Annotated in this window: 121 protein-coding genes (1 of these 121 cut by a window edge); 28 read left to right on the plus strand and 93 right to left on the minus strand. The window is 64.1% G+C overall.

The window, feature by feature from the left end; genetic code table 11:
- A protein-coding gene (locus tag GQ56_RS40455; protein ID WP_075122825.1) for a LysR family transcriptional regulator crosses the window boundary here: on the plus strand, nt 1-128 show its 3' end. Its footprint begins 802 nt before the window's first position; only the last 128 of its 930 coding nucleotides appear in the window; the start codon falls outside the window, past its left edge; it ends in the stop codon at nt 126-128.
- 252 nt (nt 129-380) lie between these two features.
- Here GQ56_RS40455 and GQ56_RS40460 read toward each other — a convergent pair whose 3' ends face one another.
- The 7 genes from GQ56_RS40460 to GQ56_RS0100525 form a co-directional block, all read right to left on the minus strand.
- Nucleotides 381-575 (minus strand): hypothetical protein, encoded by a 195-nt coding sequence (locus GQ56_RS40460; protein WP_152601582.1) that lies wholly within the window; start codon nt 573-575, stop codon nt 381-383.
- Nucleotides 576-731: 156 nt separating this feature from the next.
- Nucleotides 732-1,895, minus strand: coding sequence for a vWA domain-containing protein (locus GQ56_RS0100500; RefSeq protein ID WP_031396786.1), 1,164 nt, complete (start codon nt 1,893-1,895; stop codon nt 732-734).
- A 1-nt stretch (nt 1,896) separates the two neighbouring features.
- Nucleotides 1,897-4,170, minus strand: a complete 2,274-nt coding sequence (locus GQ56_RS0100505) for a DUF5682 family protein (protein WP_031396787.1) — start codon at nt 4,168-4,170, stop codon at nt 1,897-1,899.
- A complete protein-coding gene (locus GQ56_RS0100510; protein ID WP_031396788.1) occupies nt 4,170-5,261 on the minus strand; it encodes an ATP-binding protein in 1,092 nt (363 codons plus the stop codon). Before GQ56_RS0100510 ends, GQ56_RS0100505 begins: the two co-directional genes overlap by 1 nt.
- Nucleotides 5,258-6,838, minus strand: coding sequence for a DUF5691 domain-containing protein (locus GQ56_RS0100515; protein WP_031396789.1), 1,581 nt, complete (start codon nt 6,836-6,838; stop codon nt 5,258-5,260). The genes GQ56_RS0100510 and GQ56_RS0100515 overlap by 4 nt, the downstream gene beginning before the upstream one ends.
- Nucleotides 6,835-8,163, minus strand: coding sequence for an SWIM zinc finger family protein (locus GQ56_RS0100520; protein WP_031396790.1), 1,329 nt, complete (start codon nt 8,161-8,163; stop codon nt 6,835-6,837). The genes GQ56_RS0100515 and GQ56_RS0100520 overlap by 4 nt, the downstream gene beginning before the upstream one ends.
- 208 nt (nt 8,164-8,371) lie before the next feature.
- Nucleotides 8,372-10,354, minus strand: a complete 1,983-nt coding sequence (locus GQ56_RS0100525; RefSeq protein ID WP_043300967.1) for an SPFH domain-containing protein — start codon at nt 10,352-10,354, stop codon at nt 8,372-8,374.
- Between the two features lie 938 nt (nt 10,355-11,292).
- Between GQ56_RS0100525 and GQ56_RS0100535 the strand changes: the two genes are divergently transcribed.
- Both GQ56_RS0100535 and GQ56_RS0100545 read left to right on the plus strand, forming a co-directional pair.
- On the plus strand, nt 11,293-15,105 hold the full coding sequence (locus GQ56_RS0100535) for a M48 family metallopeptidase (RefSeq protein ID WP_052007084.1): 3,813 nt from the start codon (nt 11,293-11,295) through the stop codon (nt 15,103-15,105).
- Nucleotides 15,106-15,578: 473 nt separating this feature from the next.
- The gene (locus GQ56_RS0100545) at nt 15,579-16,166 is read left to right on the plus strand and encodes an IMPACT family protein (RefSeq protein WP_031396793.1); all 588 of its coding nucleotides are present in this window, start codon (nt 15,579-15,581) and stop codon (nt 16,164-16,166) included.
- Nucleotides 16,167-16,443: 277 nt separating this feature from the next.
- On the opposite strand, the gene ppk2 is transcribed toward GQ56_RS0100545, so the two are convergent.
- From ppk2 to GQ56_RS45815, 7 genes are all read right to left on the minus strand, one after another.
- Nucleotides 16,444-17,394 carry a polyphosphate kinase 2 gene (ppk2, locus tag GQ56_RS0100550; RefSeq protein WP_031396794.1) on the minus strand — a complete coding sequence of 317 codons (951 nt, stop codon included), beginning with the start codon at nt 17,392-17,394 and terminating at the stop codon, nt 16,444-16,446.
- An 87-nt stretch (nt 17,395-17,481) separates the two neighbouring features.
- A complete protein-coding gene (locus GQ56_RS0100555; protein WP_031396795.1) occupies nt 17,482-18,858 on the minus strand; it encodes an OmpW/AlkL family protein in 1,377 nt (458 codons plus the stop codon).
- 4 nt (nt 18,859-18,862) lie between these two features.
- Nucleotides 18,863-20,158 carry an HlyD family efflux transporter periplasmic adaptor subunit gene (locus GQ56_RS0100560; protein ID WP_031396796.1) on the minus strand — a complete coding sequence of 432 codons (1,296 nt, stop codon included), beginning with the start codon at nt 20,156-20,158 and terminating at the stop codon, nt 18,863-18,865.
- Between the two features lie 12 nt (nt 20,159-20,170).
- A complete protein-coding gene (locus tag GQ56_RS0100565; RefSeq protein WP_031396797.1) occupies nt 20,171-21,175 on the minus strand; it encodes a lysophospholipid acyltransferase family protein in 1,005 nt (334 codons plus the stop codon).
- The gene (locus GQ56_RS0100570; protein WP_031396798.1) at nt 21,172-23,292 is read right to left on the minus strand and encodes a peptidase domain-containing ABC transporter; all 2,121 of its coding nucleotides are present in this window, start codon (nt 23,290-23,292) and stop codon (nt 21,172-21,174) included. Before GQ56_RS0100570 ends, GQ56_RS0100565 begins: the two co-directional genes overlap by 4 nt.
- A gap of 143 nt (nt 23,293-23,435) precedes the next feature.
- Nucleotides 23,436-23,621, minus strand: coding sequence for a hypothetical protein (locus GQ56_RS0100575; protein ID WP_031396799.1), 186 nt, complete (start codon nt 23,619-23,621; stop codon nt 23,436-23,438).
- Nucleotides 23,622-23,846: 225 nt separating this feature from the next.
- Complete coding sequence (locus tag GQ56_RS45815) at nt 23,847-24,023, minus strand: hypothetical protein (protein ID WP_006479216.1); 177 nt, start codon at nt 24,021-24,023, stop codon at nt 23,847-23,849.
- A 278-nt stretch (nt 24,024-24,301) separates the two neighbouring features.
- On the opposite strand from GQ56_RS45815, the gene GQ56_RS0100585 reads away from it, so the two are divergent.
- The 7 genes from GQ56_RS0100585 to GQ56_RS0100615 all read left to right on the plus strand — a co-directional run bounded on the left by GQ56_RS0100585 (nt 24,302) and on the right by GQ56_RS0100615 (nt 31,929).
- Complete coding sequence (locus GQ56_RS0100585) at nt 24,302-25,717, plus strand: TolC family protein (protein ID WP_043300983.1); 1,416 nt, start codon at nt 24,302-24,304, stop codon at nt 25,715-25,717.
- Nucleotides 25,718-26,152: 435 nt separating this feature from the next.
- On the plus strand, nt 26,153-27,190 hold the full coding sequence (locus GQ56_RS0100590) for an aliphatic amidase (protein WP_031396801.1): 1,038 nt from the start codon (nt 26,153-26,155) through the stop codon (nt 27,188-27,190).
- Between the two features lie 68 nt (nt 27,191-27,258).
- The gene (locus GQ56_RS0100595; RefSeq protein ID WP_031396802.1) at nt 27,259-27,741 is read left to right on the plus strand and encodes an AmiS/UreI family transporter; all 483 of its coding nucleotides are present in this window, start codon (nt 27,259-27,261) and stop codon (nt 27,739-27,741) included.
- Nucleotides 27,741-28,580 (plus strand): CbbQ/NirQ/NorQ/GpvN family protein, encoded by an 840-nt coding sequence (locus tag GQ56_RS0100600; protein WP_031396803.1) that lies wholly within the window; start codon nt 27,741-27,743, stop codon nt 28,578-28,580. The genes GQ56_RS0100595 and GQ56_RS0100600 overlap by 1 nt, the downstream gene beginning before the upstream one ends.
- Nucleotides 28,577-30,136, plus strand: coding sequence for a nitric oxide reductase activation protein (locus GQ56_RS0100605; RefSeq protein ID WP_031396804.1), 1,560 nt, complete (start codon nt 28,577-28,579; stop codon nt 30,134-30,136). Before GQ56_RS0100600 ends, GQ56_RS0100605 begins: the two co-directional genes overlap by 4 nt.
- A 32-nt stretch (nt 30,137-30,168) precedes the next feature.
- Nucleotides 30,169-31,311 (plus strand): transporter substrate-binding domain-containing protein, encoded by a 1,143-nt coding sequence (locus GQ56_RS0100610; protein WP_031396805.1) that lies wholly within the window; start codon nt 30,169-30,171, stop codon nt 31,309-31,311.
- Between the two features lie 6 nt (nt 31,312-31,317).
- Nucleotides 31,318-31,929, plus strand: a complete 612-nt coding sequence (locus GQ56_RS0100615; protein WP_031396806.1) for an ANTAR domain-containing response regulator — start codon at nt 31,318-31,320, stop codon at nt 31,927-31,929.
- Between the two features lie 21 nt (nt 31,930-31,950).
- Here GQ56_RS0100615 and GQ56_RS0100620 read toward each other — a convergent pair whose 3' ends face one another.
- Nucleotides 31,951-32,400 (minus strand): winged helix-turn-helix transcriptional regulator, encoded by a 450-nt coding sequence (locus GQ56_RS0100620; RefSeq protein ID WP_031396807.1) that lies wholly within the window; start codon nt 32,398-32,400, stop codon nt 31,951-31,953.
- Between the two features lie 321 nt (nt 32,401-32,721).
- Here GQ56_RS0100620 and GQ56_RS0100625 point away from each other — a divergent pair, with 321 nt between their 5' ends.
- A complete protein-coding gene (locus GQ56_RS0100625; protein ID WP_031396808.1) occupies nt 32,722-33,645 on the plus strand; it encodes an alpha/beta fold hydrolase in 924 nt (307 codons plus the stop codon).
- An 86-nt stretch (nt 33,646-33,731) separates the two neighbouring features.
- On the opposite strand, the gene ggt is transcribed toward GQ56_RS0100625, so the two are convergent.
- Nucleotides 33,732-35,453: a gamma-glutamyltransferase gene (ggt, locus tag GQ56_RS0100630; RefSeq protein ID WP_031396809.1), complete on the minus strand. Its 1,722-nt coding sequence runs from the start codon at nt 35,451-35,453 to the stop codon at nt 33,732-33,734.
- 398 nt (nt 35,454-35,851) lie between these two features.
- On the opposite strand from ggt, the gene GQ56_RS0100640 reads away from it, so the two are divergent.
- Both GQ56_RS0100640 and GQ56_RS0100645 read left to right on the plus strand, forming a co-directional pair.
- Nucleotides 35,852-36,376 (plus strand): metal-dependent hydrolase, encoded by a 525-nt coding sequence (locus GQ56_RS0100640; RefSeq protein ID WP_031396810.1) that lies wholly within the window; start codon nt 35,852-35,854, stop codon nt 36,374-36,376.
- A 201-nt stretch (nt 36,377-36,577) separates the two neighbouring features.
- Nucleotides 36,578-41,107 carry a DEAD/DEAH box helicase gene (locus tag GQ56_RS0100645; RefSeq protein ID WP_031396811.1) on the plus strand — a complete coding sequence of 1,510 codons (4,530 nt, stop codon included), beginning with the start codon at nt 36,578-36,580 and terminating at the stop codon, nt 41,105-41,107.
- Nucleotides 41,108-41,429: 322 nt separating this feature from the next.
- Here the strand turns inward: GQ56_RS0100645 and GQ56_RS0100650 are convergent, their stop codons facing one another.
- From GQ56_RS0100650 to GQ56_RS0100665, 4 genes are all read right to left on the minus strand, one after another.
- Complete coding sequence (locus tag GQ56_RS0100650; RefSeq protein WP_031396812.1) at nt 41,430-41,726, minus strand: XRE family transcriptional regulator; 297 nt, start codon at nt 41,724-41,726, stop codon at nt 41,430-41,432.
- Nucleotides 41,727-41,800: 74 nt separating this feature from the next.
- A complete protein-coding gene (locus GQ56_RS0100655; RefSeq protein ID WP_031396813.1) occupies nt 41,801-42,160 on the minus strand; it encodes a type II toxin-antitoxin system RelE/ParE family toxin in 360 nt (119 codons plus the stop codon).
- 121 nt (nt 42,161-42,281) lie between these two features.
- Entirely contained in the window at nt 42,282-43,268 is a 987-nt protein-coding gene (gene pcaQ / locus GQ56_RS0100660) for a pca operon transcription factor PcaQ (protein ID WP_031396814.1), read from the minus strand.
- A gap of 82 nt (nt 43,269-43,350) precedes the next feature.
- The gene (locus GQ56_RS0100665) at nt 43,351-44,088 is read right to left on the minus strand and encodes a helix-turn-helix domain-containing protein (RefSeq protein WP_031396815.1); all 738 of its coding nucleotides are present in this window, start codon (nt 44,086-44,088) and stop codon (nt 43,351-43,353) included.
- 120 nt (nt 44,089-44,208) lie between these two features.
- Here GQ56_RS0100665 and GQ56_RS0100670 point away from each other — a divergent pair, with 120 nt between their 5' ends.
- The 3 genes from GQ56_RS0100670 (at nt 44,209) to pcaG (ending at nt 46,354) form a co-directional block, all read left to right on the plus strand.
- On the plus strand, nt 44,209-44,775 hold the full coding sequence (locus tag GQ56_RS0100670; RefSeq protein ID WP_031396816.1) for a YiiX/YebB-like N1pC/P60 family cysteine hydrolase: 567 nt from the start codon (nt 44,209-44,211) through the stop codon (nt 44,773-44,775).
- A 274-nt stretch (nt 44,776-45,049) separates the two neighbouring features.
- The gene (gene pcaH, locus GQ56_RS0100675; protein ID WP_031396817.1) at nt 45,050-45,757 is read left to right on the plus strand and encodes a protocatechuate 3,4-dioxygenase subunit beta; all 708 of its coding nucleotides are present in this window, start codon (nt 45,050-45,052) and stop codon (nt 45,755-45,757) included.
- Between the two features lie 3 nt (nt 45,758-45,760).
- The gene (pcaG, locus tag GQ56_RS0100680; RefSeq protein ID WP_031396818.1) at nt 45,761-46,354 is read left to right on the plus strand and encodes a protocatechuate 3,4-dioxygenase subunit alpha; all 594 of its coding nucleotides are present in this window, start codon (nt 45,761-45,763) and stop codon (nt 46,352-46,354) included.
- 461 nt (nt 46,355-46,815) lie between these two features.
- Here pcaG and GQ56_RS0100690 read toward each other — a convergent pair whose 3' ends face one another.
- Nucleotides 46,816-47,595 (minus strand): AraC family transcriptional regulator, encoded by a 780-nt coding sequence (locus GQ56_RS0100690; RefSeq protein ID WP_031396819.1) that lies wholly within the window; start codon nt 47,593-47,595, stop codon nt 46,816-46,818.
- A gap of 142 nt (nt 47,596-47,737) precedes the next feature.
- On the opposite strand from GQ56_RS0100690, the gene GQ56_RS0100695 reads away from it, so the two are divergent.
- A complete protein-coding gene (locus tag GQ56_RS0100695) occupies nt 47,738-48,517 on the plus strand; it encodes an alpha/beta fold hydrolase (protein WP_031396820.1) in 780 nt (259 codons plus the stop codon).
- A 35-nt stretch (nt 48,518-48,552) separates the two neighbouring features.
- Here GQ56_RS0100695 and GQ56_RS0100700 read toward each other — a convergent pair whose 3' ends face one another.
- The 8 genes from GQ56_RS0100700 to GQ56_RS0100735 form a co-directional block, all read right to left on the minus strand.
- A complete protein-coding gene (locus GQ56_RS0100700) occupies nt 48,553-49,380 on the minus strand; it encodes a M55 family metallopeptidase (RefSeq protein WP_031396821.1) in 828 nt (275 codons plus the stop codon).
- Nucleotides 49,377-50,459: a DmpA family aminopeptidase gene (locus GQ56_RS0100705; RefSeq protein WP_031396822.1), complete on the minus strand. Its 1,083-nt coding sequence runs from the start codon at nt 50,457-50,459 to the stop codon at nt 49,377-49,379. Before GQ56_RS0100705 ends, GQ56_RS0100700 begins: the two co-directional genes overlap by 4 nt.
- Nucleotides 50,459-51,352 (minus strand): glutathione ABC transporter permease GsiD, encoded by an 894-nt coding sequence (gene gsiD / locus GQ56_RS0100710; protein ID WP_031396823.1) that lies wholly within the window; start codon nt 51,350-51,352, stop codon nt 50,459-50,461. The genes GQ56_RS0100705 and gsiD overlap by 1 nt, the downstream gene beginning before the upstream one ends.
- 7 nt (nt 51,353-51,359) lie before the next feature.
- Nucleotides 51,360-52,280 carry a glutathione ABC transporter permease GsiC gene (gene gsiC, locus GQ56_RS0100715; protein ID WP_031396824.1) on the minus strand — a complete coding sequence of 307 codons (921 nt, stop codon included), beginning with the start codon at nt 52,278-52,280 and terminating at the stop codon, nt 51,360-51,362.
- A 79-nt stretch (nt 52,281-52,359) separates the two neighbouring features.
- Nucleotides 52,360-53,922 (minus strand): glutathione ABC transporter substrate-binding protein GsiB, encoded by a 1,563-nt coding sequence (gene gsiB / locus GQ56_RS0100720; protein WP_031396825.1) that lies wholly within the window; start codon nt 53,920-53,922, stop codon nt 52,360-52,362.
- Nucleotides 53,923-54,051: 129 nt separating this feature from the next.
- On the minus strand, nt 54,052-55,956 hold the full coding sequence (locus tag GQ56_RS0100725) for a dipeptide ABC transporter ATP-binding protein (protein ID WP_031396826.1): 1,905 nt from the start codon (nt 55,954-55,956) through the stop codon (nt 54,052-54,054).
- 28 nt (nt 55,957-55,984) lie between these two features.
- Complete coding sequence (locus tag GQ56_RS0100730) at nt 55,985-56,977, minus strand: isoaspartyl peptidase/L-asparaginase family protein (RefSeq protein WP_031396827.1); 993 nt, start codon at nt 56,975-56,977, stop codon at nt 55,985-55,987.
- Nucleotides 56,974-57,918, minus strand: a complete 945-nt coding sequence (locus GQ56_RS0100735; RefSeq protein ID WP_031396828.1) for a MurR/RpiR family transcriptional regulator — start codon at nt 57,916-57,918, stop codon at nt 56,974-56,976. The genes GQ56_RS0100730 and GQ56_RS0100735 overlap by 4 nt, the downstream gene beginning before the upstream one ends.
- A gap of 470 nt (nt 57,919-58,388) precedes the next feature.
- Here GQ56_RS0100735 and GQ56_RS0100740 point away from each other — a divergent pair, with 470 nt between their 5' ends.
- The 5 genes from GQ56_RS0100740 to GQ56_RS0100760 all read left to right on the plus strand — a co-directional run bounded on the left by GQ56_RS0100740 (nt 58,389) and on the right by GQ56_RS0100760 (nt 66,121).
- Entirely contained in the window at nt 58,389-59,660 is a 1,272-nt protein-coding gene (locus GQ56_RS0100740; RefSeq protein WP_031396829.1) for an MFS transporter, read from the plus strand.
- A gap of 27 nt (nt 59,661-59,687) precedes the next feature.
- Nucleotides 59,688-62,117: a glycoside hydrolase family 31 protein gene (locus GQ56_RS0100745; protein WP_031396830.1), complete on the plus strand. Its 2,430-nt coding sequence runs from the start codon at nt 59,688-59,690 to the stop codon at nt 62,115-62,117.
- A 107-nt stretch (nt 62,118-62,224) separates the two neighbouring features.
- The gene (locus tag GQ56_RS0100750; protein ID WP_031396831.1) at nt 62,225-63,412 is read left to right on the plus strand and encodes a porin; all 1,188 of its coding nucleotides are present in this window, start codon (nt 62,225-62,227) and stop codon (nt 63,410-63,412) included.
- 317 nt (nt 63,413-63,729) lie between these two features.
- Nucleotides 63,730-65,751 carry a BCCT family transporter gene (locus tag GQ56_RS0100755; RefSeq protein WP_031396832.1) on the plus strand — a complete coding sequence of 674 codons (2,022 nt, stop codon included), beginning with the start codon at nt 63,730-63,732 and terminating at the stop codon, nt 65,749-65,751.
- Nucleotides 65,752-65,809: 58 nt separating this feature from the next.
- Nucleotides 65,810-66,121, plus strand: a complete 312-nt coding sequence (locus tag GQ56_RS0100760; protein WP_031396833.1) for a hypothetical protein — start codon at nt 65,810-65,812, stop codon at nt 66,119-66,121.
- Nucleotides 66,122-66,210: 89 nt separating this feature from the next.
- On the opposite strand, the gene GQ56_RS0100765 is transcribed toward GQ56_RS0100760, so the two are convergent.
- Nucleotides 66,211-67,059 carry a class I SAM-dependent methyltransferase gene (locus tag GQ56_RS0100765; RefSeq protein ID WP_031396834.1) on the minus strand — a complete coding sequence of 283 codons (849 nt, stop codon included), beginning with the start codon at nt 67,057-67,059 and terminating at the stop codon, nt 66,211-66,213.
- Between the two features lie 189 nt (nt 67,060-67,248).
- Here GQ56_RS0100765 and GQ56_RS0100770 point away from each other — a divergent pair, with 189 nt between their 5' ends.
- The 4 genes from GQ56_RS0100770 to GQ56_RS40465 all read left to right on the plus strand — a co-directional run bounded on the left by GQ56_RS0100770 (nt 67,249) and on the right by GQ56_RS40465 (nt 72,834).
- On the plus strand, nt 67,249-68,712 hold the full coding sequence (locus GQ56_RS0100770) for a metallophosphoesterase family protein (RefSeq protein ID WP_031396835.1): 1,464 nt from the start codon (nt 67,249-67,251) through the stop codon (nt 68,710-68,712).
- Nucleotides 68,713-68,765: 53 nt separating this feature from the next.
- Nucleotides 68,766-70,094 carry a cytochrome-c peroxidase gene (locus GQ56_RS0100775; protein ID WP_081894788.1) on the plus strand — a complete coding sequence of 443 codons (1,329 nt, stop codon included), beginning with the start codon at nt 68,766-68,768 and terminating at the stop codon, nt 70,092-70,094.
- Nucleotides 70,095-70,357: 263 nt separating this feature from the next.
- A complete protein-coding gene (locus tag GQ56_RS0100780; RefSeq protein ID WP_235212602.1) occupies nt 70,358-71,677 on the plus strand; it encodes a tyrosine-type recombinase/integrase in 1,320 nt (439 codons plus the stop codon).
- A 161-nt stretch (nt 71,678-71,838) separates the two neighbouring features.
- Entirely contained in the window at nt 71,839-72,834 is a 996-nt protein-coding gene (locus GQ56_RS40465) for a hypothetical protein (RefSeq protein ID WP_075122826.1), read from the plus strand.
- 97 nt (nt 72,835-72,931) lie between these two features.
- Here GQ56_RS40465 and GQ56_RS43725 read toward each other — a convergent pair whose 3' ends face one another.
- The 19 genes from GQ56_RS43725 to GQ56_RS40470 form a co-directional block, all read right to left on the minus strand.
- The gene (locus GQ56_RS43725) at nt 72,932-73,162 is read right to left on the minus strand and encodes a hypothetical protein (protein ID WP_152601583.1); all 231 of its coding nucleotides are present in this window, start codon (nt 73,160-73,162) and stop codon (nt 72,932-72,934) included.
- A 190-nt stretch (nt 73,163-73,352) separates the two neighbouring features.
- Nucleotides 73,353-73,559: a hypothetical protein gene (locus GQ56_RS0100785; RefSeq protein ID WP_031396838.1), complete on the minus strand. Its 207-nt coding sequence runs from the start codon at nt 73,557-73,559 to the stop codon at nt 73,353-73,355.
- On the minus strand, nt 73,559-73,825 hold the full coding sequence (locus GQ56_RS0100790) for a hypothetical protein (RefSeq protein ID WP_200877962.1): 267 nt from the start codon (nt 73,823-73,825) through the stop codon (nt 73,559-73,561). Before GQ56_RS0100790 ends, GQ56_RS0100785 begins: the two co-directional genes overlap by 1 nt.
- Entirely contained in the window at nt 73,822-74,736 is a 915-nt protein-coding gene (locus GQ56_RS0100795; protein WP_152601584.1) for a hypothetical protein, read from the minus strand. The genes GQ56_RS0100790 and GQ56_RS0100795 overlap by 4 nt, the downstream gene beginning before the upstream one ends.
- A 47-nt stretch (nt 74,737-74,783) precedes the next feature.
- Entirely contained in the window at nt 74,784-75,362 is a 579-nt protein-coding gene (locus tag GQ56_RS39940) for a nucleoside triphosphate pyrophosphohydrolase family protein (protein ID WP_075122827.1), read from the minus strand.
- A gap of 1 nt (nt 75,363) precedes the next feature.
- The gene (locus GQ56_RS0100805) at nt 75,364-75,711 is read right to left on the minus strand and encodes a hypothetical protein (RefSeq protein ID WP_031396841.1); all 348 of its coding nucleotides are present in this window, start codon (nt 75,709-75,711) and stop codon (nt 75,364-75,366) included.
- A 7-nt stretch (nt 75,712-75,718) separates the two neighbouring features.
- Nucleotides 75,719-77,731, minus strand: coding sequence for an AAA family ATPase (locus GQ56_RS0100810; protein WP_031396842.1), 2,013 nt, complete (start codon nt 77,729-77,731; stop codon nt 75,719-75,721).
- A gap of 10 nt (nt 77,732-77,741) precedes the next feature.
- Nucleotides 77,742-78,746, minus strand: a complete 1,005-nt coding sequence (locus GQ56_RS0100815; RefSeq protein ID WP_075122828.1) for a metallophosphoesterase — start codon at nt 78,744-78,746, stop codon at nt 77,742-77,744.
- A gap of 68 nt (nt 78,747-78,814) precedes the next feature.
- A complete protein-coding gene (locus GQ56_RS0100820; RefSeq protein ID WP_031396844.1) occupies nt 78,815-79,417 on the minus strand; it encodes a 3'-5' exonuclease in 603 nt (200 codons plus the stop codon).
- A 13-nt stretch (nt 79,418-79,430) separates the two neighbouring features.
- The gene (locus GQ56_RS0100825; protein WP_031396845.1) at nt 79,431-79,838 is read right to left on the minus strand and encodes a Holliday junction resolvase RecU; all 408 of its coding nucleotides are present in this window, start codon (nt 79,836-79,838) and stop codon (nt 79,431-79,433) included.
- Nucleotides 79,839-79,915: 77 nt separating this feature from the next.
- On the minus strand, nt 79,916-81,205 hold the full coding sequence (locus tag GQ56_RS0100830; protein ID WP_081894790.1) for an ATP-dependent DNA ligase: 1,290 nt from the start codon (nt 81,203-81,205) through the stop codon (nt 79,916-79,918).
- Entirely contained in the window at nt 81,133-81,366 is a 234-nt protein-coding gene (locus GQ56_RS45475) for a hypothetical protein (RefSeq protein WP_161788536.1), read from the minus strand. Before GQ56_RS45475 ends, GQ56_RS0100830 begins: the two co-directional genes overlap by 73 nt.
- Nucleotides 81,363-81,581, minus strand: coding sequence for a hypothetical protein (locus GQ56_RS0100835; protein ID WP_031396847.1), 219 nt, complete (start codon nt 81,579-81,581; stop codon nt 81,363-81,365). The genes GQ56_RS45475 and GQ56_RS0100835 overlap by 4 nt, the downstream gene beginning before the upstream one ends.
- A complete protein-coding gene (locus GQ56_RS0100840; protein ID WP_031396848.1) occupies nt 81,578-84,262 on the minus strand; it encodes a DNA polymerase in 2,685 nt (894 codons plus the stop codon). The genes GQ56_RS0100835 and GQ56_RS0100840 overlap by 4 nt, the downstream gene beginning before the upstream one ends.
- Nucleotides 84,263-84,265: 3 nt before the next feature.
- Nucleotides 84,266-84,454: a hypothetical protein gene (locus GQ56_RS0100845; RefSeq protein ID WP_017880900.1), complete on the minus strand. Its 189-nt coding sequence runs from the start codon at nt 84,452-84,454 to the stop codon at nt 84,266-84,268.
- 22 nt (nt 84,455-84,476) lie between these two features.
- The gene (locus GQ56_RS0100850) at nt 84,477-85,271 is read right to left on the minus strand and encodes a hypothetical protein (RefSeq protein WP_081894791.1); all 795 of its coding nucleotides are present in this window, start codon (nt 85,269-85,271) and stop codon (nt 84,477-84,479) included.
- A gap of 49 nt (nt 85,272-85,320) precedes the next feature.
- On the minus strand, nt 85,321-86,034 hold the full coding sequence (locus GQ56_RS0100855) for a hypothetical protein (RefSeq protein WP_152601585.1): 714 nt from the start codon (nt 86,032-86,034) through the stop codon (nt 85,321-85,323).
- Nucleotides 86,035-86,183: 149 nt separating this feature from the next.
- Nucleotides 86,184-87,629, minus strand: a complete 1,446-nt coding sequence (locus GQ56_RS0100860) for an SNF2-related protein (RefSeq protein ID WP_031396851.1) — start codon at nt 87,627-87,629, stop codon at nt 86,184-86,186.
- Nucleotides 87,626-87,913: a hypothetical protein gene (locus GQ56_RS40470; RefSeq protein ID WP_075122829.1), complete on the minus strand. Its 288-nt coding sequence runs from the start codon at nt 87,911-87,913 to the stop codon at nt 87,626-87,628. Before GQ56_RS40470 ends, GQ56_RS0100860 begins: the two co-directional genes overlap by 4 nt.
- Nucleotides 87,914-87,944: 31 nt before the next feature.
- Between GQ56_RS40470 and GQ56_RS45480 the strand changes: the two genes are divergently transcribed.
- Complete coding sequence (locus tag GQ56_RS45480) at nt 87,945-88,112, plus strand: hypothetical protein (RefSeq protein WP_161788537.1); 168 nt, start codon at nt 87,945-87,947, stop codon at nt 88,110-88,112.
- A gap of 4 nt (nt 88,113-88,116) precedes the next feature.
- Here the strand turns inward: GQ56_RS45480 and GQ56_RS0100870 are convergent, their stop codons facing one another.
- The 44 genes from GQ56_RS0100870 to GQ56_RS0101075 form a co-directional block, all read right to left on the minus strand.
- Entirely contained in the window at nt 88,117-88,467 is a 351-nt protein-coding gene (locus GQ56_RS0100870) for a hypothetical protein (RefSeq protein WP_031396852.1), read from the minus strand.
- A gap of 2 nt (nt 88,468-88,469) precedes the next feature.
- Nucleotides 88,470-89,192, minus strand: a complete 723-nt coding sequence (locus tag GQ56_RS0100875) for a hypothetical protein (RefSeq protein WP_031396853.1) — start codon at nt 89,190-89,192, stop codon at nt 88,470-88,472.
- A complete protein-coding gene (locus tag GQ56_RS0100880) occupies nt 89,189-89,593 on the minus strand; it encodes a hypothetical protein (protein ID WP_017880893.1) in 405 nt (134 codons plus the stop codon). Before GQ56_RS0100880 ends, GQ56_RS0100875 begins: the two co-directional genes overlap by 4 nt.
- Nucleotides 89,594-89,601: 8 nt before the next feature.
- Entirely contained in the window at nt 89,602-89,814 is a 213-nt protein-coding gene (locus GQ56_RS0100885) for a KTSC domain-containing protein (protein WP_031396854.1), read from the minus strand.
- A gap of 129 nt (nt 89,815-89,943) precedes the next feature.
- Nucleotides 89,944-90,207 (minus strand): hypothetical protein, encoded by a 264-nt coding sequence (locus GQ56_RS0100890; protein WP_152601586.1) that lies wholly within the window; start codon nt 90,205-90,207, stop codon nt 89,944-89,946.
- Nucleotides 90,204-90,413 (minus strand): hypothetical protein, encoded by a 210-nt coding sequence (locus GQ56_RS43730; RefSeq protein WP_152601587.1) that lies wholly within the window; start codon nt 90,411-90,413, stop codon nt 90,204-90,206. The genes GQ56_RS0100890 and GQ56_RS43730 overlap by 4 nt, the downstream gene beginning before the upstream one ends.
- Entirely contained in the window at nt 90,410-90,676 is a 267-nt protein-coding gene (locus GQ56_RS0100900; RefSeq protein WP_031396856.1) for a hypothetical protein, read from the minus strand. Before GQ56_RS0100900 ends, GQ56_RS43730 begins: the two co-directional genes overlap by 4 nt.
- Nucleotides 90,673-90,972 (minus strand): hypothetical protein, encoded by a 300-nt coding sequence (locus tag GQ56_RS0100905; RefSeq protein ID WP_031396857.1) that lies wholly within the window; start codon nt 90,970-90,972, stop codon nt 90,673-90,675. Before GQ56_RS0100905 ends, GQ56_RS0100900 begins: the two co-directional genes overlap by 4 nt.
- Nucleotides 90,973-91,188, minus strand: coding sequence for a hypothetical protein (locus GQ56_RS0100910; protein WP_031396858.1), 216 nt, complete (start codon nt 91,186-91,188; stop codon nt 90,973-90,975).
- An 872-nt stretch (nt 91,189-92,060) separates the two neighbouring features.
- On the minus strand, nt 92,061-92,963 hold the full coding sequence (locus GQ56_RS0100925; RefSeq protein ID WP_043300972.1) for a hypothetical protein: 903 nt from the start codon (nt 92,961-92,963) through the stop codon (nt 92,061-92,063).
- Between the two features lie 82 nt (nt 92,964-93,045).
- On the minus strand, nt 93,046-93,453 hold the full coding sequence (locus tag GQ56_RS0100930) for a hypothetical protein (protein ID WP_031396860.1): 408 nt from the start codon (nt 93,451-93,453) through the stop codon (nt 93,046-93,048).
- Between the two features lie 61 nt (nt 93,454-93,514).
- Nucleotides 93,515-93,895 carry a hypothetical protein gene (locus GQ56_RS0100935; RefSeq protein ID WP_031396861.1) on the minus strand — a complete coding sequence of 127 codons (381 nt, stop codon included), beginning with the start codon at nt 93,893-93,895 and terminating at the stop codon, nt 93,515-93,517.
- 58 nt (nt 93,896-93,953) lie between these two features.
- The gene (locus GQ56_RS0100940; RefSeq protein ID WP_152601588.1) at nt 93,954-94,151 is read right to left on the minus strand and encodes a hypothetical protein; all 198 of its coding nucleotides are present in this window, start codon (nt 94,149-94,151) and stop codon (nt 93,954-93,956) included.
- A 303-nt stretch (nt 94,152-94,454) separates the two neighbouring features.
- Nucleotides 94,455-95,060: a hypothetical protein gene (locus tag GQ56_RS43735; protein WP_152601589.1), complete on the minus strand. Its 606-nt coding sequence runs from the start codon at nt 95,058-95,060 to the stop codon at nt 94,455-94,457.
- A gap of 7 nt (nt 95,061-95,067) precedes the next feature.
- Entirely contained in the window at nt 95,068-95,382 is a 315-nt protein-coding gene (locus tag GQ56_RS0100950) for a hypothetical protein (RefSeq protein ID WP_152601590.1), read from the minus strand.
- Between the two features lie 247 nt (nt 95,383-95,629).
- Nucleotides 95,630-96,043 carry a hypothetical protein gene (locus GQ56_RS43740; protein WP_152601591.1) on the minus strand — a complete coding sequence of 138 codons (414 nt, stop codon included), beginning with the start codon at nt 96,041-96,043 and terminating at the stop codon, nt 95,630-95,632.
- Nucleotides 96,044-96,087: 44 nt separating this feature from the next.
- The gene (locus GQ56_RS39060) at nt 96,088-96,846 is read right to left on the minus strand and encodes a hypothetical protein (RefSeq protein WP_043300974.1); all 759 of its coding nucleotides are present in this window, start codon (nt 96,844-96,846) and stop codon (nt 96,088-96,090) included.
- 78 nt (nt 96,847-96,924) lie between these two features.
- On the minus strand, nt 96,925-97,155 hold the full coding sequence (locus tag GQ56_RS0100965) for a hypothetical protein (RefSeq protein ID WP_031396864.1): 231 nt from the start codon (nt 97,153-97,155) through the stop codon (nt 96,925-96,927).
- A gap of 22 nt (nt 97,156-97,177) precedes the next feature.
- Complete coding sequence (locus tag GQ56_RS43745; RefSeq protein ID WP_146047084.1) at nt 97,178-97,378, minus strand: hypothetical protein; 201 nt, start codon at nt 97,376-97,378, stop codon at nt 97,178-97,180.
- 75 nt (nt 97,379-97,453) lie between these two features.
- Nucleotides 97,454-98,128, minus strand: coding sequence for a hypothetical protein (locus GQ56_RS42910; protein WP_052007090.1), 675 nt, complete (start codon nt 98,126-98,128; stop codon nt 97,454-97,456).
- Complete coding sequence (locus GQ56_RS0100975) at nt 98,125-98,610, minus strand: phage protein NinX family protein (RefSeq protein ID WP_052007092.1); 486 nt, start codon at nt 98,608-98,610, stop codon at nt 98,125-98,127. Before GQ56_RS0100975 ends, GQ56_RS42910 begins: the two co-directional genes overlap by 4 nt.
- Nucleotides 98,611-98,613: 3 nt before the next feature.
- Entirely contained in the window at nt 98,614-99,003 is a 390-nt protein-coding gene (locus GQ56_RS0100980) for a hypothetical protein (protein ID WP_031396866.1), read from the minus strand.
- Nucleotides 99,004-99,005: 2 nt separating this feature from the next.
- Nucleotides 99,006-99,671 carry a hypothetical protein gene (locus GQ56_RS0100985; RefSeq protein WP_031396867.1) on the minus strand — a complete coding sequence of 222 codons (666 nt, stop codon included), beginning with the start codon at nt 99,669-99,671 and terminating at the stop codon, nt 99,006-99,008.
- A complete protein-coding gene (locus tag GQ56_RS0100990; RefSeq protein WP_152601592.1) occupies nt 99,668-100,132 on the minus strand; it encodes a hypothetical protein in 465 nt (154 codons plus the stop codon). The genes GQ56_RS0100985 and GQ56_RS0100990 overlap by 4 nt, the downstream gene beginning before the upstream one ends.
- A 76-nt stretch (nt 100,133-100,208) precedes the next feature.
- A complete protein-coding gene (locus GQ56_RS39950; protein ID WP_052007094.1) occupies nt 100,209-100,571 on the minus strand; it encodes a CCDC90 family protein in 363 nt (120 codons plus the stop codon).
- A 34-nt stretch (nt 100,572-100,605) separates the two neighbouring features.
- Nucleotides 100,606-100,812, minus strand: a complete 207-nt coding sequence (locus GQ56_RS0101000) for a hypothetical protein (protein WP_031396869.1) — start codon at nt 100,810-100,812, stop codon at nt 100,606-100,608.
- Between the two features lie 5 nt (nt 100,813-100,817).
- Entirely contained in the window at nt 100,818-101,024 is a 207-nt protein-coding gene (locus GQ56_RS0101005; protein ID WP_017880869.1) for a hypothetical protein, read from the minus strand.
- Nucleotides 101,021-101,350 (minus strand): hypothetical protein, encoded by a 330-nt coding sequence (locus GQ56_RS0101010; RefSeq protein WP_031396870.1) that lies wholly within the window; start codon nt 101,348-101,350, stop codon nt 101,021-101,023. Before GQ56_RS0101010 ends, GQ56_RS0101005 begins: the two co-directional genes overlap by 4 nt.
- Nucleotides 101,351-101,365: 15 nt before the next feature.
- Nucleotides 101,366-101,656, minus strand: a complete 291-nt coding sequence (locus GQ56_RS0101015; protein WP_031396871.1) for a hypothetical protein — start codon at nt 101,654-101,656, stop codon at nt 101,366-101,368.
- A complete protein-coding gene (locus GQ56_RS0101020; RefSeq protein ID WP_031396872.1) occupies nt 101,653-101,934 on the minus strand; it encodes a hypothetical protein in 282 nt (93 codons plus the stop codon). Before GQ56_RS0101020 ends, GQ56_RS0101015 begins: the two co-directional genes overlap by 4 nt.
- Nucleotides 101,931-102,110, minus strand: a complete 180-nt coding sequence (locus GQ56_RS43750; RefSeq protein ID WP_152601593.1) for a hypothetical protein — start codon at nt 102,108-102,110, stop codon at nt 101,931-101,933. The genes GQ56_RS0101020 and GQ56_RS43750 overlap by 4 nt, the downstream gene beginning before the upstream one ends.
- An 11-nt stretch (nt 102,111-102,121) precedes the next feature.
- On the minus strand, nt 102,122-102,883 hold the full coding sequence (locus GQ56_RS39075; RefSeq protein ID WP_052007096.1) for a hypothetical protein: 762 nt from the start codon (nt 102,881-102,883) through the stop codon (nt 102,122-102,124).
- Entirely contained in the window at nt 102,880-103,158 is a 279-nt protein-coding gene (locus tag GQ56_RS0101030) for a hypothetical protein (RefSeq protein WP_031396874.1), read from the minus strand. The genes GQ56_RS39075 and GQ56_RS0101030 overlap by 4 nt, the downstream gene beginning before the upstream one ends.
- A complete protein-coding gene (locus tag GQ56_RS43755) occupies nt 103,155-103,379 on the minus strand; it encodes a hypothetical protein (protein ID WP_152601594.1) in 225 nt (74 codons plus the stop codon). Before GQ56_RS43755 ends, GQ56_RS0101030 begins: the two co-directional genes overlap by 4 nt.
- Nucleotides 103,380-103,389: 10 nt before the next feature.
- Nucleotides 103,390-103,698 carry a hypothetical protein gene (locus GQ56_RS0101035; protein ID WP_031396875.1) on the minus strand — a complete coding sequence of 103 codons (309 nt, stop codon included), beginning with the start codon at nt 103,696-103,698 and terminating at the stop codon, nt 103,390-103,392.
- A gap of 26 nt (nt 103,699-103,724) precedes the next feature.
- Nucleotides 103,725-103,943, minus strand: a complete 219-nt coding sequence (locus GQ56_RS43760; RefSeq protein WP_152601595.1) for a hypothetical protein — start codon at nt 103,941-103,943, stop codon at nt 103,725-103,727.
- Nucleotides 103,940-104,584 (minus strand): hypothetical protein, encoded by a 645-nt coding sequence (locus GQ56_RS0101040; protein WP_031396876.1) that lies wholly within the window; start codon nt 104,582-104,584, stop codon nt 103,940-103,942. Before GQ56_RS0101040 ends, GQ56_RS43760 begins: the two co-directional genes overlap by 4 nt.
- Nucleotides 104,585-104,601: 17 nt before the next feature.
- Complete coding sequence (locus tag GQ56_RS43765; protein ID WP_152601596.1) at nt 104,602-104,880, minus strand: hypothetical protein; 279 nt, start codon at nt 104,878-104,880, stop codon at nt 104,602-104,604.
- Between the two features lie 21 nt (nt 104,881-104,901).
- Nucleotides 104,902-105,192: a hypothetical protein gene (locus GQ56_RS0101045; RefSeq protein WP_031396877.1), complete on the minus strand. Its 291-nt coding sequence runs from the start codon at nt 105,190-105,192 to the stop codon at nt 104,902-104,904.
- Nucleotides 105,193-105,196: 4 nt separating this feature from the next.
- Nucleotides 105,197-105,511 carry a hypothetical protein gene (locus GQ56_RS0101050; protein WP_031396878.1) on the minus strand — a complete coding sequence of 105 codons (315 nt, stop codon included), beginning with the start codon at nt 105,509-105,511 and terminating at the stop codon, nt 105,197-105,199.
- 196 nt (nt 105,512-105,707) lie between these two features.
- Nucleotides 105,708-106,115 carry a hypothetical protein gene (locus GQ56_RS0101060; RefSeq protein ID WP_031396879.1) on the minus strand — a complete coding sequence of 136 codons (408 nt, stop codon included), beginning with the start codon at nt 106,113-106,115 and terminating at the stop codon, nt 105,708-105,710.
- Between the two features lie 124 nt (nt 106,116-106,239).
- Nucleotides 106,240-106,362 carry a hypothetical protein gene (locus GQ56_RS46880; protein ID WP_265183101.1) on the minus strand — a complete coding sequence of 41 codons (123 nt, stop codon included), beginning with the start codon at nt 106,360-106,362 and terminating at the stop codon, nt 106,240-106,242.
- Between the two features lie 862 nt (nt 106,363-107,224).
- Nucleotides 107,225-107,605, minus strand: a complete 381-nt coding sequence (locus GQ56_RS0101070) for a hypothetical protein (RefSeq protein ID WP_031396880.1) — start codon at nt 107,603-107,605, stop codon at nt 107,225-107,227.
- 238 nt (nt 107,606-107,843) lie between these two features.
- Nucleotides 107,844-108,602: a hypothetical protein gene (locus GQ56_RS0101075; protein ID WP_031396881.1), complete on the minus strand. Its 759-nt coding sequence runs from the start codon at nt 108,600-108,602 to the stop codon at nt 107,844-107,846.
- A gap of 475 nt (nt 108,603-109,077) precedes the next feature.
- Between GQ56_RS0101075 and GQ56_RS42915 the strand changes: the two genes are divergently transcribed.
- The gene (locus GQ56_RS42915) at nt 109,078-109,647 is read left to right on the plus strand and encodes an HNH endonuclease signature motif containing protein (protein WP_161788538.1); all 570 of its coding nucleotides are present in this window, start codon (nt 109,078-109,080) and stop codon (nt 109,645-109,647) included.
- Nucleotides 109,648-109,657 lie beyond the last annotated feature (10 nt).

Here is a 109,657-nt window from a genome sequence, read left to right on the forward strand (position 1 = left end):
TGTGGCTATTGATGCATCCGGACGTAAGGCGCTCACCCCGCGTGCGGTTGATTGCCGAGATGGTTGCCGATGTAATTGGCAAAACATCAGGGTTGTCGTCTGGTATTTCGGCGTCAGTGACAGAATAGCCGCCTGTAGTACGCGTCGGCGCGCGCCTGTACATCAATGTTCGCCGGGGGTGGGACGGGCGGCGGAATTCGTCATACGTATCTGTCGTTTGGAAAGCCGGGAAGCGAGCGGCGGCCGAACTGAGACAGACGATCTGACGCTCCCTGACTAGTCCAGTCCAGCCTTACACATTACGCGCTTCCACTCGCGACTCATGAGTTTCTCGCTCTCCACTACTGACGTCCGCGAATTCGAGACCCACAAGAACACGCTCAACAAATCATTAGCCATCCTATATTAAAACGATAGACAGTCGTCTCGCTTCGCATGACAAACGCGAGGTAGACGACGCCCGGCAGGCAGGCGACCCTGTCACGATCGCCATTCCCGGAACGAGCCAGCGCAAGCGCCATGTAATGCTCCAGCGACGACGAACGCACCGTCTCCGTTGACAGCGGCAGCAACATCCCTTTCGTCAGCACCGACCGGCCACCTCATCGCATCGCGCTTCGTCTCGTCCGGTTTCCTTTCTCGCGTCAGTTCGCCCCACCTTGCGACCGAGACCCGGCGCCCGCTGGGAAAATCCTGTCCCCGCGTGCGCCCCTGATTGCCTCGACGCCTTCCTAGCCATCCGTGCGATTCGTCACAAAACCCTGTTGAGCAGCCCAAAGCGCAATGTCCTGCTTCTGGATTGCAGCCGCCATCAATTCCGGAAACCTGTCGGGTGTACAGGCAAAGGCGGGAATGCCAAGCGCGGCGAAGCGGGCCGCATTGTGGTGATCGTAGCCAGGTGCGCCATTGTCTGCCAGTGCGAGCAGGCAGATGACGTTGACGCCGGCCACCTTGAGCGCTGCCGCGCGTTGCAACATCTCTTGTTGATTGCCGCCTTCGTACAAATCGGTGATCAACACGAGAATGGTTTGCTCCGGACGGTTGATGACCTGCTGGCAGTAGCCTAACGCGCGATTGATGTCGGTGCCGCCGCCCAGTTGCACGCCGAACAGCAGATCGACCGGGTCGCCCGCTTCGTCGGTCAAATCGACGACATTGGTATCGAACACGACCATGCGGGTACGGACCGCCCGCAGTGACGCCATGACAGCGGCAAACACCCCGGCGTAGACCACCGATGCAGCCATCGATCCGCTCTGATCCACACAGAGAACCACGTCGCGCAGCGCCGACCGTTTTCGTGCATAGCCCACCAGCTTTTCCGCAATCACCGTCCGCTGTTCGGGCAGGTAGCGCGACAGGTTCGCGCGGATGGTGCGATGCCAATCGATTTCATTCAGGCGCGGCCTGTGATTGCGTTCCGCACGATTGAGGCTGCCGCGTATCGCCTGGCGCATCGGCTCGGCCAGCCTGCGCTCCAGTTCATCGACCACGCGCCGCACGACCCTGCGTGCGGTCTCCCGCGTCTTGGCCGGCATCACACGTGACAACGACATCAGGCTCGCAACCAGATGAACATCCGGTTCCACCGACTCGAGCAGTTCCGGTTCAAACAGCATCTTGCGCAGGTTCAGACGCTCCAGGGCGTCCTGCTGCATGACCTGTACGACGGACGTTGGAAAAAATTCGCGAATATCGCCCAGCCAACGCGCAACATTCGGACTGCTGGCGCCAAGATTGCCCTGGCGATCGCTGTCATACAGCGCTGCAAGGGCATTGTCGGCACGGATGAGTTCCGTGGGCAACGTCGTACCGCAGCTTTCCTGGGCATCGCTGCCCAGAACCAGGCGCCAGCGCTGCATGCGGTCGGTTTCGAGATCCGTGTTGACGCTCATGTCATTTCCCCAGGATGGCGGCAAGCACCGGCAGCACGCGGGCCGCCCGTGCATGGTCGAGTTCGACGACAGCGGCCGCCGCCATGGCGGGCGTGTCGAGTCGCCGAACCTTGCCGCCCATTTCACGCCGCTCGGCAGCGTGGAAATCAGCGAACGCGCGGCGCAGCAAAGGCAGACGGTCAAGAAAGACGTCGTGCGGAAGGCCCGCAAGCCACGTATCGATGACGCGCCAGAGTGCGTCTTGCTGCAGCAGCAAAAGCCCGCTTCCGCGCAGAAGTCCGGTCAGCCAGCCGGTAGAGTCCGCCGGCGGAACGGCGGCGGCAAGCGCAAGGCCGGCCTGGCGTGCGAGTTCCTCTGTATCGATACGTTGACGGTCGAACGCCAGACGCAGTGCGAAGCCACGCACGACGGGAGCGACGGCGTCGTCCGCAGTCAGATTGACCAGGCAGTCGAGCCAGTCGTCGCGCAATGTCGCAATGTCCAGCGTATCGAGCGCGCCCTGCACGCCGTCGAGATGCGCCAGCATCCCGGTGGCGGCAGCTTCGTCGATACAGCTTGCGGCTGCCGCAAGCCCGACGACGATACGCTCAACCAGCCCTTCGACGATGGGTTCCAGATCCGTGCCGGTGGTTCCTCGCACGTCACCATATCGGACCACGCGCGCCAGCGGCGGCAACGCGGTCATCAGATGCGCCAGGTCGGCCGCGACGGCCGCCTGCGTCTGTACACAGGCAAGCAGAACGTCGATAGCGACAGGAAGTCGCGCAAGCACGGCCTGGTCGAGCATTCCGGTGAGTTGCGGCAATTCCGCGCCCGCGCGTGCGCGTTCGCACAGGCGGTGCGTTGCGGCATCCTCGATCGTATTGCCGTAGCGGCTGGTCGCAATCAGTGCGACAACCATGTCAGGCTGCCAGCGCAATTCCCACGTCTCGCGGAAGGTGCCGGTACGATTGTTGTCTCGCAGCAGGCTGCCCCAGGCAACGTCAAGCAGATTGAGGCGATGCAGCAGCACGCTGCGCTGTCGACCGCCGTCTTCACGTAGATCCAGATCGATCTGCCTGATCTCGGTCGTGGGCTTGAAGCGCAGGCGCTTTTGGCATGCGTCGAGATCCCGCTGCAGCGGTGCCGCCAGCACGGATTCCGGCACCGATCCCAGTTGTTCACCGATTTCGAGCTTGCGACGGATCAAGGACAGCGTCTCCGCCTGACCGTGACAGAGTACGGTCATCATCGCCTCGCGCTGCTCGGCAAGCCCGGGCAGCGGCAAATCTCGCATCGCGGCAAGCGCATCGGCCAGACGTACGGTTTCGATCACGCTGGCGGACGACACATCCAACCCTTCCGCGCGCATCATGCGTGCGCATTCGGTGACCCAACGCAAGCCCGCTGAGTCCGGGTTTTGCCACAGGTGACGATACCAACCCGGTGATTCGACACCGGCACCGTATCCACCGACATAGCTCAGACGGTCGTCGCTCCACGGCACCCAGGTTGCTTCCGTCCGGGTCTTGGGCAAGCCCTTCAGAAGCGCCGTGTCGTCCTTGATCCTGGCCGCCTGCGTCAATGCCGGAATGTGCCAGGCGCCGCATACGACCGCGATGCTCTGATAGCCGGCCTTTTGCGCCTCGCGTACCCGCATGCGCATGTGAGCTTCACGTCGCGCTTCGCGCGGCGGGGGCGCCGGGGCGTGCTCGCGCAGCGCGACCATCGCCTCCTCAATGGCCGCAAACAACTCTCCGGCGTCGCGACGCTGTTCGACTTCGACTTCCCACCACGATTCGTGATCGTCGTAGCCCGCGGCTCGGGACAACTCACCGATCGGGTCCATGCGCCAGGCCGGCGGCAATGCGTCGTCCGGCTTCTCCGGTGACGGACACGCCCCCTCTTCCGCATCGGCATCGATGGCGATATCACCGGCCGTCGACGCCCCTTCGGCAGCCGCCTCTTGCGCAAGGGATTCGGCAAAACCATGCGTGGCGGGCAGATCCATGAACCACAGCGGCACGTTGTGAGTCGTCGCATGACGAATCGCCTGCCACTCCGGAGAAAACTCGGCAAACGGGTAAAACGCGCCCAGCCGCGGCGCTTCGCTCGGGTAGACGAGCAATGCCACGGGAGGCCGCATGGCGGCGTCACCCGCCAACGCGACAATGGCGTCCGCTTCCGGCGGCCCTTCAAGCAACACGACGTCAGGTTGTTGTGCCGCAAGTGCGGCATTCAGCGCCCGCGCGCAACCGGGGCCATGGTGACGGATACCGTAGTATCGAACCGCCATCAGACCACTTCCATGCAAGCGCGATAAAAATCCTTCCAGTCGTCGCGCTCCTTTACAACCGTCTTGAGGTATTCCATCCAGACCAGCTTGTCCTGCACCGGGTCCTTGACAATCGCGCCCGTCAGGCCCGCTGCCAGATCGGCGGCACGCAACACGCCGTCGCTGTAGTAGCCCGCCACGGCCATACCGTGGCCCAGCACCGAAATCGCTTCAGCCGTCGAAAGCGTGCCGCTGGGCGTCTTGAGTTTGGTCTTGCCGTCCTCGGTCAAGCCGTTACGCAATTCGCGGAACACGGCAACGACACGGCGAACTTCCTCCAGCGCCGGCTTCTCGGCCGGCAACGCCAGCGCCTGGCCCAGTTCGGCGACGCGGCGGCTGACGATTGCGACCTCCTCGTCGAATGTCTCCGGGGTGGGCAAGATCACCGTGTTGAAACGGCGCATCAAGGCCGACGACATCTCGTTGACGCCACGGTCGCGATTGTTCGCCGTCGCTATCACGTTGAAACCGCGCTGTGCCTGCACCTCGATGCCGAGTTCCGGCACCGGCAGAGTCTTTTCCGACAGGAGGGTAATCAGCGTGTCCTGCACCTCGCTCGGCACACGCGTCATCTCTTCCAGCCGCGCCAGCTTGCCACCTCGCATCGCGTTGAGCATCGGACTGGGAACCAGGGCTTGCTCCGACGGCCCCTCCGACAACAGGCGTGCGTAGTTCCAACCGTAACGTAACGCCGTCTCGTCGGTTCCGGCCGTCCCCTGAATCAGCAACGTGGAATCGCCGCTGATCGCTGCCGCGAGATGTTCCGATACCCAGCTCTTCGCCGTACCCGGCACCCCGTAGAGCAGCAGCGCACGATCGGTCGCAAGCGTCGCGACGGCAATCTCGATCAGCCGGCCGCTGCCGATGTACTTCGGCGTGACCTCGAAGCCATTGTCGAGCTTGCCGCCCAGCATGTAAGTCCTGACCGCCCACGGCGACAGCTCCCAGTTCGCCGGGCGAGTACGCTTGTCATGGCGTGCCAGTTCCGCGAGTTCTTCGGCATACTGCGTTTCGGCGTGCTGGCGCAGCACGGTACTGAGGTTGTCGCTCACAGCGGCATCTCCTTGATCACGGTTTGTTTGGCTTGCATGAGCGCGACGATTTCACGCGCCTGCTCCAGCATGCGAGGTTGGCCGGCGAAGACGTTTCCAAGCCAGCCGGCATACAGTTCCACGACAGGTGACAGAAGGGCCAGGTCGGCATCGGCCGCACGCAATATGGCCAACCTTGCCAGACCTGCCAGGTCATAACGCAGCATCAAGTCCGCCGGTTTTCGGCTTTGTTTGGCGTCCGAGAAAAAAGTGCGCGCGAAGGTGCGGACGACCTCGGTCGGCCATGGCGCATCCAGCCGGCGAGCGAATGCGGTAGCCCGCTCGACTTCGCCCAGCGCAAGTTGGCGGCACAGTTCGCTTTCGCAAACGACGGGAAGCGAGGCATCCCACAAGGCGGGGATCAGCCCGCCCAGAAGAGGCGATGGCTTGTCGCTACCCAGCGCAAATCGCAGGAACGCCGCAGCCCAAGCGGGATCGCCCGCACGACACGCAGCGGTCGCACACCCGGACAGCAACGAATCGGCCCAGTCGTTGCCCGCCATCAGTGGAATCAGCACTTCCGCTTCGCTGCTCGCCGCCTCGCTCCAGCGCGCGGGCGGAATGAGCGACAGCACCTGGCGCAACCATGACGCACGCTTGCCCTCCCCGTGATTCGCCCCATCGACGATGCCATCGCGCGCCCAGTCTTTCGGTAGTTCGCTCGGGATCTCGACGGTCAATACCGGATCGCCGTGCTTGCCCAGGAAGGAGGCGAACCTGGCGACGGCGCCGCTGGCAGGCGTTGCCGCTTGCCAGCGCACGCAGGCATCGGCCCGCGCCGTCATGCGGTGCATGAAGGCAGAGCCCGGCAATCGCGCCAGCAGGTCGGCCGCCGTCATGCGTACCGTTTGCGCACGATCGTCGAGCAGGCTTTCGAGAAATGGCTCATCGTCGATGCCGAGATTGGCTGCCATCGCGTTGACGAGTTGTTGACGCGGATCCGCCTTCTCCTTTGGCAAGACATCGGCCAGCATGTCACGCGCCCTGGCCGCGTCGATGCTACGCAGCCCGCGTAGCGCTTCGACGCGCGCAGCTATCCCCCCCTCTTCCCATATCCGCAGCAACGCGGCTTCATCCCGACTGGAAGGCGCAAGCTGCTTCAACCGCTCATCCCAGCCCGGGTTCTGTGACGCGAGCCATCGGCCACGCCCGCCGAGGACGCCATGCCAATATGGCAGCGCCGTGGTTTTGCCGAGCACGTCCGGCAATAGCGCCGGCGGCAGCCGATAGCCAGCCTGCGCAACACGCGGCGCCAGCCATTCGCTCAGTCCGGGTATCTCGTCCGCGATGGCGGACGCGATCAACGGCGTGAGCACCGCAGGCGTTTCCCGTTCGACCTCGTCCGGCGCGGGGACGGGCAATTTCGCCCCACGGGGTAGACGTCCGGCTCCGCTGTAAACAGCAAAGCTACCGGCCTGCAACAACAGGCGCTGCTCCCGGCTCCCCTCCGGCAACAACGCATCGATCTCTGCCAGAGTGGACGCGTCGTGAGGCGCGTTGGCCGTTCCGACGAGCGCGGTACGAACTAGATCCTTCATCGCGCACCTCCCGCCAGGCTTTGATAGCGTCCATCGACATACATGCCCAGAGGGCGAATCGCGTCACCATCCCACTCCACGGCGACCGGCCGAGGGCGGCCGCCGGCAATCGCCAGCCAGGTCCAATGGTTGTCGCCCTGCACAGGCAGCCCATGCCCGCTCGGGGCGACGGCATGCCACGCACCGTCGGCGTAAACCGGCACGGCTGCGTCGAGTACGGTTGCAATGCGATCGCGCCAGGGGTTCGCCATCAGCGCATTCGCGGCGGCCTCGAGCAGCCCCATCTGATCCTGAGCGTGCGAGAAAGCAAGGGGCGACGGCAACGGCGTCGCGGTACCTTTGAGGATCGCGCGCCGCGATCCGCTCCCGGGCCAGAAGGCCAGCTCACCGTCAAATGCCGTGCCGGGCAGCCACGTCGCGGGAAAGGACTGGTTACCGACGGCAAACTGCATGAACAGCGCATATCGACCGCTCGCCTCTCCGGAGAGCCAGGTCCGCTGTATCCGCACACGGTCGTCGGCGTCGACAACCTGTCCGATCACATGCCAGCGATCGCGCAACACGTCGCCGCCGGCCAGCACGTCTTCTTCGCGCACGCTAAAGCCGATCAATTGCCGCAACTGCTGCTGCAAATCGACCGTGAGATGATCGATTCGCTCGTAGGCACGCACTGCCAACGCAAGGCGACCGAGTTCGGCGAGCAATTGTTCCGGCCAATCGTCACGGCTTCCTGGAAGCTCTGCCAACGCACGTACACGTGCAGCCAGGCCGGTTGCCTGCGCATCGACCAGCCGTGCAGCCATCTGTTCCCAGAATGCGGGGCCCTGCGCCGGCAGTCGGGCCAAGCCGTTGCGTACGAGGTCCTCGAGCCAGACTTGCAATCCAGCCATCCCGTCGAGCACGCGATTTTCGCGCTTCTCGGCTCTCTTTCGCTGCGCGGCCTCATCGACTGGCGCTTCGGCCTTGACGGTCGCGCGCGCCTCCTTTCTGGCGGCATGGTTCGCACGCTTTTCCAGCCATTCGCCGACCCACTCGGGCTCGTCGGCAATGGCGACGGCATCGGGCTGGTTGGCGCTCAGGATCAACAAGCCCAGCGCGTGTTTACAGGGGAATTTGAAGCTGGGGCACGAGCACTTGCTCGCGAAATCGGCAAGGTCCACACGGACCTGATAGGGATTCTTGCCGCTCCCTTGACACTCTCCCCATACCACGCGGGCATTGCGCCCAAGCATCGGCCACTGCTTCGGCTGCGCCAGCTTCTTGCCATTCGCGGCCGAGCTGCTATCCGGCGCCAACGCCAACACCTGTTGTTCGGTAAGCTGCATATACGTGACTTTGACTACCCATTACGGAAATGACCGAAGGCACTGCGCTGAATTACCTGCAGCAGAGCATCTTTAATGCATGGAGACGGGGGAATCGTACCGCGCAAGCAAACATCACACGCTACCCTTGCCTCCTCAAGATCGTGTCGCGCTTCGCTTCGAATCGAAGGTCCGTGCAGCCGCCGGGACGCTTCCGATAACGGCCGCGTCACGCCTGTCGCCCATCGGAGCCACTCGCGCCGCCGCCATGCGCGCCCCCTCTCGCGCGTGACTCCGACAACTCCATCGCCTTGAGCGAACTCATCAGCGCCATCAACGTCGAGAATGCATTTCCGTCGGCGCCGCCGCCGAGCTGGATCTGCGGGACAAGCGGCACTTTGGCGGTTTCGAATGCCTCGGCCAGCCGCAGCATGACCGTTTGCATCAGTTGCTTGTCGGACCCCTCGCCCTGCAAGGCTTCCGACTTCGCCTTGATCGCAGCCGCTTCCGCCTCGCCCACGGATCGAATGGCCGACGCCCGGCCAGACCCCTCCATTTCCTGCTTGAACTTCTCGGCGTGAGCCAGCGCCTCGATTTCCTGCCGGCGCTTCTCGGCGGCCTTCACGCTGGCGGACCCCTGGTTTTCCTTGATGCTGATGTCCACGAGCGACCCGGTCAGCTCTTTTTGCTTCGCCGCGCGCTGTTCCGCTTCGTTCAACTCGCGCTGCTTGTCGGCAGCGATCTGCTTCTGCGCAAACGTCTCGACTTGCTCGCGTGCGATCTGCCGATCCCTCAGCTGGGCCATGATGCTCTCGATCTGCGCGTCGCCTGCCTGGGCTTTGGGCGTACCGATCAACACTTCCTCGAATTCCAGCGAATACGCCTGGAAACGCACGCGCATGTCGTTCGACGCATTGAACTGCAATTCGCTGCGTGACTGGATCAGCTCGATGAACGTCTTGGTCTGCGAGACGTTCTTGAAGTACGAGGACACCATTGGATCGAGCGTCTGCTCCACCAGTTGCTCGATATTGCCGAACCGCTGCACCACCATCGGCGCCTTGCGATAGTCGATATGCACGACGACCGATAACGGCAGCAGCGGCTCGAACGCATCCTTCGTGATCAACGTGATTTCTCGCAGGTTCGAATCGAAGCTCGACCCGCTTTCGCCGGATTTCCACATCAGCACGAAGTTCGTCGTCGGCACCAACTCGATCTTGCCGGCATAGGTGTTGAACGCGTACTTGCCCGGCATCAGCGGCGCGCGCCATACGCCGCGGCAACCGTTCTCCACCAGTTCACCATGACTGTAGTCGCTGCCGGAAAGATCGTTGCCGCGGCGGCCCGTATAGGAAACGACCACGCCCACGAAGCCAACCGGAATAACCGTCTTGCGAATGAACTCGACCGTCGCGAACAAGCGATTGATGTACCAGGTGCCCTCAACCAGAACACGCTCCTGCCGCCCGCGGTGACCGCCGGCCGCCAGGAACTTCTCGGGCTCCTGATATGAATTGTGGACGTCGCCGACATCGGGGGCGAGCAACTCGTCCTTTGGCAGGGCCGGGCCATCCTGCACGGTCACGATCGCCAGAAGATCGGAGTCGTGCTCACCCTCGGCGCCCTTGATGACTACGGGCGAGAAACCGCCGCGCTCATCGAGCAGCTCGCGCATCTTTTCGTAATAGGCCTTCTCCTGGGAGTTGAGCGACAGCGAATATGTCGCCTCCTCGGTCATCACGACGAATAGCGCAGGATTGACAATGTGCGTGCCTTCGCGCAATACCTTGCGTTGCGGTCCCTTCTCGCCTTCCTTTTCGATAAAGGCGCGCACGTCCCGGAAGTCGTCCACCTCCGAATTGTCGGCAAGCGTTTGCCCGGCAGGCAGATCGCGCCCGTCACGCGCGAACACGTATCCGATCTTGCCCTGTGTCACGGAGACCATCGGATGGATATGAACCCGGTACTGGAACGGCGTGAAGAAGTGAAAACCGCCTCGCAGCAGTTCCGGCTGGAAACCGGCCTCGCCCTGCAACGCCAGCAATCCCGTCTTGACGGAACCGCTCAGGCTCCACAGCTTTTCCACCACGCCGACGCGATCGTTCGGGATGTAGCGGATGACCCCGGACACCCACAACAGCGCCGCAATCGCCAGCAGCACCGCCACGCCCAGCGCCGCCGATCCCCCCGCCTGCAGAAAATGATCCATATTCTTCGTCCCTTGTTTTCACCGGCCTTACCTGCTGCCATCCGCATTCTGATCGAACGGCACGAGCCCCGGCCCGTCGACAGAAGTGTTGTTTACCCGATCAAGCTGGCATTGTGAAACTCCGTCACCTCCCGCGCGCACGGTCGGGCCGGGCTCCGGTGCGCCATGAGCCGTTTCAGCTTCGCGTTCTCCGCTTCGAGCCGGCGCAATCGACGCAAATCAGAAGGCCCCGGTCACCCGAATCTATTCTTCCGGTTGTAGACAGTCGCCTCGATCATTCCGGGCTTTTGACAAATCGCTGGGACCTTCGCTCCCGAATCGGCTCGCTGCAGCGCAAATGCGATCCGCTCTTCCGCAAACTGGTTCGTCTTCATGGCATGGTCTTCGTATCTATCCAGTCGAACACATCATGGCAAATTTCTCAACTTTTGAACCGGACTATTTCCTGGGTCGGTGGCACTGAGGATAAATCCCCTTTCATTCACACCGGATAGAGTGGTCTCAATCGACGACATCGACGCGTTTCGCGCGGCTTACCATCGCAAGGTCACGACTGACGATCCGATTTTGAACGAAACTGAATCGGCCCAACTGGCGGCACTGGCGCCGGACACATTCTGTTCAAGGCGCGATTCAACCAGGTACACGGTTTCGCCTTCCCTGGGACCATCGAAGATAAACGCAACAACAAGGGAGTTGGTGGGCTAGACTGACGAACCCCATGATCCGCGCTACCGCACCCGATTCATGGGGAATATGGCCGGCGATCGGCAATATGACGATCCGACAGATTTGCAGCCCGTCATTTCCGGATGAATGTCGCGAGCGCCAAAATGACACGAAAAACAAGCGAGTGCAGTAATTCCCGTTCGCGAGTGAATTCCACTAACACGCATTTCGGCCTCTCTCTTCAATCACCGCCAGAGACACCATCCGCCATGGAAAACCACTATCCCGCCGGCCCGGCGGACGTACCCACCGGTTTTACGCGCCCCAGCCCTTCATACAAACGCAAGGCCTGGCTGGCGGTGGCCGGACTGATCACGTTCATCGTGCTGTACCTCGCGCTGACCGTCTGGTTCGCCTGGACAGGCGTCAGCCGGCTGCTGGCGCTCGGTGTGCATTGGAGTCCGCTCGACGTCCTGGTCTGCGCGTGCAGCCTGTTCCTGACCGTGTTCCTCATCAAGGCGCTGTTCTTCATCAAGAAGGGAGACTATGCGGGCGCGATCGAACTCGAGCGCGCGGAGCAGCCGGGCCTGTTCGCGTTCCTCGACCAGGTCGCGGACGATGCCGGCGCGCCGCGCCCGCACAAGGTGTTCGTGAGCGGGCGCGTCAATGCGGCGGTGTTCTACGATCTGTCGCTCGTCAACCTGGTTTTTCCTTCGCGCAAAAATCTGGAGATCGGCCTGGGGCTGGTCAACATGCTCAACCTGAGCGAATTCAAGGCGGTCTGCGCACACGAGTTCGGGCATTTTGCGCAACGCTCGATGGCGCTCGGCCGCTGGGTGTACACCACCCAGCAGATCGCCGCGCATATCGTCGGCAAGCGCGACGCGCTCGACGGCTTCCTGCGACAGTTGTCGCACTTCGACATTCGCGTCGCGTGGATCGGTTGGGGCTTGAGCCTCATCGTGTGGGCGCTGCGTTCGATCGTCGATACCGGATTCCGGCTGGTGATGATCGTTCAGCGAGCCCTGTCGCGTGAAATGGAGATGCAGGCCGACCTGGTGGCCGTGTCGCTCACCGGCAGCGATGCGCTGATCCACGCGCTGCACCGGTTGCAGGTAGCCGACGACGCCTGGGAGCGCGCCGTGGGCTTCGTACGCAGCGAGGCTGCCGCCGAACGCCCGCCGCGCGACGTCTTCGTCGTGCAGCAGGCCATCGCAACCCGGCTCGGGCAGATCTACAACGATCCGGCTTACGGGCAGCGGCCGCAGGTGCCCGTCACCGATGCCGCGGCGTTCCGCGTCTTCAAGGCGGAACTCGCCCAGCCGCCTCGCATGTGGGCAACCCATCCGCAGAACCACGAGCGCGAAGAGAACGCGAAGCGGACCTACCTCGCATCGCCGGAAGACACGCGCAGCGCGTGGACGCTCTTCGAAGACGCGCCAGCCTTGCGCGAACGCATGACCCGCGAGGTGATCGGCGACACCGAACTTGCCGCGGTCGAACCGGACGTCACGTTGCAGCGCCTTGACGACCAGTTCGCGATCGAACCACTCAAGGCCCACTATCGCGGTATCTATCTGGGCTTTCCGACGACGCGCCATGCCGCCCGTGCCGACGAGTTGTACGCCACGGTGCCGGCCAGCGGCACGCTCGATCCCGACACGCTCTATCCGGCTTCGATCAGCCAGGATCTGGAGGCGTTGCGCGCGCTGGACCACGAGCATGCACTACTGCGCTCGCTGCGAGACGGTGTATACACCGCCGCCGACGGCGTGATCCGGCACCGCGGGCGCATCCTCAAGCACAGCGAACTGCAGCCGGCGATCGATTCGGTCGCAGCGGAGCGCACCGAGATCCGCGCACGCCTGGCCGCGCTGCTCAAGCAGGTGCGAAGCCTGCACCAGGCACACGCGGGCCAACTGTCGACACAATGGCAAGCCTATCTGAAGGGGCTGCTGCACGTCCTTCATTACGCACACCACGCCGAGGCCGAGCTGCGCGATGCGCAATCCGCCCTCGCCCGCAGCTGGCAACGCGTGAGCGCGAGCGGATCGGTCAACGCGCGCGGGATCAAGGTCGTGCTGGCCAGCGCGGAAACCGTACAGCACGCGCTCGTCGATGTGTTTGGCTCGACAGACGACGTCCAGCCTGGCGAGCGCGTGCTGGCCGAACTGGGCTGCGAGAGCTGGTCGGCCATGCTGGGCACGCTGGGCCTGCACCATCCGGTGCGGGAAAACATCGGCGATTGGCTGCGCGTCTCGGACAGCTGGGTCAATCACGCCGCCGGTTGCCTGTCGAGGCTCGGGCGCGTCGTCCTCGGCGAATTGTTGCAGGCCGAGGCGAGCATCGCGGCAGCCACGCGCGGCGAGCCGCTGCCCGATGCGCCGGCCGGCATCCCTGCCGCGCCCCCCGCGTACACCACGCTCGTCGTCGATACCGAGCGGTTCCAGCGGATCGAGAATCCCGACTTCTGGGAGCGCTTCCGCTCGGCCAACGGGTTTCTGCCGGGGTTGGCGCGCGCCGGCGTGGCCATCGGCATCGTTGGCGCGGTGCTGGTGTTCGGCTGGTCGCTCGACGAATCGACCGTCACGGTCTACAACCCGCTGGCACGAACGGTGGTGGTTTCCGTCGACGGCAAAAAGGTCACGCTCGCACCCGGCGCCCATGCCAGCATCGACGCTCACGCCGGACGTGAAATCGCCGTCACGGCGCGAACGCAGGACGGCGATCCGATCGACGCATTCCAGACCTCGATCGATCGCGCCGACAATCGCATCGTCTATACCGTCGCGGGCGCCGCGCCGCTGCGTCAGTGGTCGGCCGTCTATGGCGCGGCCAGCGCGGAACCGCCGCGCTGGCTGCCGCCGCGGCGTTGGCAGCCGGCCATCACGGACGTGGTGTTTGCCGCGCCGCCCGCCAGCATCGAGACGAAGGGCGGCGGCGGTATCCGCACCGTCCTCGACAGCGGCGACGACATGGCGCCGGCCGAACTCGTCGAGCAGTTCAACGACAACGCCGCCGCTGCGCCGATGCTGCTGTCCCATGTCCGTTTCGACGCCCCCGATAGCGCCCGCCTGAGCGACTGGCTGCAGCTGGCCAGCACCGTTCCCGGTTTCGACGACGCGTTCGCCGCCCGCCGAGCACGCTTTCCGATCGACGTCGTGACCATGCGGTTCGAGCAGGTCGCGGCCAAGGACAGCGCGGCACGCGCTGCCGTGTGCGCGCGGCAGCGGGCGCAGGCCGACGCCGCGCCGGATCAGCCCGACCTCGCGTACCTCGTCACGCGGTGCATGCCGACCGGCCCCGCTCAGGATGCCGCGTTCGATGCCGGACACCGGCGCTGGCCGGATTCCGCATGGTTCGCCAATGCAGCCGGCTGGAATGCCGGCATCCAGGGACGCTACCGCGACGCGGTGACCGACTACGAAACGGCATTGGCAGGCAGCCCCACGCTGCGTGAGTATGCGGCAGTCGAATTGCTGCGCATGGCGCGCCTGGTCGATCCGGAGGCCGCCCGATCCCGCGCCGCATCGGTGGCCGCACAATCCGCCACGGTGCGCGGACTGCTGGTGTACGAACCCGGCGACACACCGCCTGCCGGCGCATATCAGCCGCTTGCGCTGCTCGCCCGCGGCCGGCTGGACGATGCGGTGGCGGCTTCCGCCGGCACGCCCGCTCAGGCCCATGTGCTGCGGATGGCGGCCGCCTCGTCCGGGGCTTCTGCGGCGTTGCGCACACAGGCGCAGCGCCTCGCGGCGAACGACGGCATCGACCAGTACACGGCGATACTGGCGCTTGCGATGGGATCCCCTGCCAGCACACCGGCCGTTCAGGCACGCCTGTCGACGCTCGCGACACAGTACGAGATCCCCGACCTGTCGGCCCGCCTGAACCGCTTCCTCGCGCTGGCTCGCCATGGCGACGTCACGGAAGCCGTCCGCGAACTCGATGGCATGCCCGTGCTGTTGCGGGCGCAGGCGCTGGTCGCCGGCATCTACGTGATGCAGGATCATGCGCCCGAAGCGTGGCGCACCTTTGCGCGGCGCGCACTGTTCGCCGCCGAACGGCCGTATTTGGGTTAGGAAATGCAGGCAGGACGAGGTCGCCGCGACGCCATGAAGACGCGTATCGGGAACAGCTCCCGGGGTACGGGCGTCGTCAGCGACATCCCGTGCAAGCCCGCCCCGGGTGCCTGACCAGACAAGACGCGGCCTCGGCACCGACCCATGCTTCACCGGCCGGCCGCCAGTCCAGATGCACCGGGGAGTTTTCAAGGTCGGCTGGCCGGCCTGAAGGGACTGGCTACGTTTTGAGCAACGGAACAGGCTGGATGTGAAGCGTCAAAAGTTTGTCTGCGTCCTGCCTGCGCGACATCGAAATGCTCCGACGCGTACCACTGTAAAATCCTCCCCCTTCATCCCGGTCAGCCAATGCAGGCACACTGCAGGCGTAATGCAGGCAAATTGTGCGCCTGAGCATCCATCTCGATCAGCATCGAGCCGAGCAGGCCAAACAGGAACATCTTGATTTTTATACCCTTATCGCGGCCAGGATCATGAGTTACTCGCTCGCCACCACTTACACCCGCGAACTCGAGATCCGCAAGAGCCGCTTCATCGCGTTCGCGATCCCCGTCGAAGGCCGCGAGGCCGCGATGCAGGTGCTGCAGCGCCTGCGCGACGAACATCCGGCGGCCACGCACGTGTGCTGGGCCTTGCTGGCGGGCGGTCAATCGGGCATGTCGGACGACGGCGAGCCTTCGGGCACCGCGGGCCGGCCGATCCTGGAAGTGTTGCGCCATCACGATCTCGACGGCGTGCTCGGCGCGGTCGTGCGTTACTACGGCGGCGTGAAGCTCGGCGCGGGCGGGCTGGTGCGCGCGTATACGGATGCCATCGCATCGACGCTGCTCGACGCCGAACGCGTCGAGCGCGTGCGTTACACGCGGCTTGCGATCGAGATCGGCTATCCCGACGAAGCACGCGTGCGCCGGTGGATCGAACAGGCGGGCCATGAACTGGCGGACAGTGCGTACGGGATGACCGTGAAACTCGTGATCAAGCTGCCGGAGGCCGTCGAGGCCGCGGCGAGAACCGAACTGTTCGACCTGACGCAGGGGCGATCGGGCTTTCCCGATCTGTGACGAACGGCAACCGCCCGGTGCGATGCCGGCATGCGAGCCCGTGAGCGGCTGCGCGCCTGCCGCGCGTGCAGTCTCCGGGCAGGGTTACGGCTATCAAGCGAAATTGTTCACTGTCGGCGTGACATAACGCACCGGGGCAAGCGGCGCGACATGGCGCCGACCTGGCCGCCCCTGTGCGTCGATCGCCGGGCGGAGCCGCGCCGAACTTCCGGCCCGGAAATGACGCGCGCCGCGTTGCACGGCGCGCCCTTCATCGCATCGATGCTGCCCCGGCCGCTCAGTAGACGTCCGGCACGATCATGTTGTCCGGCACCGGCCGGCGAATGTAATCCTCGTGATGCTCGCGCTGCGGCAGGTCGATCGTCGCGCGCGGCACGTCGTGATACGGCACCTGCTGCAACAGATGGTGAATGCAGTTCAACCGCGCGCGTTTCTTGTCGACGGCCTGCACGACCCACCACGGCGCTTCCGGAATATGCGTGCGCAACAGCATCTCTTCCTTCGCGGCCGTATAGGCTTCCCAGCGGCGGCGGCTCTCGAGATCCATCGGGCTCAGCTTCCATTGCTTGAGCGGATCCTCGATCCGGCTCTGGAAGCGTGTCTCCTGCTCGTGATCGGTGATCGAGAACCAGTACTTGACGATCTGGACCCCGCTGCGCACCAACATCTTCTCGAATTCGGGCACCGAGCGGAAAAACTCCTCGTACTCGTCGTCGGTGCAGAAATTCATCACGCGCTCGACGCCCGCGCGGTTGTACCAGCTGCGGTCGAACAGCACGATCTCGCCGCCGGCCGGCAGGTGCGCGACGTAGCGCTGGAAATACCATTGCGTGCGCTCGCGATTGTTCGGCGCGGGCAATGCCGCGACCCGGCACACGCGCGGGTTCAGCCGCTGCGTGATGCGCTTGATCGCGCCGCCCTTGCCGGCCGCGTCGCGCCCTTCGAAAATGACGACGAGCCGATGGCCGGTGGCCACCACCCAGTCCTGCAGCTTCACGAGCTCGCCCTGCAGACGGAACAGTTCGCGGAAGTACGCCTTGCGTGCCTCGCGGCGCTCCGGCGAGAACAGCAGATCCTCGTCGCTGTCGAACCGGCGATCGTCGAGCTCCATCTCGAGCTCTTCGTCGTACGCGTCGACGAGATCTTCCTCGAAGCGGCGCTGGCGCGCATCCATCGATGCGCTATCGGTGGGGTTGTCGGTCTCGGTGCGGGTATCGTTGTCGCCCATGGGGCCTCCTTCCATCGTTGACGCAGCCAAACTCCATCATTATCCCAGTGTCGCGCGTCAAATTCATGAAAAAAGGGCCCGCGCCCGTCAGAAGCGAAACGCGAGCAGCACGCTCGCCAGCACGGGGTTCGCCGAAATATCGAAGGTATTCGACGCGAGCTGGCGGTTCGGCTGGTCGATGTCCAGCGTAATCTTCGTACGTAACGGGATATACGTGACCATTCCGGTGATCCACACCTGGCGCGTGATCTGGTAGCTCGCGCCGACGGTAAACACCGGCTCCCACACGCTTTTGACCTTCGCCGATACGCTGGTCTTCCCCGACAGCAGCAGATCGCCGCCGGCATCCCAGATGCGCTGGAACAGCGTCGGGTCGAGCAGCAGCGACTGCAGGCTGCCGATGTCCGAGCCCGCCGCGAGCAGCCCGCCGAGCGACGCGAGCTTGCGCTGGAACACCGGATTCAGGTTCGTGTTCGTGAAGCGCGTATAGCTGAGGCCGATGCCCGCGAACGGGCGGAAACGGTCGTCGCGCTCGCCGAGGTAGTACTTGAACACGACGGACCCGAGCCATGCGCGCGTGGTCGCGAGCGGGTTGCTTTGCGTGTTCGCGAGATCGATCAGCGGAAAACGCCCCTGGACGCCGGGAAAAACGCGGTCGAGCGGCAGCGCGATGCTGCCGCGCCCGCGCAGCGTCAGCACCGGCGGAATGCCCGCGCCGAGTTCGGCCGCCCAGTTCTCCGTGAGAAAGTGGGTAAATGTGAACGCCAGCGTATTCGTATTGCCGAGCGACAGGCTCGAGCCCGGGTTCTGGAAGCTGTTCAGCCCGAGCGCGCCGGTCTGGGTCGTCACGGGGGTCGAGCGGCCGGTCGTCGCGACGAAATGCCAGCCGAGGCCGACCATGTTGCGGTCGTCGCCCATCAGTTGCTGCAGCAGGGGCGGCGCCTGGGCGGCCGGCAGGTCGGGCAGCCGCGACGGGTCGACCGGATGCAGCTCGTACGGCATCCGGTCGGCGTGGACGACGCCGCGCGACGGCGCGTCGTCCGGCGCGCCCTGGCCGGCGGCCGGGTCGCAGCCGGCGGGATCGTTGCCGTCGAAACCGATGCCGTCGGCGCCATCGTCGCGGGATGCCGCGCACCGGCGCGCCGCGTCGCCGGTGCGCTGCCCGAGCGTGATCTTGCGCGCGGTCAGCGGCACGGCGGCCGGTTGCGCCCCGTCGGCCGGGCCGGCACGCGCGGGCTCGTCTCCGGACGCCCACGCACTGCCATCGAACCCGTCGGCGTCGCCGCCCGGCCAGAAGCCGATCCCGTCGGCGCCGGCCTGCCAGCGGGGCCCGGCCTCGCCGGCCGGCTGCGGCGCGCCGTGCGCGGCGGCCGCGCAGGCGATCAGCGTCATGCCGAGCCAGCGTGACAGCGGGCGAGCGGCGCCCGGCCGCGCCCGGCGGCGGTACGTGTCGCGACGTGTCATCGGCTCAGGCCGGCACGCCGAACAGGCGCCGGCGGATCCGGTACAGCGGTTCGAACAGCCATTCGAGCAGGCTGCGCCGCTCCAGCACGATGTCGGCCTTCAGCATCATCCCGGCCCGCAACGACAGCGGCCGCCCCTCGAACGCGGGCGTGCGGTCGGCCAGTTCGACCCAGGTCTTGAAATAGGTCTGCGGCGTGGCGGCGTCGACCGGCAGGTTCAGCTCCTTCGCCGAAAACGCGACGGGCGAGATCGACAGCACCTTGCCGCGATACGTGCCGAACTTCTCGACCGGATAGCTTGCGTACGCAACCTTCACCTCCTGCCCCTTCTTCACGAAACCGGCCTTCGACGACGGAATGTAGACCTCGGCGATCAGCCCGTCCGCCTTCGCGGGCAGGATCTCGACGACGCGCGTGCCCGGCGGGTCGATCACGCCGCCCTGCACGACGTCGAGCCGCACGATCTGCCCGTCGGCCGGTGCGTACAGCACCTGGTTCACGTTCTCGTCGATGTTGTATTCCTTCGCGTTCAGCTCCTCCTGCTTGATCTTCAGTTCCGCGTTCGCGCCGTCGTACTTGCTCTGCATCGTGTCGAGATCACCGCGCAGCTGCATCGCGTTCTTCGCGAGCTCGGCGCGGCGCAGCAGCAGGTCCTGGTACGCCTGCCCGGCCTGCAGGTACTGCGTGTTGACCTGGTTGTACTGTTCGAGCGTCACGACCTGCTCGTCGAGCAGCTGCTTCACGCGCGCGCGCCGTTCGCCGTACTCGTCGACGATGCGCTTCTGGTCCTGGATCTGCCGGTCGATCAGCCCGCGGCTCTCGCCCTGCGCGGCGATCTGCTGGTTGACCTGCTGCACCGACGACCGGTATTCCAGGCGCGCCGCGTCGATCTGCTGCGTCACCTCGACGCGCTGCCGGTCCAGCGCCGCGCGCATGCCCTGCACGTTGTTCGCCTGGCTGACGAAGCTCGTGTCGCGCGCCACCGCCAGCAGCCGCTGGCCGGCCTTCACGTACTGGTCCTTGCCGACGTAGATGTCGCGCACGGCCCAGCCCGGCGGCGCACTGACGCCGATCAGCCCCGAGCGCGGCGTCAGCATGCCCGACACGCTCTCGGTATTCGCGTAGCTCAGCCGGACGAGCGCGATCACGAACATCGCGAACATCGTCAGCGACAGGTAGCAGAAGAACCGCATCGATACCGGCACGTCGACGACGCCGTGGATCACGGTGCCGAAGGTCGTGCCGCGCGCGAGCTTGCGCGACGGCTTCTGTTCTCGAAGGGCGGAGTTCCAGGTTGGCATGGGGCGGGCTCGTCAGGAGCGACGCCGCGCGGCCGCATCGAGCAGCGGCGTCGGCATCAGGTAAGGCGTGAAGTGTTCCCAGAAGTGCCATTGCTCGGGCTGGCGCACCAGCGCCTGTTCCAGACGGTCGACGATGCGCTGGTGCGTCGCGCGCACCGGCGACGCATCATCGTCCGCGCCGAGCATCGGCGCGAGCGGGCCGCCCGCAAGCTCGGTGAAATGCACGGTGCAGCGATCACGGAACGGCACGCCCGTCGCATACGCGACGAGCAGCGGAATCCCCTGCTCGACCGCGAGCTTCACGCCGCCGCCGGCCATCCGCACCCAGCGCCCGCCGAGCCGGCAGCGGTTGGTCTTGCCGAACTTGCCGTGCAGGTCCGAGAACAGCAGGAACACGGGCGCCTCGCGTCGCAGGCTCGTGATCAGCCGTCGCAGGTGCACGCGCTCCTCGATGTCGATGAAATCGACTTCGCCCGCGCCGTATTCGGCGACGAGCCGCAGCGCGTCGTCGAAGAACGCACCGGGCGCATCGCGGTGCAGGATCACCATCAGCTTGCGGTCGTCGGGAATCATGAAGCGCAGCTTCGTGACGAACAGCATCAGGTTGCCGAAGTGCAGCCCCGCGAGCATCAGCGGGCCGCCTCGCGCGAGCGCCGCGCGCAGTTGCGCGTCGCCCTCGCACGCCATCCCGTCGATCATCGACTTCATCGATGCGAGGCTGTGCGTGCGCAGCTTGAGCCCCGCGAACTCGGCCTCGAACAGCTCGCGCACGATCGCCGCCGAAACGTCCCGCACGCGGCGCGGATCGTCGTTCAGGTGTGCGCTCAGCATGTACGCGACCGCGCGTTCGATCGATTCGCGAATGCACGGAAAGCAGCGCAGGCACGCGCCCGAGCACCAGCGCATCAGCCGCAGCCCGCGCGCGGGCGACGTGCGCAGCGCGACGGCGCGCACGACGCGGCGCACCAGGAACGCGTACGAGAACGGATTGAGCAGGAAGAGTCGCCCGAGCATCACTGCGTCTCCCCGACCGTGCGCCATTCGTCGGTCGCATCGGTCAATACGCCGTCGTGCATCCGGTAGATCCGGTCGACCCTCGACAGGATCGACGCGTCGTGCGTGACCAGCACGATCGTGCACGGCAGCGTGAGCACGTTGCGGCAGATCTCGTGCGTCGTCGCCTGGTCGAGGTTCGACGAAAACTCGTCGAGGATCAGCAGGCGCGGCTCGCAATACAGCGCCCGCGCGATCAGCAGGCGCTGCATCTGGCCGGCCGACAGGAACTTCTGCGTATCGCCGAGCGGCGTGTCGTAACGATGGTCGAGCTGCTCGATCTCGTCGTGGATGCATGCGAGCTTCGCCGCATCGAACATCGCGCCGATGCGCGGCGCGGGCGCGAAGTTCGTGATGTTGTCGCGGATCGTGCCGCGAAACAGCTGGTCCGATTGCGTGACGGCCGCCAGATGCTTGCGGTACTGCCGCAGGTTCACGTCCGCGAGATCGACGCCGCCGACGAACAGCGTGCCGGGTTCGGGCCGCACCAGGCCGCAGATCAGGTTCAGCAGCGTCGTCTTGCCGCTGCCGGTGCGGCCGACGATCGCGATCTTGCCGCCCGCGGGCACGTCGAGCGCGATGTCGCGCAGGATCGGGCGGTTGCCGCCCTTCGGCGTGTACGACAGCGCGCGAATCGACAGCGCGCCGTCGAACCCGTCGACCGGCCGCACGACGGCGTCCGGCGCGGGCTCCTCGGTTTCGGTCTGCAGCACGTCCGCGACGCGGTCCATGTGCACCTGCAGCACCTTGCGGCGCACATAGAGCTGGATCGAATCGATGAACTTGTCCGCGAACAGGTTCTTGTACTGGATGAACGCATAGATCACGCCGATCGTGCTCTGGCCGTGCATCACGAGCCATGCGCCGTAGGTGACGATCACGAGTTGCTCGACGTGCACGATCCCCTTCGAGATCGAATCGAACATCAACTGCAGCCGCTCCTGCTGGCGCATCGCCTGCAGCTTCTGCGTGAACGCGTTGACCCACAGGCTGCTGCGCGCGGTCTCCGCCGACAGCAGCTTGATCGAATGGGCGGAACGGATGTTTTCGATCAGCAGCGCATCGGCCTCGGCGCCGCGCGTGAGGATCTGCGACATCGCGTCCTGGAGCTGCGGCTGGATCGCGAGCCGGCTCAGCGCGAACAGCACCATCCCGGCCAGGCTGATGCCCGCCAGCACGGGGCTGTAGTACAGCATCAGCACGAGCGTCAGCGTACAGGTGACGAGATTGAGCAGGCCGCCGACCAGCCCGTCGACGAGAAACCGCCCGACCTCCGACACCGACGACACCCGCGAGATCGAATCGCCGGTGTTGTGGAACAGGAAATAGCCGATCGGCAACCGGGCAAGGTGCCCGACCATGTTCGCGGACAACTGCTGCGACACGATATTGCGCAGGTAGCTCTTGATGTTGCCGACGAGGTTCGCGTACAGCGTGTCGAACAGGAACACGATCGCGAACAGGATCGTCAGCAGGTACAGGATGTCGACGTCGGTTTTCTTCAGCGCCTCGTCGATCGTCAGTTGCACGTACGACGGCCCGAGCAGCAGCAGGAGCTGCGCGGCGACGCCGCCCGCGATGCCGATCGCCAGGCTCTTGCGGATGCCCGTCAGCCCTTCGAGGTAGTCGCGCAGCCGGATCCGGTCGGCCTGGCCCGCACGCGTGAAGCCGATGTCCGGATTCAGTTCGAGCGCGTAGCCGGTGATGTGCGTGAGCGCCTGCGCGAGCGGCAGCTTCGTCTCGCCGAGCGCGGGATCGACGATGTGCACGCTGCCGTAGCCGACCTTCGTCAGCACGACATAGTGGTTCATCCCCCAGTGCAGGATGCACGGCGTCTTGAGCGCGTCGAGCTCGCCCGCGTCGAACTGCAGCCCGCGGGCACGCAGGCCGAGATCGTTCGCGATCTCCATCAGGTCGAAGAACGACAGCCCGGAATCGATCCGGACCGGATAGCGGTTGCGCAGCGTGCGCAACGTCGTTTCGCGCCCGTGCCACGACGCGATCATCGCGAGGCAGGCCAGGCCGCACTCCGTCACCTCGTCCTGCAGGACCGGACGGACTTTACGCGTATTGAAGAGCATGGTCGGGCACCCGGGGCGCGACGACGCGCCGCCCGGGCCTGGCCGTGCGGGCCCGCGGCGGGTCGTGCGCGATAAGCAAGGGCGCAGCCGGCGGGTGCCGGCTGCGACGGGAGATCGGTGTTGCCGGCAGCCCGGCGGGCCGCTCAGCGCGACGAGCCGAGCGACATCCGGAACTGCTCGACGGCGCGGGTCTGGTACTGCGTCATCAGGCCCTGCAGCGTGGATCCGATCGACTGGTTGACGAGATCGACCGTATAGGCGGCCGAATTCGAGTAAAGCGACGCGCCGCCGCGAATCTGGCGGGCCTGTTCTTCCGTGATGTCTCGCATTTGTTGTGGCCTTTATATAGTCGGAATGCCTTCAGCCGCCGGCCAATCGCAAACTCAATGGCCGTTTACTTTATTACGGTAATAATCCGGCACTCCTGCCTCCTGATAATCGCCCGATCCGAAAACCATGCATTTCGGATTCGCTTTATTGCCGCTGCGGCGATCGATTCTTTTCCTTCTGTTTCGCAGCATCTCGCGCGGGGGGCGCCTCCCCGCGCACGGCGGTTACTTGCCGGTGTTATTGAACGTCTTCGGGTTCTGCAGGTAATTGCCGAGGCTCGGCAGGAACTGGCCGAGCGCGGTCACCACCGGCGCGGCGTCAACGGCGAGGCTACCCAGCGAGCTGATCGCACCGCCGCCATGCACATTCCTGACCTGTTCCGTCGTCATGACCTTCATCATTCTCTCCTCGTAAAAAATAAAGATGATGCAAAGAACCTTCATTGAAATACCAACGGCTTTTAATCCCTAGCGACTTGTTAATCTAATAATCACAGCGATTACGAGCCGAAATCAGGCTATCATGCGAGCGCATCGGAATTCAATGGAGGACACACTCTTACGGGTGCGTTTTCCGATGCGCGACGGATTGCCGGCATTCAGGTTGTTTGGATTTCAATTTCAAAACGTTTAAATCCCGCCGCCATGCGTTGCGGCACGGGCGGGAGACGGAGACGGCCATGTTTGAAACGAGGTATGAGAATCGCGGAGCATCGGCGCGGAATGCGGGTATTTCCCTATCAAGATTTTCGACTAGGTGGAATCCCCGACTTGCAACCGTGACATCGTTGGCTGTAACGATAGTAACCCTGTCGGCGAACGCGCACGCGTTCTGCCTCGACGCCGCCTACCAGTACGCCGCCGTGCACGATCCGCGCTACCTGCAGGCGCGCAACGAATACGACGCGGCACGCCAGAAATTTCCCGAGGCGCGCGCGCAGATGCTGCCGCAGGCCACCGCGCAACTCGAATGGGGGCGTTACGGCACGCACGCGAACCTGTTCGGCATCGACGTCAGCGGCTCGAACAACGCCGCCTACGGCGCCGCGCAGATCACGCAGGCGCTGTTCAACGTGCCCTACCTGTACGACATGCGGCGCGCGACCGAGTACGAGGAATCGGCCAGGCAGAAGCTCGAGGTCGCGAAGCAGGACCTGATCCTGCGGGTCGCGAACGCGTGCTTCGACCTGCTGAGCGCACGCGAGAAGCTGCAGTCGGCCGACGACGAAGTCAGCGCGCTCACGCGGCTCGAAAGCGATACGCGACGCATGGCGCAGCTCGGGATGAAGACGATCGGCGATACGGCCGAGATCGAGGCGCGCCGCAGCCTCGCGCAGTCCGACGAGGCGCTCGCGCAAACCGACGTCGATGCGCGCCGCGCACGCTACGAGACGCTGCTCGGTTCGACGATCGATTTCGCGCGCTGGCCGCGGCTCGCGATGCGCGGGTCGTCGCCGCGCATTCCGTCCGGCGAATATGCGCCGCAGGACAACCCCGCCTACCAGCAGGCGTATCGCGACGTCCAGGTTGCGCGGCTCGCCGCGAAACGCGTCGGCGCCGAGCACCTGCCGACCGTCGACCTGTTCGCTTCGTATTCGCGCGGGCTCAATCCGAACCTGCGCGGGCTCACCGACCGCTCCGATTTCCACCAGAGCGCGGTCGGCGTGCAGGTGACGATCCCGATCTTTTCCGGCGGCAGCGTGTACTACCGCCAGATGGAAGCCGAGCACGTGACCGAGCAGTACCGCAACCGGCTGCGCGAGGTCGAGGAGCAACTGGGCACCGACCATCGCGAGGCGCTGTCCGCGCTCGAATCGGTCGGCACGCGCATCCGCGCGCTGCAGCAATCGCTGCAGGCCGCGCGGCTCGCCTACGACTCGTCGATGAAGGCGCACCAGGTCGGCTACAGCACGACGTACGAAACGCTGAACCTGCGGCGCGATATCTCGAGCATCCGGCAGAAGCTGTTCGACAGCTATCTCGATGCGCTGAAGCTGCAACTGAAGCTGAAAAGCGTGCTGGGGACGCTCGACGAAGCGTCGCTGGTCGCGGTGGACAACTTCCTCGAGAGCAACGCGTCGAGCGGTCGGGGCTGAGCGCGCTTCGATTCCCGCCGGCACATCATAAACAGTTGTGCGCGCAACCTTTATGAATCGCGCCGGCCGGCGTGCCGGTCGATTCGCCGATGCCCGCGAACCTGCGGCGCCCTCGTCCGCTCGCACAGCCGCGGGCGCGGCGCGCGGTGCCGCCGTCACGTGCCGGGGTATACGCGATGTTGCATCCAGAAAAAACTTTGCATAGAGTGCATCCCATCGATCCGGCGGACAAAGACGTCCCACGATCGTGCGCAGCGCGCGCCCGATAGCCCGCGCCGCGCCGGCCCCGCATCCGGCCGCCCATCCGCATTCCCGTTATCCGACAGCGTTGTCGGATGAACGGACCGGCAAAGAAGCCCTTGCCTCGCGCGTCGAGGCAAGGGCTTTTTTTTGCCTTTCGAAAACGCACGTCTTCACCCGAACCAGGAGCACACCATGCGTCATGGCGATATTTCCAGCAGCAACGACGCCGTCGGCGTCGCCGTCGTCCAGTACAAGATGCCGCGCCTGCACACGCGCGCCGAGGTGATCGCCAACGCCCGCGAAATCGCGGAGCGCGTGGTCGGCATCAAGCGCGGCCTGCCCGGCATGGATCTCATCGTGTTTCCCGAGTATTCGACGCACGGGATCATGTACGACGCGAAGGAGATGTATGACACGGCCTCGACGATCCCAGGCGAGGAAACCGACATCTTCGCGGCCGCGTGCCGCAAGGCAAACGTGTGGGGCGTGTTCTCGCTCACCGGCGAACGCCACGAGGAACACCCGAACAAGGCGCCGTACAACACGCTGGTGCTGATCGACAACAAGGGCGAGATCGTGCAGAAGTACCGCAAGATCATGCCGTGGGTGCCGGTCGAAGGCTGGTATCCGGGCAACTGCACGTACGTCGCCGAGGGGCCGAAGGGGCTCAAGATCAGCCTGATCATCTGCGACGACGGCAACTATCCGGAAATCTGGCGCGACTGCGCGATGCGCGGCGCCGAACTGGTGGTGCGCTGCCAGGGCTACATGTACCCGGCGAAGGACCAGCAGGTGCTCGTATCGAAGGCAATGGCGTTCATGAACAACTGCTACGTCGCGGTCGCGAACGCGTCCGGGTTCGACGGCGTGTACTCGTATTTCGGCCATTCGGCGATCGTCGGCTTCGACGGCCGCACGCTCGGCGAATGCGGCGAGGAGGAAAACGGCGTGCAGTATGCGGAGCTGTCGGTCAGCCTGATCCGCGACGCGCGCCGCAACATGCAGTCGCAGAACCACCTGTACAAGCTGCTGCACCGCGGCTACACGGGCAAGATCGGTTCCGGCGAATCGCCGAACGGCGTCGCGCAATGCCCGTTCGAGTTCTACGCGAACTGGGTGAACGACCCGGACGGCACGCGCCAGGCCGTCGAGCGCCTCACGCGCGCGACGCCCGGCACGCCTGAATGCCCGATCGAGGGCATTCCGTCCGAAGCGCCCGCGCACCGTTGAGCACGCGCCCCGCCCGGCCGTTCGCGCAGCCTGCGCGAACGGCGCCGTCCCACTCAGGAGCCTTCATCATGCTCGGTGTCGCTCTCTTCTTCATCGGCGCGGTACTGGTCGTCAACGGCGTCGCGCTCACCGGCCGCATCGAGCCGCGCGACGCGGCGGGCCTGAACCTGCTCGTCGGCTTGCTCGCGCTGCTGATCAACCTCGCCGGCCTCGCGCAGGCCTCCGCGCCGCCGCAGTATTTCTCGAGCGCGGGCGGCCTGCTGTTCGCGTTCACGTACCTGTATCTCGCCGCCGTCCAGTGGCGCGGGCTGCAAGGCGCGGGACTCGGCTGGTACTGCCTGTTCGTCGCGATCAGCGCACTCGTCTATGCGGGCACGTCGCACGACGTGCGCGTCGGCACCATGTGGGTGCTGTGGTCGAGCCTGTGGTTCCTGTTCTTCGTCGCGCTCGGGCTGAAGCGGCCCGTGCGCTTCCTGCCCGGCTACACGATCGCGATCGGCGTGGGCACCTGCTGGCTGCCCGGCATGCTGATGATGACGGGGAGGTGGTGATGAGCGCACGCGATACGCCGCTTGCCGTCGATCCGCTCGCCGGGTACCGCATCGCCGACGCACCGTTCTACCAGCCCGCCGGCGCCGAGGCCGACTGGTTCGAGACGGCCTGCCGCCAGCACCTGCCGGTCCTGCTGAAAGGGCCGACCGGCTGCGGCAAGACCCGCTTCATCGAATACATGGCGTGGCGCATGGGCCTGCCGCTGATCCAGGTCGCCTGCAACGACGACACGTCCGCGGCCGACCTGACGGGCCGGCACCTGCTCGACGCCGACGGCACCTACTGGGCCGACGGGCCGCTCACGCTCGCGGCGCGGCATGGCGCGATCTGCTACCTCGACGAGATCGTCGAGGCGCGCCCCGATGCGACGGTCGTGATCCACCCGCTGACCGACTCGCGGCGCGTGCTGCCGCTCGACCGGCTCGGCGAGGTCGTGCATGCGCATCCGGATTTCCATCTGGTGATCTCGTACAACCCCGGCTATCACGGCGAACACCGGCGGCTGAAGCCGTCGACGCGACAGCGCTTCGTCGCGATCGACTTCGGCTACCCGGAGGCCGCGCACGAGGCCGACGTCATCGTGCGCGAGAGCGGCGCCGACCGGGCCACCGCGCACCGGCTCGTCGATCTCGCGCAGCGCACGCGCACGCTCGCGCTCACCGGCAACGGACTCGACGAAGGCGCATCGACACGGCTGCTCGTCCACGCGGCCCGGCTGATCGTCGCGGGGCTCGCGCCGCTCGATGCGTGCCGGATCGCGATCAGCGACGCGGCGACCGACGATGCCGACACGCGCGCCGCGCTGCAGACGATGGCCGTTGCGCACTTCGCGACATGAGCGCGCTGCGGCTGGCCCGCTTCCTGCACGGGATGACCGCGCGCGAGACCGACGTGCGGCTCGACGATGCGGCGCCGCGCGCGACGCTCGGCCACGCCGCGCTGCGCGTGCCGCGCGCGCTGCCGCCCGACGTCCGCGTCGCGGCGGCCGCGCACGCGCTCGCGCACTGGCTGCATTCACCGCCGGGCGAACCGGTCGACACGCTGACGCCGATCGGGATCGCGGTGGCCGGCCTGATCGAGGACGCGCGGGTCGAAGCGCTGCTCGCGCGCACCTGGCCGGGGCTCGCGACCTGCTGGGCGCCCGCGTTCGCGGGCATCGACCGCGAAGGGCTCACGTTCGGCCGCCTGTGCGCACGGCTCGCGAAGGCGCTGTTCGATCCGTCGTATCGCGACGGCAACCCGTGGGTCGACAAGGGCGCGCAGCTGTTCGCCGAGCGCCGCGACTCGCTCGACGACTATCGCGCGTTCCGCACGATCGCGTCGCGGCTCGCGAACGATCTCGGCCAGATGCGCGTGCGCTTCGAACCCGACGACGGCGCATGGCTGCCGTATCGCGACGACAATGCATGGCTGTGGGCGCAGCCGGCCGCGGCAGCGGCCGAACAGGCAGGCGACGCGGGCGTCGAGATGTCGGCTTCGACCGGCGGCCGCGGCGACGATCCCGACGACGAACCGCCGCCCGCGCCCGATGCGCCGCGCTATCCCGAGTGGAATTGCCACACGCAGCGCGAACGCCGCGACTGGACGACGATCGTCGAACGCGCGCCCGCCGCGTCGACGCCGCCGCCGTCGCTTGCCGCGCTGATCGACGCCGACCGGCGCGCCGCGAAGCGGATGCCGGCCGCGCGCGCATCGGAGTTGCAGCGGCGCGTCGGCCGCCAGCTCGACGGCGATGCGCTCGACGTCGATGCGGCGATCGCCGCACGCATCGCGCGCCGCGCCGGGCACACGCCCGATCCGCGCGTGTTCCGGCGCCGCGTGCCGCACGCCGCGCGCGGGCCCGTGCTGATGCTGCTCGACCTGTCCGCATCGACGGCCGCGCAGGTCGCCGCGCTCGAGAAACGCGCGGCGTTCGTGCTCGGCGACCTGTTCGACCGGCAGCGCCGGCGCTGGGCCGTGCACGGCTACACGTCGGACAGCCGGCATCGCGTGTACTACGCGCGCTTCAAGGATTTCGGCGAGACCTTCGACGCCGGCCGCCGCGCGGCGCTGCTCGCGGCCGACACCGGGATGAGCACGCGCACGGGCGCGGCGCTGCGGCATGCGCTGGCGTTGCTGCGCCGCGAAGCCGCGGGCGCGCGCGCCGCCGTGCTGATGATCGGCGATGGCGAAGCCGCCGACATCGACGTATTCGACCCGCGCTACCTCGTCGAGGACGCGCGCCGCGCGGCACACCAGGGCCGGCAGCGCGGCGTTACGATCGCGGGGCTGTCGTTCGGCGCGCCGCCCGGGTTGTCTACAATACTCGGCGTCGGACCGGGCTGCGTCCACGCGGCGAGCGACGACGCACTGCCCGCCGTCGTCGCGTACGCGGCCGGGCGCCTGACCGCATGACAGCCCTATCCGGAAGAGACAGGAAAGACCGAATGAACAGTGTGAAGGTTGGCGTATTGTTCTCGCAGAGCGGATGCACATCGCGCCTCGGCCAGAGCCAGTTGCGCGGCACGCTGCAGGCCATCGCCGAGATCAACGAAGCGGGCGGCGCGAACGGCTGCGAGATCGTGCCGGTCGTGCGCGACGCCTGTTCGGACCCGGCCGTCTACGCGGAGCTCGCCGAAGAACTGATCGCCACCGAGCGCGTGAACGTGCTGTTCGGCGCGTACATGTCGAGCAGCCGCAAGGCGCTGATTCCGATCGTCGAGAAGTGGGACAAGCTGCTGTTCTACCCGACGCTCTACGAAGGCTTCGAGTTCTCGCCGAACGTGATCTACACCGGCGCGGCGCCGAACCAGAACAGCGTGCAGCTCGCCGCGTTCATGACCGCGCAGTTCGGCGCGCGCGTGTACCTGGTCGGCTCCGACTACATCTACCCGTACGAGTCGAACCGCATCATGATCGACCTCGTCACGCAGCATCCGGAAGGCCAGATCCTCGGCGAGGTGTACATGCCGCTCGTCGCGTCCGAGCAGGATTTCGCGGCGGTGATCGAGGACATCCGCGCGAAGGCGCCCGACTTCGTGTTCAGCACGCTCGTCGGCGACAGCACGGCCGCGTTCTACCGCGCGTATGCGCAAGCCGGACTCGACGCGCGCAGGATGCCGATCGCGAGCCTGACGACCTCCGAGATCGAGCTCGGCCAGATGGGAGCGGCCGCGGCCGGCCACTACACGTCGTCGCCCTATTTCCAGACCATCGACTCGGACGTGAACCGGCGCTGCATCGCGCAGCTCAAGGCACGCTTCGGCGACGACGCGAGCGCCTCCGCGCCGTGGGAAGCCGCGTATTTCCAGGTGCACCTGTTCGCCAACGCGCTCGCGCGGGCAGGCAGCGACCGGCGCGAGCGCCTGGTCGAACATCTCGCGGACGCCGAATTCGACGCGCCGCAGGGGCGCGTGAAGATCGACCGGCTCACGCAGCACACGTGCCTCTACCCACGCATCGGCTGCGCGACCGCCGACGGCAATTTCACGATCGTGCGCGAGGCGACGCGGCGCGTCCATCCCGACCCGTACCTCGTCACGCATTCGCTCGGCGACCGCGTGCACGCGCCCGACGAACAGAAGGCGTAACCGACGATGCGCGCCCGCACCCCGATCCGCTCGACGCCTCGCCTGCTCGCCGAACTGCGCTCGCTCCGCGTGATGGTGTATTACCCGGACGACGACAACGGCCTGCTGATCGTCGAGCAGCTCTCGCGCATCGGCTGCCCGAGCGAGCAGCGCTGGCCGCCGCCCGCCGCGCTGCCGGAAAGCGTCGACCTCGTGATTCTCGCGGTTCGGCCCGACCTGCTGCACCTGTCGATCCCGTGGCTCGAGGACGACGCACGGCCGCCGCTGATCGCCGTCACGACCTACGAAAGCCCGACGATCCTCGAACTGATGCTGCGCATCGATGCGCAGAGCGCGGTCACGACCCCGGTGCGTTCGTTCGGCCTGTTGAGCGCGATGGCGCTCGCGTGCCACCAGCGCCACCGGCACGACGAATACCGGCGCCGCATCGCGCAGCTCGAACAGCGCGTGATGTCCGCGCGCACGCTGCAGGAAGCCAAGGCGCTGCTGATGCAGCACAACGCGATCACCGAGGACGAGGCCTACCAGCAGATCCGCTCGCAGGCGATGGAGCGGCGCATCTCGATCAACCAGCTCGCCGAGCAGATCGTCCACGCGCATGCGCTGCTGAAGCGCTGACGCCGGCGCGTGCGCGCCCCGTCAGCCCGGCGGCGGCAGCACGACGGTATCTTCCGGCCCGAGCACGCGCCCGTCCTGCGCACGCAGTTCGAGCGTCCTGACCGGCAGCCCGGCTTTCCGGTCGACCAGCAGCACGTGCGCCTCGTCCGGCTCGAAGAAGAACGCCTCCCCCCACTGCCGCAGCGCGACGAGCAACGGAAACAGGCCGCGCCCCTTCGCGGTCAGCACATATTCGCGATGCGCGCCGCCGTCGGCAGCCGGCACGATGTCCATGATCCCGTGCGCGACCAGATTGCGCAGCCGCGCGGCCAGGATGTTCTTCGCGAGCCCGAGGCTCTTCTGGAATTCGCCGAACCGGCGCAGCCCGTCGAACGCGTCGCGGACGATCAGCAGCGACCACCAGTCGCCGATCGCGTCCAGCGGGCGGGCAACGCCGCAGGGGGAATCCTCGTGCGTGGTGCGTCTGTTCATTGATACGTGCGGCGATGCCGTTCCGGCTGACATGAATGGTTGCAATATAAAACCTCAATCGCAAAAGATCAATCATGCGAACCCGGTGGTTCGCTGGCGACGAACGAATCGCCGAAGCATGCGCGAGAGCGCGGATCGGCACACTGTCACGTGGATTCAGGCAGCCCCCCTTCTTCCCTGGTAGGCCATTGCGCCTCCGCGGCAATGCCACCCCGCGCACGACCGGATCACTACTTGGTTGCAATTTAAAACCTTATAACTTACGCTGCCTCTTGGTTTCATATTGAAACCAAAATGTCCGACTACCCGAAGGAGCGTTCGATGATCCGGTCCGATGCCACGTTCGACGGCACCTTTCCATTCACCCCGCATTTCGATGACGCAGCCGGCTTCCGGATGCACTACGTGGACGAAGGCCCGCGCGACGGCGAAACCGTCCTGTGCCTGCACGGCGAACCCACCTGGGGGTATCTGTTCCGTCATCTGGTGGCGGCGCTGAGTCCGACGTATCGCGTCGTCGTGCCCGATCACATGGGATTCGGCAAAAGCGCGACGCCGCAGGACCGCAGCTACCTGCTGCAGGACCATATCGACAACCTGGAGCGTTTCGTCCTCGCCCTCGGCCTCGATCGCATCACGCTCGTGATGCACGACTTCGGCGGCCCGGTCGGCATGGGGCTCGCCGCGCGGCATCCGGATCGCATCCGGCGCATCGTGGCGGCGAACGGACCGACGCCGTTCGGCCAGCCGGACCTTGGCGAGCGCCTGGCCGCGAACGGTCGCGACGCGCCGTGGTTCCAGTGGATCGCGCGCGCGGCGGCGGACGATACGCTCGAAACCGTGCTCGGGCAGCTCGGCTTCAACATCCTCAGCACGCTGAAACTCAACGGCTTCGAGAATCACGCGATCATCGACGAGACGTGGATCGCGGCATACGGCGCGCCGTTCGCGCAACCGGCCGACTGTCTCGGCGCGATCGGATGGGCGCGCGGGTTTGCCGCCGGCGCGCACCGGTTCGAGGAACCCGATGCGGCGGCGCAACGCGCGATCCGCGCAAAACCCGCGCTCGCGATCTGGGGAGACGCCGATCGAACGCTCGGCGCCGAACACTTCCTGCCGCTCTTCACGGCGCTCTTTCCGGCCGCGCCGGTCGAGCGGCTCGCGGGCGTCGGACATTACTGCTTCGAGGATGCGCCCGACGCGGTTGCGGCGCGCATCGCGGCGTTCCTACGGACCACCGGCTGAACGGTTTCCGCCGCCGGCATCCCGGCGCCGGCGGCGGAACACGGCATGCGCGGCCGCTTTCGCGCACGCGCATGCGCCGCTTCACGTCAGTGAATGATCCGCGTCACGCCGCGCCCGCGCGGATCGGCCATCGCTTCCGGCGTCTTGCCGTCGATCTTGATCACCTGGATGTCGCCGCTGAAATCCTGCCCCTTCAGTGTGTAGCCGCGCGCCTCGATCTGCTTCGCGAGTTCACCCTCGATCGGGTGGTACGGCTCCCAGAAGATCGTGTTCGGCGGCAGCAGCTGGTGGTGGAAGCGCATCGCGCCGACGGCCTCCTTCAACGGCATCCTGAAGTCGTAGATGTTGTTGATCACCTGGAAGATCGACGTGAAGATCCGCGAGCCGCCCGGCGTGCCGATCACGAGCGACACCTTGCCGTCCTTCGTCATGATCGTCGGCGACATCGACGACAGCGGGCGCTTCTTCGGTTCGATCGCGTTCGCGTCGCTGCCGACCACACCGAACATGTTCGCCACCCCCGGCTTCGCGGAGAAGTCGTCCATCTCGTCGTTCAGCACGATGCCGGTGCCGTCGGCGATCACGCCCGAGCCGAAATAGCCGTTGATCGTGTACGTGTTCGACACCGCGTTGCCCCACTTGTCGACCACCGAGAAGTGCGTCGTTTCGGCCTTCTCCGGCATCGTCGTGCCGAGGCCCGGCTGCACGCTCTTGGTGTCCGACGGCTCCTTCGGATTGACCTCGGCCGCGCGCTTCGCGATGTAGGCGTCGTCGGTCAGCTGCGCGATCGGCACCTTGTAGAAATCGGGATCGCCGAGATACTGCGCGCGATCGGCGAACACGCGCTTCTCGATTTCCGCGACGAGGTGGATGTATTGCGGCGAATTGAGCTTCACGCCCTCGAAGTCCTGCTTGAGGTCGGCCTTCATCTTCAGCAGTTGCACGAGGCCGATGCCGCCCGAGCTCGGGGGCGGCGCGGTGATCACGTCATAGCCGTTCCACCTGGCCTGCACCGGCTCGCGCCACACCGCGCGGTATTGCGCGAGATCCTCGGTGGTGATCAGCCCGTTGCCGTCGCCGGTCTTCATCGACGCGGCGATCAGGTCGGCCGTCTTGCCCTTGTAGAAACCTTCCGCGCCGTCGTTCGAGATGCGCGTCAACACGTCGGCGAGGTCGGGCTGCTTGAAGTTCACGCCGGCCTTCAGCCCGGAGAAGTACTTGTCGAAGTTGGTCTTGCCGCCGAACTCCTTCGACGCGTCGACGCCGCGCTGCGCGAGCTGCTCGTCGACGACGAAGCCGTCGCGCGCATAGTGGATCGCCGGCGCCAGCACCTGCTTCCACTTCAGCTTGCCGAAGCGCTTCTGCGCTTCCCACATGCCCGCGACCGTCCCCGGCACGCCGACCGCGCGCGGGCCGTACAGGCTCATGCCCTTGACGACGTTGCCGTCCTTGTCGAGATACATGTCCTTCGTCGCGGCGAGCGGCGCGCGCTCGCGATAGTCGATGAAGTACGGCTTGCCGTCCTTGTAGATCGTCATGAAGCCGCCGCCGCCGATGTTGCCGGCTTCCGGGTACGTGACGGCAAGCGTGAAGGCGATCGCGACCGCAGCGTCGATCGCGTTGCCGCCCTCCTTGAAGATCCGCTCCGCGGCATCCGCGCTGTACTTGTCGGCCACCGCGACCGCGGAGCTGGTCAGGACGGCCGGCTGCGGCCCCTTCGCATAGACGGGCGCGTTCGGCAGGAAACCGACGCCGGCCACCGTCGCGAGCACGACAGCGGATGATTTGAAGCGATTCAGCGTAGTCATTGCATGTCCCCCATGTGGATCTCCTTCAGGCAGGAAAGGCGCCTGGTCCGTTCGGGGCCGCCGGTACATCGGCGGCCCCGTGCCGGCTACGTAGTATAGGGGGACAAAAAGGGTCGAACACGCCGCCGCGATGAAAGCGCATCGGTCACGTTGCGCGCGGTCATGCTGCGGCGCCGAATACGCGCTCGCGCGCCGCCGGAATGACACGCGAGATCGGCCCTCACGTCATGCTCAAAAACCGAAAGTTGCGAACTGCGAAGCATGCCGCATCGCATGCGAAAAAAAATCTGCAAACGGACCGCCCGCTGCGCGGATCGATCTGAGAAGATAGCGCCCCTTTTCGCGCCGCTTCACCGTCTGGTTCACGCGCCGCTTCACGTTTTCTCGTCTCCGTTGCTATGGCATCACACAATGCGCATCGTGCGACCGGCTTCGCGGCCGGCGTCGCCGCCGCCGTCCTCGTCGCGCAGACCGGCGCCACCGGCCCGTGGCATGCAGGCATGTTCGCCGCGTTCGCGGCGGGCGTCGCGGGCGGCACCGCGCCCGACTGGCTCGAGGTCGCATGGTGGAGCCGCAAGCGCCGCCTGTGGATCACGCACCGCACCCTTACGCACTGGGGCATCGGCTGGCTCGCGCTGCTCGCGCTCGGCTGGCACGGGCTCATTCATCGATCGCATCCGCTCTGGGCCGCGCCGCTGTTCGGCTTCGCCTGCGGCGGCGTGATGCACCTGCTCGCCGACTGGCCCAACCCGCTCGGCGTGCCGTGGATCTGGCGGCGTCACTCGCTCAACCTGTGGAAGAGCGGGCGTTGCGACCTGCTCGTCGTGGCCGCCGCATGGGGCGGCACGCTGTGGCTTGCGCAGTTGCTGTGCTCGCGCGCGCCGCGGCTCGAACACTGGCTCGGCTGGCTGCATCGCGTTTAGTTGCAATTCGGCGCATTTCGGCGTGCGCCCGGCACGCCGTCACACACGCAACTTTCCGTCTGTTGAAAGTACGCGGCCGGCCCCCATCTCGATGCGGAGGGTCGCCGCACTTGCCCGGCACGCACGCGCGGCGTCTGGCACACTGGCGATTCGATTCGCGCGCGCTGCGTTCGCGCCTTCGCCCCCCATTTCAACGCTTCGATGGACGTTACCGCTACCCGCCCTGCCGCCCGTGCGCTCGACGTGTTCCACCCGGCCGTCGCCGCGTGGTTCCGGCGCACGTTCGCCGCGCCGACCGGCGCGCAGGCGCTCGCGTGGCCGCACATCAAGGCCGGCCGCTCCACGCTCGTCGCCGCGCCGACCGGCTCCGGCAAGACGCTCACCGCGTTCCTGTGCGCGCTCGACGATCTGGTGCGCGATGCGCTGTCGCACGACGGCGCGCTGCCCGATGCGACGCTCGTCGTCTACGTGTCGCCGCTGAAGGCGCTGTCGAACGACATCCACGTGAACCTCGACGCGCCGCTCGCCGGCATCGCCGAATCGCTCGCGCAGCTCGGCCTGCCGGTGCCCGCGATCCGTACCGCCGTGCGCACCGGCGATACCACGCAGGCGGAGCGCGCCGCGCTGCGCAAGCGCGCGCCGCACATCCTCGTCACGACGCCCGAATCGCTGTACGTGCTGCTGTCGTCCACCTCCGGGCGGCAGATGCTGTCGAGCGTGCGCTCGGTGATCGTCGACGAAATCCATGCGCTCGCGTCGTCCAAGCGCGGCAGCCATCTCGCGCTGTCGCTCGAACGTCTCGACGCGCTCGCCGGCCGCGCGCTGCCGCGCATCGGGCTGTCGGCAACGCAGAAGCCGATCGATGCGGTTGCGCGGTTCCTGGTCGGCGGGCCAGCCGATGCGCCGCGCGACTGCACGATCGTCGACACCGGCCACGCGCGGGAACGCGATCTCGCGCTCGAACTGCCGAACGTGCCGCTCGAACCCGTGATGGCGACCGACGTGTGGGAGCAGGTGTACGACCGCATCGCCGGGCTCGCGGCCGCGCATCGCACGACGCTGGTGTTCGTCAACACGCGGCGCACCGCCGAGCGCATGGCGCGCCATCTCGCCGACCGGCTCGGCAAGGATGCGATCGCCGCGCATCACGGCAGTCTCGCGAAGGAGCATCGCTTCGATGCCGAGCAGCGCCTGAAGCGCGGTGAACTCAAGCTGCTGGTCGCCACCGCGTCGCTCGAACTCGGCATCGACATCGGCGACGTCGACCTCGTCTGCCAGGTCGGCTCGCCGCGCGGGATCGCGCCGTTCCTGCAGCGCGTCGGCCGTTCGGGGCACCATGTCGGCGGCGTGCCGAAGGGCCGGCTGTTCCCGCTGTCGCGCGACGAGCTCGTCGAATGCGCGGCGCTGCTCGATTGCGTGCGGCGCGGCGAACTCGACGCGTTGCGGATTCCCGAGGCGCCGCTCGACGTGCTCGCGCAGCAGATCGTCGCCGAAGTCGCCTGCGCCGAATGGCGGGAAGACGCGCTATACGCCAGCTTCACGCGTGCGGCGCCGTATGCGCGGCTCACGCGCGAACGCTTCGACGAAGTGATGAAGATGCTCGCCGAAGGCTTCACGAGCCGCCGCGGCGTGCGCGGCGCATACCTGCATCGCGACGTGGTAGGCGGCACCGTGCGCGGGCGCCGCAACGCGATGATGACCGCGACGACCTCGGGCGGCACGATCCCCGACATGGCCGACTACGCGGTGCTGCTCGAACCGCAGGGCATCCAGGTCGGCACCGTCAACGAGGATTTCGCGATCGAGAGCCTGGCCGGCGACGTGTTCCAGCTGGGCAACCAGTCGTACCGGATCATCCGCGTGGAGACGGGCCGCGTGCGCGTCGAGGACGCGCAGGGCCAGTCGCCGAACATTCCGTTCTGGATCGGCGAGGCGCCGGGGCGCAGCGACGAGCTGTCGGCGGCGGTCGGCCGGCTGCGCGCACGGCTCGACGGGCTGTTCGCCGAAGGCGACCGGCAGGCACAGGGCAAGAACCGTGAACGCATCGGCGACGGGGCCGGCGGGAAGTCCATGCCCCGGGCCGACGCCAAAGCGGGCGCGAATGCGGCATCGAAGGCCGGGATCAAGCCCGAGACCGATACCGATGCCTCGCTCGACGTGCAGCACGAGACCGTTGTCACCGCCACCGCCGAGAGTCGCCTCGCGCCGGCGTTGCGCTGGCTCGTCGACGATCTCCGCGTGTCGCCCGACGCCGCGCGCCAGATCGCCGACTACCTCGCCCGCACCCGCGCCGCGCTCGGCGCGCTGCCGACGCAGGATACGCTCGTGATGGAACGCTTCTTCGACGAATCGGGCGGCACCCAGCTGGTGATCCATTCGCCGTTCGGCAGCCGCATCAATCGCGCGTGGGGGCTCGCGCTGCGCAAGCGCTTCTGCCGCAGTTTCAACTTCGAGCTGCAGGCGGCCGCGACCGACGACGCGATCATCCTGTCGCTGTCGCTCGCGCACAGCTTCGCGCTCGACGAAGTGTGGCGCTACCTGCGCTCCGCCAGCGCCGAGCACGTGCTGGTCCAGGCGCTGCTCGACGCGCCGATGTTCGGCGTGCGCTGGCGCTGGAACGCGACGACCGCGCTCGCGCTGCCGCGCTTCACCGGCGGCAGGCGCACCGCGCCGCAATTGCAGCGGATGAAGAGCGAGGATCTGCTCGCGACCGTGTTCCCCGATCAGGTCGCATGCCTCGAGAACATCGTCGGCGAGCGCGAGATCCCGCATCACCCGCTCGTCGACCAGACGCTCGACGATTGCCTGCACGACGCGATGGACACCGACGGCTGGCTCGCGCTGCTGCGCCGGATCGAAAGCGGCGCGATCGAGCTGGTCGCGCGCGACCTGCCCGCGCCGTCGCCGCTCGCGGCCGAAATCCTGAACGCGAAACCCTACGCGTTCCTCGACGATGCGCCGCTCGAGGAGCGCCGCACGCAGGCCGTGCAGTCGCGCCGCTGGAGCGACCCCGAATCGGGCGACGATCTCGGCGCACTCGACGCCGACGCGATCGACGCGGTGCGCGACGAAGCATGGCCGCTCGTGCGCGACGCCGACGAAATGCACGATGCGCTGCTCACGCTCGCGTGCATCGCCGACAGCGAAGCGCGGGCGCACGAAGGCTGGCCCGACCGGCTCGCGGAACTTGCCGAGCGCCGGCGCGCGACGAAGCTCGTCACGCCGGGCGGCGCGGCGCTGTGGGTGCCGGTCGAACGGCTCGTGTGCGTGCGCGCGCTGCATCCCGACGCACGCATGACACCGGCGCTCAAGGTGCCGGCCGCCTGCGCGCAGCCGTGGGAAGCGGACGCCGCGTGCATCGACGTGATCCGCGCCCGGCTCACCGGCTTCGGGCCGCTTGCGCTCGACGCGATCGCGAAACCGCTCGGGCTGACGCCCGCGTCGGTCGCGACGGCGCTCGCGGCGCTGCAGCGCGAAGGCTACGTGATGTGCGGACGCTTCACGCCGGACGCGACGACAGACCAATGGTGCGAGCGCCACTTGCTCGCCCGCATTCATCGCTACACGGTGAAACGGCTGCGGCGCGAGATCGAGCCGGTCGAGCGCGCCGATTTCATGCGCTTCCTGTTTCACTGGCAGCACCTGACACTCGATACGCGCGGCTCGGGCCGTGACGCGCTCGCGGCCGTGGTCGAACAGCTCGAAGGCTACGAGGCCGCGGCGAGCGCCTGGGAAGACGCATTGCTGCCCGCGCGGCTCACCGACTACACGGCGGGCGGCCTCGACGAGCTGTGCCGCTCGGGCAAGCTCGTCTGGACGCGCATCGGCGCGCCGGCGCGCGCGGCCGGCACGCCCGTGAAGACAACGCCGATCGTGCTGCTGCCGCGCCGCCACCTCGATGCGTGGCAGGCGCTGCGCGACCCCGATGCGCAGCCGGCGCTGTCCGCGCGGGCCGCGCAGGTGCGCGACGCGCTTGCCGCGCACGGTGCGATGTTCTTCGATGCGCTGCTCGACGACCTGCACATGCTGCCCGTCGAACTCGAACAGGCGCTCGGCGAACTCGTGTCGGCCGGCCTCGTCAACGCGGACAGCTACGCGGGCCTGCGCGCGCTGCTGAAGCCCGCCGTCAAGCGCAGCGCGACCTATGCGCCACGCACGCGGCGCGGCGGCGCGCTGATCGGCGGGATGGACGACGCGGGCCGCTGGGCGCTCGTGCAACGTCGCGCGCCGCCGGACGACAGGCCGGCGCCGAAACGCGGCCCGGCAGCAACCGACCCCGACGCGCTCGACCACATCGCGTGGACGCTGCTGCGCCGCTATGGCGTCGTGTTCTGGCGGCTGCTCGAGCGCGAAGCCGACTGGCTGCCGAGCTGGCGCGAACTCGTCCGCGTGCTGCAGCGCCTCGAGGCGCGCGGCGAAATTCGCGGCGGACGCTTCGTCGCCGGGCTCGCGGGCGAACAGTTCGCGCTGCCCGAAGCGATCCCGATCCTGCGCGAGCTGCGGCGGCAACCGGGTGACGGGCAGTACGTGTGCGTGACGGGCGCGGACCCGCTGAATCTCGCCGGCACGCTGCTGCCCGGCGACAAGGTACCGGCGCTGGCCGGCAACCGCGTGCTGTTCCGCGACGGCGTGCCCGTCGCGTCGCTGGTATCGGGCACGTTCCACTACACGCCCGAACTGTCGCCCGCCGCACGCGAGGATGCACGCCTGCGGCTCGCCCGTCACCGCTGACACCGGCCGACACGCACGCGGCAGGGACGGACGATCGCCGGGCCGTGCGGCCGCGAGCGCTTCGGTACCCTTGAGCGATCGGATTGGCCGCATGAGCACATCGCGCAGCCGGGCTGCTCACGGGCGGCGCGCGCCGCGCCATCTGCAAGTGACCGGGCTGTGCCGACGCCCCGGCAGGTGCAAGCGGGCTGCCGTCCGCCCGCTTGCGGCGCCGAACCGGCGGATGGCCGGCCGAACCGCTGGCCGGATAACCGGCCCGAGCGCGGCGCGCATCATGTGAAGCGATGCGCCGAACCGGCCGCCCGCCGGTTCGGCATGCCGGTCAGGCGGGCACCAGCTCGAAGCTGAGCCGCTTGCCGAGCGCGGCGGCCGCGCTCGCGAGCGTCGCGAGCGTGAGGCTCGTGTCGGTTTCGTCGAGCAGGCGGTTGAGCGCGGCGCGGCTGGTTTTCATGCGCGCGGCCATCGCGGTCTTCGTGATGTGCTGCGCCTTCATTTCCTGCCCGATCTGCCACGCGATCACGCGCTTGATCGCGGTGGCGGTGGCGGCTTCGAGGTTGCCGTCCTCCTCGAGGAAGGCATCGAAATCGCTGCCGATATGCGGGTTGTGGGTGGTCGTCATGTCGTGCTCCAAGTGCATGGCGTTGCCGGCGGCCCGACCGTCGAAGACGGCGCGTTCCGGCGCAACCGGGAATGTCAGATGGCGTGCGTCAGCGCTTTCAGGCGCGCGACGGCGACCTCGAGATCGTCCGGCGGCGTGGCCCGCGACTGCTTGATGAAGGCATGCAGCAGGACCATCGTGTCGCCGACGACCGTAAACAGCACACGGGCGCACCGCCCCGGCAACATCACGCGGATCTCCCACAGATCCCTCGCCATCTTCCGGACCAGCGGCATGCCGAGCGGCCAGCCGAGTTGAACGGTCTTGATCTCTTCGCCGATCGCCCGGCGCTCCACTGGCCCGAGCGCCCGGAGCCATTCGCGCACCGGCTCGTTGCCCCGGGCCGTCAGGAAGAACCGCACGCCGAGCGTGGCCTGGATCTGCTGTCTCGCCATCGTCTTGTCACCAATCGTACCAAAAATGGTACGATATGCCAAGCACCACGAGGCGCGCTACTGGCCGGATGGCCGATCCGTCCGCGCGGCAGGCGCGCGGGCCGACGCCCGGCCCGATGGATCACCGATCGCGGCGAGCCGGCTTGCGTGCCGTGCGCGGCGGCCGCGGCGCGCGGGTGTCGCCGAACCGCGACCGCGCGATGTCGCGCACGGCATCGATCAGCGTGCGGGCGACCGGCGACGGCTGTGCATCGGTGCGCAGCACGAGCCCGACCGGCTCGTCGGTACCGGCAGACGGCAGCGGCAGGCGGGCCAGTGCGCCGGCCGACAGGTCGTATTCGGCCGCATAGAGCGGCACGAACCAGACCGCGTCGTTCTCGAGCGCCAGTGCGCGCGCGACCGATACCGACAGCACCTCGATGAACGCATCCAGCGGCGGCGCGCCGCAGGCGAGGAGCAGTTGCTCGGCCGACTGGCGGATCAGCGTGCCGAACGGCGGCAGCACGACCGGATAACGCGCCAGCTCGGCTGCCGGCGCCCCGCTCGCCAGCAGCGGATGCCCGGCGCGCACGACCGCGACGAGCGGCTCGTTGTACAACTGCTCGAACGCGAGCCCGATCATCCGCTCCGGCTCCGACAGCCGCCCGATCGCGCATTCGATCGCGCCGGACTTCAGGCGCTCGAGCAGATCGGCGTTCGCGGCCGTTGCGATCCGTACGACGACGCGCGGCCAGCGCGCGGCCAGCGCCTTCATCAGGGCCGGCGCGAGCGACGCCGCGACGGTCGGCAGCATGCCGATTTCCAGCGTCGCCGCGGCCGCCCCGCCCTCGCGCGCCAGCAGCCCGACGCCCTGCCGCAGCGCCAGCACGCACGCATTCGCGTGCGGCAGGAACAGCTGCGCTTCGCGGGTCGGCTGCGCGCCCTGCCGGCCGCGCTCGAACAGCTTCACGCCGAGGATCGCCTCGAGCTCGGCGATCGTCTTCGAGACGGCGGGCTGCGTGATCGACAGGCTCTCGGCCGCCTTCTGCACGCCGCCCGACTGCGCGACCGCGAGAAAACACTGCAGGTGCCGGAACTTGACGCGGCCGTCGGCGATACGGTTATTCATAACGGGCAGTTATGCGATGAACGAAGAAATACCATTTTGCATAACTTTCCGGAGCACCCCAAGCCCCCCGGCACGGCATACGTCATGCGTCGCGCCGCAGCGCCTGGAAGCCGGCCGGCTCCCACATCCGTTTCGCGATCAGCAGGCTGGTCCCGTGCTTCTGCGCGAGCGGCGCGGACGACGATTCCGCATGCAGCGCAGCCGCCTTGCTGCGCAGCCGCCGCAACTCCAGTTCGAGCTCGGCCGACGCGGCCTCCGTCAGCATCCCCTGCGAGAACGTCATCGTCTCGCCCTCGCCGTCGAAACGGCTGTCGAGGAAATCGCCGAGCGCGTGCGCATGGAAATAACGGCGGATCGGCCCGCCGGGCAGCCAGTCGAAATCGCGCGCGACGCGCACGCGAATCCGGTCGCCCGGCAGCAGCGCAACGACGTTCATCCGATCGAGCATCAGCAGGTATTTCAGGCACTCGGCCTGCGTCACCCGGTAGGCCGACACGATGTCCTGCACGGTCCAGTAGTTGATCGCGCAGACGGCGACCAGCAGCAGCTTCTCGTCCGACACGAGCAGCGCCTCCTGCTGATCGGTCAGCACACGCAGCCTCGGCGCCGACGCCGAGGCCTCCTGCACGAGCTCGGCCAGCGTATAGCCGAGCAACTGCGCGATCTCCGCGACGCGTTCCAGCGTAAAGCGCCCGCTGGCGAACAGCCGCTTCACGCTGGTCTCGGAGACGTCCAGCGAACGTGCGACATCGCGGTAGGTCATTCCCTGCGCCTTCAACTGGCGCTTCAATGTTTCGATGAGTTGGGCGGTTTCGGTCATTCCGGTATCGAAAAATGATGCTCAAGGTCAGATATTAGGCTACCTGCGCATGCAAATGAACACTTTCGGGTACTTGTCTGCATAATTCGTTCCGTCCTGTCACCCAACGACGGAGCCGAAATGACCACCCGGACCGAAACCGCAGCTTACGAACCGCAGCACACCGCACCGCGCGATGCACGCGACACGGGTCGCACGATGTCGCTCGCCACGGTCCGCACGCTGGCCGCCAGCGCACACGTCGGCGATCTCGTGTTCATCCGGGTGCCGGCGCGTGCGCCGCGCGACACCGCAGGCACGGCAGGCGCTTGGGCCAATCGCTTCGGCATCGTCGTCGATACGTCGGGCGACGAGCCCATGATCGCCGAATCCGCGTGGGCCTGGACGACGCTCACGCCGCTGTCGCGCTTCGTCGCCCGCACCGTGGGCGGCCGTATCGCCCTGGCGCGCCGCGTCGCGGCACCGGGCGCCGACGCGCAGCGCCAGGTGCATGAGGCCGCCGAACGGCAGATCGACTCGCTGCTCGGCCACCGCTTCAGCCCGCGGGCGCGACGCGGGTTCTGCGCGCGGTACGTGAGCGACGTGCTCGGCGCCGACCGGGCCGCGACACCGGCCGCACTGCTGCGCGGCGGCACGCTGTCGCTCGAATTCGACGGGATCGTGCTGGATCCCGACCGCCAGTCATGACGGGCACGCTCGGGGAGACCGGATAACAATAAGAACGACAATACAAAAAGCAGCGACGGGCTGGCTGGAGGGCCGTGCACGGGGTCGTCACCGACGACGCGAAGCCCGATCGCTTTCTCCGCCGGACAGGCATCCTGTCCGGCGGTATTTTCATTGGCGTCTCAAACATAACGAACCGTTATGCGATGCACGAAAAAAGGTCATTTTGCATAACTTTCCGGATTGACTAAAGTCCTGCCATCCACTTCGCGAAATACCTATCAGGAGACGCCCGATGGATTCCCCCACGATCCTCACGCCGCGCGACTGGCCGTCGCATCCGGCCTATGTGCACCCCGAGTACCGTTCGTCCGTGAAGCGCGGCCCGACCCGCCCGCTGATCCCGCTGAAGGAGAAGCTGCGCGACCAGTACGCGCCCGTCTACGGCGCGGAAGATCTCGGCGCGCTCGACCACGACCTGACGAAGAACGCCGTGAAGAACGGCGAGCCGCTCGGCGAGCGCATGATCGTCACGGGCCGCGTGCTCGACGAAGGCGGCAAGCCCGTGCGCAACACGCTCGTCGAGGTATGGCAGGCGAACGCGGCCGGCCGCTACGTGCACAAGGTCGATCAGCACGATGCGCCGCTCGACCCCAACTTTCTCGGCGCGGGCCGCTGCCTGACCGACGACGAAGGCCGCTACCGCTTCCTGACGATCAAGCCCGGCGCGTATCCATGGGGCAACCATCCGAACGCGTGGCGCCCGAATCACATCCATTTCTCGCTGTTCGGCGATTATTTCGGCTCGCGTCTCGTCACGCAGATGTACTTCCCCGGCGATCCGCTGCTCGCGTACGACCCGATCTTCCAGGGCACGCCCGAGGCCGCGCGCGATCGCCTGATCTCGCGCTTCTCGATGGACATCACCGAAGAAGGCTATGCGCTCGGCTACGAATTCGACATCGTGCTGCGCGGCCGCGACGCCACCCCGATGGAGCGCTGAACCATGACGACGCTGAAGCAAACCCCCTCGCAGACGGTCGGCCCGTACTTCGCCTACGGCCTGTGCCCGCAGCAGTACGACTACGACCTGAAAAGCCTGTTCACGCCGACGATCGCCGCCGCGCATGCCGAAGGCGAACACGTGCTGCTGGTTGGCCAGGTATTCGACGGCGACGGCAACGTGGTCGGCGACGCGGTGCTCGAATTCACGCAGGCCGATAGCGCGGGCCGCTACCCCGCGTCGCGCAGCGACATCGCGACATCCGGCTTCACGGGCTTCGCGCGGGTCGGCACCGGCACCGATGCGCAACAGCGCTTCGTCGTCGAGACGGTGAAGCCGGGCCGCATCGCCGCCGGCGAAGCGCCGCACATCAACGTGACCGTGATGATGCGCGGGATCCTCACCCATGCGTTCACGCGCGTGTACTTCGACGACGAAGCCGCCGCGAACGCGGCCGACCCCGTGCTGAACGCGGTGCCGGCCGAACGCCGCGCGACGCTCGTTGCAAAACGCGACGCGCAGCCGGGCCGCCCGGTCGTCTACCGCTTCGACATCCGCATGCAGGGGCCGGACGAAACGGTGTTCTTCGACGTGTGACGCGCGTGCCGGCACGCGCCGGCTTCGCATGCAACCGTCACGCCGCGTGGCGCGATACCGGCAGGCATCGCGCCGCGCGGCGTTTTTCGTAGGCCATCGCCGTCGTCCGATGCTGCGCCGCATCGCATCGGGCCACGGCGGCCGATGCCTGCCGCGCGGGACTGCCGCCGTCTGGATGGAACGCACGCTTGAAACGCATGCTGCAACAGCACATGAATCGGCGCGCCGGCGGGATTTCGTTTGCGCGTTATGCGGCGTATTCTTCGTTATTCGCAACCCGACAACGGAATTGCATCGAGGGAAGCAACAATTACACACGTAATGCGCGACATCGCCCAACGGGCTGTTCGCGCATTTTTTCTGACCGAGTGCCTTTAAACGCGTCTGACCGAAGTTGGCAGGCGCGTATTTTTTGGCGGGTGCGGCCGGCGCACGCCGTTGAGCGCACGGCTGCCGTCCGGCTAGCGCCGAATCTCCAGGTAGCGGCTCGGCGTGTCGCCCAGGATGCGGCGGAACGCCGACGTGAACGCACTCGCGCTCGCGTACCCGAGATCGAGCGCGACGCGCGTCACCGGTTGCCCGTCGCTCAGCCGGGCAATCGCCGCGAGCATGCACACCTGCTGGCGCCAGGCGGCAAAGCTCACGCCCGTCTGCGCGCGGAACTGCCGCGTGAACGTGCGCCGGCTCAAGCCCGCACTCGCGGCCACCTGATCGAGATCGGCCTCGATCGACGGCGACGCCAGCAGGTGCCGGCACACCCTCGCCAGCCGCGCGTCGGCCGGCAGCGGCGCATGCAGCGACAGGCGCGGCATCGTCGCGATCTCCGCAACCAGCAGCGCCATCAGCTTGCCCGCACGCCCGTCGACGTCGTACATGGCCGGCAGGTCGACCGCATCGTCGAGCAGTTGCCGCAGCAGCGCCGATACGCCATAGACGCCGCACTGCCCGGGCAGGCCGGCCTCCCGGGCGGCGTCGCCGGACACGAACGTGTTGAGCATCGTGACCGGCCCGGTCATCGTCATTTCGTGCCGCACGCCGGCCGGCACCCAGCACGCGCGCTGCGGCGGCACCAGCCAGCGCCCGTGCGGCGTCGACACGCTGATCGTGCCGCGCGACGCGAACGCGAATTGCCCGCGCTCGTGCGCGTGCTCCGGAAACGTCGTGCCCGCGCCATAGTCGTTGGCGGTCACGACCACGCTTCGCGGGATGTGTTCGTAGGGATCCACCAGCGTATTTCTCACGGCCCGAATTCCATCATCAATGACCCGATATCGAAGGCGGGCCTCCTTCTGTCGATCTACGATCCGCTTCACCCTTGCGCGACCTGACGGCCGCAAGACCCGCCGGCCTGATCGGCCGGATTACAACTGCATCGGAGCGGATATGCCGAATACGTTTCATCGCGTGGGGAACGGCCCCCACCCTGTTCTTGTACTGCCCGGCTGGTTCGGCGACGCCCACGCGTTTGAACCCGTCGAGGCGTGGCTGTCGCGCGAGCACTTCAGCTACGTGTTCATGGACTTCCGGGGCTACGGCAGCATGCGCGACGCGGCGGGCAACTACACGATCGACGAGATCGCCGCCGACGCGCTCGCGCTGGCCGACGCGCTCGATTTCCCGACCTTCAGCGTCGTCGGCCACTCGATGGGCGCCATGGCGGCCGAGAAAGTCGCCGCCATGGCGCCCGAACGCGTGCGTGCGCTGGTGGCGATCACGCCCGTACCTAGCGGCGGCCTGCCGTTCGATCCGGAGAAGCGCGCGCTATTCGAGCGCGCCGCCGGCCATGTTGCCGATCGCCGCACCATCATCGATCGCAGCACCGGCGGCCGGCTGCCCGCCGCCTGGGTCGAATGGAAAGCCGCGTATTCGGCCGCCCGTTCGGCGCCGCATGCGTTCGGCGCGTACTTTCGCGCGTGGGCCGATACGGATTTCAGCGGCGAAATCGCCGGCATCCATCCGGTGAAAGTGCTGATCGGTGCACACGATTCCGCGTTCGACATGGCGCTGATGGCCCGCACCTACCTGCAACGCTATCCGCTCGCCACCGTCGACGTCCTGCACGATGCCGGCCATTATCCGATGAACGAGACGCCGCTCGCGCTGGCCGCGGCAATGGAGGCGTTCCTGTTCGCCGTGACGGAGAGCCCTGCCGCCGTCGCCTGACCGGCCGCACGCAGGCGGCATCGTTGCGGCACGCATCACCGCAGCATGAACGACATCGCCGACAGGCTGTTCAGCGTGCGGACCACATGCTCGACCGACGGCCCGTCGAAGCGCAGCGTCACCGCGTCGACACGCTCGAGCGACGGCAGCACGCCGAACAGGTCGGCCAGCGCCGCCGTCTGCACGCGCAGCGTGCAAGCGGCCGGCGTGGGCCGGCGGGCGGCGGCGCACCAGCCGGCCGACAGCGCCTGCACGACCGTTTCGCGCGCGGCGCTCGCGATCCGGGCGCACGACGCCGCGGGCGTGAGCGTATCGCCGCTCGACGCGCCGCCGGCCGTCTTGACCGTCTCGAAGCGCGCCTCCGGAAACAGCGGCTGCGTTTCCTCCGCGAATACGTCGTCGCCCGTCGCCAGCGCGACGTGCGCGCCATATTCGCGCGCCAGCGCACCATACAGCCCGGCTTCGCCGAGTTCGACACCGTTCAGCCACACCTGCGTGAACGCGAAGCTGTTGATCGTGTGCGCGAGCACGCCGCGCGTCTGCGATTTCGCGTGATAGCCGATCATGAACACGAGGTCGGGCCGCTGTTCGAGGCCCGTCATCATTCCGAGCGTGCGCGGCTTGCCGAGCACGACGCGCGCGCGTGCATCGAGACCGTCGGGCAGCAGGTTGCGAAAGCCGCCGTGCGAATCGTTGATCCACACGGACTGCGCGCCGCCCGCGAACGCGCCTTCGATCGCGGCGTTCGCCTCGGCGGTCATCCAGCGGCGCGCGCGCTCGTATTCCGGATTGCCGGCACGCGTCTGCTCGGTGGCGAACACGCCCGCGACGCCTTCGATGTCGGTCGAAATCAGGATCTTCATGACTGGGTAGGACGTCCTTCGTTGCCTTCGTTGAACAACCGATCGAGATCGGGCACCGCCTCGCGCAGCGCCTGCCGCACATGGCCGTCGCGCCCGGCGACCGTCACGGCCTGCAGCAGCGCGTCGGCAATCGCGTGCTCGACGCTCTCGGCCGCGGCCATGAACAGCGGATCGAGCGCCGCATCGGCCACGAGGGCGGGCAGCGCAACGGTCGATGCGTCGTGCATGATCGTGTACGCGGTCGAGAAAGCGAGCGCGATGTCGCCGCTGCCGTGCCCGTATACCGAGCCCGTGCGGGCCAGCCCCGCGCCCGCGCGACGCGCGAGGCGCGACAGTTGCCGCGCGTCGAGCGGCGCGTCGGTGGCCAGCAACAGGATGATCGAGCCCTGCTCCGGCGGCATCGCGTGCGCGGCCCCCGCCGCACGGCGTTGCGCGACGATGCGCCCGAGCGGCACGCCGCCGAGCGTCAGCATCGGCAACCGGCCGAAATTCGCCAGCACGAGCGCGCCGACCGTATAGGGCCGGCCGGCCGCCACGGCGACGCGCGACGCCGAACCGATCCCGCCCTTCAGGTCGAAGCACGACATCCCGCGCCCGGCGCCTACCGCACCGCGGGCGACATCGCGCGACGCCGCGCGGCACGCGTCGTCGTAATGCGCGGCCGTCACCGCAAATGCCTGGATATCGTTCAGATAGCCGTCGTTGCACTCGAACACGAGCGGGTTGACCGTCGGCCAGTCGCGCCCGATCAGGGGATTCGCGGCGATCGCCGCGCGGATCTGCGCGTGCGCGACCGCGCCGACACCGAACGTATTGGTCAGCGCGACCGGCGTATCGAGCGTGCCGAGTTCGTCGACCTGCACGAGCCCGACACTCTTGCCGAAGCCGTTGATCACGGCCGCGCCGGCCGGCACCTTGCTGCGGTACGCGTCGCCCGGATGCGGCTTCACGACGGTCACGCCCGTCTGCACGCCGCCGGCATCGAGCGTGCAATGACCGACCGTCACGCCCGGCACGTCGGCGATCGTGCCGCGCGGCCCGGCCGGCAGCGTCGCCGCCCACATCGGAGCGATACGCATCAGCGGCGCTCCAGCTTCGGATCGAGCGCGTCGCGCAGCCCGTCGCCGAGCAGGTTGAACGCGAGCACGGTCAGGAAGATCGCGAGGCTCGGGAAGATCGCGATGTGCGGCGCCGTCACCATGTCCGCGCGCGCCTCGTTGAGCATCGCGCCCCACTCCGGCGTCGGCGGCTGCGCGCCGAGCCCGAGGAACGACAGGCTCGCGGCCGTGATGATCGACGTGCCGATGCGCATCGTGAAGTAGACGACGACCGACGACACGGTGCCCGGCAGGATGTGCCGCACGATGATCGTCCAGTCGGATGCGCCGATGCTGCGCGCGGCCTCGACGTAGGTCATGTGCTTGAGCATCAGCGTATTGCCGCGCACGAGCCGCGCGAACGCCGGGATGCTGAAGATCGCGACCGCGCAGATCACGTTGACCATCCCGTTGCCGAGGATCGCGACCACGCCGATCGCGAGCAGGATGCCGGGGAACGCGAACAGCACGTCGGCAACGCGCATCGTGACGCGGTCCCACCAGCCTTCGTAGTAGCCGGCGAGCAGCCCGAAGAAGGTGCCGATCACCGCGCCGAGCGCGACCGAGAAGAAGCCGGCCGCAAGCGAGATGCGCGTGCCCGCGACGATCCGGCTGAAGATGTCGCGGCCGAGCGAATCGACGCCGAACCAGTGCACGAGCGACGGCCCCGCGTTCAGCGCATCGTAGTCGAAGTAGTTCTCCGGATCGAACGGCACGATGTGCGGGCCGACGAAGGCCAGCACGACGAGCGCCAGCACGAAGCCGCCCGCGACGAGCGCGACGGTCTGCTTGCGGAACTTGCGCCAGAATTCGCGCCACGGCGTGCGGATCGCGGTGGATGCGGCCGGCGCCGCGGTCTGGACAGTCGCATTCATGCGCGCCTCACTTGAACCGGATGGTCGGGTTGATGACCGCATACAGCACGTCGACGGTCAGGTTGATCAGGATGAATTCGAGCGAAAACAGCAGCACGATCGCCTGGATCACGGGATAGTCGCGCATCGTCACCGCGTCGACGAGCAGGCGCCCGAGCCCCGGCCAGTTGAACACGACCTCGACGACGATCGAGCCGCCGAGCAGGAAGCCGAACTGCAGCCCCATCATCGTGACGACCGGGATCATCGCGTTGCGCAGGCAGTGCTTGAGCACGACCATCGGCTCGTGCACGCCCTTCGCGCGCGCGGTGCGCACGAAATCCTCGTTGAGCACCTCGACGAACGACGCGCGCGTGAAGCGCGCCATCACGGCCGCGACCGCCGCGCCGAGCGTCAGCGACGGCAGCACGTAGCTTCGCCACGAGCCGTCCGGCACGACCGGCAGCCAGCCGAGCTTCACCGAGAAGACTTCCATCAGCAGCATGCCGAGCGCGAACGCGGGGAACGAGATGCCGGACACCGCGAGCGTCATGCCGAGGCGGTCGGGCCAGCGGTTGCGCCACACCGCCGACACGATCCCGATCGCCATCCCGAACGCCGTCGCCCACGCCATGCTGACGAGCGTCAGCATCAGCGTCGGCATGAAGCGCTCGCCGATTTCGGTCGAGACCGGCCGCTTGCTGCGCGTCGACAGGCCGAAGTCGCCGTGCGCCATCTTCACGAAGAAGTTGACGAACTGCGCGGGCAGCGGCTGGTCGAGGCCGAGATCGGTGCGCACGAGCGCGACCGTCGCATCGTCGGCTTCGGGGCCTGCCGCGAGCCGCGCCGGATCGCCCGGCAGCAGATGGACGAACAGGAACACCAGCACCGCGACGATCGCGAGCGTGGGCAGCAGGCCGAACAGGCGTTTGACGAGAAAATTCAGCATGGGGCACCGATCGAATCAGCGTGCCGGCGGCGAACGCCGCCGGCACCGCATGGCGGACGAACCGCCGTCGTCATCGCTGTCATTTCAGCGAGATTTCGTCGAAGTTGAACGAGCCGTCCGGCATCACGTACGCGCCCTGCAGCCGCTTGCTGCGCGCATACACGATCTTCTCCTGCACGAGGAAGATCCACGGCGCATCGGCCCAGACCTGCTTCTGCGCATCGGCGTAGAGTTCGGTCTTCTTCGCGCGGTCGACCGTCTCCAGCGCCTTCGCGAGATCGCCGTCGACCGCGTCATTCTTGTAGTACGCGGTATTCAGGAGCTTCGGCGGCGCGGACGAGCTGGCCAGCAGCGGCGTGATCGCCCAGTTCGCCTCGCCGGTCGACGACGACCAGCCGACGTAGTACATCCGCACCGGCGCCTTCGCCGGATCCGGCGCGCTCTCGACCTTCGCGACGCGCTCGCCGGCTTCCAGCGCCTGCACCTGCACCTTCACGCCGACCTGCGCGAGCTGCTGCTGCACGAACTGGATGGTCTTCTGCGACGTCGAGTTGTTATACGCGGACCACAGCGTCGTCTCGAAGCCGTTCGGATAGCCGGCCTCCTTCAGCAGCGCGCGCGCCTTCGCCGGGTCGTACGGCCACGGGCCCAGCTTCGTCGCATAGTCGACGCCCTGCGGCACCACGCCGGTGGACGGCGTCGCATAGCCGGCGAACGCGACCTTCGCGAGCGCCTCCTTGTTCACCGCATAGTTCAGCGCCTGCCGCACCTTCGGGTTGTCGAACGGCTTTTGCTGCAGGTTCAGCGACACGTAGCGCTGCACGATCGACGGCCGCTCCACGATATCGACCTTCGGGTTGCCCTTCAGGTCGGTCGCCTGCTCGAACGGGATGCGGAACGCGAAATCGGCCTCGCCCGTCTTGATCAGCGCCGCACGCGTGTTGTTGTCGACCACCGGCTTCCAGTCGATCGCGTCGATCTTCGGATAGCCCTTCTTCCAGTAACCGGCGAACTTCTTGACCTTCAGGTCGTCGGTCTGCTTCCACTCGACGAACTCGAACGGGCCGGTGCCGACCGGATGCAGCGCGATGTCGCGGCCCCACTTCTTCAGCGCGGCCGGCGAGATCATCACCGCCGACGGGTGCGCGAGCGTGTTGATCAGCGCCGAGAACGGCTCGCGCAGCGTGATCTTCACCGTGTACGGATCGACCACTTCGGTCTTCTCGATCACGCGGAACATGTTGTAGCGCTTCAGGTGGTTCGCGGGATCGGTCACGCGGTCGAAGTTCGCCTTCACGGCCGCCGCATTGAAATCGGTGCCGTCGTGGAACTTCACGCCCTGGCGCAGCTTGATCGTGTAGGTCTTCGCATCCGGGCTCGCGTCGTAGCTGGTTGCCAGCACGTTGACGATCTTCATGTCCTTGTCCAGGCCGAACAGGCCCTGGTAGAACGACTTGACGACGGCCTGCGACACCGTGTCGTTCGCGTCGTACGGGTCCATCGTCGTGAAGGTCTGGTCCACCGCCATCAACACAGTCTGTTGCGCGAACGCGGGCACCGCGGCCGACAGCGCAAAAGCGCCTGCAGCCGCGGCGAGCAGCGTGCGCGGTCGGAACATCGGGAACGAATACGACTTGTTCATCTTGTTGGGCTCCTGTGGATGATTCGGTAACGCGTGGTGGAATTCCCGGCGTGACTGCACCCGCTCGGGGTAAAGACGCCGTTGTCTCGCTCGTGCGCAGCTGCGGTCCATATGCCGCCTCCCGCACGCTCAATACGCGCCGCCGACGCGGTGCGTCGCGACGTAGTGATCGGGGCCGACCGCGACCAGCGGCGCGACGACCGGATCGTCGCCCACCGCGCGGATCGGGCTCGGGATCTCGTCGGCCGCGAGCTGGCGCGGCGCATGCCGGCGCGCAGGGTCGGCCACCGGCACCGCGCTCATCAGCTTCTTCGTGTACGGGTGCTGCGGCGCCTCGAACACCGCGCGGCGCGGGCCGATCTCGACGATCTGGCCGAGATACATCACCGCGACGCGATGGCTGATGCGCTCGACCACGGCCATGTCGTGCGAGATGAACAGGTACGCGACGCCGAGCTCGCGCTGCAGGTCGAGCATCAGGTTGACGATCTGCGCCTGCACCGACACGTCGAGCGCCGACACCGACTCGTCGGCGATCACGACCTTCGGGTTCAGCGCGAGCGCGCGCGCGATCGCGATCCGCTGGCGCTGGCCGCCCGAGAATTCGTGCGGATAGCGGCGCGCGGCTTCCGGCGGCAGGCCGACCTTGTCGAGCAGCCAGTCGACCCGCGCCTGCGCGTCGCGACCGCTCGCGACGCCGTGCACCAGCAGCGGCTCCATGATCGAGAAGCCCACGGTCAGGCGCGGGTTCAGCGACGCGAACGGATCCTGGAAGATGAACTGGATGTTCCGGCGCAGCGCCTGCAGGTCCGGGCCCTTCAGCGCGCCGATGTCGCGGCCGTCGAATTCGATCGAGCCGCTTTGCGATTCGACGAGACGCAGCAGCGAACGGCCGGTGGTCGACTTGCCGCAGCCCGATTCGCCGACCAGCGCGAGCGTCTCGCCCGCGCGCAGCTCGAAGCTCACGCGCTCGACCGCATGCACGTATTGCGACACGCGGCCGAACATGCCGCTCTTCACCGGAAACCGCGTCACGAGATCGCGCACGCGCAGGATCGGCGGCGCGGACGGATCGACGCGCGGCTGCGCATCGTCGTTCGCCGCGGGCGCGGGCGCGGGCGACGGGGCCGCACTCGCGCCCTCCACCTTCAGCAACGGGAATTTCTCGGGCGTATCGGTGCCCTGCATCGAACCGAGTTTCGGCACGGCCGCGAGCAGCGCGCGCGTATAGCGATGCGCGGGCGCCGCGAAGAGGCGATCCGAGTCGCCCTCCTCGACCTTCTCGCCGCGATACATCACGAGCACGCGGTCGGCCACTTCGGCCACCACGCCCATGTCGTGCGTGATGAAGATCACGCCCATGTTCATTTCGTCCTGCAGGCCGCGCACCAGTTGCAGGATCTGCGCCTGGATCGTCACGTCGAGCGCGGTCGTCGGCTCGTCCGCGATCAGCAGCGCGGGCCGGCACGACAGCGCCATCGCGATCATCACGCGCTGCCGCATCCCGCCCGACAACTGGTGCGGATAGCGCGCGAACACGCGGCGCGCCTCCGGAATGCGCACGAGATCGAGCAGCCGCAGCGTCTCCGCGCGCGCTTGCGCCGCGCTCTTCGACTGATGCAGCGCGATCGCCTCGCTGATCTGGTCGCCGACCGTAAACACCGGGTTCAGCGACGTCATCGGCTCCTGGAAGATCATCGCGATGTCGGCGCCGCGGATGCCGCGCATCGTCGCGCCGCTCGCCCGGGCAAGATCGACGAGCGCACCGCCGCGTCGGCGGAACGCGATCCGGCCGCCGGTGATCGCGCCGCCGCCATGCTCGACGAGCCGCATCAGCGCGAGCGACGTGACCGACTTGCCGGAACCCGATTCGCCGACGATCGCGAGCGTCTCGCCGCGATCGACGTGAAACGACACGTTGCGCACCGCGTCGAACGTCGCGCCCTCGCGGCGGAACGCGACCGACAGGTCGTCGACGGCAACCACGCGCTGCTCGGGCAGCACCAGGCCGGACGGGTTACGGCTCGTAGACATCGTGAATCTCCTCCTCGTGCGACCGCGATCAGGCGGTGTCGTCGTCGCGATAGATGCCGACCACCGGCGCTTCGCCGACGCGCGCATAGCCGCGGTACATCCCTTCGGTGTTGAACGGCATCGCGACGTTGCCGTGCGCGTCGACCGCGATGATCCCGCCGCGCCCGGCCAGGCGCGGCAGCTTGTTCATCACGACGTCGTGCGCGGCGTCGGCCAGCGATGCGCCGCGATAGGCGATCTGCGCGGCGACGTCGTGCGCGGTCGCGAGCCGGATGAACATCTCGCCGGTGCCCGTCGACGACACCGCGCAGGTCGCATCGTCCGCGTAGCAGCCCGCGCCGACGATCGGCGAATCGCCGACGCGCCCCGGCTGCTTGTTCGTGATGCCGCCCGTCGACGTTGCCGCCGCGATGTGGCCGTGCCGGTCGCACGCGACCGCGCCGACCGTGCCGTGCTTGCGGTCCGGATCGAGCGGCTCGGCCGGCTGCGCCGACGCGCCGAACGTGAACGTCGCCGCATCGTGGTCGAGCATCGCACCCGCCGCCGCGCGCGCCTTGATCCATTGCGCGTGACGCGCTTCGGTGCCGAAATAGTCGGGCTCGACGAGTTCGAGCCCCTGCGCGGCCGCGAACGCATCGGCGCCCGCGCCGGCGAACATCACGTGTTCGCTCGCCTCCATCACGCGCCGCGCGGCGAGCACGGGATTGCGCACGCGCGTCGCGCAGCAGATCGCGCCGGCGCCGAGCGTCGCGCCATCCATCACCGCCGCGTCGAGTTCGTGCGTGCCGTCGGCCGTATAGACGGCGCCGCGCCCGGCGTTGAACAGCGGACAGTCCTCGAGCATCCGCACCGCGACGGTGACGGCGTCGAGCGCGCTGCCGCCGTCGGCCAGCACCTGCTGCGCCGCCGTCAGGATGGCGGTCAGTTCGGCACGGTAACGGCGCTCGGTGTCGGTATCCATCGCCTCGCGCAGGATCGTGCCTGCGCCGCCGTGAATCGCTACGATCGCGGATGAAGTCATGATTTTTTCGGACGGGGGGAAGAAGGGTTGGCGGCCGGCAGCGCCGCTTGCGGCTGCACGAGCCACGGCAGCAGGAATTCGGTCATCTCGACCGCGGATTTCGCGGAACGGTGCGTACGCAGCGCGACCGCATCGATCAGCGCCTCGATCATCGCGAGCACGGCCGCTTCCGACGTGGCCGCGAAACGCCGTTCGGCCTTGACGTACAGGTTCAGCGACGCGATCGGCGCAAGCGGCGACTGCGGGCCGTCGGAAATGCCCAGCACGCGCGCGCCGCGCGCCGCCGCACGGCGGGCCAGCTCGACGGTGTCCTTCACGTAGCGAGGAAACGCGAGCGCGATCACCAGATCGCGCGCGTCGGCCGTGTACAGGCGCCGCGCCGCGTGCGACGGGCCGCCGAGCAGCGCGAGCGACTGCACGTTGTCGTGACACGCGGACAGGCCGTGCTCCATCAGTCCGGAGAGAAACGCGCTCGACCCCGCGCCGAGGATCAGCACGCGCCGCGCGCCGACGATCGCCTCGACCGCCGCCTCGACATCGGCCGCGTCCAGTTGCGCACGCGTGCTCTCGATGTTCGCGACGGCCTGGTCGAATACCGTGTCGATCCACGCGGCGCCGCGTACGCCGGGCTCCTGCTCCTGCGCCGAACGCAGCCGCTCGACCGGCCCGAGGGTCGCCTCGAAGCCACGCACGAGCGCCGCGCGCATCGCCGGGTAGCCGTCGAAGCCGAGCGCCTTCGCGAAGCGGTTCGCGGTCGCGATCGACGCATTCACGGCCTGCGCGAGTTCGTCGATGCGCATCGTCGCCGCGCGGAACGGATTCGCGAGTACGAATTCGCCCATGCGGCGGTGAATCGGCGTCATCAACGGCATCGCCGCCGCGATCAGCTCGGCGATCGCGGGTTCGTCGTGACTGGCGTCGTGCGGTACGAGAGGCGTCATGCGAAGGGTGATTGCAAGATTGGTGAAAATGAATTTACACAATCCCGATCCCGAAAAGAAATAAATTTTCATCGGGATTGTTGCGCCTCCGCGCGCGCGCGCCGCTGGTCCGACGACCGCACAGCCCCGCCGCGCGGGCCTCCCGCTCGCTACCGCCGTGTTTCGCCGCACGCATCGCCCGCATCCGTCCCCGGGAAAACCCCGAGCAAGTTCGTTCGAATGCAAATTCACGTTGACCGGATTCGCATTCGAACATAGGATGTTCGAAAATGATCAGTCGTCCGATAACATTGCGATTCAATCAAGGCGAAATGTTCGTTTGAACGCCGTTTTTCCGACCAATCCCGGGGAAATGAGCGCGATTCAAGGTATGACATCGTACGAATAAAGCAACATTGGCCGTCCCGAACGGATGGCCGTCATGGATCGGGCCGGCGCCATGCGCCGGCCCTGCCCGACAGGAGACAGCAGTGAAGACAGTCAAGGCGTTGCGCTGGTGGATCATCGTGCTCGTATGTCTCGGCACGATCCTCAACTACCTCGCACGGAATTCCCTCGCGGTGCTCGCGCCCGAGCTGAAGCAGGTGTTCGCGATCTCGACGCAGCAGTATTCGTACATCGTCGGCGCGTTCCAGATCGGCTACACGATCATGCAGCCCGTCTGCGGCTTCATCGTCGACCTGATCGGGCTGCGGCTCGGGTTCGCGCTGTTCGCGATGCTGTGGTCGGTGGTCGGCGTCGCACACGGCTTCGCGTCGGGCTGGCTGTCGCTCGGCGTCCTGCGCGGCTTTCTGGGCCTGTTCGAGGCGGCCGCGATTCCGTCCGGGATGAAGGCCGTCGCCGAATGGTTTCCCGATCGCGAGAAATCCGTCGCGGTCGGCTACTTCAACGCCGGCACCTCGCTCGGCGCGGCGATCGCGCCGCCGCTCGTCGTGTTCCTGTCGATGCGCTTCGGCTGGCAGGCCGCGTTCATGGCCACCGGTGCGCTCGGCTTCGTGTGGGCCGCGCTCTGGTACACGCAATACCGGTCGCCCGCCGACCATCCGCGCATCACGCCGCAGGAACGCGCGCTGATCCGCGACGGCCAGGCGACGATGCCGCCCGTGTCGGCGCGCCGCATTCGCGACGTCGTCACCGCGCGGCGCTTCTGGGCCATCGCGCTGCCGCGCTTCTTCGCGGAACCCGCGTGGCAGACCTTCAGCTTCTGGATTCCGCTGTATCTCGCGACCGAGCGCCACATGGAGCTCAAGCAGATCGCGATCTTCGCGTGGATGCCGTTTCTCGCGGCCGACCTCGGCGGCATCGCGGGCGGCTACCTGTCGCCGTATCTGGCGAAGCGCTTCCAGTTGCCGCTCGTGTGGTCGCGGGTCGCCGGCGTCGCGCTCGGCGCGGTGCTGATGCTCGGGCCCGCGACGATCGGGCTCGTGTCGTCGCCGTACACGGCCATCGCGCTGTTCTGCGTCGGCGGCTTCGCGCACCAGATGATCTCCGCGCTCGTCAACACGCTGTCCGCCGACGTGTTCGACCCCGAGGAGGTCGGCACCGCGAGCGGCTTCGCCGGAATGGCCGCGTGGATCGGCGGGCTCGGTTTCTCGCTGCTGGTCGGCGCGCTCGCCGACAAGATCGGTTACGCACCGCTGTTCGCGTGCCTCGGCCTGTTCGACCTCATCGGCGTCACGCTGCTCGCCGTGCTGATCCGCGGACAATCGAAGCAGGAACGCCTGCTCGCACGGCATGCCTGACCCTCGTCCTCACCAGGAATCGCATTCATGACCTCGCTTCTTCATCCGCCCGTGTTCCGCGTCGCCGGCCGGCACGCGAACCGCGTGCTGCTCGCGTCCGATGCGGGCGCCACCCTCGAGATCTTCGTCCTCGAAGACGACATCGTGCGGGTGCGCGTGCTGCCCGACGCGACGGCGCGCAACCCGCGCACCTGGACGATCGCGCCGGGTCTCGACGACGTGCCGCTCGACGGTCGCCACCGCCTCGACCTGGACGGCTTCGCGCTGCCCGCGTACGCATTCTCGGAAGACGACGACGCCCTGTACCTCGAGACCGCGCAGATCCGGCTCGCGGTGCACCGGCAAGGCGGCCGCTGCACATGGTCGCTGCGCGGCGCGGACGGCGCGTGGCGCATCGCGCTCGCCGACCGCGCGACGCAGGCGTACAACTTCGGCTGGTGGGACGACCGCGCGTATCACTATGTGGCCCGCGAACGCGGCGACAAGGTGTTCGGCCTCGGCGAACGCGCGGGCGACCTCGACCGCACCGGCGCGCGCTTCGAGATGCGCAACATCGACGCGATGGGCTACAGCGCGAAGCACACCGACCCGCTGTACAAGCACATCCCGTTCTACATCACGTGGTCGCCCGACGCCTGCCAGGGGTTCGGGCTGTTCTACGACACGCTGTCCGACTGCACGTTCGACATGGGCCGCGAACTCGACAACTATCACGGCCCGTACCGCTACTTCGTCGCCGAGCACGGCGACCTCGACTACTACTTCATCGCGTCGCCCGATACGCCGCTCGCGGCCGCGCGGCGCTTCACGTGGCTCACCGGGCGCCCCGCGCGCACGCCGAAATGGGGGCTCGGCTACTCGGGCTCGACGATGAGCTATACCGATGCGCCGGACGCGCAGCGGCAGATGAACCGCTTCGTCGAGCAGTGCGACGCGCACGACGTCCTGTGCGATTCGTTCCACCTGTCGTCGGGCTATACGTCGATCGGCGCGAAGCGCTACGTGTTCAACTGGAACCGCGACAAGTTTCCCGACGCGAAGGGCTTCGTGAAGCACTACCGCGACCACGGCATCCGCCTGTGCGCGAACATCAAGCCGTGCCTGCTGCGCGACCACCCCGCCTTCGACGACGCGGCGGCACGCGGGCTGCTGATCCGCTCGGCATCCGGCGAGCCCGCGTGGGTGCAGTTCTGGGACGAGGTGGGCGCCTACCTCGACTTCACGCAGCCGGACGCATACCGCTGGTGGCGCGAACAGGTCACGTCGGCGCTGCTCGAATACGGGATCGAGTCGACCTGGAACGACAACAACGAATACGAGATCTGGTCGCCCGACGCGATCGCGCACGGCTTCGGCCAGCCGTTCCCCGCGCGCGAGGCGAAGGTGCTGCAGACGATGCTGATGATGCGCGCGTCGCGCGACGCGCAGCGCGCGCATGCGCCGGCGCGGCGGCCGTTCCTCGTGTCCCGTTCCGGCGGCGCCGGCATGCAGCGTTACGTGCAGACCTGGTCCGGCGACAACTACACGTCGTGGGAAACGCTGCGCTACAACCTGAAGATGGGGCTCGGGCTCGCGCTGTCCGGCGTATCGAACACCGGGCACGACATCGGCGGGTTCTCCGGCCCCGCGCCTTCGCCCGAGCTGCTGTTGCGCTGGGTGCAGTTCGGCATCTTCATGCCGCGCTTCAGCATTCACTCGTGGAACGACGACGGCACCGTCAACGAACCGTGGATGTATCCGGAGATCGCCGCGCAGGTTGCGTCGCTGATCAAGCAGCGCTACCGGCTGCTGCCCTACCTCTATCACCTGCTGTGGCTGTCGACGACCCGCTACGAGCCGGTGCTGCGGCCGACCTTCGCCGATTTCCCCCGCGACGCGCGCTGCCACGATGCGTGCGACGACATGATGCTCGGCGACGCGCTGCTCGTCGCGCCGGTCGTCGAGCCCGGCCAGACGGCGCGCGAGGTCTACCTGCCGTCGGGCGCGCGCTGGATGTGCTGCACGAGCGCGCAGTCGTTCGACGGCGGCACGCACGTGACGCTGCCGGCGCCGCTCGATTCGCCGGTGATGCTGCTGCGCGAGGGCCGCGCACTGCCGCTGAACGTCGCGGCGCAGCATTTCGGCGCCCGCGCCGACACGCGCGGCTTCCTCGTCGCGCCGCGCCTGGAGGACGGCGTCGCGTACGGCGAATGCGTCGAGGACGACGGCGAAACGGAAGCATGGCGCGACGGCGAATACGGGCTGTGGCGCATCGAGACCGGACGCGAGGCGTCGGGCGCGCTCGGCGTGTCGGTGCGCTGGGACGGCCGCCCGGGCCGCCCGGCCGACCGTATCGAGATCCTGCTGCCCGCGTCGCTGCAAGGCCCGCTCGCCGTGCGCGGCGCGCGCGTCGAACAGGATACGCGGGACGGCGCCTGGCGCCGCCTCGTCGTCGCGTTCGAGCGCCCGACCGCGTAAGCCCGGCGAGGCGGGGCGTTCGCGCGGCCCGCCTCGCACTTCAGAGGAGGCGATTCAGCCTCCCGCCCCGTTGCAAAGATGAAAAGATCTGGAGATCGACAATGAAAGTGAAAGCCCCCGTCAACCGTTATGTAATCCTGATTTTATCGGCCGCTTCGTTCGGCACGACCGCCGCCCACGCGCAGAGCAGCGTGACGCTGTACGGCGTCGTCGACGATTCGCTCGCTTACGTGAACAACCAGCAGGGCCATTCGAACATCTACATGCGCGACGGCAACCTGTATGCGTCGAAGTTCGGGCTGCGCGGCGACGAGGATCTCGGCGGCGGCACGCATGCGATCTTCGATCTGCAGTCCGGCTTCAACCTGAACAGCGGCGCGCAGTCCGCCGCCGGCACGATCTTCAATCGCGAAGCCTTCGTCGGCTTGCGCAACGATCGCTACGGCACAATGACCGCCGGCCGCCAGTACACGCCCTACTTCCTGCTCGTCGGCCCGTACGCGTCGAGCAGCTGGCTGACCGGCGCGACGGGCGCGCATCCGGGCGACATCGACGGCCTCGACACGACGACTCGCGTGAACAATTCGGTTACCTATACGTCGCCGACCTTCGCCGGCCTGACCGGGAGCGCGATGTACGCATTCGGCGGCATTGCCGGCGCAACCGGCAAGGGCAACACGTTCAGCGCCGCGCTGCGCTACGCGAACGGGCCGATCGGCGTCGCGGCCGGCTACCTGCGCATCAACAGCTCGGGCTCGTCGGCCGGCTTCCTGAATCCGGCGACCGCCGCGTCGGGCAGCTTCGCGGTGTCCGTGCTGAACCAGGGCTACCTGACCGCGAAAGCCGTCGAGCAGTTCGCGACGGCCGGCAACTACACGCTCGGCAACCTGACGATGGGCCTCAACTATTCGAACGTGAAATACCTGCCCGGCAACGGCTCCGCATTCACCGACACCGCCGTGTTCAACACTTACGGCGCGCTCGCCGCGTACCGCTTCACGCCGGCGTTCTCGGTGGCCGGCGCGTTCTCGTATACGCTCGCGTCGAAGGCGAACGGCATCGACAACGCGGCCCGCTACCAGCAGTATTCGCTGAAGGAGTCCTACAGCCTGTCCAAGCGCACGACGCTTTACGCGTTGCAGGCCTACACCCATTCGAGCGGGCAGACCCTCGGCGCGCAAGGCGCGGGACAAATCGTCGACGCAGCGCCGATCGTCGGCGATTCGCAGCAGCTCACGCCTTCGACGACACACGGCCAGTTCGTCGGCATGGCCGGGATCGCCGTCACGTTCTGAACCCGCGCGGCGGCGCTTTCGGCGCGCCGCACCCGCCCCGGACGACACGCATTTCACGCATGCCGCGCGCGTCGTCCGGGCTTCCCGCGCATGGCCGTCGCGCCATCCTCCGCACGCGCTCCGCACGCCAGGCGAGACGTGCGGGTTTTCTCGATCTCCTCAATACCTTACAATTCGTCAGGTTCTTCCCTGCTGCATGCCCCTTTTTGCAGTCCTGACACCGCGGTACACTCGACGCACGCCGTATCAGGGTCCGACGCGCGACACGCGCGCCGGGCGGCGTCGCGCCTCGTTGCGCCCACAACTGGATGCCAGCCATGCCAGATCCCCGCCCCTCGCCCCGCACGACATTCAAGCCGCAGGTCGTCCTGCCCGCGCTCGCGGTCATCGGCGCGCTGCTCGTCGTGTGCGCGCTGCGCCCGAGCGAAGCCGGCGCGCTGTTCTCCGCCGGCCAGCAATGGGTCATCGCGCACTTCGACTGGTTCTACGTGCTCGCCGTCACCGGCTTCCTCGTGTTTCTCGTGCTGATCGCCGCGAGCGGCTTCGGCAACATCCGGCTCGGCCCCGACGACGCCGAGCCCGAATTCAGCTTCGTGTCGTGGACGGCCATGCTGTTCGCGGCCGGCATGGGCATCGGCCTCATGTACTTCGGCGTCGGCGAGCCGATGCAGCATTTCCTGAAGCCGCCGACCGTCGACCCCGGCACGCCCGCCGCCGCCCGCGAGGCGATGCTGATGACCTTCTTCCACTGGGGTTTCCATGCGTGGGCGATCTACGGGCTGATGGGGCTCGTGCTCGCGTACTTCGGGTTCCGCTACAACCTGCCGCTCACGCTGCGCTCCGGGCTGTATCCGGTGCTGCGCGAGCGCATCAACGGCTGGATCGGCCACACGGTCGACGCGTTCGCGCTGGTCGGCACGGTTGCCGGCATCGCGACGACGCTCGGCTACGGCGTGATGCAACTGAGCGCCGGCCTGCATACGGTCGCCGGCTGGGATACGACCGGCAACGTGTTCCGCATCGGGCTCGTCGCGGTCGTCGTGATCCTCGCGGGCGTGTCTGCCGCCACCGGCCTCGACAAGGGCGTGCGGCGGCTGTCCGAACTGAACCTGCTGCTCGCGTTCCTGCTGCTCGCCTTCGTGGTCTTCGCCGGCCCGACCGCCTTCCTGCTGCGCGCGCTCGGCGACAACATCGGCCAGTACCTGTCGAGCCTCGTCGACCTGTCGTTCCGCACCTACGCCTACGCGCCGCCGCGCGAGGAAGGCTGGTTCGGCGGCTGGACGATCCTCTACTGGGCGTGGTGGATATCGTGGTCGCCGTTCGTCGGCATGTTCATCGCGCGCATCTCGCGCGGCCGCACGATCCGCGAGTTCGTGATCGGCGTGCTGCTCGTGCCGACCGCATTCAACCTCGTGTGGATGACCGTGTTCGGCAACAGCGCGATCTGGCTCGATACGCACGGCGCGGCCGGCGCGCTCGCACAAACAGCCACCAACGTCGACGCGCTGCTGTTCCGCTTCTTCGATTTCCTGCCGCTGCCGCAATTGCTGTCGATCGTCGCGATCGTGCTGATCGCCGTGTTCTTCGTCACGTCCGCCGATTCGGGCGCGTTCGTGATCGACCAGATCGCGACGCGCGGCAACGCGCACTCGCCCGTGTGGCAACGGCTGTTCTGGGCCGCGCTGCTCGGCGTGACGGCCGCGGTGCTGCTCGTCGCCGGCGGGCTTGGCGCGTTGCAGGCGATGACGCTGATCGCCGCGCTGCCGGTCGCGATCATCATGCTCGCGCTCTGCTACGGGCTGTGGCGCGGGCTCGCGGCCGACCGCGCGCACTATTCGCAGGACGTCGCGCCCGCGACGAGTTTCTGGACCGGCCAGCACTGGCGCCATCGCCTGACGCACATCCTGCGGCAGACGACCGAGGCCGAGGCGCGCCAGTTCGTCGCCGACACGGTCGAGCCCGCGCTGCGCAAGGTTGCCGACGAACTGCGCGCGAGCGGCGTCGATGCGAACGTGCAGCGCGACAGCGACGACGCCGTACGGCTCACCGTGCCGACCGCCGAACACCGCGATTTCGTCTACGGCGTGCGCGTGACGGTGAAGTCCGCCGCCGCATTTCTCGTGCGCGAAGCGGCCGAGCCCGATGCGGCGCGGGCACACGTGTACGGGATCGTCACGTTCTTCGAGGACGGGCGGCTCGGCTACGACGTCGAATACCTGCGCGGCGACGAAGTGATCGCCGATGTGCTGCGCCAGTACGAACGCTACGTGTCGCTCGCGGCCGACAAGCGCACGCATCTGCTGAGCCGCGCGCCGGGGCATGCGACGGAGGCCGAATGAGCCTGCGTGCCGCGTCGAGCGGGCCGCGGCGGTCCGCCACGCCCGACGGGGCCGCGCGATGAACGGGCTCCTGCAAAGCCGGGCCTCCGACGTCATCGCGCTCGGCACGCTCGCCGTGCTCTATCTCGGCGGAGTCGGCATCGCGTTGTGGCGGATCCGCGCGGCGGCGCCGCGCGGCAAGGCCTACTGGATCGTCTGCGCCGCGCTGCTCGCCGGCGGGGCCGTCGCGATCGGCCTCAACCTGTCGCCGAAGCCGGGCAGCAACGAAATGCCGTCCGGCTTCGCGTTCGGCACCGAAGCCGTCCTGCTCGGCCTCGTGCTGGTTGCCGCAGGTTGCGCGTGGCTGATGCTGCGCGCGCGGCAACGCTGACGCCCTACGGCGCGCCGCCCGGCGTCATCCCCCCCGAACGGCAGCGCACGAGCCGCCGGCTCCCCGACCTCCTGCCCGGTCGCCGCGCGTTACACGGAGGGCGCGCGCGCCGTGACGAGCCAGCACGCCGCGTCGAAGCGCGCCTGGCCGCCGTCCACATAGCGCTCGAACGCAGCACGCACCGTGTCGACCACGCGCCGCCGCGTCGCGTCGTCCGCCTCCAGCAGTGCGAGCCCGACTGGCCCCAGCCGCGCGAAGTAGTCGTTCAGTGCGGGCTCGGGCAGCGCGCAAGCCAGGTCGACCGGCTCGATCGCGGTGTCGGCCCAGCCGCTGTCCGACAGCACCGACGCGATCCGCTGCCGGTCGCCGAACCCGAACTGCCCCGGCGCGCCGGGCCGCCGCGCGGGCAGGTTCGGCAGCAACGGTGCGGCGGCCCGCTCGGCAGTCGTCATGAACGGGTTGTCGGCAGCGCTGCGCCATGCGATGAACCGCAACTGCGCATTCGGCCGCGCCGCCCGCCGCAGGTTCGCGAAGGCCCGGACCGGATCGTCGAAGAACATCACGCCAAGCCGCGACACGATCAGGTCGACGCTCGCGGGCTCGAACGCATGCGTCTGCACGTCCGCGCACACGAAACAGGGGCCCGGGCCGCTGCGTTCGACACGCGCCCGCGCCGCGTCGATCATCCTGGCCGAGATATCGATACCCGTGCATTGAGCATCCGCGCCGAGCCGGCGCGCGATGGCGAGCGTCACCCCGCCCGTGCCGCAACCGACGTCGAGCACGCTGCGCGCGGACGACGCGGCCGCCGCATCCGCGAGCAGCCGCTCCAGCGGCTCGAACATCCGGTCGATCGTTGCCTGCGTATCGACCCACGCGCGCCCCGACGGGCCGTTCCACAGCGCGGATTGTTCATCGTTCGGCCGACTGGTTTCCATCGTCGATCTCCTTCCGGTTCGTTGATCATGCACCGCACTGTGCTACTTCAAGCCGGCTTGAGGTCAAGGCCTCGATTGCGATCCGCCGCCGCGAGGCGCAGCGCGCCGAGATCCAGGCGCACCGTCATTTCATATTTCTTACATTCGCGTTGCGTATCGTTGACGACTTTCCTACGGTGCCCCACCCCAATGCGACGACTCCTCCCGCGCGCGCTGCTCGCGCGCTGCGCCCCCCTTGTTGCGCTTGCCGCGCTGGCCGCGTGCTCGAACCACATCGATTCGCCGGCCGACCCGGCCAGTGCGTCGGCCAACGTCCAGGCCGCGTGGGTCGAGATCGGCGACACGAACCAGGCGATCGCGCGCGTCATCACGAACTACACGCCCGCGTCGGCCGGCGATCCGCCGTGCCCGCAGCTTGCCGTCGACGGCAAGCTGTCGCGCATGACGCTGCGCTCGGGCGCCTCGAGCGTCGCGCAGCGGCCGACCGCCAGCGATCCGTCCGACTCGAAGCCGTCGAGTTTCCCGGTGTCCGTCTGCGAAGCGACGCTGCCGGCCGGCGCGCAGGCCGCAAGCGTCGCGGGCCGTACGCTGCCGCTGCCGAAGGCGCAGCCGCAGCGCATCGCGATCATCGCCGACACGGGCTGCCGGATGAAGAAGGCGGACAACGCATGGCAGGCGTGCAACGACGCGACGGTCTGGCCGTTCGACACGATCGCGGCGAGCGTCGCGAAGCTGTCGCCCGACCTGGTGATGCACATCGGCGACTACCACTATCGCGAGAACGCGTGCCCGCCGGACATCGCCGGCTGCAAGGACAGCCCGTGGGGCTACGGCTGGGATACGTGGCAGGCCGACCTGTTCCGCCCGGCCGCGCCGCTGCTCGCGAAGGCGCCGTGGATCGTCGTGCGCGGCAACCACGAGGAATGCGCGCGGGCGGGCCAGGGCTGGTTCCGTTTCCTCGATCCGCGCCCGTATTCCGCCGCACGCTCGTGCGACGATCCGGCCAACGACAACAACGCGAACTATTCGGAACCCTATGCGGTATCGCTCGGCGGCGGCTCGCAGGTGATCGTGTTCGACACCGCCAAGGTCGGCCGCACGCCGCTCAAGACGACCGACGCGCAATTCGGCATCTACCAGAAGCAGTTCCAGACGGTCGCCTCGCTCGCGTCGAAGGCCGGCATGACGACGACGATCTTCACGAACCATCACCCGATCCTGGCGTTCGCGCCGATCGCCGGCAGCACGCCCGCGCCGGGCAACCTCGCGCTGCAGTCGGTGATGTCGAGCCTCAACGCACAGGCGTACTACCCGCCCGGCGTGCACGTCGCGCTGCACGGGCACGTGCACGACTTCCAGGCGATCAACTTCTCGTCCGGGCACCCGGCGACGATCGTGTCCGGCAACGGCGGCGACAATCTCGACGTCGCGCTGCCCGACCCGTTTCCGGCCGGCCTGACGCCCGCGCCGGGCGCCGTGATCGAGCGGCTGTCGCACAACAACAGCTTCGGTTTCCTGATCATGGAACGTCGCGCCGCGCCGGCCACGGGCTGGATGTTCCATGCGTATTCGGCGGCGGGCAAGCTGCTCGCGTCGTGCAACCAGTCGGGCACGACGCTCGCTTGCGACAAGACGGGGTTCATTGCACCGTGAACGACGAGGTTCGATGTGACGCCGGCCGTGCACGCGGCCGGCGAACGCGGCGCATGCTGGCCGCGGCCGCGCTTGCGGGCCTGACGCTCGCGGCCCGCGCCGCGCCGGCCGACACGGTGCTGCTTCCCGGCGCGCCGCCGTCGCGCGTCGTCGCCACGATCGGTAGCGGCACGCCGCAGGTCACGGGCAAGATCGATGCGGCGACCGCGCGCTTCGCGCCCGATCCGACGCTCGTCGCGCTCGGCCGGCGGATCTTCTTCGACCAGCGATTGTCCGAGCCGCGCGGCATGTCGTGCGCGGGCTGCCACGACCCGGGCCGCGCATTCGCGCCGACGCTGTCGGCCGCGTCGCTCGCGGGCCCCGGCGTACCGGAAGGCAGCCGGCACGGACGCTTCAGCCGGCGCAACGCGCCGTCGCTGCGCTATGTCCGCTACGTGCCGCGCCGCCACTTCTACCAGGACGACGATGCGCCCGCGCCGTCGCCGTTCGGCGGGCTGTTCAGCGACGGCCGCGCGGATACGCTCGCCGAACAGATCCGCGGGCCGCTGTTCGATCCTGACGAGATGAACAACCGGTCGCCGGCCGCGCTGCTGCGCAAGATCGACGCAACCGAACTCGCGCCCGATCTCGCCGCGCGCTTCGGCGCGCCGGTGCGGCGCGATCCCGAGCAACTGGTGCGGGCGCTCGGTCTGGCCGTCGAGGCCTACCTGCAGAGCGACGAGATGGCGCCGTTCACGTCGCGCTTCGACGCGTTCCTGCGCACCCGCACGCCGCTCGCACCGGCCGAGATGCGCGGCCTTGAGCTGTTCCGGAATCCCGACAAGGGCAACTGCATGAGCTGCCACACGCTGTCGGAAACGTCGAGCCGCCCGGAACGCTCGCTCTTCACCGATTTCGGCTACGACGCGATCGCCGTGCCGCGCAACCGCGCGCTGCCGGCGAACCGCGATCCGCGCCATTTCGACAACGGGCTGTGCGACACCGCGCGGCGCCTGCGCTGGCCCGACCCGACGCAATGGTGCGGCTACCTGCGCACGCCGGGGCTGCGCAACGTCGCGCTCAAGCAGACGTTCATGCACAACGGCGTGTTCACGACGCTGCGCGACGCGGTCGCGTTCTACAACACGCGCTCGACCGATCCCGGTTTCTGGTATCACGGGGCCAGTACGTTCGACGACGTGCCCGCCGCCTATCGCGGCAACATCAACGTCAACTCGACGCCGATGAACCGCCGGCCCGGCACGCCGCCCGCGCTGACCGACGCGGAAATCGACGACATCGTCGCCTTCCTGGGCACGCTGACCGACGCGCGTCCCGCGGGGGCTGCCGCGCCGCCCGCCCCCGCCGCCCGGATCGCACGAACCGCCGCGCCGGCGCGCTGACCCTGGCCGAACGGCCAGCCGGATGCGCGCCTGCTTGCGGCTGTCGCGAACACTGGTTATATTTACAGTACTGTATTTATGAACAGTGAGGTGCGCGATGGAACATCTGGTCCGGTCTTTCCAACCCTGTTTCACGACGTCACGCTACGTAACCAAGATTGAAGGATTATCCTTTAATCTTCAATAACTTACATTTTTTAGACGTATCGTGACGTAACGTAGCATCCGCAGGCCAGTTGGTAGCTAGGATGGTAGCTAGAGCGATGGAACATCAAATATACTCGGGCCTCCACCACCACAAGAAAACCAAAATGCCGCGCATCCACCACGCGCTTGACGACGTCCAAATCCGACACTGGGTCTCCAAGGGGGAGCCAGTTGCTAAGGCCGACGGCGATGGCCTGACCTTCACCCTATCCGCCTCGGGAACTGCTGCTTGGGTCCTCCGCTACAGTCGCGGTAAGCGCCGCCGAGAACTGACGATCGGTAACTATCCCGACATGTCTCTTGCAGCCGCCAGAAAGGCCGCTCGTTCATTCCGCGTGGAAATCGACAAGGGTGAGGACCCTGCTGCCGACAAAAAGACTGAGAAAGCCCGTACGGCAGTTGCTCTGACCGTGAGACAGCTTTGCGACGACTACACGGAAAAGGCAATGGTCAGTCTCGCCAAGGGGTCGGCCTACAACCGAAACTGGGATATCGAGAAGATGGTGAAGCCGAACCTCGGGTCACTCGAAGCTCGAAAGGTCACAGCGGCCGACATCATCTATATGCTCGAAAACAGCAAAAAATCGTGGATCGTCTGCAATCGAGTGCTGACGACCGTTACGGTGTTGTTCGACCATGCCATTGGCAAGCGCGCGGTCGAGACCAATCCGACTTCGGGTATCAAGTTGCGCGCATTGCTTGGCGAGCCTCCCCCTGTTCGTAAGCGCCTGATGCTTGCCAAAGACGAACTCCAAGTTCTGCTACCCGGCATCGACGAGAAGATCGGTCGCGACAACGGACTCATGTTCCGCATCCTGTTGTCCACGTGCGTCCGCACCAGCGAGTTGGTCAAAGCCAAGAAGGAGCACTTCGACCTCAAGCGTGGCACGTGGTGGATTCCGCCTCAAAACCTCAAGGCTGGGGTTGGCTCGCTCGTACCTCTCGCACCTATTGTTATGGGGTGGATCGAAGACTTGATCGCGCTCTCGGGAGACTCGGAATGGCTCTTGCCCGCGCGATGTGGCAAGCGACGCAAGTTGGGCGACACTCATATCGGCAAGACGACGCTTTGGGCCGCGATTACGCGAGCATTCGAAAGCAGCAAGCTTGAGATGCGACGTTTCACGCCGCACGACACGCGCAGCACGGCCAAAGGTCACATGCGAAACATGGGGGTCTCGCGCGAAATCAGTGAGATCGCACTGAACCACAAGGTAAAGGGTGTCGAGGGGATTTACGACGTGCGGGAGGAGATCCCGGAGAGACGAGCGGCAATGGCGCTGTGGGCAGCTTTCGTGAGTAACTGCTGTGATGGGACGGAGCCACAAGGCGGGAATGAATCGAATGTCATCCCGCTAAGAAGGAGGGTTGCCTGACCTCGCTCGTCCGTTATAAGGGTAAGATGTCGTGGCACGCTGAATTGCAAGACGTTTACCTATTGTGTGCAACCTTGGTTGACGGCAGCCGTAGTGAGCGTCCATGTTTCCGTCGTCGAGATAACAATCGCCCCTCATTGCATACATATTGAGACAATACAATGAAGTTACTGATTGAAACCCAGCAAAATCCAGTAGGAAGTGAAGTTCTTGCGAGGATAGCCATCGTCCGCCCGATCCTCATGGCCTTGCTAACTGGTATCAAGCAAGAGGTTTTGAACGAACTCGGCGGCATGGAAAACATGAAACTCTTCATGCTCCCCCGAGCATATAGAGATGGTTACGGCGACGTAGGATTTTGTTTTGAATGGGCAATTCATGATGCAATACGGCGAAAGGACCCCATGGTAATGGAGCGCCTAGCCGATGCATCAAAACTCTGCAAATTACCCGGCAATTCCTTTCAGTCAATTTTGTTTGGGGTTGAAAAGTCTGGCAAAACACGCATCATCGACACAGCCAATCAACTACTCACAGATGACTCTAGAATATTGACCGGCGCGCAAGCCCAACCGCCAAAACTCAAGTCGTACATGAATATGCTTGCGGCGGCGTTCCATCGCCCAGAAACAAGAGCCGCACTACCCTCGTCAATCAACGGTCTTTGGAAGGCTGACTTGTTCTTCGGGTCTACCGACAAAGATCGCTGGCTCGGAACTACTTTAAAGATAAACGCCAAGCACTTGGAAGGCGCGAGGGGTCTTCGTGTCGGCATTGTACCTGCAACGCAAGGTGCTCCCGACAAGATATACAAAGACGACACGAAGAACCTGATTGTGTGCCCAATACCATATGACGGCTCTTTCATGGAGCTATTTTACACTGGCTGGAGAATTGTTCAGCAGTTTATAACTGCCGACGCGAAAGTCCCTCCTCCTGTCGCCCTTCCAGCACCAGCTGATCGCCAGGTGGCGAAAGAGTTAGAAATGCGGAGAGAATTCCCGATCGTGGATGTAATTCAAGCGCTCGAAGCACAATCACAAACGGATCTATTAAAGGCAACAGAGAAGAGCGTTGACGTCACTACGGAGCGTGAAGGCAATCAAATTCTCAACGATTTAGTAATCTCGCCCGTTGCATCCTACAAGCCTACATAATACCCCCTCCAGCCTGCGCTAAAATTAGCGCAGGCTGGTTAATCCAGGCATTATCTAGCATCATGACGACATAGGGAATTTGATATTTCTCGGATTCTCAATCTAGCTCGAATCCCTTGCCAGACATAAACGCGTCATAGCTTTTTATCGCCTCGTCGTCAGGTGGATTGACCGTGAAATCGAAATTTCGAATGCGATCGGCAATGTCCCGTCGGCTACGGGAAAGATAGGACACGGCGTCTAGATGAGACGCGAAGGGATAGGCATTTGCAGCTTCGGACGCACGAACGTGCGCGAATGTCCGTGCCGGAAAGGTATTCGCGGCCATCGAAGGATCAACCTCTACCCGAGTTCGTCTCGCCAGACATAACACTATTGAGGGAATGGTGGGGCAAACCGGAGCGAGTGAGCGACGCTGATGTGAGGAGGATGGTGCTTGAAGTGATTGCGCTGCGGAGGCTCCTCAACGCGAGCATCAAGGTTGCCTCCGAATCGAGTACGAACTAGCCGTGTGTAGTTCACCCGAGCACGCGACGCTCCAGTTGCTTGTCGCGCTTCGGCAGCGCGGCCCACGCGAGGTAATACTGGCCAACTTCGCCATGCCACACACCCGTGATAGCAATGCCGCCGATCGTCAGCAGCAGGCACTTCTTGCCACCGTGTTCGGGCTTGGCGTAGACCCACTCGGAGACCGGGGCGCTGACGTAGTCTTTATTGAGCGTCATCAGGGCGTCTCCGCGGTGGCCGATTTGCCGCGCTCCTCAGCGCGCATTTCCTGCCAGCGGGTCAAGGTGTCGATCGACTCCTGGATGTCGCAGCCGACGTCCTTGTGGCCGCGCCCACCGGCGACCAGTAGTTTTTTGACTGCATGTTGCAGGCAAGGATCGGTCACATTGAACAGTTCGAGAACGCGATAGACGTCGACACTCTCGTACGGGCAAGGCTTGTGGTAGTGCGAATGAATACGTGGCGCTGCTTCGATCTCGTTCATGCTTCACCGCCCCGCTCCGTCGCGAGCTTGCGATGCAGTCGGACCTCGTCGTTGGTCCACTGACGGCGCAGGACGGACGGAAATTCACCGTCCGTCGCGCGGGCCTTCTCGACGTCCTGGCGGTGCTGAAGCCAGCCGTCGAAGTTACCGCCCTTCTGCGTCGACGAGAAAGCCGGCGTCGCTTGGTGCTCGGTCGGAGATGCGTGGATCGGGCGTGAGCCGACCAGCTTCGCGTAGCGCTCGAACTCCTTCGCGTGGCTCGCGTCACCGTCGAACGGGTCGTAGGAGATCCGCGCGCAGCGCGCGACGGAAAGCTTGATCTGCTCTTCAATCGGCAGTGCCTCGCGCTCGGACTGGAGGACGTACGGCAAGTGCCACTCGGCGATGCGCAACCGGCGCGGCACGCTGACCTCGATCGCGGTCATGATCTCGATGGCCAGGATCTGCATTGTCGGGTCAGCGTCCGGATGGCAGCGCAGCTCGTCGAAGTTGCCCCAGTCGGTCGAGGAAATCAACACGCTGATGTACTGGTACGGCTCGGTAACGCGATTGGCGATTTGCTTGTGCGCTCCGAGCTTCATGAGTACCCAGCTATGCAGCGCGGCGAAGCGCGCAGCGCTGCGCCACATGGCCTTCGCGGCCCACAGACGCCAACCTTGAAGCTCCACTCCTGCCTGCATACCCGGCTGGTTGGTGCCCCACTCCGCGGGGCACGCCGGCCGCGACCAGACTTGGCGCAACATGCGACGGATAGGGATAGCGCGGGAGCTGCCCGCGTTGCGGGAGAACTTGCGGTGCGTCATCAGCTCGCTATGGATGATGCGCGGATACCGCACTTCAACGGTCGTGAGGCGCACGCCGTTCGAGGCGATCGAGTCTTCGATCACCTTGGCCAGAATGATAGGTTTCATCTTGTCTTCAGGGCCGGTGGTGGTCGGCCCTTCCTACGTGTGGTGGTTTACGAGTTGCGAGCGTCCAGACCGCCCTTGTCCGCGCGCGCTTCAGCGGCGGCATTCGTGTATGCGTTCGGGAAGCGCTGCTTCAGCTTCGCGATGTTCGCGGACATGACTTCTTCGAGAGGCATATCGAGCGCATCGCAAGCATGGGCCACGCCGCTGAGGATGTTCACGAGGCTGCGCATCGCACCCGTGCGGGCGCGCGCGTCTTGATGCAGCGGCACGTCGTACGTGAAGAAACCGATCTCGACCGAGATGCGATTCGCCACGATCTGGAGCTGTTCCGCGAGCGGTAGCGCGCTGAGGTCGAAGTCGAAGAGATGCTGGTATTCGGGGATCTCGAAGTCGAGGGCGTCGGCGCCGATGGCCACGTACCAGAGGATGTCACCCAGCTCTTCGAAGATGTGTTCGCGCATCTCCTGCGTGAGCGGCTTCTGGTACGCCCAAAGGCGTTTGACTTCGGTGGTGAACTCGCCATGTTCAGTCGTAAGACCAAGCGATGCGTGTTGCAGGCGCAGCAGAGAAGTTGCCAGGGGTTTCTCGGTGCGAAGGGCCAGAGGTTTGTATTGTTCGAAGTTCATTTTAGTAAGTCTCGGGTGGTGCGGTAAACCAGAGTCGGCGCGGAACAGGACGTTCGACAGGCATCGCGTATTGGATGATCATGTCGCCATCTCGAACCTGAACCATCGTGATCAGCCCTTTGTCGTGCTTCTCACGTGCGCTTGCCAGAATCCGTTCAAACCTTTCATTCCAGCGGCGTTCCGCAGGGTACTTGCGCGCAATGATGAAGGCGTAATTTCCAGGGTTTCCCCAGCCGAAGAGTTCCATTTTGTTCATCTCTTCGACGACACGTTCCAGGGTGGTGTCAAGGAACGTGGCAATAAGCTGGGGGGTGAAGTTTTGATCAAGTAGCGTTTTGATGGACTCCATTAATTCCTCATGCGGCCTCTTTCAAAGGGAGAGTGAAGATGTGGTCTGCAATCGGGCGTTTGTGTGTGACGATGATCACCTGCTTGATGGTCTCCTTCAGACGTTGCAGACACTCGGCGGTGTACTGAGCACGTTGGGCATCCATCGACTCGTCGAACTCGTCGGCCATGAAGACGGAGAACACACCATTGGTCAGCACCTGACCGAGACCAATCCGGAGTGCGAGATTCGCGACAGCCTTTCCGGAACCGGACAGCGTTTGCACTGCTTGGCCGTCGACCGTGATGTTGAAGTCTTCATCCACCACGATCGAAGTACGTGCGCCACCGGTCATCTGGTTGAGCAGTACAGACGCTACCTTGTTGAGCGACGGCACGAGATGCGACTTGATCACGAGCTTCGCTTCCGCTACCGCCGCCTTCGCCGCGGCCTTGTCATCGGCCGCTGCATTCAACGCATCGAGCTTCGCCTTGTCGACGCTGTACGTGGCCAGCTGCGCCTCGTACGTGCCCACGGCATGCTCATAGGCGCGCGCAGCGACCAGTTGCTCGTCCAGCTTGCCCAGCTCGGCCTCGACGCCGGCCAGCTCCGCGACGCGCGCCTCGCGCTCGGCCAGCTTCGCGAAAAACTCGTTGTAGCTGAGCACCTGCGCATGGTGCGCGACGAGCTGACCTTCGTACGCCTGACGCTCCTTCAAGTCACCACTGCGATCGGGTGTGTTGTCAATCGCGTTCTGAAGGGTCAAGACCGCTTCGGAAGTCTCGGCGACCTCCTGTTCGGCCTTGACAATCTTCGCTGATTGGGCGTCCATCGCAGCCTGCGTTTCCTGCTTCGTGCGCTCGATGCGCTCGCGCAACTCGACGATCTCCTGGGCGAGCGCGGCGCGGCGCTCGGTGTTGCCGTGCAGCGCGCGCTGTGCGTTCAGTTCGACGCGCGTCATCGACGGCGCGGCAGTATCGACCACCGCCGCGTACGGCTCCAGCGCGGCTGACGCGATCGGCCAGTGGTGGTCGCAGCTCGGGCAGATGTGCTCGCCCTGCCCCAGCAGCTTCTGCTTCTGCACCCACATGTCGTGATCGATGTGCTGCTGCTCCAGCGCTTCGATCTGGTCGATCGTCAGCACCGGCTCTGCCAGGCCGGCGATCTGCTTCTCGATGCGGCCGATGTCGGCCTCCAGACGGGCCACGGTGCCGTCCGTGATCACTGCCTGGAGTCCGTCGCTCAGACGCTTCAGGGTAGCCCGCTGATCAGCCGCTGCGCTCTCCAGCGTGCCCTTCGCCGCAACCAGCTCGTTACGGGCCGCAATCAGGCTCTGTAGCGTCTCGACGGTCTCGCCGATGGCGCAGGTGGGGGCGACCGGCTCGGACGGCTTGTGGGCCACCATACCGCGCAGCTGGTTCAGCTCGTTGACCAGGGTCGCGACGTTGTCGCGCTTCTGGCCGAGCGTCGTGCTCGACTCGAAGTCGACCGGCTGCTCGGGCTTGACCGGCTCGCGCAGCACCGCGGCGATGCCGTCAGCCTGATTGCGGAATGCGAGAGCTTGCTTGCCGAGATCGGTCACGATGTCGTCGAGCACGTTCAGGCCGATCGTCTGGTCGACGATCTTGCGGCGCTCGGTCGGCTTCGCGTCCGACAGCTTCTCGATCTGGCCTTGCAGCACGGCGTTCGCCATCGTGAACACGTCGTAGTCGTAGCCGAACAGCTCGCGGATCTTCGCGTTGACCGGCTTCGTGCCCGTGGCGACGTCTTCACCGGCGCGGGTCAGCTTCGCGTTCTTCGTCGTTCGGACGATGCGATAGGTCTGGTCGCGCACGACGAATTCGAGCGTCACTTCGAGCTTCTTGTAATCGTCGGCCGCACCGCGCAGCGCGACGCTGCCCCACAGCGCGAACAGGATCATCTCCAGCGTGACGCTCTTGCCAGACTCGTTCGGCCCCGTGATCGCGGTCTGGCCGACCGGGAAGACGAAGGTCGAGTTCGGGTGACGGTAGCCGTTCTTGATATTCAGGTTCAGCAGCATGATGGTGTCCTCAAGCAGCGTTACGGCGTTCTTGGTACATGGTGAGCACTTCGTTCGAACTCGCGGCGGTGACGTTGTGCTTCGTCAGACAGCGCGACAGGATGTCGAGCATGTCGAACGACTCGGTCTGCATGGTGATGTCGACGTACTCTTCGCCGTTGTCGGCGATCGGCTTCGTCGTCAGCGCCCATGCGTCGACCGGGAAATCGATCTGCTCACCTGGCTTGAGCAGCACTCGCACAGCCACATCGTGGAACTGGGCCGGCGTGGTAGCGACGACTGCGCGCAGCTCATCGAGCGTGAGCGTGACGTAGCGACCGTCTTCGTCGTTCTCGCCGTGGGCGTACGGTTGCATCGAGCCGGGGAAGACGACGCGCACGCCGTTGAGCACTTCGTCGTACGGCCGGTGGTCGTGGCCGCTAACGACCAGCTTCGTGAGCGGGCGCAGTTCGAATAGCGGGACCGCGTTGTGCGGGTTGTCCTCGAACGTGACGCGGTCCCAGTGTCCGACGACCATATCGAACTCCTTATAGCCGTCGTCGACCAGCTTGCGCGCCATGTCCTTCGAGTTGATGAACGGGTGCCAGGGCACGACGCCGAGACGGAAAATGCCGTGTTCGACGACCTGGACGTCGTCCTTCGCGATGACAATGTTCTCGATGCCGTCGAGCAGCTGGTACAGCAGGTCGAACGAGCTGCGCTTGTCGGCGTCACGCGAAGCATCATGGTTGCCACGCGTGAGGATGAACCACGTGTTGGGGCGAGCGCGCGCTGCTTCGCGGTACGACGACGCGACGGCCAGGACGATCTCGGGAGGAACAACGAACGTGTCGAAGATGTCGCCGAGGCAGATGTTCACGTCGACGTCCGCGAACAACGACTCGACGAATTCGTGCATCTGCGTTCGCTCGCGCTCGCCGCGACGATCAAGAGGGACACCGGTCAGGAAAGCACGACCGAGATGGGGGTCGCCAAGAAAGCCGACCCGGAGGCCGGCGATAGTTTCGATTTTCATGATTCACAACCTAGTGAAGTGGTGGTGCAGCACGCCGTAGCGCGCTGCTCTCTCGGTTGCGCTACCGCTTATGCTTCGACGATGTCGCCAGCTGCTGCGAGGCTGGGGTGCTTCGTGGAGTGGTCGCGCACTGCGTACAGGACCTTGAGCTGATGGAGCACGTCGAACAACGCGCTGTGAGCATCACCTTCGAACGGGATGTTTCGTTCGAACTCGGGCGGTTGCTGCGGCCAGTAGCGCCCGCGAATCCACGAGTTCATGTCGTTCGTGTCGCGGTAGTGGAACGGATTGCCAATCTCGAATTCCTTGAAATAACTTTCGAGGAAGGGATATTCGAAGTGCGACGGCTTCGCCCACAAACGCAGCTTCTCGTTGTACGTGTCGACGTCACGCAGCAGGAAATCGCGGAACGCCTGCATCACAACCTCCGGGCGCTCCATCCGCGCGTAGATGCCTTGCAGGATCTCGCGCTTGTCCTTGAGCCACCAGTTGCGGGTCTCTTCGTCGAAGAAGCGACCATGCGGAATCATCAGGCAGCGGTTGAACATCTCGGGCATGATCTCGCCCGATGCGAAATCGAAGCGAACCGCCGCGATTTCGATGATTGCCGTGCGCTCAGGCTGAGTGCCAGTCGTTTCCAGGTCGACCATCACGTCGAGATACTTGGTCATGTTTTGATCCTTGTTAGATGAGGTAGCCATCGATCTCGTGCCAGCGGATCGATTTGGCTGTATGGGTGATGAATACAACTGCCGGGACGACGTACCAGCGTTTCGTCGTCTCGCGGCGAATGTAGAAGCGGTAATGTCCGCCAGCTGCGGTGACCATTCGGGCTGCTGCCCACTGGCTCTTCTTGATCATGCTGAAGGGAAACGAGGGCTCGCTTTGAGTGCTCTTGACCTCAGCGTAGAACGTGGTCCCTTCAAGAGTGATGATGTAGTCAGACGGTTGCGCATCTTTGAACGATGCGGCCCGCCCTGTCGAACCGCGAACGTAGGCGGTGTCGGTCAAGCGCTGCACATGCGCGCGCTTGCCGAAGGGCGCGAAGAACGACTCGAACTCGCTCTCCGCGTCTTTCCATACAATGCTCATTTTTCTTTTACTGATGTGGTGGTGGTGTGCTAAGCATTATATGGAGATAACCACCGAAGAAGTTCGGCGACTATATGCTAGTTACCGTCCGGAAACCGCAGAAATACCGGGTTACGCAACGCGTTCTTCTTCGTTACTTCCATGTACTCGACTTCAGCCATCCGGCCCACAACCATCTCCGGATGTTTGAAGAAGAGATCACGCTGATCGTCCGAGAACCCACCGCCGCAATCGGTCTTGATCTCGGTGCCATCCTCGATCGTTCCTTCGAGATGGAAACCCCCGAGGCGACCCTCGTTCCTCCCCTTCTTCTTTCCCTCATAGACGCCGACGATTCGCAGCGTGGCCGTATGCAGCGGCTTCGCCTTTAGCCAGGACGTCGAACGGTCCCACTCGTACAGCCCACCCGGTTGTTTGATGATCAAGCCCTCGTAACCGAGTCCGAGTGCCAGGTCGAACATGGCGTTGACCTCGGCTCGATCTTTGACCATCTCCTTGTATGAAGGGAGGATCTTGTTGAGGGAGAGGTCGATCATCGCCTCGTCGATCATCACGCTACGAAGTTCCTGGCTCCGTGAGCATTGACGTTTCACCCACTCCGACATAGGCAACCAGTCATAGGCGTAGTAGCGCAGCTTCGAGCGGTCAGCACCCTCCTTCTTGCAGTTCATCGTGGCCGTCCATGAAGGATGCTTTTTCGTCGGGTCGACCACGTGGACCATTGCCTCGCCGTCGAGCACCATTGCCTCGTCGCCGCAAAGGCGCTGGCGAATCAACTGCATCTCGTCGTCGAACAGGCCCTCGATCCACGGTTGCCGCAGACCTTCGCGCGAGTAATGCTCGCACGACTGGCCGGGGATAACGAACACCGTATCGCGCTGGCCATCCATCTTGAACTCGGCCTGCGCAGGGTACGTGATGTCGGTGACGCCAGGTTCCCACTTCTCAGCCAGCATCACATCGAAGATCGGGATCAGGTCCGGGAAGACCTTGTTGATCTCGGTAACGCCGATCCCAATGCGCAGCTCTTTGCGCAGCACGCAGGCCAGGTTCTCCGCAGTCTCGACGGTATACTGGCCTAGCACCTCCTTGATGCGGCCAGCAGCAGCCTTGCCGGTTGCTTCGCGGCCCGCCAGATCTTGTAGCAGTAGCGTGAAAAGCTGTCCGCCGTCGTGGTCAGCTGCAGAGTTAGTGTGGGGCATGTCGAAATTCTTCACGCCGTACGTGACGAATGGCGACAGCGCGGCAACCAGCATCTTCTTTGCGAACTCGTCGTCATGTGCGCCGAGCTTCGTCAGGGCTTCCGTCTTCTCGATGCGAGATGAGGTCCCACGGCACTCGGCCATGAGGCGGTTAAAGCGGTACATGATTGGTCCTTCGTGGTGGTGGTGTTCTTCAGGGTTGCCAGTTCGTGGTCTTTTTCTTGGATCAGCTGCAAGAGGTCCAGCACGACCCGCGGAATACACATCTTCCGCAGGTCGTTGCGCTGCTCACGCGTCAGATCATGGAGCGTGAGCTTCGTCTTCATGTCGCCAGATCCCTCTCAACGGCAGCGGTTGCTTCGGTGACGATCTCGGCGACTTTCTCCTTGTCACCGTTGATGGTCATAACGCGGACGATCTCACGCAGGCCCCATTCCAGCGCCTCGGTGCCAGGACGGTCCTGCGAGCCGGCGCGCGACTCGTAGCCGCTCATGGTTTCGAACGCGACAGTCGCGGTCGACTTAATCACTTTGTTGCTCATGCTGCACACTCCAGTGCTTCGTTAGCTGACACGGGCATGCCGTCGAGGATGTAGTTGAGGATGGCCAGACGCTCTTCACGCGTGGCTCGCTGTTCCCAGCGGTCTTCGCCGACACACGGCAGGCCGTTCTGCATCTCCATGAGTTCGATCTGGCCGTCCGGGGCCTTCTTGAGATCCCACGGCTGCATCGTGCGGCCGATCGCGAGCGACGAGTCGAGCTTCAGGTTCTTGATCAGGCCGGCGTCTTCGATCATCACTTCGTACAGCGTTTCGCAGAAGTCGAGCACCTGCGAGCGCGGGACGGAGTAGATCAATTCATCGTGGACCAGCAGGTAGAAGCGGGCGCGGTATCCCATCTCCTTGATCTTGGCCTTCATGCGCTTCATCGCACGCTTCGCGAGCGCCGCGCACAAGCCCTGAACCTTCGCGTTAACTGCCTGGTTGCCGGCGCGTCGGTTGATCTTCTTGATCACCAGCTCGCCGAACGCCGCGATGGCCGGGTCGCCGAAAGACGCGAACTTCTGCCTCGTGACGTTCACCCACTCGTACGTCGACTCATAGCGATCGCGCCGATGGTGGTCGGGCAGTTGCACGTAGCCGTTGTCACGGGCTTCCTGGATCGTGTCGACACGCCACTGCTCCGCGTCCGGGAACGTGCCCCGGTAGCGATCGACCATCTCCCACATGAAGTCGCTCGACCAGCCAAGCTTCTCGCCCACGGTGCCCAGTGCGCCCGAGTACCAGTAGTTGAAGTTCGCCACCTTGCCGACGTCGCGACGCAGCATCTTCCGATCCGGGTGGACGGCGTACTCTTCGTCGGTTAGGTTCATCAGACCGGTCACGGCCTTCTTGTGCAGATCCGCGTGAGGTCGCTGGCCGTAGGCCTCGCGGAAGCCTGAGTCGTTCGAGTAATCGCCCACGATCACCAGCTCGACGGCGGACCAGTCGGCCGACACCAGCACGTGCTCCTCGCCTTCGGCGTCGTCGTCGTCGGCTTCGAAGAAGCCACGCACGTACACCGACTCGCCGTACTTGCTGAGCTGCTGCCCGTTCGGGTCCTGGCACGAACTGCGGCGCGTCGCGAGCAGCGAGCGCAGCTGCGGGTACACACGGCCCGTGTCAGGGTCTACGAGGCGTAGGTAAGGCGTCAGGTAGAGCTTCATCCGCTGCGAGATCGAGGCCAGCTCGTCGTAGCACTGGAAGATCATCATGCCGGCTTCGAAGTGGTCGATCTGCATACGCTTGCTCAGGGTCACGCCCAGCTTCAGCGCCGGCGCCACTTCGCCGTTATCGTCGATCTCCAGACCGGCGTCGCGGTGACGTTTGATCCAGCGGCGCATCAGCTCTTCGCGGCAGTCGCCGTCGCTTTGCGTCTTGCCGTTGGACTGCATGTAAGAGCCGCGCATCAGGTCGTAGATGATCGTCCGCATCGGCATGTAGTGGACGAGGTTGACGCCCGTCGATTCGCGAACCTTGCGCTCCAGCGCCCACGCGTTCGAAACCGGCCCGCGTGTCTGCATACACTGAATGAAGTCGTCGTCGCTGTCCGGCGAGTTCGCCCACTTCTCGATCTGAGCGCGATATGTCTGCCATTTCGCGTACCACTTGTCGTACTTCAGCAGCTTGTCGTGCGGCTCGTCCGGGAACGGCAGCATCGCACGCACCGCAACCTTCATCTTGCGCAGGCACGCGGCCTCGTTGGCACGCTCTTCGTCCCGCCGACGCAGCACAGCCGGCCCGTTCAGCTTGATGCCGTGGCCCCACGTCTCGGCCGCGATGCGAACGAACGGCATCTCCTGTTCCATGAACATGCTGAAGACCGCTGGGTTGGTTTCCATCATGTGCTGAAGCACACGGTGGAACAGCTGCACACACCAGTAGGCATCGTCCACGCCGTACTCGTAGACTTCCTCGCCGGTCAACATGCCCATGTGAACTTCTTCGCCCAGCGTCTCTTCGAACGTCGCCATCGCGTACCCGAACCAGCTCTTCACGGCACGCTTCAGATCGTAGCCAATCCGCATCGAGTCGACGTAACCATTCCAGCTATGCGCGGCCTTCGACTCCTTCCCGATGACCTTCTGCAACAGTTCTTCTTGCTCGGAGTTCAGATCTTGACCCGGTTGGTAGCCGGAAAACACACGAGCAACCACGGGCAGGATCTTCTCGATGCCGCCGAGACCAGGCTCCATGAACTTGTCGCGGAAGTACGTGTCGGGCGAATACGCCGAAACGCAAAGCTGCAACGAGCAGATGACGCGATCTTCCGGAATGTCGAAGCCGAGCGACTTCATCATCATGACCCACTCAAACTGAGCGTTGTGGATGATGAAGAAAGAGTCCGGTTGGCGTGCGTCGAGAATCTGGCGCGCGACCTCCCAGGGCACACGGTTCTCGGCGTCGGCGTGCGCGAGGTTGACGTAGTAGCCGAGATGGTTACCATCCGGGTAGACCGAAAAGCCACACACGGTCGTGCGGTTCGTGTCGAAGATGAGCTTCTTGTTCGTCCCCCTTCCCTCGTCGTCGACCTTCATGATCTCGGCGAGGCCTGCATGCCTGCGCGAGTCCTCGGTCTCGATGTCGAAACCGATAAATCCGGCCGACGCTACTTCCGCGATGATCTGCGGAAAGAGAGCGTCGATGTTGCGCGCATCGACAAGGACTTTGCGATCCTTGTCCATCGCTTACCCCGCCACTTTGTCGGCGGCTTCAGCGCCGACCAGCGCAAGCGCCATCATCGCGTGAGTCGGTTCCGCATCGAGCATCGCCCGGAACTGGGCAGCGATACCGTCGATCTTCGTGCGATCGTCTTCGGGGAGCTTCGAAATTTCGTCCTGAATGACGAGCAGCTGAATACGTTCAGCAGAGGCCATGTTTTGATCCTTGTGGTGGTGGTCACATCATGAAATCTGAAAGGATGTGGTTGATCGCTTTGTCGTCGTGCTGGCCGACAACCAGATGCTTTGCGATCAGGTCCGGGTCAACTTCGTAGAAGCCCGTGATCTCCCACATGCCTTTCAGTGCTGCTTCGTTTTCCTTCACCCACGCCAGCGGCTTCTTGCCGAGGTTGAAGGAGCCGGCTTCACTATCCCAGCAGGGCACGTAGCCCTCGGTGAAGAACTGCATCCAGCGTTCGCGGTCGCAGTGCTCCCACGCCACGTCGCCGAAACCGGGGATGCCGGTGATCTTGTCGGACTTGTCACCGACGAGCGTCTTGTACAGGCGCACTTCGGTGAAGTCGGTGTTGTCGTACTCGACCTTGTCGCGCCCTTCGAGCTTCGTGTGCTTGCCGTCGCACAGCGCGAGGTAGTCGCCGTCAGTCGAGTGGATGGTGATCGAGTCGGTCTGGTCCTTGTAGAGACGATGTAGTGTGGCGATAACGTCGTCTGCTTCCCATGCGGGGATCTCAAGCGACATGCAGCGCGTGAAGCGCAGCACCTGCTTGAACAGGTCCATCGTCTTGTAGAACTCGTCTACGGCGCTTTGCCGGCCAACCTTGTATCCGGGGTAGAGCGCGCGGCGTCGGTCCTTCGCGCCGTGTCCATCCCAAATCCAAATGATGGTGTCGAACATCGGCAGCATCTTCATGTCGACCAGCACGTTGCGAATCGACCCGCTGGTTTCAAAGATGGTGCGGAAACGGTTGTTTCCGTCGATGAAATGCAAACCCATGATGACCTCGCAGGACATGAAAAAAGCCGCGAGCTTTTGACTCGCGGCTTTCCGTACAGCTTGTGGCTTACGCCGGCTCGGCTTCCGCTTCGATGCCCTGGTATTCCCAGGTCATGATGCCCCACGCGTTGTTGTTCTTGTTGGTCATCCGGAGGAAGCCAACCTTCACGTCCACGCGCTGGCCACCAGCGTTCGCTTCCATGACCTTCTGGTAGAAGTCCTGCCACGCGCGCCAGTTGGTCGTCGACGTCGCGTAGCCGACGCGCTGACCAGCCTTGGCCAGAACTTCACCGTCTGCGGAGACGATGTCGGACGTCAGGATCATCGGCACGTCGGCGCTGCGGTATGCACGGGCCTTCGCGTCCAGAGCGATGGCCTTGGCCTGTGCTTCGGACCAGGGGATGCCCTTGTCGCTCGTGACGCCGTCGTACGTCGACCAGTATTGCGCCGGGTTGCCGGCCTTGATCGACATCTTGACCATGAAGCCAGTGCCTTCCGTCATATCGATAACCGCCTCGAACGACTGCACGAGCTTTGCGCTTGCGCCGACCTGGAGACCGAATTCCTTCGGCTTGATCCAGAGGTCGACCGCCATGCCCGCCGACATCAGTTGCTCCATCGAGAGCTTCTGGCCGGGAACTGCGACAGCACCGCCGGCCGTACCGACTGCGGCGACCGCCGTGCCGGTCGTCGGCGCTGCTGCTGCACCTGCTGCTGCATTCGCGATGGCGCCTGCCGCTGCATCCTTCGCGCGCTGCATTGCTGCTTGGATCGGGTCCATAAAATTCCTTCAAATGTTAGCTGTTTATGCGTCTGTTTCTGCTTCTGCTTCTGCTCTCTCGCCGTGGTGGTGGACACGTCGAGGAATAAGATCGTACCTTCGTGATACTAACTACACAATGCTGCTCTATACGATAGATCGCGCCCTCCTTACGCGAATTCGGCCATCGAGATCTTCTGATCAGTAGCCTCGGTTGAATCGAACATTTCCTCTTCCTTCTGCCGGCGCTGTTCCGACAACCTGAAGACTTCCTTCGTCGGGTCGACGAGGTTTGCATCACGCGACTTGTTCTCGATGATCTGCATGATCCGCTGGTCGATGGAGTCGCGATACTCCAGCACGTAGATCCGCAGCGGTCTCGCGCGCTTGCCACGGATGCCCCGGCGATACGCCTGCACGAATGAGTCGTCCATGTAGTTCAGTGAAGTGAAGACCATCGTTTCAAGGTGGTGCCAGTTGAAGCCGACACCGGCCGTATCCGGCGATGCAACCACGCAGTCGAGATCACCGCGGCGAAACGCCTCGTCGATGCGTGCCCGCTGCGTCGATGACACGTGGCCGTTGATCAACGCAGTGCGCAGGCCCATCGACTTCGCAATGGCGACGATGCGCTCTTGCTCGGGCACGAGCGCGGCGAACACCGCGATCGGTTCCCCGGACACAACCGCGTCCGCAAAGTGGATCTTCAAGCGCTCGTCCTTGCCGGTCGTCTCACCCTTGGCCAGCCCGAAGGTCTCGGGGTGCGCCATGATCTGCCGGCAACGCATCGCATTGACGGCGGGCGACTGGCCTTCAAGGAACTCGTCTTCCAGCTCAACGAGCGCCATTTCCTCCATCTCCTCGTACGCCTTGCGCTGCTTCGGCGACATGTCGCACAGCTCGGTGACGATGACCTTCGCTTCGGGGCCGTGAACCTCTTCGAAGGTGTGGCGCACGGCCACGTGCTGAAGGATCTGGCCAAGTCTCTGATGGTTGTGCCATCCGATCGTCGTGCCATACTCGTCCTGAAGTCGGTGTTGGGCCAGGAATGCACCGTACGTGCCGTAGAAGCGCGGCTCGATCACCTGTAGCGCGGGGTACGCACTCGCGAGCGTGCCCTTGATGATCGTGCCCGTCATGGCCATGAAGCGCTCGATGCTCCGCATCGCGATGTACATGTTTTGCGTCCGTCCCGAGTCGTGGCCCGAGTAGCCAAGGTGCCACTCGTCGAAGATCGCGGCGTTCAACTGGGGGTGCCATTGCTTCATCCGTTGCCAGTCGTCGGAGAAGCGCTGGAACCCCATGATGAATACTTTCGCATCTTCGTTGCGCATCTGACGCTCGCGCCGTTTCGCCTCACCGTCGATGATCTGGATCTCACGAGGATGAAAGTTCGTGAATTCAAGCAGCTCGTCCTTGTTCTTCCGCAGTAGCGACATCGGCATGACGAAGTACGACTTGAATCCCAGCTCGTCCCACAGGTACTGCGTGTACATGCAGGCCGAGCCAGTCTTCTGCGTCGCCGGGTCCGACAGGTTCATACAGCGAGGCGTCATGATGTAGAAAGCGAGATCCGCGATCTGGTGCTCGCGCGGCACTTTCTTCTCGATCGTCATTTGTTCCTGCTCCTATCTCGAAAGTCCCAACGTTGCCATTCGTTATCCGGCAGCTCACTCTTGACCTGTCTGCCTGCCCACTTTGCGAACGTCTCACGTGTCACGACCGGATAACGTCGTCCGATTCCCACGGCGGGACCGTCATAGGTGATCGCACCGAGAAAGTTGATGTGGATGATCACCCGGTCGTTCACAAACCCGTTGGCGTTTGAAGGACGCTTTGCGCGCCACACCTGCCCAACGTGGAATGTCTTGCTTTCTTCCAGTGTTGTCCTATCGTTCATTTCGATTCTTCGCTCCGATTAGGAGGTCGTCATGAATTGGCTCTGCATCAAGTGCCACCTTGAATTCCCGTTCGATGCCGAAAAAGTCGGAATCGACTCGTTCGGCATCTACGTGTTCTGCCCACACTGCGGCCGGCGCAACAAGCTCATCAACATCGGGAAGCGCGGCCATATCGTTCTTCAGCAGACGGGCACGTAACGGATCAGGTCAGCAACCCCGACACGTTCGTGAAGTAGCTGTGCATCTGACGCAGAAGACGCAACTGCTCGCTCGTCAACACGCGCTTGGATAGTTCGTGGCCAAGGTGATAAACGGCCTTGATCATGTACTCCCGCGGATATGACGGGCCGAAGCTGTAGAGACGAACGTTGTGCCCAACCCGGTAATACGACGGCACCGTGTTGTTCCAGATCATCTTCAGCGTGTTGAACACGTGACGGGTCTCCATCTTTGCCGGATCGTGCCTATCGCCGTGCCGGTCGCGCCAGCGGAACGTGACGTCGATATGCGTCCGGCGCTCGATATGCGTGCGGAGTTCGACTGCGGTGCTCATGCTCACCTCCCTCGGGCGGTGGGTAGATCGGAAAGCATGTCCTCGCGACGCGCATAGCGCCGCAATACAGCCACGCCAAGGCTTTCGAGGGGAAGAGACACAATCAGCCCCTCCTCGCCGGCCAGCAGGCCCGTCTTGAGCCGCTGGGCCGGCTTGCGCGCGACGACGTCATACGTGCCGGTGATAATCACGCGACGCGGCATGTACACCGACTGATCGATGATCGCGTCGACGACCCTCTGGTACTTCGGGTTGGCCTGCGTCAACACCAGCGGCTGGACGTTGGTTCGCTCCAGCTCTGCACTGATATCGGTCGGCGAGAAGTGCCAAATCGGCCGCACAATCGGCTGGATGGGGCTACTCATGCGCGAGAGCGTGAGCAGCGTGAGCGTCATCTCGTCGTTCGTGTCCTCCATCACGAACACCCCAGCCTCACCATCCCCCTTCGGGATTGGCAGCATGACTCTGACCAGCGGGTCCCGAGCCAGAGCCTGGAATTGCTTCCAGTGTGTCGGGTCCGGGACCGCCGCGCTCACTGGGAAAAGGTGGTTGCATGCAAGCCTGCGCGCCGGCACCACCGCATACGGGGATGGTGCCTTGAGCGACAGGAAGTTCGATGCGTTGCGACCTTGATGCAAGTACGCAACGCCTTCAGCGTTCCAGTGGATTCCGTACGTCCGTACTTCGATCTTGTGGTCTGCTTCCTCGTTGTATAGGTCCTTCATAGCCGTATCAATTCGCCGACGTGCTTCTTCGTGTACCCCGAAAGGTCCATGAGATCCGTGAGCGTCACTTCGTAACGTCCAGTCTCGACGGCCGCGACCTTATGAACGGTCCAACCGAGCCGTTCGGAAGCTTCCTTTCGGGTGTGTTTGAGTTCGATCGCTCTGCTGAACGCAAGCGTTTCGCCAAGCCGCTCATGAGTGCGGCCAAGCGTACGCCTCACAGGTTGTCCCTGTTGTTCAGCGTTCTCTACCTTCTTCCGCTGAGACGCCTTGACCCCCTTGGCTGCGATGATCGCCCTGATCGACGGAATCGACAGAGCGAAATCACGAGCGAGAGCCGAGGCTGACTTGCCGTCGACGTAGAGATCCGCGATCTGTTGATCGCGTTCCTCCTTCGTCATCGCAAGGCTCAGACTTTCATGTAGGGGAAACGAGTCGGGTGCTTCTTGATGAGGCTGCTGAAGGCCGCGCCAAACGATTCGGCCACGACCAGTTGGTCGACGACCTCCTTCGGCACGTTGCTGTACTGGTACTCGTCGCCGTTCTTGACGAAGACGATGTTGAGCCGCTGATCTTGTTCGTTATATGCGAATGCGGAGATCTGCGACGAAGTCACAGACATGTAGCCAGATTTCATGTTTCGATCTCTTATAGATTGAAGGTTGCTGTTCAGGTGGTGGTGACACCCGTTGCTACGGTGAGCCTTTACGGAAAGCGTGGTGGTGGGGCGCTTACCGTGAGGCTTTACTGCTTAACCTGCATACAACACGATCTCTTCCGGCACTTCGATCGCAACAGGCGGTTGTCCGATGCCAAAAACCGTCAGCTTGATCGTTGCACCGTTACGCAGCTTCTCGATGTCCTCCTGGCTCGGTTGCCAGTACGACATCCAGACGTTCTGCTCGTTGTCGCGCACGACGGGTAGAGACTTGCACTTACCATCGCGGTCGTCATTCCAGCCGACCGGCCGGCCGAGGTCGTGGGTCGTGCGCGCGGTCTTGACGGGAGTCATCACGTCGCTGCCCTCCACCCGTCATGCCAGAACATCCAGTAGCGGTGAACTTCCGAGTTGGTGTACCCGTCGTCCTTCGGGTCACGTTCCAGCGACAGGCCTTCGAGCCATTCGTGCTGCTCGAATTCCCGGCGCATCCGGTCATTCTCCGCGGCTTCGTGTGCAGCGGCGACGATCGCAAGGTTGCGAGCCAGTGGTGATTGACTCATGCCTTCACCTTCGTGCGTCGGAGTTCATCGCGCAGGCGCTTCAGGCGCGCGATCTGCTTCTTGGCCAGTTGGCCAGAGTTGATCGTGTTCGCGACGGCCGAGTACCACGTATCACGTGAAATCGGGGACTCGGTGCCTTGGTCGTCGGCGACCTTCACGTTTGAGAACTTGCGGAGTGCTTCGCCGGTCTTGACCAGTGCGTCGACAGCTTTGGGTACATCGGCCAGGGGGTGAGGTCTCGCCTCTGTGGTGGTGATATTCATTCTGATTCCGTACGGAAGATTCCAACTACAGCGGGCGACTCCACCGATTGCCCAAACCAGTATCCGGGATCGAGACGTGCGTTGACAAGGGCTTTTACCTCCTCCCACATCTGCAATCCCTCGTTCTGCCAAAACGGGTGATCCTGCATGCGTATCGCCTGCTTCAGCCCGTGTGGCAGGTACTTCTCCTTCAGGTCGACAAAGGCGTTGATATCGACCTTCAGGAGCACAACAAGCGCGATGTCAACGACATCACGGGTCTTGCCGCTCTCGGCTCGATATGCAATGACTTCCATCTATCGCATCTCGATCTTCGCGCCGTCCGGTATGTAGCCCACCGGCAGCACAAAGAAGCCCTTGATGACGCGAAGCTTTTCCAGCGTCTTCATGGTCCGAACCCACGCGTCTAGCACACACTCGTGGGTGAAATACTTCGGCTCCATGTGGTTATCCAGGTGGTGGACCTGTATCACCTGCGGCGGATTCAACAAGGTGCCCTTTTCCGATGTCACGTAGTACCTCCTTTATCAGCTCGGGTTGAAAATCGATCATGTATGGATGATTCATCACGTCCGCAAGGGTCCGCGGTTGGGTCACTTCCAACAGAGTTTCCATCAGTGCTTCACACGCATCTCGAAGGTTCTCCTCGCCATATTGCGCGCCCCCTTCAGCTTCAGCGTCGCCGGCAGTGGGAGGTGGCACGCTGTCATGGATATGCCAGTGCGCTGGATTACAGCACAAGGTGTTTCTACACTCATTCGTGAGTATGTACCGGTCAGACTTGTGCAAGTCCGGTGTCGCCCACTCAAAGACGATCTTGTGTACCGCCTTGCGCTTCCCTCCCCCTACCCTTACCTGACCATATGGTGAATCTACAGTTAGTTGGTAGAAGGGAACCCACTCAGCCGTCCGCACCTTCTTCTGACGCGCACCGAGGTGTGTCTTTGGTCCCTTCCACGGCCAACACTGGTCAGGTTGGCCGAAGTTCTCTATACGCTCCTTCAGATCCTCAACCAAGGCCCCAAGATCGTGGCGCTCCTGGCCGACGAGTTGCCAGTGAGTATCGTTGCAACATAGCGTGTTACCACACCTATTGACAAGTCGATACTGTGGCTTGCCAAGCAATTCTGGGTTGGCCAGTTCGAACGTGATCTTATGGACTGTCTTCCGTCGCCCACCTCCCACCTTCACCAATCCATACGACGACACTACGGTAGATTGGTAAATGGGAACCCCTTCGGATTTCCGTATCTTCGTTACCTTTTTTCCAGCATTTGTCTTGGCCCCCCTCCACGGCCAGCACACATCAGACCGACCGAAGTTCTCGATACGGCCCTTGATGCGCCCAATCAGATCCTCAAGTTGCGCTTTACGATCAACAATCTCACTCATAGTCGGGGCAACCGTCAGCGATGTATGTCGACGCCTTGCCGATCATCAGCTTCGCGTCGCTGATGATCTGCTTGTTCACGCTCCACGCACCCTGATCGATAACAGCGTCGATATGCGACGACACGAGCTGGTCAAGATACTGCGGCGGCAAAGCGTCAAGCTCCCAACTGGATTCACCGTACTGGTCAAGATACGACTTGAACCGAGCATCCGTGGACTTCGCCGGATTCTCTGGCGGGTTCAGCTCCTCAACTTGAGCCATATTGAGCGCGATGCGCTTCAGCTCGAACGAGTGCCCTCCGAACATCCGGAGCCGTTCAAGCAGATCGCGCGTCATATCGATCCCGCTCGGGTCGTGATCGCCAAGATGCAGAATGAGGCCGCGTTGGCCTTCACGCATGCTGGGAATAATGTCGCTCAGCGCGAACTCGCGCAACACCGTCGACGACGGATAGCCACGCGCGGCGAGCAGCGGGGTATCGTAACGATGGCACACTCGTTCGAGCACCCCTACGAGCGCTTCCTTCTCGACGATGACGAATACACGACGTGATTGACCGATCCAGAGATCCTGATGGTACTGATCCGCACAGGCGTCGATGATTGATGTCGGCGACGTCCAACGCGAGCGGCGAATGAACGCACGCGTTCGATCCTCCAGCATGTCCCAGTCGATCAGGCCCGCAAGCTTTCCGTCGTTGATAATCGACGCAGCGCGCTTGTATTCCTGCAAATTGTTGGGAATGATGTCGCGCGCGACGAGCTGGTAATACAGCTGCCGCGTGGTCAAGACATACCCTTGGCGCTGATACTCGCCAACGATATCGTTGATAATTCCGATCAGTTCGAGGGTGGAAGGCTTGAACCGCTTCCCCTCATATTTTTGAGTGGCCATGTTTTCTCTCGAAAATGTCGAAATAAAAGCCGCATGGCTAAACCATGCGGCTTCAGATCGATGAACTACTACGCTTCGTCGATTACTGCGTCTTCAGCAGCGTCGGTTGGAGCTTGTAGTGCTTCGAGAGGTACGTCAGGATCGCATCGCCATGCTCCGCCAGGTTGGCCAGCAGTTGCTCTTCGGTCGCTGCGACCGGCAGAGCGTAACCTTCGGTGATCACGTTGCCGTCCGCGCCCTTCACCGGCTCGATGTGAACCGGTTTCACGCCGTGCAGCATGAAGTCAACGATCTTCTTCAGCGACGTGGTGCGTTCGGCGACGAACGCTTCACGAGCCTTCTGCTGCTCCTGGAAGCGGGTTTCGTCCGCGGCCGACCAGTTCGATGCAGCCTTCGGAGCGCCGCGCAGCGCGCGCGGGGACTTGCCGTCATTGCCGCCTTTATTCTTCTTCGGAGCAGCGGAGTTCTTGGTCGTGGTGGTGGGTTCCATCTTCAATTCCTTCAGGGTATGTTTTGGTTGAGAGAGGTGATCAGCCTGCCAGGTCGGCCAATCAGGTACGGCCTCTCATCGACACGGGTAGCAATCCCGCGGCGATGAGATGGTTCAGGACAACGGCCGGCGTAGAAACCGGGAACGTCCTGACACATTCGCTGAGACCCAGTGCGATGGCATCGATGGCCTTTTTACGCACAGTCGCAGCTTCAGCCTCGCTGTGTCGCGGGAGGTAAGGCACGAGCGCGCGGCAAATCTGCTCTGCCCGCTCGATCAGGCCGTCCGTGATGTCGGTCTCGCTGATGTCGCGATAAGCAAACGTGCTCACGACGGCTTCGACAGACGCCCGCTGATGGGCCTCTACTTCTTCCTTGCGCGATGCCAGTTCGCGCAGCAGACGCTCGTCGTCGTCCGTCCAGGTTGTGGTGGTGGTGGTCATGTCTCAATCCGCGACACAACGACAAGGGCCAGCTTATCGGTGCATCGGTATTCGTTTTTTACAGGTGACGGTTGTCCGAGATCTCGTTGTTGAAAGCGCGGCCCCGCGCGGTGTTGCCCCGCAATGCAAAGGCATCCTTCTCATTCTCGAACTTCTTGCCGATGTACTGCCGCAGCTCAACGGCATCCCAGTCGGTTGGCATGTGATCGATGCGCTTCATCACGTCATCCTGCACATTCTTGATCAGGTCTTTCACGAACTTTCGTTTCTGTGCTGCCGTCTGCAATGCCATCTTTCTATCACCTTGGGATCGCTGGATCATACATTAGATGATCATTATATTGTTGAAATATTAACCGTGCAGTTTGCTCTAACCGTTGATCCCGGCATTGCCTACCGCGTCGGTTGATGGAGATGCCATTCTATTGAAGAAACGCTCCTCCTTCCATCTTGACTATACGATAGTCGGGACATCCCGTTCGGCCCAATGCCGACGTTCAAGCTCCTCCATTTTATTGGCATCTTGTGCAGCTTTCACCTGAAAAATCAGGCTCTTTGCTCATTCGAACGCGACTGCTACGTGGTATTCCTTGTGCGACTCGACGCCACCGACGCTGTCGCTGAAGTGCTCGCCTTCAACAAGCTCTCCATCATCGTTTGAACGAAGTATCGTCACCTTGACCCACATGTATTCCCATTGTTCATTACACCATTGTCGTAGGAATTCGAAATCACGGCGAACGGCTTCTGCGCGAATTTTGCAACCCGTTAAACGTTTGCTGGGGTCTATTCCAGGCGTTTCCACTGTTTCCAACGCAAGGCGAGGTACGCGCAATCCATTGGCGATCTGATATTCGGCGCGCTTTACGCGTCGCACGATCTTTTTGGATAGCCGCTTGATCAATTCCGCCTGATCTTCCTCGCTCAAACCCCATCCGTCATTCTTGGCGATCTGGTTTGACGCCGCGATGTCGTAATAGCGTCGCGAGGCTCGATCCGACACCAGCACAACTTCGCCGGGTCGCTTGTTCCTACGCGTCCAGTCTGACGCGACGCCGTGGCCATCATGGTTGGCCCACAGCTCGCTGATGTCGTCGTCTCGTTCGAAATGAGCCCTGAAACTGTATCCTTCAAGCTCGAATGTATTCCCGTTGTACTGGTGCATGGTGTGCCTATTTTGTGATCCCTGCTGCCGCTAACGCCTTCGGCCACCAGCGGTGTGCCCGGTCGTTGGCAGGGTGCAAGGAGATGTTGCGGAAGGAGCCGTCACGATGATCGCGTTCCCCATGAGAAGTGATCCAGCGGGGGTTCGACGACGGGTAGTCACTCGGTTCAGCACCGGCGTATTCGAATCTGAGCAGGTGAACCAGCTCCTTGAACGTGTATGAAACGTCTTGCCAATCGAAGCCCGTCTCGTCGGCATTACCCTGTTCAGCACTCTCGTCCGTGATGACCTCATAGGTCTGGTGGAATTTCATTGGCGTCATACGATGATCCTTGCCATTGAGCGGACGTCTGCATCCGACATGTCATGAAACTGCTGCGTGACGAGGGAACGAAACGATTCCTCGAAACCCACCTTGCGTGCTTGCTCAACAGTCGCCGCTACGAGGTACGTCCGCAAAACTTGCGTATCAGACATGAACATGTGCAGATCCTTTTGTGCTGAATTGAGAAAATAAAAAAGCCCACCGATCGGTGGGCTTTGAACATGGCTTCGCGACTAGACGTCGTTCATTCAAGGGCAGGCTGCAACAACACCGTGCTCGCTGAGTCGAGACGGTATGTTCTGTATCGACTTGGAACGTTGATCAGGATGGACTGTGGCTCAATACTGGTCCACACGCCATTACGTGCCGAAAGCATGTGCTCGCCAGCGGGAAGGTATAGGTTGACGCGCTCATCGGTCGCCATTGATGCGATTTTCACACCATCAGCCAACAACTCATAGCGCGCACCGCCACCCGCGATAAACGAGCCACCAGTGCGTATAACTGTGATCTTCTGCGCACCTTCCACCGGTTGCGCATACTTCGTCGAATAGATCCTGTCCGCAGGAACGTCCTTTGCCTGCTCAAATGGAAGAGTTCTTGACGCACACGCCGTCAAACACCCCGTAAGAGCAATGCAGAGAATCACCTTGTTCACTTCCGCCCCCTCTGTATATAAAAGGACTAGAAGTATGCCCTACCTCAGTCGAGAAGGTCTTGCACTATCTCTTGGATGACACCATCCATGTAGATGGCCTGCCCGGTCGTGCAGCGGCCCCACACGATGAGACCGCAAATGTCGCGATTTATCATCTCACCCCGCTCTTCGAGCTTTCCGGCGAGCCAGCCCGAGACGATCCAATGCTCGTAGGCTTCGCAGGTATCCGGGTCGATATTGTTCGTTTCGCACGCTGCACGCCATGCTTCTTGTTCGTCGTTGTACCAGTCGTCGGCGTAGTGCTTGTTGAGGTACGCGGTCAACACTGCGTGTTCAGTTTCCGCTTCGAAGAACATTCCATCGGTATCGCCGCTGTCTTCACGCGCCTTCGCGCTTGCGATGATTTCGCTGATCTTTGCCTGATCGGGCGCATCCAGTTCATTGATCTCGTCCACTGACTCTTCCGGGATGACATAGAACTTCCCAGCGTGTTCGAAGTATTCGAGGTTGTCGAGAGTGAGATTCCCTTTTACGTCGTCTTCCGGCTGAAGCGCGACGTACTCACGACATTCGTTCTCGAACAAGACGTAGTCTTCGTGTTCTGCTGCGGACTTATGGTCGTCTTGAACGCAGATCCCGAACAGCTCATCCTGGTCGACACTTACCTCACGCAGCACGTGCGGATTGGCACTAGCGACCAGCTTGCTGAGGTCGCTGATCAACATGCTGACACACGCATGCACTTCTTCTCGGACGAGCTGACGCGCGCGCTCGTCGAGCGCGGACTTATCAATATTGGTCATCGTTGTTGTGGTGGTGGTTTGTTAGCAGATTCGGTGAACGAGGCGCGTGGCCAGACGCGCCTCGTTCAACTTGAACTTTCAGATTGCAGCTGCCATCGAGGCTTGAGCTTCGCGCTGGTATTGGCGCTCGTCATCAGAGACGTGCGCAGCCAAGCGGGCTTCGCGTGCCTCAAGCTTCGCGACTTCGGCCTGGAAATGTTCGAGTGCGCCACGCGCTTCGAGCAGCGCGAGGCGTGTCATGCGAAGTTGGTTCTTCGCTTCCTTAGCGGGCGACTTGCCGGTGAACATCGTGATGATTGCACTCAACATGGTGATTACCTCGGTGTGGTGGTTATGCTTTCCGCTCGATACAGAGGAGGTAGCGAATCTCCCCGACGCGCGTCGCCATAACTGCGGTGAAAAGATTTGTACTAAATTTCGAGTCGCGCATTTCTGCCGGCCTACGGCTGGCGGGGGTATTGATGGTCCGCATCAACTGCGGATAGCCTTCAACAGTCGTTTCTATGTAGTGGCGTTCGCCTACTTCCATCATGGATAGCATTTCGTTCCATGATCCGGCTCTTACCCCGTAGGACTTTCGGGGGCTAACGTCCATCTTTCTCATCTTCTACCCTTGGTGTATCAACCCGTCGTCGCCGATGTACAGCTCTCGGTTCCCGGCCTGACGTGCGGCGTCGGACAGCTGGTCGCGCAAATCGCGCGGAAGCTGGCTGCGATCCCAATAGCCGGCACCGTGGCCAGCGCGGGTGAGCCAAAAATCGTGTCCGGCCTGGACCGCTCCATAGCCGGTGCAATCAATTGCACGGCGCAACTGCGGCTCGGCGAAGTCGCAGAAGTCCTTGCAATCCTCGCGGAACTTCGTTTTCGTCTCGTAGTGCAGCTCGTAACCGTCTTCGAGATGCACCGCTTCCTCCTCCCCATCGTCGTTTTTGATTGTGTCGATGCTCGACCACAACGCGGCCTCTTCGTAGCCCGTCAAGAACTCCTCAAACCAGCGTTCACGTGGCGTGTCCATGATTTCCGCGTTCGGATACAGTTCACGAACATCTTCCAGTACATCCCAGCGGTCTTTGCCGCGCAGGAAGAACTCCACGTCCCCCTCGGGCTCGATAGCCCGCCACAGCGGCTCTCCCGCGCCCCAGTACGCCCCACCTTCGTCGTAGTCGCCATCGACGAATGGGCAGTGATGGACGATCAGCTTGATGTGGGCATCGTAGTCGCCGTGGGTGTCGCGGCGACCCTTCGGTGCGCCGCGGCTGCTGCTCACGTCGCTCAATTTCATTGTTGGTCCGCAACCAGTTCATCGGGCACGTCCACCTCAGCGCCGAGCTTCGAGGCGACGAAGCAGCGCATCGCGGCGATGAGCGGCGTCCCACCGATGAAGCGCTGCCGGCGCTTGTGGACCGCCCACGACTCCACGCCGTAGCGTTCGCCGCCGCGCGCCGTCATCTCTTCCCAACGGGCGGTTGTGTCGTTGCCGAGATCCGCACTCGTCATCGCGTACCAGTTACCGGTCTTCGTGTGCTTGCGGGTCGCGATGCCTTCGCGCTCGACGATCTCGAATCCCTGGTCTCGGTCGGTTGACGGCGTGTAGCCTCGGCCGATCTTGGTCATGAGGCCTTTCGGCGTCTTGTCCCATATCCAGTAGCCAGCTTCCGACCCGCTCTTGAACCCCATCGGGTCGTGGACAATCGGCTTGCCCTCGACTTTGGCAACTGCCCAGTCGAGCGTCGCGCCGAGCAGTTCGTGTGTCTTGATCTTCATGGGTTATGCCCCCGTGCCGCTCAAGACGGCCTCTGCTTGTTCGATGGCGGCGGAAATTCGACTGCAGCGGCAGTCGCAGGCCTTGTTGAACTCCGACTCAGCTGCGCACATAGAATGGTGCGTGATGTGTTGCCGCGCTTCCTTCAACGAGTCGAGCAGCTTTTCACTCGCCTGTTCAAGCTGCCAGATGCGGTAGCGCAGTTGCTCCTTGTCGGCTTCTTCACGCGTCAGCGTGTGCAGCAGCAGCTCGGCCTCTTCCTTTTTCAGTAGCTCGTCGCTGTAGCGGCCACCACCCTTTGCACGGGAGATGATGTAACGCGGCGGTTCGCCGACACATTGCAGGGTTTCGATCGTGAACGGATGTGTTGTGAAGTAACGGACGGGTTCTTTCATGATCACCACCGTTGAATGTCAGCGCTGCCCAAACCGAGCAGGTTGCACTTTTCGCGGATGAACGTGAGGACCTCGTTCAGGGTCTTCATTGCCGGCAGGGCCTCGCGGCAGAAGTCGGAGCCGTCATCGGACTTGAAGACGATCTGCCACTTCACACCAACGTAATGGAAGGTGTTCTCGGCGAGCGCGCGGTTGTAGCTGTGTGTGACCTTGATCGGCCGCGGCGCGCGCGGCTCGGGGCGCTTAGCGGAATCGATCAGCTCGGCAATCTTGCGATTCGCGAACTCGTCGACATCACTGAGGTAATTCTGCTGCTCGTCCTCGCTGCGCGATTCCCAGTCGGCATCGAACTCGTCGGCCCAGGTCTTCACGAGGTCGCTCAATCCACGCGAGCCGTCATGGTGGTCCAGGATGTCGCCGGTCAGCTGGTCCGAGAACGTATTCCAGCGGTTGCCCAGGGTGAACGAGAGGTCGAAGATGATCTCCTGCTTGCGCAACAGTTCCGGGTGTTCATTGACGGCCTGCTTGATGTACGCGGCGTGCTCTTTCATCTGCGGCGTACGGTCGAACTCGCAGATCACCTGCTCGCCGACCTCCTTGAGCAGCAGGCCCGTGCCATCGTGGTCGGACTCGGACAGGATGAGCGGGGTCTTGAAGGGGCTGCTCATTGCAACGCTTCCTTGCCGAGCGCCAGCACGGCCTGAGCGTTCGCGATCATCTGCGGATTCGCGATCGAGTCGTCATGCCAGTCGTCGATCGAAAGCATGCCGTCGAGTGCGTCGACCAGTTGCTTGGTGAGAGCGAGATTGTCTGCCGGCGCGATTCCCCCGAACTGGTTCAGGTTGAACCATTCGACACGGCCCGCCTGGGTGACGATGGCCATCAGGCCTTCTTTGGTGACGAGCTTTCCAGCCTCAACCGCACCGCGGTCTGCGAGCTGAGCCATCTTCTTGCCCAGGATCGATTCGCGTTCCTTCCTGAAGTGGTCGTTCATCTGGTCGACTTTCTTCGCGAGATCGAACAGTTCCGCTTCAGCGTGCTTCTTGCCTTCTTCGGTGCCATCGCGCAACGAAGCGACGAGCACGCCCATGACGCCCGACCAAGTCGGGGTCAATACGATAGTTTTCATGGTGTGTGGTGGTGATGGGGGGTATAAAAAAGAGCGCACTGGCCAGAGCGCACTCTTCCTTAATCAACCGGCTGAATCAGTGCAGGAACGCCCTCGAAGCGATCTGCGCAGCGGTCGCGAGAATCGTCAAGGTCACGAGCCACGTGACCATCGAGGTTTTCGCTTTCTCGATTTCGACACGGAACTCTCCACGCGCCTCCGAGAGGCCGAGCTTCATGTCTGCGCGGACGTTGTCGATCTCACGACGCAGATCGGTACGCGTCGCGTCGACCTTCTGCTCAACCGCCGTCTGCATGTTGAGTAGGTCTTGCTTTGTCGCCAAGGTCTGGTCGATCGCATCAGCCAGCGCCTCGGCTTGCATCACCGCAGTCTCGCGCGGGACCCCACCTTGTTCGAGGCGCTTGACGTAAGCCAAGGTGTCGAAAGCGACAGACATCATGATTTCTCCTTGTACTTTGTAAGGTGATTCTACGCTATGCGGAAGCGGTTTCGGGAGCGCAGCGGCCCCAGTTGCTGACTACTTTGTGGCTGGTCGCCGTCGTGCGCTCGACGTAGCCATACCCGCCCTCGTTGGCGAGCTGCTTGGCATGGGTCTCAGCGTTCCTCTGCGACCGGAATTCCCGGACGCGGTACTTGCCGGCCGTGGTCGTGAAGCGGGTGCGGTAGATCGGTTTGCTCATATCTTTCACGATGTGAAATTCGGATCATGCAGGGTGCGCCACGCGGCATCCCGAGCCTTTCGGCCCGACATCCCCTGCCTCTTGAACTGTTCGGTCAGCTGCCGGCGCGCACGCCGGTCGGCCATGTCCGGGTTCGCGTACAGGTCCAGCTCCAGTTCAGCGATACGCGCTTCCAGGCGCTGGATGTACTCCAGCAGTTGCTCGGGGTTCATCCGTGCGCCTCTTCCAACTGGTTGGCCAGTTCAGTAGCCCCTTTGAGGACTTCTTCCAGGCACACGTGGTGATCGGAGATCACGTCCCACCCGTCATTTCCGTAGACCAGGTGAACCGACCCGACGTGCGTACCGTCTTTCCAGAGGCGCAGATACTCTTCTTCACATGCGAACAGCGCGGCGAGGATCTTGTCCTTGTCGGTGCTCTTCGAAATCGCAGTGCCTTCTCCGTCGAATACACTCAGCTTGAACCCCGCGGCCAAGGCGTCGACGACGATCTTTTCGACGATCTGCTTCTCGATCGCGATTCGTTGTTGTACGTTCATGTGTTGATCCTTGGTTCAACTTGCACTTGCACTTGCGACGTGCAGCCGCCGGTTATCGAAGGCAAAGTTCTCGGCTTCGTCCAGCCCTGCGTTGAAGGGGCCGATCACGTCATAGACCAGCACTGATTTCGCACCGTTCGCAAACAGCTGCAACGCCTTCGTATCGCGACTGGTTTCCTGGTAGTGCGTGTCGATCGACCACTCGTCCTTCTCGTTGATCCACTCGACCGCATAGAAGGTTCGCGTCTCATCACTTGTGAAGTCGAGCGAGGGAAGGCGCTGGATTTTGGGGTTGTTCAGGCTCATTCAACGCTCCCGAATTGACGCTCGATGGCGTGAATCTCCATCGGGTTGTGCTCACGCAGGTACGCCAGTGCCTTCTTGTGATACTCGCTACCTACTCGCGCCTGATCGACCACGAACTTCCATGCGACATAATCGTTGAGGAACACGTCGTCATCGTCACAGCACTGGAGCTGATACCGGCCGCATTCAGAACCATCGCAGGTGAAGATCGACCAGCCCTCTCCGACCGCCTGCTCATTGTCGAACTCGCGCGGGGTGTTGGGGTTGTTCAGGCTCATTGCGGTGCATCTCCCTCATGAGCGGTAGCGGGGCCACTGCTCTCGTAGTCGAAAGCTTCGGAACCCTGCTGTTCGAATACGTCCAGTGCGGCCTTCTTCGCTTCTTCCACGTTGGACGCTTCGAAGTCGCACGTGTAGTACGTCGGCCGCGCGACAGTGATGGTGAATCTAGTCATATTTTTTCACCTCACATAACCTGGAGACGGACAACACCTGTAACGGTGTCACGTTGCGCCCAGTACAGGGCTTCAGCCGCTTCTCGTGCGTCGGCCTGACGCTCGTCGGCGAGTTCGGCTAGGAACTCGCCGATATGTTCGTGCGCGACTTCCTTGATGTAGTCGTAGGCATTGCTCTCGATACCCCATAGATCCTTCGACACCAAATAGTCGAGTTCCACATCGGTGTCGGGGTCGTGGTCCGCCTTGCCGAGATACATGACGCACACGCCGACGTAGTTCCACTGGTCGTTGCACCAGCCACGCAGGAACTCGTAGTCGCGGCGTACCGCCTCGGCACGAATCTCGCCTCGCGTAAGTGGCTTTTTCGGATCTCGCCCGGGGAGCGCCACTGTTTCAACTTGATCCGCACTGTACTTGTAGATGTGCGAGACAAACCCGCGTTGCACGATGGTTGGCTTTTCGCCCTTCCGAATCCTGCGCACGGTTCGGGGTCGAGCCAAGTGCTCGATCAGCTCAGCCTTCGCCTTGTCGCTCAAGCCCCACCCGTCTCGCTTCGCGATCTTGTTGGCTTCCTGGACGTCGTAGAAGCGCTTGCTACCACTATCGGTGTTCAAGATACGTTCACCGGGGCGCTTGTCACGTCGCGTCCATTCGGAAACCGGCCCATGTCCGTCAAAGTTTTTCCACGGCTCGCCGTTGTCGCAGTCGTCTCGCAGAAATACCTTGAAGACGTAGCCTTCCTTCTCGATCACTTCGCCGTCGTAGATCATTCGTGACCTCCGTACGCCGATTCGATCGGCTTCCCTGAGTGGACACAGACCATGTTCGTGTCTTCCCAGTTGATGTCCATTGCGATCACCTTCCAGCCGCCGTGCTTGTCATTGGCGATGATCGCGTCGCGGACAAGACCTGCGTTCTCCTGCGCAGCTTTGAATGAAAGCGCCTCGCAGTCCGATGTGATGAAGTAGCACGGATAGCCGCCCGGCCAGGCGTAGGGACCGTGGGCCATTGCCTTGTTGAAGTCGAAGACGTGGCGGATATTCATGACTGGAACGTCCCTTCAACGTACTGACCGCGTAGAAATTCGACGATTGTTGAATCCTTGGCATGTCGGGCTTCTCCTACGGAGTAGTCAATCAGGAGCGAGTTGTCGCTGCTGCCGCTACCACACGGATGTGTGATGGGTCGCAGAAGCTCGTTGACTGCGTCATAGGTATCTTGGTCAGTGCGCGCATCAACGAGAAGTGTGACTGTGACGATCTTCACGTGCATCTCCTCAGAAGATGTATTCTTCGTTGTGATACACCGTCAGCGCCACCGGGGTGTCGGCTGTCGTATAGGCGTTGTAGGTGATGCCCGTAACCTTCGCACCGGTCTCTTTCTCGAATCGGGAGATATCCCGCTTGATATGCTCGCTCAGCTTAAATTGGAGCACATCCCGAGCGAGTTTCACCTCTCGCTTTGTGTACGGCGCAGGAGGTTCAACTTGAACCGTTGCGTCCGTGGTGAGTTTTTCGACAGCAGCCGCAGCCAATGCGTTTGCGTGGTCTTCATTCGTGTTCGTGGCCAGTTCTTGGGTGCTCATGTTTTGATCCGTGGTGGTGAATCGTTTTAGATTTGCTTCAGTACCGTAGCGCTGCTGTTGTCCGGGTCTGCACGACACAATCGCAAATACGCCGCCCCCATCTCGCGCGCTTTCTTGGAGGTCGGGAAACGTGCCGCCTCAGCGAAGTTGTATGTACCGCCGTAACCTCGGGGGTCATCGCCTTGACCGCATAAAAATCCGCCGTTTGACTTGTTGTGGTAAAACACGACGAACCCCTTGGTCATGCTGGCACTCCCTCGCGCTCCTCACGCACCCTGTCGTAGCTCGGGTCGCTGTACTTCGCGAAGAGATGCGGGAACGCTTCCTCGATTCGTCGACAGTTCGACATGTCAGCGTTGATCCATGCGTGGGCGATCTTTCGGGCGAACTCGCCCGCAAAGTCCCGCATGTTGAATGCCATCCGTTGCCGATCCGCGTATGGTCGCGATGAGATCGGATGCGGACGCTGCTTCAGGCACATGCGACCATGCTGTGCGTACATGGCTGCGAGACGCTGTTCGTGGGTCTCCTGCATACCTGCGAAATGCTCGAGCATCGCCGTCAGGTGGAGAATCACGTCACGTTCGTTGAGGGATTCGGCTCGATCGGTTACGGTCCGCTGGTCCTCCAGCTCGTAATACCAGGCCTTGCGCAGACGCGGGCCGTCCTCGTGGTTCTTGATGACCATGCCGCACTGCTTGGCCATGTTGTCGATGAGCACGTCGAGCGGCAGGTTCACGTCGCGTTGTTCATCGTTCAGTTGCTCGAACACGCTTGCAGTAAGCACGATCTGCAATGCACGTTCGACGTAGGGTGCGCGCTGGCCAGCATCGCTCATCATCTCTTCGAAACTTTCAAACGGGCCGTAGGTGGTGGTGTTGCCCATGATGTTTGATCCTTGGTTCAAGTTGAACCAATCAGAGCGTCAAACTCTTCTTGGTCAAGGTGGTAGTTGCGTTGCGATTGCGCGTCCCCTGTTACGAGGCGTGCCGCGTCCTCCCATGTTTCAGCAGTGTTTCGCTTACAACCATAGACAAAGTAGTCCCAATGCCCGTCTTCACGCGGCACGATGAAGACCGGAAGGCCCTTCACCAGCGCGCAATCAACGATCGGCTTGCCCGTGATGCTCGGGCATTGACCTTTTCGCCATTCAACGGGATTGGGCCGACGCGAGAACCACATGACCCCTCCTAGAAAATCCGATCAGTTATAGACCGGCTCCAGCGGCAGATGCGTTGCCGCGCTGCTGAACTCCTGCAGAACGTCGCGGATGACTCGCGCGTTGCGTCGATTGAGAAGCAGCGTCGCGCACATGCGATCGAACGTTACCTGCTCGATCTTGCTCGTGATCGCGCCATGCTCTTCTTGATAGAACTTGAGCAGGCGTTGCCTGAGTTTTGCCGGTACGGTGGTTGAGCATTCGTGTTCGGCACACTCACGCTGCGTGGCAAACTCCCTGCCGTCCGAACTGGTGTACTTGCGGATCTCGCGCATCGCACTACCCCTGGCAAGGTTGCGACTGGGAATGCTGGGTGGCCTGCTGTACGAACTCCAACCCGTCGAGTTCGGCCCTGCCACTCTTGATCTGATCAAGGATCGTCTCGACGTGCCGGAGGTTGTTAATGACCCCGTCGACGATCTTCATAAGCGGCTCGTCCTGCAACGCAACGCCGCACGACGCCTTCGCATACTCGTCGTTGATGATCTGCGCCAGGTTGTCGGGCAATACCACGGTCACTTCGTGGCGCAGTGCCTCGACGTAGTTGGTGAACTGCCGGCCATCGGCCGTCACATATGTCTCGATAGTCTTCATGGTGGTGGGTTCTCTTCAGGGAATGCAGGCCGATCTATGTCAGCTCGCGAACACGGTCAAGATCGGTCGAATATCCTGCTCGCTGTCTTCACGCGACTTGAACAGTTCGTCGATTGCGTCAAACAGCTGGGGGGCTTCGGAATAGATAGCGTTCATGGTCTTCGTCGTTTCTTCTTGTTGGTTCTCAGGCGATGGTTCAAGTTGAACCTATCGGGTATGGGTCGACTTCCTGAAACAGCGCGTGGTGAAACACATCGTGCAGGTAGGCCTTGATGCTGTTCCGGTTACGGCCAGTGATCCGGATAACAGCCCCCGTGTCGAGCGATGGCGTGACGATCACGTGGTGTTCCGACCATCCGTCGTACATCCCGTGTCGGTTCATGTGGTGAAAATCAGCTTGAAATACCAGCTTGTTGCTCTTGCATTCGTCTTCGAGCAGTTGCGTGCCCGAGTCAAGGCCCGAGCCTGAAGGAAGCATGTCGAGCAGCTTTCCGAGACGTACTTTGTGGGTTGGAAGGACAGGGCTGCGCGCGGACTTGCAGCGCTCGATAGTCGCGAGCGTGGACGCAATCGCGGCATAAAGCGGCGTGGTGGTGGTGATCATGATTCCTATCGGAATGGTTTTGTCAGAGGCTCTATATGCCGCTGGCGTTGTTTTTGGCTAGGTGGGTATACGGGAGATCCCGCAAGGCCCGCCCGGACCTGGGAAAACGGTCTGGCCCGCAGATTCAGCCGAAGAAGTTCGTCCACACCCCGATCACGGCCAGTATCATGGTCGCGAGGACGCACAGTCTGCCGATGATGCGATCGGCGGAATCGGCGGTAGCCAGCTCGCGAGCGGTGAGTTCCACCCGTACGTTCCAGCCGCGGATGTTTCGAGTCGTCGAGACCGTGGTCGTCCGCACATAGGCTCGGGCATCGTGAATGGAGCGCGGGGCACGAGCTGGAGCGAGGGCGACGAGCGCGCGGCCGGCTACTGGAGCACGAGCTGGAGCTAGAGCACGAGCTGGAGCGGTAGCGAGCAGCGCGTTGCTATGCGCGGTCTCGATTACTTGCTGCGAGGGGGACAAGCATATCCGGTTTACAGGTGTAATTTTCATTGTCGTTAGTATTTATCGTATAAATGCGACAGAAATCCAGCGGCGGACGCGTGGGGACGATTTACTGACATGGGTGCGGATTCAATTCGTTCTTTATATAAAGCTAGAACTATCAGATAGATGCGATTTCGCAATGAAGTCGAATTCCAGTCGTCTCCAAGACATGAGCTTGTTCTCTTCCCTCTTCTTCTTTGGAACGGGAAGGGAAAGAGAAAAAGAAGAGAAATTAGATAGCTAAGTCTTTGATTACAGACGACAAACCAATGAAACTATCAGATAGTTGACGCTGCGCTCTGCAACCCTCCTGGCCATTGACCGGAGCTGGAGCCGTAGGGGGCCTGGCAGCGGACTAGGGACAAGGAAAATTATGTTGCATAAAAACAACACAGTTTCAGGTGCCGGGTTACGCTCCGCACATTCGCTACCGCTCCCGCAAAATCTCCCAGTCCAACTATCAGATATATGTGCGCGTTTCGCGTGACGCGGAATACCGTGCGATTAACCATTTCGGTTCAAGTTGAACGTTTGCACTCGCTTAATTTCCCACTTATCGAGTGCTCCCCATGCCAATAGCGACACAATCGCCAATCCCGCTACCACTCCCGCGACCATGTCAGCGCCCTCCGCGTAGCGCGCGCAACGTTGCTCCGTCGCGGACGGTCGCACCCCACGCCTCGACCAGCCGGCCGAGATCGCATCGGACCTCCTGAACCTGCACTTCACGCCTGTATCGCGCCTCTGCGGCCCGCTGCCGCTTCCGCGTCATGGGTCGCGCTACCACTTCTGCCGCAGGAGCGGTAGCGGCTTCACGGGCGAACTCGGGCCACTCCTCTTCCGGGAGGTTGGCGCGGATCATCGCAATGCACGCCAGCCGCTCTGCGCGCTCGCCGTGCTGCTGATCGAACCAGAACGCGCGCTGATACTGGCGCTGCGCGTCAAGGCCGCTGGAAATCGCTTTCGAATAGTTGCTGATCGTCGGATCAAGGTAGCGCATTGGAATTCTCCGGATGGTTCAACTTGCACTTTTCATCCAGTTTCTGGATCAAGCCGCCTACTGGGCGCTACTACGCCTGCCGTAGAGGCATGACCGGATTCGTGGATGTGGAGCTGCCCCAGCGACGGGCGCATGAGCGGTAGCGCCGGCCCCTATAGGGAGAAGAAAAAGGAACGACTCACGCCACCACGCGCGAGTCGTTCAAACCCGCCCAGTCTGGCAACTAGGCGGGATTGACTTATGCCGCTACCGTCTCGGTGTCAGCGACTGCGATATCCAAGGCTGCTGCTGCCTGAACGTCAGCGAGGATCGTTTGCGCAAAGAACTGCCGATCCGCATCGGACATGCCAGCCATAACCGCACGCACGGATTCGGCGAAACGTGCCGCGTTTTCGCGTGACACGTCCGCAACGCTGCGGTTATCGGCTTCTTTCACCTCTGCGGCCGTCGCTTGTGCAGGCTGTGCATCGCTCGCGGGCGCTTCAGTCGTGCCGCTCGTCACTTCAGACGGAGTTTTTGCGGTTGCGCCTTTCGGTTCGCGATTACCCGCCGCTTTCGCGAAACCAAACGCGGCAAACAACGCGTCTTGCGACGTGCAACCCATGCCGAGCAGCCAAGCGCGCACGATACCGGCCGCATCTTCATCTTTCTCAGCATTCGCAATTTCAGTCACAGGCGCACCCTTATCAGCCGCTTGTTTCGCAATGCCAACCGACTTTTCAGCGTAGCGCTTCGCGGTCGGAAACGCGGCACGCGTTGCGCTTACGCGATCGGCCGCGCCCATCTCCACCCACTTTTTACCGGCGCGTTGCTCGGCGATTTGCTCGCTCAAAACGTCAATCAAGCGGGCCGCATAGCCGCGCGCCCCGTGATTGTCGTCCCGAAGGCAGAGCGCGACGATTGCCGAGTAAGCGCGCGTGATTGCGCTGCGCTCCGTGCCGATGATTTCTTTAGCGGCATAGGTTGCCGCGCCCGTTGCGATTTGAAAGTCAGCCATGTTAGTACCCCTAAACGTAGGTTGCGAATGGCGCGGGATTGCGCCGTTTGCTTTGGTTCAACTTGCACCTTTCATCTACTGCGCTGCGAAAGGTTCAACGTTGCACCTTTGGGAGTGCCCCGTGCGCAAGGCGCACGAAGCCCCGCCGCAGCGCGTAGGGCTTGTGTACCTTGGCGCTGCGTCACTGCATCTACCACGGTTATAAGGATACCAAGGTTTTATTGAAGGGTGTTGCGCTGCAGTTTCGACTATGGTAGGGGCATTGATTTTCAGTTTTTCGATTTTAGAACCATAGTATGCTTTATACTTAACACGCTACCGCCCCTGCCCGAACTGCCGGAAAGCGCCACTGCGATCGAAACATTCGGTAACAACATTTCGGGGCCAGAAGTTGACGGCACAGGCCAGTTGGACTCCGAATGGTCCAAGGCCCTGCTCGCGGATCAGGGCACGAACACATGACGACGGGATGACGATGGAGAAAGAGAAACTAAAGCGCCAGGACTTTACGGTTGAAATGGCCCGCGAGCACTTTGGTTACGACCCAGTAGCAGGTCGCGCTATTCGTCTGACTAATAGCGCCAGGGGACCGCGCTCGGCTGGAAAAGTAGCAAGTTGCCCACACAAACCGTCAGGCTTCAGACAGATTGTTTTCAAAACCATTTCGATATATGAACACCACATGGTGTGGGCACTTGTCTATGGGTATTGGCCCACCGGCTCGATTCGCCATCGCGACGATGACAAACAAAACAACCGGATCGAGAACCTGTTTGACCCCTCTCAAGTTGTAACCGTAAGTAACTTTGCAGATACGAAAGACGCTTTCCCTGGGGTCATCGTCACTAACTCCGGAAACTACAGGGCGACCATTTATCGAGATAAGGCAATCCATCTCGGCACGTTCTCAAGCCCTGAAGAAGCGCACGAGATGTACCTTGCAGCTAAAGTCGTTCTTCATAGTCCGCTTAACAGAGGAGTAAGTACCGATGAACTGTTAAAACCTCTTTTGATAAGCCGAAAGGGACTTGCCAAGGTAGGTTGAGACAGGTAAA

The organism is Burkholderia paludis (genome assembly GCF_000732615.1).
In the GTDB taxonomy this organism is placed as follows: domain Bacteria; phylum Pseudomonadota; class Gammaproteobacteria; order Burkholderiales; family Burkholderiaceae; genus Burkholderia; species Burkholderia paludis.

What these genes read in the sequence shown, in the direction of transcription:
- GQ56_RS40460 (WP_152601582.1), bottom strand. Translation starts at nt 575, where the DNA reads ATGTTGCTGCCGCTGTCAACGGAGACGGTGCGTTCGTCGTCGCTGGAG.
- GQ56_RS0100500 (WP_031396786.1), bottom strand. Translation starts at nt 1,895, where the DNA reads ATGAGCGTCAACACGGATCTCGAAACCGACCGCATGCAGCGCTGGCGC.
- GQ56_RS0100505 (WP_031396787.1), bottom strand. Translation starts at nt 4,170, where the DNA reads ATGGCGGTTCGATACTACGGTATCCGTCACCATGGCCCCGGTTGCGCG.
- GQ56_RS0100515 (WP_031396789.1), bottom strand. Translation starts at nt 6,838, where the DNA reads ATGAAGGATCTAGTTCGTACCGCGCTCGTCGGAACGGCCAACGCGCCT.
- GQ56_RS0100520 (WP_031396790.1), bottom strand. Translation starts at nt 8,163, where the DNA reads ATGCAGCTTACCGAACAACAGGTGTTGGCGTTGGCGCCGGATAGCAGC.
- GQ56_RS0100525 (WP_043300967.1), bottom strand. Translation starts at nt 10,354, where the DNA reads ATGGATCATTTTCTGCAGGCGGGGGGATCGGCGGCGCTGGGCGTGGCG.
- GQ56_RS0100535 (WP_052007084.1), top strand. Translation starts at nt 11,293, where the DNA reads ATGGAAAACCACTATCCCGCCGGCCCGGCGGACGTACCCACCGGTTTT.
- GQ56_RS0100545 (WP_031396793.1), top strand. Translation starts at nt 15,579, where the DNA reads ATGAGTTACTCGCTCGCCACCACTTACACCCGCGAACTCGAGATCCGC.
- ppk2 (WP_031396794.1), bottom strand. Translation starts at nt 17,394, where the DNA reads ATGGGCGACAACGATACCCGCACCGAGACCGACAACCCCACCGATAGC.
- GQ56_RS0100555 (WP_031396795.1), bottom strand. Translation starts at nt 18,858, where the DNA reads ATGACACGTCGCGACACGTACCGCCGCCGGGCGCGGCCGGGCGCCGCT.
- GQ56_RS0100560 (WP_031396796.1), bottom strand. Translation starts at nt 20,158, where the DNA reads ATGCCAACCTGGAACTCCGCCCTTCGAGAACAGAAGCCGTCGCGCAAG.
- GQ56_RS0100570 (WP_031396798.1), bottom strand. Translation starts at nt 23,292, where the DNA reads ATGCTCTTCAATACGCGTAAAGTCCGTCCGGTCCTGCAGGACGAGGTG.
- GQ56_RS0100575 (WP_031396799.1), bottom strand. Translation starts at nt 23,621, where the DNA reads ATGCGAGACATCACGGAAGAACAGGCCCGCCAGATTCGCGGCGGCGCG.
- GQ56_RS45815 (WP_006479216.1), bottom strand. Translation starts at nt 24,023, where the DNA reads ATGATGAAGGTCATGACGACGGAACAGGTCAGGAATGTGCATGGCGGC.
- GQ56_RS0100585 (WP_043300983.1), top strand. Translation starts at nt 24,302, where the DNA reads ATGTTTGAAACGAGGTATGAGAATCGCGGAGCATCGGCGCGGAATGCG.
- GQ56_RS0100590 (WP_031396801.1), top strand. Translation starts at nt 26,153, where the DNA reads ATGCGTCATGGCGATATTTCCAGCAGCAACGACGCCGTCGGCGTCGCC.
- GQ56_RS0100595 (WP_031396802.1), top strand. Translation starts at nt 27,259, where the DNA reads ATGCTCGGTGTCGCTCTCTTCTTCATCGGCGCGGTACTGGTCGTCAAC.
- GQ56_RS0100600 (WP_031396803.1), top strand. Translation starts at nt 27,741, where the DNA reads ATGAGCGCACGCGATACGCCGCTTGCCGTCGATCCGCTCGCCGGGTAC.
- GQ56_RS0100605 (WP_031396804.1), top strand. Translation starts at nt 28,577, where the DNA reads ATGAGCGCGCTGCGGCTGGCCCGCTTCCTGCACGGGATGACCGCGCGC.
- GQ56_RS0100610 (WP_031396805.1), top strand. Translation starts at nt 30,169, where the DNA reads ATGAACAGTGTGAAGGTTGGCGTATTGTTCTCGCAGAGCGGATGCACA.
- GQ56_RS0100615 (WP_031396806.1), top strand. Translation starts at nt 31,318, where the DNA reads ATGCGCGCCCGCACCCCGATCCGCTCGACGCCTCGCCTGCTCGCCGAA.
- GQ56_RS0100620 (WP_031396807.1), bottom strand. Translation starts at nt 32,400, where the DNA reads ATGAACAGACGCACCACGCACGAGGATTCCCCCTGCGGCGTTGCCCGC.
- GQ56_RS0100625 (WP_031396808.1), top strand. Translation starts at nt 32,722, where the DNA reads ATGATCCGGTCCGATGCCACGTTCGACGGCACCTTTCCATTCACCCCG.
- ggt (WP_031396809.1), bottom strand. Translation starts at nt 35,453, where the DNA reads ATGACTACGCTGAATCGCTTCAAATCATCCGCTGTCGTGCTCGCGACG.
- GQ56_RS0100640 (WP_031396810.1), top strand. Translation starts at nt 35,852, where the DNA reads ATGGCATCACACAATGCGCATCGTGCGACCGGCTTCGCGGCCGGCGTC.
- GQ56_RS0100645 (WP_031396811.1), top strand. Translation starts at nt 36,578, where the DNA reads ATGGACGTTACCGCTACCCGCCCTGCCGCCCGTGCGCTCGACGTGTTC.
- GQ56_RS0100650 (WP_031396812.1), bottom strand. Translation starts at nt 41,726, where the DNA reads ATGACGACCACCCACAACCCGCATATCGGCAGCGATTTCGATGCCTTC.
- GQ56_RS0100655 (WP_031396813.1), bottom strand. Translation starts at nt 42,160, where the DNA reads ATGGCGAGACAGCAGATCCAGGCCACGCTCGGCGTGCGGTTCTTCCTG.
- pcaQ (WP_031396814.1), bottom strand. Translation starts at nt 43,268, where the DNA reads ATGAATAACCGTATCGCCGACGGCCGCGTCAAGTTCCGGCACCTGCAG.
- GQ56_RS0100665 (WP_031396815.1), bottom strand. Translation starts at nt 44,088, where the DNA reads ATGACCGAAACCGCCCAACTCATCGAAACATTGAAGCGCCAGTTGAAG.
- GQ56_RS0100670 (WP_031396816.1), top strand. Translation starts at nt 44,209, where the DNA reads ATGACCACCCGGACCGAAACCGCAGCTTACGAACCGCAGCACACCGCA.
- pcaH (WP_031396817.1), top strand. Translation starts at nt 45,050, where the DNA reads ATGGATTCCCCCACGATCCTCACGCCGCGCGACTGGCCGTCGCATCCG.
- pcaG (WP_031396818.1), top strand. Translation starts at nt 45,761, where the DNA reads ATGACGACGCTGAAGCAAACCCCCTCGCAGACGGTCGGCCCGTACTTC.
- GQ56_RS0100695 (WP_031396820.1), top strand. Translation starts at nt 47,738, where the DNA reads ATGCCGAATACGTTTCATCGCGTGGGGAACGGCCCCCACCCTGTTCTT.
- GQ56_RS0100700 (WP_031396821.1), bottom strand. Translation starts at nt 49,380, where the DNA reads ATGAAGATCCTGATTTCGACCGACATCGAAGGCGTCGCGGGCGTGTTC.
- GQ56_RS0100705 (WP_031396822.1), bottom strand. Translation starts at nt 50,459, where the DNA reads ATGCGTATCGCTCCGATGTGGGCGGCGACGCTGCCGGCCGGGCCGCGC.
- gsiD (WP_031396823.1), bottom strand. Translation starts at nt 51,352, where the DNA reads ATGAATGCGACTGTCCAGACCGCGGCGCCGGCCGCATCCACCGCGATC.
- gsiC (WP_031396824.1), bottom strand. Translation starts at nt 52,280, where the DNA reads ATGCTGAATTTTCTCGTCAAACGCCTGTTCGGCCTGCTGCCCACGCTC.
- gsiB (WP_031396825.1), bottom strand. Translation starts at nt 53,922, where the DNA reads ATGAACAAGTCGTATTCGTTCCCGATGTTCCGACCGCGCACGCTGCTC.
- GQ56_RS0100725 (WP_031396826.1), bottom strand. Translation starts at nt 55,956, where the DNA reads ATGTCTACGAGCCGTAACCCGTCCGGCCTGGTGCTGCCCGAGCAGCGC.
- GQ56_RS0100730 (WP_031396827.1), bottom strand. Translation starts at nt 56,977, where the DNA reads ATGACTTCATCCGCGATCGTAGCGATTCACGGCGGCGCAGGCACGATC.
- GQ56_RS0100735 (WP_031396828.1), bottom strand. Translation starts at nt 57,918, where the DNA reads ATGACGCCTCTCGTACCGCACGACGCCAGTCACGACGAACCCGCGATC.
- GQ56_RS0100745 (WP_031396830.1), top strand. Translation starts at nt 59,688, where the DNA reads ATGACCTCGCTTCTTCATCCGCCCGTGTTCCGCGTCGCCGGCCGGCAC.
- GQ56_RS0100755 (WP_031396832.1), top strand. Translation starts at nt 63,730, where the DNA reads ATGCCAGATCCCCGCCCCTCGCCCCGCACGACATTCAAGCCGCAGGTC.
- GQ56_RS0100760 (WP_031396833.1), top strand. Translation starts at nt 65,810, where the DNA reads ATGAACGGGCTCCTGCAAAGCCGGGCCTCCGACGTCATCGCGCTCGGC.
- GQ56_RS0100765 (WP_031396834.1), bottom strand. Translation starts at nt 67,059, where the DNA reads ATGGAAACCAGTCGGCCGAACGATGAACAATCCGCGCTGTGGAACGGC.
- GQ56_RS0100770 (WP_031396835.1), top strand. Translation starts at nt 67,249, where the DNA reads ATGCGACGACTCCTCCCGCGCGCGCTGCTCGCGCGCTGCGCCCCCCTT.
- GQ56_RS0100775 (WP_081894788.1), top strand. Translation starts at nt 68,766, where the DNA reads ATGCTGGCCGCGGCCGCGCTTGCGGGCCTGACGCTCGCGGCCCGCGCC.
- GQ56_RS0100780 (WP_235212602.1), top strand. Translation starts at nt 70,358, where the DNA reads ATGGAACATCAAATATACTCGGGCCTCCACCACCACAAGAAAACCAAA.
- GQ56_RS40465 (WP_075122826.1), top strand. Translation starts at nt 71,839, where the DNA reads ATGAAGTTACTGATTGAAACCCAGCAAAATCCAGTAGGAAGTGAAGTT.
- GQ56_RS43725 (WP_152601583.1), bottom strand. Translation starts at nt 73,162, where the DNA reads ATGGCCGCGAATACCTTTCCGGCACGGACATTCGCGCACGTTCGTGCG.
- GQ56_RS0100785 (WP_031396838.1), bottom strand. Translation starts at nt 73,559, where the DNA reads ATGACGCTCAATAAAGACTACGTCAGCGCCCCGGTCTCCGAGTGGGTC.
- GQ56_RS0100790 (WP_200877962.1), bottom strand. Translation starts at nt 73,825, where the DNA reads ATGAACGAGATCGAAGCAGCGCCACGTATTCATTCGCACTACCACAAG.
- GQ56_RS0100795 (WP_152601584.1), bottom strand. Translation starts at nt 74,736, where the DNA reads ATGAAACCTATCATTCTGGCCAAGGTGATCGAAGACTCGATCGCCTCG.
- GQ56_RS39940 (WP_075122827.1), bottom strand. Translation starts at nt 75,362, where the DNA reads ATGAACTTCGAACAATACAAACCTCTGGCCCTTCGCACCGAGAAACCC.
- GQ56_RS0100805 (WP_031396841.1), bottom strand. Translation starts at nt 75,711, where the DNA reads ATGGAGTCCATCAAAACGCTACTTGATCAAAACTTCACCCCCCAGCTT.
- GQ56_RS0100810 (WP_031396842.1), bottom strand. Translation starts at nt 77,731, where the DNA reads ATGCTGCTGAACCTGAATATCAAGAACGGCTACCGTCACCCGAACTCG.
- GQ56_RS0100815 (WP_075122828.1), bottom strand. Translation starts at nt 78,746, where the DNA reads ATGAAAATCGAAACTATCGCCGGCCTCCGGGTCGGCTTTCTTGGCGAC.
- GQ56_RS0100820 (WP_031396844.1), bottom strand. Translation starts at nt 79,417, where the DNA reads ATGACCAAGTATCTCGACGTGATGGTCGACCTGGAAACGACTGGCACT.
- GQ56_RS0100825 (WP_031396845.1), bottom strand. Translation starts at nt 79,838, where the DNA reads ATGAGCATTGTATGGAAAGACGCGGAGAGCGAGTTCGAGTCGTTCTTC.
- GQ56_RS0100830 (WP_081894790.1), bottom strand. Translation starts at nt 81,205, where the DNA reads ATGTACCGCTTTAACCGCCTCATGGCCGAGTGCCGTGGGACCTCATCT.
- GQ56_RS45475 (WP_161788536.1), bottom strand. Translation starts at nt 81,366, where the DNA reads ATGAAGACGAAGCTCACGCTCCATGATCTGACGCGTGAGCAGCGCAAC.
- GQ56_RS0100835 (WP_031396847.1), bottom strand. Translation starts at nt 81,581, where the DNA reads ATGAGCAACAAAGTGATTAAGTCGACCGCGACTGTCGCGTTCGAAACC.
- GQ56_RS0100840 (WP_031396848.1), bottom strand. Translation starts at nt 84,262, where the DNA reads ATGGACAAGGATCGCAAAGTCCTTGTCGATGCGCGCAACATCGACGCT.
- GQ56_RS0100845 (WP_017880900.1), bottom strand. Translation starts at nt 84,454, where the DNA reads ATGGCCTCTGCTGAACGTATTCAGCTGCTCGTCATTCAGGACGAAATT.
- GQ56_RS0100850 (WP_081894791.1), bottom strand. Translation starts at nt 85,271, where the DNA reads ATGTCCTGCGAGGTCATCATGGGTTTGCATTTCATCGACGGAAACAAC.
- GQ56_RS0100855 (WP_152601585.1), bottom strand. Translation starts at nt 86,034, where the DNA reads ATGGACCCGATCCAAGCAGCAATGCAGCGCGCGAAGGATGCAGCGGCA.
- GQ56_RS0100860 (WP_031396851.1), bottom strand. Translation starts at nt 87,629, where the DNA reads ATGACGATCGAGAAGAAAGTGCCGCGCGAGCACCAGATCGCGGATCTC.
- GQ56_RS40470 (WP_075122829.1), bottom strand. Translation starts at nt 87,913, where the DNA reads ATGAACGATAGGACAACACTGGAAGAAAGCAAGACATTCCACGTTGGG.
- GQ56_RS45480 (WP_161788537.1), top strand. Translation starts at nt 87,945, where the DNA reads ATGAATTGGCTCTGCATCAAGTGCCACCTTGAATTCCCGTTCGATGCC.
- GQ56_RS0100870 (WP_031396852.1), bottom strand. Translation starts at nt 88,467, where the DNA reads ATGAGCACCGCAGTCGAACTCCGCACGCATATCGAGCGCCGGACGCAT.
- GQ56_RS0100875 (WP_031396853.1), bottom strand. Translation starts at nt 89,192, where the DNA reads ATGAAGGACCTATACAACGAGGAAGCAGACCACAAGATCGAAGTACGG.
- GQ56_RS0100880 (WP_017880893.1), bottom strand. Translation starts at nt 89,593, where the DNA reads ATGACGAAGGAGGAACGCGATCAACAGATCGCGGATCTCTACGTCGAC.
- GQ56_RS0100885 (WP_031396854.1), bottom strand. Translation starts at nt 89,814, where the DNA reads ATGTCTGTGACTTCGTCGCAGATCTCCGCATTCGCATATAACGAACAA.
- GQ56_RS43730 (WP_152601587.1), bottom strand. Translation starts at nt 90,413, where the DNA reads ATGAGTCAATCACCACTGGCTCGCAACCTTGCGATCGTCGCCGCTGCA.
- GQ56_RS0100900 (WP_031396856.1), bottom strand. Translation starts at nt 90,676, where the DNA reads ATGAATATCACCACCACAGAGGCGAGACCTCACCCCCTGGCCGATGTA.
- GQ56_RS0100905 (WP_031396857.1), bottom strand. Translation starts at nt 90,972, where the DNA reads ATGGAAGTCATTGCATATCGAGCCGAGAGCGGCAAGACCCGTGATGTC.
- GQ56_RS0100925 (WP_043300972.1), bottom strand. Translation starts at nt 92,963, where the DNA reads ATGGCCACTCAAAAATATGAGGGGAAGCGGTTCAAGCCTTCCACCCTC.
- GQ56_RS0100930 (WP_031396860.1), bottom strand. Translation starts at nt 93,453, where the DNA reads ATGGAACCCACCACCACGACCAAGAACTCCGCTGCTCCGAAGAAGAAT.
- GQ56_RS0100935 (WP_031396861.1), bottom strand. Translation starts at nt 93,895, where the DNA reads ATGACCACCACCACCACAACCTGGACGGACGACGACGAGCGTCTGCTG.
- GQ56_RS43735 (WP_152601589.1), bottom strand. Translation starts at nt 95,060, where the DNA reads ATGCACCAGTACAACGGGAATACATTCGAGCTTGAAGGATACAGTTTC.
- GQ56_RS0100950 (WP_152601590.1), bottom strand. Translation starts at nt 95,382, where the DNA reads ATGACGCCAATGAAATTCCACCAGACCTATGAGGTCATCACGGACGAG.
- GQ56_RS39060 (WP_043300974.1), bottom strand. Translation starts at nt 96,846, where the DNA reads ATGACCAATATTGATAAGTCCGCGCTCGACGAGCGCGCGCGTCAGCTC.
- GQ56_RS0100965 (WP_031396864.1), bottom strand. Translation starts at nt 97,155, where the DNA reads ATGTTGAGTGCAATCATCACGATGTTCACCGGCAAGTCGCCCGCTAAG.
- GQ56_RS43745 (WP_146047084.1), bottom strand. Translation starts at nt 97,378, where the DNA reads ATGATGGAAGTAGGCGAACGCCACTACATAGAAACGACTGTTGAAGGC.
- GQ56_RS42910 (WP_052007090.1), bottom strand. Translation starts at nt 98,128, where the DNA reads ATGAAATTGAGCGACGTGAGCAGCAGCCGCGGCGCACCGAAGGGTCGC.
- GQ56_RS0100975 (WP_052007092.1), bottom strand. Translation starts at nt 98,610, where the DNA reads ATGAAGATCAAGACACACGAACTGCTCGGCGCGACGCTCGACTGGGCA.
- GQ56_RS0100980 (WP_031396866.1), bottom strand. Translation starts at nt 99,003, where the DNA reads ATGAAAGAACCCGTCCGTTACTTCACAACACATCCGTTCACGATCGAA.
- GQ56_RS0100985 (WP_031396867.1), bottom strand. Translation starts at nt 99,671, where the DNA reads ATGAGCAGCCCCTTCAAGACCCCGCTCATCCTGTCCGAGTCCGACCAC.
- GQ56_RS0100990 (WP_152601592.1), bottom strand. Translation starts at nt 100,132, where the DNA reads ATGAAAACTATCGTATTGACCCCGACTTGGTCGGGCGTCATGGGCGTG.
- GQ56_RS39950 (WP_052007094.1), bottom strand. Translation starts at nt 100,571, where the DNA reads ATGATGTCTGTCGCTTTCGACACCTTGGCTTACGTCAAGCGCCTCGAA.
- GQ56_RS0101000 (WP_031396869.1), bottom strand. Translation starts at nt 100,812, where the DNA reads ATGAGCAAACCGATCTACCGCACCCGCTTCACGACCACGGCCGGCAAG.
- GQ56_RS0101005 (WP_017880869.1), bottom strand. Translation starts at nt 101,024, where the DNA reads ATGAACCCCGAGCAACTGCTGGAGTACATCCAGCGCCTGGAAGCGCGT.
- GQ56_RS0101010 (WP_031396870.1), bottom strand. Translation starts at nt 101,350, where the DNA reads ATGAACGTACAACAACGAATCGCGATCGAGAAGCAGATCGTCGAAAAG.
- GQ56_RS0101015 (WP_031396871.1), bottom strand. Translation starts at nt 101,656, where the DNA reads ATGAGCCTGAACAACCCCAAAATCCAGCGCCTTCCCTCGCTCGACTTC.
- GQ56_RS0101020 (WP_031396872.1), bottom strand. Translation starts at nt 101,934, where the DNA reads ATGAGCCTGAACAACCCCAACACCCCGCGCGAGTTCGACAATGAGCAG.
- GQ56_RS43750 (WP_152601593.1), bottom strand. Translation starts at nt 102,110, where the DNA reads ATGACTAGATTCACCATCACTGTCGCGCGGCCGACGTACTACACGTGC.
- GQ56_RS39075 (WP_052007096.1), bottom strand. Translation starts at nt 102,883, where the DNA reads ATGATCTACGACGGCGAAGTGATCGAGAAGGAAGGCTACGTCTTCAAG.
- GQ56_RS0101030 (WP_031396874.1), bottom strand. Translation starts at nt 103,158, where the DNA reads ATGAATATCCGCCACGTCTTCGACTTCAACAAGGCAATGGCCCACGGT.
- GQ56_RS0101035 (WP_031396875.1), bottom strand. Translation starts at nt 103,698, where the DNA reads ATGAGCACCCAAGAACTGGCCACGAACACGAATGAAGACCACGCAAAC.
- GQ56_RS43760 (WP_152601595.1), bottom strand. Translation starts at nt 103,943, where the DNA reads ATGACCAAGGGGTTCGTCGTGTTTTACCACAACAAGTCAAACGGCGGA.
- GQ56_RS0101040 (WP_031396876.1), bottom strand. Translation starts at nt 104,584, where the DNA reads ATGGGCAACACCACCACCTACGGCCCGTTTGAAAGTTTCGAAGAGATG.
- GQ56_RS43765 (WP_152601596.1), bottom strand. Translation starts at nt 104,880, where the DNA reads ATGTGGTTCTCGCGTCGGCCCAATCCCGTTGAATGGCGAAAAGGTCAA.
- GQ56_RS0101045 (WP_031396877.1), bottom strand. Translation starts at nt 105,192, where the DNA reads ATGCGCGAGATCCGCAAGTACACCAGTTCGGACGGCAGGGAGTTTGCC.
- GQ56_RS0101050 (WP_031396878.1), bottom strand. Translation starts at nt 105,511, where the DNA reads ATGAAGACTATCGAGACATATGTGACGGCCGATGGCCGGCAGTTCACC.
- GQ56_RS0101060 (WP_031396879.1), bottom strand. Translation starts at nt 106,115, where the DNA reads ATGATCACCACCACCACGCCGCTTTATGCCGCGATTGCGTCCACGCTC.
- GQ56_RS0101070 (WP_031396880.1), bottom strand. Translation starts at nt 107,605, where the DNA reads ATGCGCTACCTTGATCCGACGATCAGCAACTATTCGAAAGCGATTTCC.
- GQ56_RS0101075 (WP_031396881.1), bottom strand. Translation starts at nt 108,602, where the DNA reads ATGGCTGACTTTCAAATCGCAACGGGCGCGGCAACCTATGCCGCTAAA.
- GQ56_RS42915 (WP_161788538.1), top strand. Translation starts at nt 109,078, where the DNA reads ATGGAGAAAGAGAAACTAAAGCGCCAGGACTTTACGGTTGAAATGGCC.